The organism is Streptomyces sp. NBC_00370, from assembly GCF_036084755.1.
Lineage (GTDB): Bacteria > Actinomycetota > Actinomycetes > Streptomycetales > Streptomycetaceae > Streptomyces.
In genome coordinates this window covers 5,090,257-5,205,599 of record NZ_CP107968.1, presented here as the reverse complement: position 1 = coordinate 5,205,599, position 115,343 = coordinate 5,090,257, and the positions used below count along the sequence as shown (strand labels likewise).

Annotated in this window: 84 protein-coding genes, 3 tRNA genes and 1 pseudogene (1 of these 88 running past the window's edge); 13 read left to right on the top strand and 75 right to left on the bottom strand. The window is 70.0% G+C overall.

Features of this window, described 5'->3' with window-relative positions; genetic code table 11:
* The 9 genes from OHS57_RS23270 to eccD form a co-directional block, all read right to left on the bottom strand.
* Positions 1-36,574 carry the 5' portion of a lonely Cys domain-containing protein gene (locus OHS57_RS23270; protein ID WP_328583218.1) on the bottom strand. The gene continues 13,535 nt to the left of window position 1, outside the view, so only the first 36,574 of its 50,109 coding nucleotides appear in the window; its start codon is at positions 36,572-36,574; its stop codon lies off the left edge, out of view.
* Positions 36,575-37,000, bottom strand: a complete 426-nt coding sequence (locus tag OHS57_RS23265; RefSeq protein ID WP_328583217.1) for a hypothetical protein — start codon at positions 36,998-37,000, stop codon at positions 36,575-36,577. It lies immediately after the preceding gene.
* Entirely contained in the window at positions 36,997-37,461 is a 465-nt protein-coding gene (locus OHS57_RS23260; protein WP_328583216.1) for a YbaB/EbfC family nucleoid-associated protein, read from the bottom strand. The genes OHS57_RS23265 and OHS57_RS23260 overlap by 4 nt, the downstream gene beginning before the upstream one ends.
* A gap of 28 nt (positions 37,462-37,489) precedes the next feature.
* Complete coding sequence (locus tag OHS57_RS23255; RefSeq protein ID WP_328583215.1) at positions 37,490-40,975, bottom strand: AAWKG family protein; 3,486 nt, start codon at positions 40,973-40,975, stop codon at positions 37,490-37,492.
* Between the two features lie 92 nt (positions 40,976-41,067).
* On the bottom strand, positions 41,068-41,580 hold the full coding sequence (locus tag OHS57_RS23250) for a type VII secretion system-associated protein (RefSeq protein WP_328583214.1): 513 nt from the start codon (positions 41,578-41,580) through the stop codon (positions 41,068-41,070).
* Positions 41,581-41,712: 132 nt separating this feature from the next.
* The gene (locus OHS57_RS23245) at positions 41,713-42,045 is read right to left on the bottom strand and encodes a WXG100 family type VII secretion target (protein WP_328583213.1); all 333 of its coding nucleotides are present in this window, start codon (positions 42,043-42,045) and stop codon (positions 41,713-41,715) included.
* Between the two features lie 44 nt (positions 42,046-42,089).
* Positions 42,090-42,419 carry a hypothetical protein gene (locus tag OHS57_RS23240; protein WP_328583212.1) on the bottom strand — a complete coding sequence of 110 codons (330 nt, stop codon included), beginning with the start codon at positions 42,417-42,419 and terminating at the stop codon, positions 42,090-42,092.
* 42 nt (positions 42,420-42,461) lie between these two features.
* Positions 42,462-43,991, bottom strand: coding sequence for a type VII secretion protein EccB (gene eccB, locus OHS57_RS23235; protein ID WP_328583211.1), 1,530 nt, complete (start codon positions 43,989-43,991; stop codon positions 42,462-42,464).
* A 15-nt stretch (positions 43,992-44,006) separates the two neighbouring features.
* Positions 44,007-45,407 carry a type VII secretion integral membrane protein EccD gene (gene eccD / locus OHS57_RS23230; protein WP_328583210.1) on the bottom strand — a complete coding sequence of 467 codons (1,401 nt, stop codon included), beginning with the start codon at positions 45,405-45,407 and terminating at the stop codon, positions 44,007-44,009.
* Positions 45,408-45,646: 239 nt separating this feature from the next.
* Here eccD and eccCa point away from each other — a divergent pair, with 239 nt between their 5' ends.
* Complete coding sequence (gene eccCa, locus OHS57_RS23225; protein WP_328585141.1) at positions 45,647-49,603, top strand: type VII secretion protein EccCa; 3,957 nt, start codon at positions 45,647-45,649, stop codon at positions 49,601-49,603.
* Positions 49,604-49,670: 67 nt separating this feature from the next.
* Here eccCa and OHS57_RS23220 read toward each other — a convergent pair whose 3' ends face one another.
* A complete protein-coding gene (locus tag OHS57_RS23220; protein WP_328583209.1) occupies positions 49,671-50,894 on the bottom strand; it encodes a S8 family serine peptidase in 1,224 nt (407 codons plus the stop codon).
* A 296-nt stretch (positions 50,895-51,190) separates the two neighbouring features.
* Here OHS57_RS23220 and OHS57_RS23215 point away from each other — a divergent pair, with 296 nt between their 5' ends.
* Positions 51,191-54,505 carry a right-handed parallel beta-helix repeat-containing protein gene (locus tag OHS57_RS23215; RefSeq protein WP_328583208.1) on the top strand — a complete coding sequence of 1,105 codons (3,315 nt, stop codon included), beginning with the start codon at positions 51,191-51,193 and terminating at the stop codon, positions 54,503-54,505.
* Positions 54,506-54,571: 66 nt separating this feature from the next.
* On the opposite strand, the gene OHS57_RS23210 is transcribed toward OHS57_RS23215, so the two are convergent.
* Positions 54,572-55,591, bottom strand: a complete 1,020-nt coding sequence (locus OHS57_RS23210; protein ID WP_328583207.1) for an SGNH/GDSL hydrolase family protein — start codon at positions 55,589-55,591, stop codon at positions 54,572-54,574.
* Positions 55,592-55,937: 346 nt separating this feature from the next.
* Here OHS57_RS23210 and OHS57_RS23205 point away from each other — a divergent pair, with 346 nt between their 5' ends.
* Positions 55,938-56,837 (top strand): hypothetical protein, encoded by a 900-nt coding sequence (locus OHS57_RS23205; protein ID WP_041985654.1) that lies wholly within the window; start codon positions 55,938-55,940, stop codon positions 56,835-56,837.
* Here OHS57_RS23205 and OHS57_RS23200 read toward each other — a convergent pair.
* A complete protein-coding gene (locus OHS57_RS23200; protein WP_041985656.1) occupies positions 56,832-57,239 on the bottom strand; it encodes an ATP-binding protein in 408 nt (135 codons plus the stop codon). The genes OHS57_RS23205 and OHS57_RS23200 overlap by 6 nt on opposite strands.
* A gap of 112 nt (positions 57,240-57,351) precedes the next feature.
* Between OHS57_RS23200 and OHS57_RS23195 the strand changes: the two genes are divergently transcribed.
* Both OHS57_RS23195 and OHS57_RS23190 read left to right on the top strand, forming a co-directional pair.
* Positions 57,352-58,170 (top strand): helix-turn-helix domain-containing protein, encoded by an 819-nt coding sequence (locus tag OHS57_RS23195; RefSeq protein WP_328583206.1) that lies wholly within the window; start codon positions 57,352-57,354, stop codon positions 58,168-58,170.
* Positions 58,170-58,403 (top strand): DUF397 domain-containing protein, encoded by a 234-nt coding sequence (locus OHS57_RS23190; protein WP_328583205.1) that lies wholly within the window; start codon positions 58,170-58,172, stop codon positions 58,401-58,403. Before OHS57_RS23195 ends, OHS57_RS23190 begins: the two co-directional genes overlap by 1 nt.
* A 4-nt stretch (positions 58,404-58,407) precedes the next feature.
* Here OHS57_RS23190 and OHS57_RS23185 read toward each other — a convergent pair whose 3' ends face one another.
* The 5 genes from OHS57_RS23185 to OHS57_RS23165 are packed head-to-tail and all read right to left on the bottom strand — an operon-like array spanning position 58,408 to position 62,075.
* Positions 58,408-59,064: a contact-dependent growth inhibition system immunity protein gene (locus OHS57_RS23185; RefSeq protein ID WP_328583204.1), complete on the bottom strand. Its 657-nt coding sequence runs from the start codon at positions 59,062-59,064 to the stop codon at positions 58,408-58,410.
* A gap of 12 nt (positions 59,065-59,076) precedes the next feature.
* A complete protein-coding gene (locus OHS57_RS23180) occupies positions 59,077-59,409 on the bottom strand; it encodes an RNase A-like domain-containing protein (RefSeq protein WP_328585140.1) in 333 nt (110 codons plus the stop codon).
* Positions 59,406-59,975: a hypothetical protein gene (locus OHS57_RS23175; RefSeq protein ID WP_328585263.1), complete on the bottom strand. Its 570-nt coding sequence runs from the start codon at positions 59,973-59,975 to the stop codon at positions 59,406-59,408. Before OHS57_RS23175 ends, OHS57_RS23180 begins: the two co-directional genes overlap by 4 nt.
* A gap of 19 nt (positions 59,976-59,994) precedes the next feature.
* The gene (locus tag OHS57_RS23170) at positions 59,995-61,770 is read right to left on the bottom strand and encodes an RNase A-like domain-containing protein (RefSeq protein WP_328583203.1); all 1,776 of its coding nucleotides are present in this window, start codon (positions 61,768-61,770) and stop codon (positions 59,995-59,997) included.
* Positions 61,770-62,075 (bottom strand): WXG100 family type VII secretion target, encoded by a 306-nt coding sequence (locus OHS57_RS23165; protein ID WP_328583202.1) that lies wholly within the window; start codon positions 62,073-62,075, stop codon positions 61,770-61,772. Before OHS57_RS23165 ends, OHS57_RS23170 begins: the two co-directional genes overlap by 1 nt.
* A gap of 140 nt (positions 62,076-62,215) precedes the next feature.
* On the opposite strand from OHS57_RS23165, the gene OHS57_RS23160 reads away from it, so the two are divergent.
* Positions 62,216-62,683, top strand: a complete 468-nt coding sequence (locus tag OHS57_RS23160) for an SAM-dependent methyltransferase (RefSeq protein WP_328583201.1) — start codon at positions 62,216-62,218, stop codon at positions 62,681-62,683.
* A gap of 30 nt (positions 62,684-62,713) precedes the next feature.
* Here OHS57_RS23160 and truA read toward each other — a convergent pair whose 3' ends face one another.
* Positions 62,714-63,640: a tRNA pseudouridine(38-40) synthase TruA gene (truA, locus tag OHS57_RS23155; RefSeq protein ID WP_443042943.1), complete on the bottom strand. Its 927-nt coding sequence runs from the start codon at positions 63,638-63,640 to the stop codon at positions 62,714-62,716.
* A gap of 68 nt (positions 63,641-63,708) precedes the next feature.
* Between truA and OHS57_RS23150 the strand changes: the two genes are divergently transcribed.
* Positions 63,709-64,071 (top strand): hypothetical protein, encoded by a 363-nt coding sequence (locus tag OHS57_RS23150; RefSeq protein WP_328583200.1) that lies wholly within the window; start codon positions 63,709-63,711, stop codon positions 64,069-64,071.
* Here OHS57_RS23150 and OHS57_RS23145 read toward each other — a convergent pair.
* The 33 genes from OHS57_RS23145 to OHS57_RS22985 form a co-directional block, all read right to left on the bottom strand.
* Complete coding sequence (locus tag OHS57_RS23145; protein WP_328583199.1) at positions 64,013-65,257, bottom strand: MFS transporter; 1,245 nt, start codon at positions 65,255-65,257, stop codon at positions 64,013-64,015. The genes OHS57_RS23150 and OHS57_RS23145 overlap by 59 nt on opposite strands.
* 218 nt (positions 65,258-65,475) lie before the next feature.
* Positions 65,476-65,994: a 50S ribosomal protein L17 gene (gene rplQ / locus OHS57_RS23140; protein WP_041985673.1), complete on the bottom strand. Its 519-nt coding sequence runs from the start codon at positions 65,992-65,994 to the stop codon at positions 65,476-65,478.
* 89 nt (positions 65,995-66,083) lie between these two features.
* Positions 66,084-67,106 (bottom strand): DNA-directed RNA polymerase subunit alpha, encoded by a 1,023-nt coding sequence (locus tag OHS57_RS23135; RefSeq protein WP_003956430.1) that lies wholly within the window; start codon positions 67,104-67,106, stop codon positions 66,084-66,086.
* Positions 67,107-67,268: 162 nt separating this feature from the next.
* Positions 67,269-67,673, bottom strand: coding sequence for a 30S ribosomal protein S11 (rpsK, locus tag OHS57_RS23130; RefSeq protein ID WP_003956432.1), 405 nt, complete (start codon positions 67,671-67,673; stop codon positions 67,269-67,271).
* 67 nt (positions 67,674-67,740) lie between these two features.
* Entirely contained in the window at positions 67,741-68,121 is a 381-nt protein-coding gene (gene rpsM, locus OHS57_RS23125; protein ID WP_041985677.1) for a 30S ribosomal protein S13, read from the bottom strand.
* 200 nt (positions 68,122-68,321) lie between these two features.
* The gene (rpmJ, locus tag OHS57_RS23120; RefSeq protein WP_003956441.1) at positions 68,322-68,435 is read right to left on the bottom strand and encodes a 50S ribosomal protein L36; all 114 of its coding nucleotides are present in this window, start codon (positions 68,433-68,435) and stop codon (positions 68,322-68,324) included.
* A 55-nt stretch (positions 68,436-68,490) separates the two neighbouring features.
* Positions 68,491-68,712 carry a translation initiation factor IF-1 gene (infA, locus tag OHS57_RS23115; RefSeq protein ID WP_014047798.1) on the bottom strand — a complete coding sequence of 74 codons (222 nt, stop codon included), beginning with the start codon at positions 68,710-68,712 and terminating at the stop codon, positions 68,491-68,493.
* Between the two features lie 176 nt (positions 68,713-68,888).
* The gene (map, locus tag OHS57_RS23110) at positions 68,889-69,725 is read right to left on the bottom strand and encodes a type I methionyl aminopeptidase (protein ID WP_328583198.1); all 837 of its coding nucleotides are present in this window, start codon (positions 69,723-69,725) and stop codon (positions 68,889-68,891) included.
* 135 nt (positions 69,726-69,860) lie between these two features.
* Positions 69,861-70,523, bottom strand: a complete 663-nt coding sequence (locus OHS57_RS23105; protein ID WP_041985691.1) for an adenylate kinase — start codon at positions 70,521-70,523, stop codon at positions 69,861-69,863.
* A complete protein-coding gene (gene secY / locus OHS57_RS23100; RefSeq protein ID WP_041985693.1) occupies positions 70,523-71,842 on the bottom strand; it encodes a preprotein translocase subunit SecY in 1,320 nt (439 codons plus the stop codon). The genes OHS57_RS23105 and secY overlap by 1 nt, the downstream gene beginning before the upstream one ends.
* Before the next feature lie 226 nt (positions 71,843-72,068).
* Positions 72,069-72,524 (bottom strand): 50S ribosomal protein L15, encoded by a 456-nt coding sequence (gene rplO / locus OHS57_RS23095; RefSeq protein WP_041985696.1) that lies wholly within the window; start codon positions 72,522-72,524, stop codon positions 72,069-72,071.
* Between the two features lies 1 nt (position 72,525).
* Positions 72,526-72,708, bottom strand: coding sequence for a 50S ribosomal protein L30 (gene rpmD, locus OHS57_RS23090; protein WP_041985698.1), 183 nt, complete (start codon positions 72,706-72,708; stop codon positions 72,526-72,528).
* On the bottom strand, positions 72,708-73,313 hold the full coding sequence (gene rpsE / locus OHS57_RS23085) for a 30S ribosomal protein S5 (RefSeq protein ID WP_041985700.1): 606 nt from the start codon (positions 73,311-73,313) through the stop codon (positions 72,708-72,710). Before rpsE ends, rpmD begins: the two co-directional genes overlap by 1 nt.
* Positions 73,314-73,359: 46 nt before the next feature.
* Positions 73,360-73,743 carry a 50S ribosomal protein L18 gene (rplR, locus tag OHS57_RS23080; RefSeq protein WP_041985701.1) on the bottom strand — a complete coding sequence of 128 codons (384 nt, stop codon included), beginning with the start codon at positions 73,741-73,743 and terminating at the stop codon, positions 73,360-73,362.
* 3 nt (positions 73,744-73,746) lie between these two features.
* A complete protein-coding gene (gene rplF, locus OHS57_RS23075; RefSeq protein ID WP_041985705.1) occupies positions 73,747-74,286 on the bottom strand; it encodes a 50S ribosomal protein L6 in 540 nt (179 codons plus the stop codon).
* A gap of 24 nt (positions 74,287-74,310) precedes the next feature.
* Complete coding sequence (rpsH, locus tag OHS57_RS23070; protein WP_041985707.1) at positions 74,311-74,709, bottom strand: 30S ribosomal protein S8; 399 nt, start codon at positions 74,707-74,709, stop codon at positions 74,311-74,313.
* A 209-nt stretch (positions 74,710-74,918) separates the two neighbouring features.
* The gene (locus OHS57_RS23065) at positions 74,919-75,104 is read right to left on the bottom strand and encodes a type Z 30S ribosomal protein S14 (protein ID WP_003948630.1); all 186 of its coding nucleotides are present in this window, start codon (positions 75,102-75,104) and stop codon (positions 74,919-74,921) included.
* A gap of 2 nt (positions 75,105-75,106) precedes the next feature.
* Positions 75,107-75,667: a 50S ribosomal protein L5 gene (gene rplE / locus OHS57_RS23060; RefSeq protein WP_041985714.1), complete on the bottom strand. Its 561-nt coding sequence runs from the start codon at positions 75,665-75,667 to the stop codon at positions 75,107-75,109.
* Complete coding sequence (gene rplX, locus OHS57_RS23055; protein WP_041985718.1) at positions 75,667-75,990, bottom strand: 50S ribosomal protein L24; 324 nt, start codon at positions 75,988-75,990, stop codon at positions 75,667-75,669. Before rplX ends, rplE begins: the two co-directional genes overlap by 1 nt.
* Positions 75,991-75,992: 2 nt before the next feature.
* Positions 75,993-76,361 (bottom strand): 50S ribosomal protein L14, encoded by a 369-nt coding sequence (gene rplN / locus OHS57_RS23050; RefSeq protein WP_041985720.1) that lies wholly within the window; start codon positions 76,359-76,361, stop codon positions 75,993-75,995.
* Positions 76,362-76,478: 117 nt separating this feature from the next.
* On the bottom strand, positions 76,479-76,766 hold the full coding sequence (gene rpsQ, locus OHS57_RS23045; RefSeq protein ID WP_041985724.1) for a 30S ribosomal protein S17: 288 nt from the start codon (positions 76,764-76,766) through the stop codon (positions 76,479-76,481).
* Entirely contained in the window at positions 76,766-76,990 is a 225-nt protein-coding gene (gene rpmC, locus OHS57_RS23040; protein ID WP_041985727.1) for a 50S ribosomal protein L29, read from the bottom strand. Before rpmC ends, rpsQ begins: the two co-directional genes overlap by 1 nt.
* Entirely contained in the window at positions 76,990-77,409 is a 420-nt protein-coding gene (gene rplP / locus OHS57_RS23035) for a 50S ribosomal protein L16 (protein ID WP_041985730.1), read from the bottom strand. Before rplP ends, rpmC begins: the two co-directional genes overlap by 1 nt.
* Positions 77,410-77,414: 5 nt before the next feature.
* Positions 77,415-78,266 carry a 30S ribosomal protein S3 gene (gene rpsC / locus OHS57_RS23030; protein ID WP_328583197.1) on the bottom strand — a complete coding sequence of 284 codons (852 nt, stop codon included), beginning with the start codon at positions 78,264-78,266 and terminating at the stop codon, positions 77,415-77,417.
* Complete coding sequence (rplV, locus tag OHS57_RS23025) at positions 78,266-78,613, bottom strand: 50S ribosomal protein L22 (protein ID WP_041985736.1); 348 nt, start codon at positions 78,611-78,613, stop codon at positions 78,266-78,268. The genes rpsC and rplV overlap by 1 nt, the downstream gene beginning before the upstream one ends.
* Positions 78,614-78,655: 42 nt before the next feature.
* Positions 78,656-78,937 (bottom strand): 30S ribosomal protein S19, encoded by a 282-nt coding sequence (gene rpsS, locus OHS57_RS23020; RefSeq protein ID WP_041985739.1) that lies wholly within the window; start codon positions 78,935-78,937, stop codon positions 78,656-78,658.
* Positions 78,938-78,949: 12 nt separating this feature from the next.
* On the bottom strand, positions 78,950-79,786 hold the full coding sequence (rplB, locus tag OHS57_RS23015; RefSeq protein ID WP_041985742.1) for a 50S ribosomal protein L2: 837 nt from the start codon (positions 79,784-79,786) through the stop codon (positions 78,950-78,952).
* 47 nt (positions 79,787-79,833) lie between these two features.
* Positions 79,834-80,244 (bottom strand): 50S ribosomal protein L23, encoded by a 411-nt coding sequence (gene rplW / locus OHS57_RS23010; RefSeq protein ID WP_041985745.1) that lies wholly within the window; start codon positions 80,242-80,244, stop codon positions 79,834-79,836.
* Positions 80,244-80,903: a 50S ribosomal protein L4 gene (rplD, locus tag OHS57_RS23005; protein ID WP_041985747.1), complete on the bottom strand. Its 660-nt coding sequence runs from the start codon at positions 80,901-80,903 to the stop codon at positions 80,244-80,246. The genes rplW and rplD overlap by 1 nt, the downstream gene beginning before the upstream one ends.
* Complete coding sequence (gene rplC / locus OHS57_RS23000) at positions 80,903-81,553, bottom strand: 50S ribosomal protein L3 (RefSeq protein WP_041985750.1); 651 nt, start codon at positions 81,551-81,553, stop codon at positions 80,903-80,905. The genes rplD and rplC overlap by 1 nt, the downstream gene beginning before the upstream one ends.
* A gap of 14 nt (positions 81,554-81,567) precedes the next feature.
* Positions 81,568-81,876, bottom strand: a complete 309-nt coding sequence (gene rpsJ / locus OHS57_RS22995) for a 30S ribosomal protein S10 (protein ID WP_003948644.1) — start codon at positions 81,874-81,876, stop codon at positions 81,568-81,570.
* A 498-nt stretch (positions 81,877-82,374) separates the two neighbouring features.
* Positions 82,375-82,737, bottom strand: coding sequence for a DUF1304 domain-containing protein (locus tag OHS57_RS22990; protein WP_041985756.1), 363 nt, complete (start codon positions 82,735-82,737; stop codon positions 82,375-82,377).
* 53 nt (positions 82,738-82,790) lie between these two features.
* Positions 82,791-83,669, bottom strand: coding sequence for a sigma-70 family RNA polymerase sigma factor (locus OHS57_RS22985; RefSeq protein WP_328583196.1), 879 nt, complete (start codon positions 83,667-83,669; stop codon positions 82,791-82,793).
* A 76-nt stretch (positions 83,670-83,745) separates the two neighbouring features.
* Here OHS57_RS22985 and OHS57_RS22980 point away from each other — a divergent pair, with 76 nt between their 5' ends.
* On the top strand, positions 83,746-84,435 hold the full coding sequence (locus tag OHS57_RS22980; RefSeq protein WP_041985763.1) for an FMN-dependent NADH-azoreductase: 690 nt from the start codon (positions 83,746-83,748) through the stop codon (positions 84,433-84,435).
* 8 nt (positions 84,436-84,443) lie between these two features.
* On the opposite strand, the gene OHS57_RS22975 is transcribed toward OHS57_RS22980, so the two are convergent.
* Complete coding sequence (locus OHS57_RS22975) at positions 84,444-85,070, bottom strand: hypothetical protein (RefSeq protein WP_328583195.1); 627 nt, start codon at positions 85,068-85,070, stop codon at positions 84,444-84,446.
* Between the two features lie 126 nt (positions 85,071-85,196).
* Here OHS57_RS22975 and OHS57_RS22970 point away from each other — a divergent pair, with 126 nt between their 5' ends.
* Entirely contained in the window at positions 85,197-85,784 is a 588-nt protein-coding gene (locus OHS57_RS22970) for a Uma2 family endonuclease (protein WP_328583194.1), read from the top strand.
* Positions 85,785-85,987: 203 nt separating this feature from the next.
* On the opposite strand, the pseudogene OHS57_RS22965 reads toward OHS57_RS22970, so the two are convergent.
* From OHS57_RS22965 to OHS57_RS22895, 15 genes and pseudogenes are all read right to left on the bottom strand, one after another.
* Positions 85,988-87,331: pseudogene (locus OHS57_RS22965) on the bottom strand (RNA ligase family protein); the annotation flags it as partial.
* 150 nt (positions 87,332-87,481) lie between these two features.
* The gene (gene tuf / locus OHS57_RS22960) at positions 87,482-88,675 is read right to left on the bottom strand and encodes an elongation factor Tu (RefSeq protein WP_328583193.1); all 1,194 of its coding nucleotides are present in this window, start codon (positions 88,673-88,675) and stop codon (positions 87,482-87,484) included.
* Positions 88,676-88,829: 154 nt separating this feature from the next.
* Positions 88,830-90,959, bottom strand: coding sequence for an elongation factor G (fusA, locus tag OHS57_RS22955; protein WP_041985776.1), 2,130 nt, complete (start codon positions 90,957-90,959; stop codon positions 88,830-88,832).
* A gap of 38 nt (positions 90,960-90,997) precedes the next feature.
* Positions 90,998-91,468, bottom strand: coding sequence for a 30S ribosomal protein S7 (gene rpsG, locus OHS57_RS22950; protein WP_041985779.1), 471 nt, complete (start codon positions 91,466-91,468; stop codon positions 90,998-91,000).
* Positions 91,469-91,470: 2 nt separating this feature from the next.
* Positions 91,471-91,842: a 30S ribosomal protein S12 gene (rpsL, locus tag OHS57_RS22945; RefSeq protein WP_003948652.1), complete on the bottom strand. Its 372-nt coding sequence runs from the start codon at positions 91,840-91,842 to the stop codon at positions 91,471-91,473.
* A 327-nt stretch (positions 91,843-92,169) separates the two neighbouring features.
* A complete protein-coding gene (locus OHS57_RS22940; RefSeq protein ID WP_041985781.1) occupies positions 92,170-96,075 on the bottom strand; it encodes a DNA-directed RNA polymerase subunit beta' in 3,906 nt (1,301 codons plus the stop codon).
* 99 nt (positions 96,076-96,174) lie between these two features.
* The gene (gene rpoB, locus OHS57_RS22935; protein WP_041985784.1) at positions 96,175-99,657 is read right to left on the bottom strand and encodes a DNA-directed RNA polymerase subunit beta; all 3,483 of its coding nucleotides are present in this window, start codon (positions 99,655-99,657) and stop codon (positions 96,175-96,177) included.
* A gap of 578 nt (positions 99,658-100,235) precedes the next feature.
* On the bottom strand, positions 100,236-100,619 hold the full coding sequence (rplL, locus tag OHS57_RS22930) for a 50S ribosomal protein L7/L12 (protein ID WP_041985787.1): 384 nt from the start codon (positions 100,617-100,619) through the stop codon (positions 100,236-100,238).
* A gap of 83 nt (positions 100,620-100,702) precedes the next feature.
* Positions 100,703-101,260 carry a 50S ribosomal protein L10 gene (gene rplJ, locus OHS57_RS22925; RefSeq protein ID WP_041985792.1) on the bottom strand — a complete coding sequence of 186 codons (558 nt, stop codon included), beginning with the start codon at positions 101,258-101,260 and terminating at the stop codon, positions 100,703-100,705.
* Positions 101,261-101,528: 268 nt separating this feature from the next.
* Positions 101,529-102,464, bottom strand: a complete 936-nt coding sequence (locus OHS57_RS22920; RefSeq protein WP_328583192.1) for a hypothetical protein — start codon at positions 102,462-102,464, stop codon at positions 101,529-101,531.
* A gap of 168 nt (positions 102,465-102,632) precedes the next feature.
* Positions 102,633-103,355, bottom strand: a complete 723-nt coding sequence (rplA, locus tag OHS57_RS22915; protein ID WP_041985798.1) for a 50S ribosomal protein L1 — start codon at positions 103,353-103,355, stop codon at positions 102,633-102,635.
* A gap of 82 nt (positions 103,356-103,437) precedes the next feature.
* The gene (gene rplK, locus OHS57_RS22910; RefSeq protein ID WP_041985801.1) at positions 103,438-103,872 is read right to left on the bottom strand and encodes a 50S ribosomal protein L11; all 435 of its coding nucleotides are present in this window, start codon (positions 103,870-103,872) and stop codon (positions 103,438-103,440) included.
* Positions 103,873-104,043: 171 nt separating this feature from the next.
* On the bottom strand, positions 104,044-104,985 hold the full coding sequence (gene nusG, locus OHS57_RS22905; RefSeq protein WP_328583191.1) for a transcription termination/antitermination protein NusG: 942 nt from the start codon (positions 104,983-104,985) through the stop codon (positions 104,044-104,046).
* Positions 104,986-105,056: 71 nt separating this feature from the next.
* Positions 105,057-105,344: a preprotein translocase subunit SecE gene (gene secE / locus OHS57_RS22900; RefSeq protein ID WP_041985804.1), complete on the bottom strand. Its 288-nt coding sequence runs from the start codon at positions 105,342-105,344 to the stop codon at positions 105,057-105,059.
* Positions 105,345-105,453: 109 nt separating this feature from the next.
* Positions 105,454-105,526 (bottom strand) — tRNA-Trp (locus OHS57_RS22895).
* Positions 105,527-105,751: 225 nt separating this feature from the next.
* Here OHS57_RS22895 and OHS57_RS22890 point away from each other — a divergent pair.
* Both OHS57_RS22890 and OHS57_RS22885 read left to right on the top strand, forming a co-directional pair.
* Complete coding sequence (locus tag OHS57_RS22890; protein WP_328583190.1) at positions 105,752-106,978, top strand: pyridoxal phosphate-dependent aminotransferase; 1,227 nt, start codon at positions 105,752-105,754, stop codon at positions 106,976-106,978.
* Between the two features lie 129 nt (positions 106,979-107,107).
* Positions 107,108-108,136 (top strand): adenosine deaminase, encoded by a 1,029-nt coding sequence (locus tag OHS57_RS22885; RefSeq protein ID WP_328583189.1) that lies wholly within the window; start codon positions 107,108-107,110, stop codon positions 108,134-108,136.
* Positions 108,137-108,189: 53 nt separating this feature from the next.
* Here OHS57_RS22885 and OHS57_RS22880 read toward each other — a convergent pair whose 3' ends face one another.
* The 8 genes from OHS57_RS22880 to OHS57_RS22845 all read right to left on the bottom strand — a co-directional run bounded on the left by OHS57_RS22880 (position 108,190) and on the right by OHS57_RS22845 (position 113,127).
* Entirely contained in the window at positions 108,190-109,356 is a 1,167-nt protein-coding gene (locus OHS57_RS22880) for a UDP-N-acetylmuramate dehydrogenase (RefSeq protein ID WP_443043090.1), read from the bottom strand.
* Positions 109,356-110,819 carry a DHA2 family efflux MFS transporter permease subunit gene (locus tag OHS57_RS22875; RefSeq protein ID WP_041985813.1) on the bottom strand — a complete coding sequence of 488 codons (1,464 nt, stop codon included), beginning with the start codon at positions 110,817-110,819 and terminating at the stop codon, positions 109,356-109,358. Before OHS57_RS22875 ends, OHS57_RS22880 begins: the two co-directional genes overlap by 1 nt.
* A 100-nt stretch (positions 110,820-110,919) precedes the next feature.
* Positions 110,920-111,489: a TetR/AcrR family transcriptional regulator gene (locus OHS57_RS22870; protein WP_198533226.1), complete on the bottom strand. Its 570-nt coding sequence runs from the start codon at positions 111,487-111,489 to the stop codon at positions 110,920-110,922.
* Positions 111,490-111,675: 186 nt separating this feature from the next.
* Complete coding sequence (locus OHS57_RS22865; protein ID WP_041985816.1) at positions 111,676-112,104, bottom strand: MaoC family dehydratase; 429 nt, start codon at positions 112,102-112,104, stop codon at positions 111,676-111,678.
* A gap of 5 nt (positions 112,105-112,109) precedes the next feature.
* Positions 112,110-112,562, bottom strand: a complete 453-nt coding sequence (locus tag OHS57_RS22860) for a MaoC family dehydratase N-terminal domain-containing protein (protein ID WP_041985820.1) — start codon at positions 112,560-112,562, stop codon at positions 112,110-112,112.
* An 87-nt stretch (positions 112,563-112,649) separates the two neighbouring features.
* Positions 112,650-112,814: a 50S ribosomal protein L33 gene (rpmG, locus tag OHS57_RS22855; RefSeq protein ID WP_003956487.1), complete on the bottom strand. Its 165-nt coding sequence runs from the start codon at positions 112,812-112,814 to the stop codon at positions 112,650-112,652.
* 120 nt (positions 112,815-112,934) lie between these two features.
* Positions 112,935-113,007, bottom strand: a tRNA-Met gene (locus OHS57_RS22850).
* A 47-nt stretch (positions 113,008-113,054) separates the two neighbouring features.
* Positions 113,055-113,127, bottom strand: a tRNA-Thr gene (locus OHS57_RS22845).
* A gap of 242 nt (positions 113,128-113,369) precedes the next feature.
* Between OHS57_RS22845 and OHS57_RS22840 the strand changes: the two genes are divergently transcribed.
* Positions 113,370-114,602, top strand: a complete 1,233-nt coding sequence (locus OHS57_RS22840) for an amidohydrolase family protein (RefSeq protein ID WP_328583188.1) — start codon at positions 113,370-113,372, stop codon at positions 114,600-114,602.
* A 67-nt stretch (positions 114,603-114,669) separates the two neighbouring features.
* Positions 114,670-115,329: an NAD(P)H-binding protein gene (locus tag OHS57_RS22835; RefSeq protein WP_328583187.1), complete on the top strand. Its 660-nt coding sequence runs from the start codon at positions 114,670-114,672 to the stop codon at positions 115,327-115,329.
* The last annotated feature ends 14 nt before the right edge of the window (positions 115,330-115,343 follow it).

Below are 115,343 nucleotides of genomic sequence, written 5' to 3'. Positions count from 1 at the left end.
GCCGCAGCGCGTCCAGCTCCTCCATGTCCTCGAGGCGCCGGGGCGGGGAGACCTGCACGCGCGCCTGGACCCGCGTCGGAGACCCGGCGGACCCGACCCGCACGATCGGTGCCGCGTCCGCCCGGCCACTCTCCGCGGTGATCTGGAAGTCCCGGGCCGTCAGCCGCCGCTCGCCCTGCGGCAGACCCCGCTGGAGCCCGGTCAACTCCTCGCCGAGCCCCCGGACGAACTCGTCGTACACCTCCTCGGCCCGCCGTATCCCGAGGGAGGACCGTCCGGAGACGTCCTCGTCGTAGCCGCGGACGGTGACCGACGGCAGGGAGATCCCCAGCTCCCGCGCGCGGAGGCCGAGCGCGGCCACCTGGCCGACCAGGTTCCGGACGGCGGCCCGGTCCGCCATCGGCAGGTTCGCCCGGCGGCGCGGGAAGGCCAGGTACGTCACCCGCGCCGGCCGCGCCGCCGCAGGCGCGGCAGCGGTCGCTCCCACCGGGCGGGTACGTACGGGGGGCCTGGCCGAGGAGTCGCCGGCGAGCGTGGCCGGCCGTGACGGGGCGCGGACGAGGGGCGGACCGGCCGTGCCGTCCTCCTCCTCGGCCTCGGAGTCCGCGGCGAAGACATCCGCCGCGAAGACGTCAGCCGACGACACGTACGGGCCCAGGGCTGCGCGGACCTCGGCACGTGCGGGGTCGGGCGGGGCGGGCGCCGCCTCGGGGGCGACCGGCTGGGAGTCCGTCCCGGGGCGCTGCGGCGGCAGGGAGTGCGCGGAGCGCGACACGGGGGGCGGGACCGACAGCGACTGGCCCACGGGGGTGCCGGCCTGCGGCCTGGTCAGCACCCAGGAGTTGATCGTGGCCGCGTGCTTCCCCGTCGGGTCGTCGTGCAGCGTGAGCACCGGCAGTCCGCCGGCACCCGTCCCTGACAGGTCCACGGGCACGTCCGCCCACCACACCGACCGGGCGAGCCGGTCGGCGAGCCGCCACGCCACCCGGCGGACGAGTGGAGCCGGCGTCCCCGGCAGGCAGAGGATGACCGGAACATGCGGACCGTACTTCAGCAACGCGCGGTCGGCGGTGAGCAGTTCGGCGAACACGTCGAGCGGGACCCGCTGCTCCATCCCGGCCACGTGCGCCAGGACGATGTCCGGGTCCTGCGGGTCCAGGGCCGCCCGCACCAGGTAGGGGCACGCGTACGGCCTTCCGTCGGTGAACGTGCCGACCCAGTCCGGGGTCTCCGGTCCCGCCGGTGTGCGGATCTGGGTGAGGTCGACCACGGGCGTTCCCTGTCCGGGTCCGAAGTCCCGCCCCCCGCCGTCGGCCAGAGAGCCGTCCACGCTCCCGGCGTTCTTCGCGAGGTTCACCAGTCTCGCGAGTGTTTCCGGGGTGTTGACCGCGTACATCTGGTTGTCGTCCTCCAGCACGCCCTCCCGCTCCAGCCGGTGTGCGGCGACCGTGTCCGGGTCGGCGGCGTCCCAGCCGGCCGCGTACGCGGTGGTGTAGGCCGACCGCAGTTCCTCGCGCAGCGCGTCGTTCGGCTCGACGGCCGGGTCGATGTCGAGCACCCGCGCGAGAAGCGCGTCGGCGTCGAGCGCGCCGAGCGTCTCCTCGGCCTTGACCCGCGCCCAGAACATCCGGGAACGCTCAGGGACACCGGCCTCGTCCGGGTCCAGGCGCAGCGCGTCCTCCGCCTCCTCCCACAGGTCCGTGTCCGCGCTCCCGGCCCACGCGACGGCCCTATCCACCGCGTCGGAGAGCTGGACGAAGTCCCGCAGCGGTGTGCCCGGCGCGGCCTCCCTCGCCTTGGCCAGCACCGCACGGTAGGCGGCCTGACCGGCGTCCGGGCCACCCTCCGGGTGGGCTGCCACCACTCGTCGGAACAGGTCCAGCGTGAACGGGCCCAGGTCCGCGAACCGGCCGTCGGACCGCCACATGTCGTCGAGTGCGGCGACGCCCCGCACCAGGTCCTCGTGGTCGGCGCTCCGCTCCACGTCCCAGCCGAAGACCAGCCGCAGTGCCCGCACCGCGCGCAGGGTGCGCTGCCGCGTCGCCTCGTCAGGGTCCGCGTGCCGGCCGGACAGGGCGGCCAACCGGTCCAGCTCGGCTTCCTTCGGCTCGGGCAGGAACATGACCCACCGTCCCTTGCGGCCCCAGGGGTCCGTGAACAGGACCCGGACCCACCGTCCGTTCACCTCCCGGACGTCGTCGGAGGTGCTGGCGCTGCGTACCGGCCGGCCGGACACGTTCGCGACGCGCTGACCGAAGGGGATCGTCGCGAGCGGGTCGGCGACGAACGCCGCGTTGTCCACGTCGGAACCGGCCACGGCCGGCACGGACGTGTCCTCGTACTCACCCGTCGCACAGCCCATCAGGTCGATCCAGAGCCGGGGCCGCTCCGTCACGCTCTTGCGCCGGAACCAGTGCCACAGCGGCAGGTTCCTGGCCAACGACCTCTTGGTGCCGTCGTGCTGCACCAGTGTCAGTCCGCTCGGACTCCCGTGCGTGTCCTCGGAGAACGCGTCCCGTATCGGCCCGGGAGCCGGCAGTGGGGACTCCGCCGTGTACCGCTGGGTGACGGGGTTGTAGTGCACGTACGTGGTGATCGTGTCGAGTCTGCGGCCCGCCTCCTCGAAGTCCCTGCCGACCAGGTCCTCTTCGGTGTGCGAGCTGCGCCCGATCTGACGTCCCGTCAGAGAGCTGACGATGGCCTGGGTCCGCACGCCGCTGAAATCGGCCAGCGGGTCCGCCTCCCACGGGTCGGTGTCGAGACCCGGCGGGCTGGGCACCCAGGCGCCCTGCCGCTTCCCGGCCCTGTGCACCATCCCGACCATGGCGGTGCCGGCCTGTTCCGCCAGCACCCCCTCGGCGGTGTGGGACCACACCGTCATCCCGGTCAGGCCGGCCAGCAGCCGCGGCCCGCGCAGCAGCCCGTCACCGGCGAACGGTACGGCCAGCACGATCGGGGTGTCATCGGGCAGCCCGAGACCGGCCACGTCGACCGCTACCAGCTCGGCGAACTCCTCGAAGTCCAGCGGCAGTTCCGACTCGTCGTCCCGCCGCACCACGACCTTGCCGTCGCGCATCTCGGCCGCCACGACGTACGGCTGCGCGGAGAGCGGCCATGGGGGGCTGCCCACCAGGGTCCGCTGGAGCGTGTCGTCCTTCATCAGGCGCGTGCGCATACGGCCGGTGTCCAGGGTGACGACCGGCGTCCCGCCCCAGTTCAGGCCGGGCAGCCTGGTCCTGCCGTCGCCGCTGGTGAAGTGGCGTTTACGGTCGGACTCCAGGACGCCGGCCCGCTCGGCGTGGAAGGCGCCCAAGGCCGCCACGCCCCTCGCCCGCCGCGCGCGCCGGGCCTCCTCGACCAGCTCGAACAGCGCCGTGCGCTCCGCAGCGCCGACGGCGGCGCCCTCGCCCAGATGCAGGGTCCGCCGCGCCAGCCCGGCCAGGTCCAGCGGAAGACCGGTCAGCCGCCGGTCCTCCCGCCGCAGTGCGTCGAGATGCTCCACACCGGCCGCGGTCCGGTCGTAGGCGAACTCGATCGTCGCCTGCCGTCCGATGTCGGCGGCGGAAGCCACTCGCGTCAGTGCGGCGCGTACCGGTGCGTCCACGGGCACCTGGTCCAGGCCGCGAGCGCGCGTCCTGAAGTCGGCGGCCCGCAGCCGGTCCTCCGGGGGCAGGCTGTGCTGCCTGGCCTCCAGTTCTTCGTCGAGACGCGCCATGAACGCCTCGCGCTCCGCCTCCGCACGCTCGGCGCCGAGCCGCTTCCCCGCCTCCTGACGGCTCTCCTGCCCCTCCGGCGTCGCGTCGGCCCCGTATCCGGTGAACAGGATGCCCGGCAGGGACACCCCAAGACGGTGGTTGCGCATCCCGGCCAGGGCCACCCGGACCATCAGCCGCTCGACGCCCTTCAGGTCGTCGTCGTACTCCGACGGCGTCTTCGCCCCCACGGCGAACGGCACCAGCGTCGCCCGCGGCAGCGCCCGCTGCGGGGCTTCGTGCACCGGCTGGGCGTTCGGCCGCGCGGGAGCAGCGGTGTACTCAAGTCCCGGCATGGGCTGGCCGGACGTCGCGCGGGACACCGCGCGCTGCCTGACGGCGGCGGGCACAGAGGTCGCCACCGCGATCGGCCGGGACCCGGCGGCGTTCCCGCTCCTGACGCCCGTCGGCGCGGCCTCGGCCGGCTCCGGGGAGGCAGCCGTCCCGTCCGGCAGCGGCGCGTGCTCGGGCACGGGGTCCGGCACGGGGCGCGGCGCCTCCACCGGCTCGGCCGGGTCGACGGGCGCGCTCTCGGTCCACGCCTCCGAGGGGGCATCCGAATCGAGCGGCGGAGCTCCTGTACTGAGGAGGAACCTCTCGTCCAGGCCCGTCGGCGACATCTCCGTCCGCGCGGAGGTCGACCACACACTTCGGCCGAGGCGCTGGGCGAGGCGCTGCGAAAGGTGGTCCGCCAGGCCGGTCGTCAGCAGGTCCAGCTCCGGAATGTCGAGCACGACATCCGTGACCAGATCTTCCTGGCTCAGGACAGGGTCCGCGGCCAGCAGTTCGATGAACTCGCCTCGCGTCACCCGCAGGACGCTGCCGTCGAGGACGAAGTTGAGGTACCGCGGATCGGCCCGGTCCAGCGTGGCGCGCACCACGTAGGGGGCCGGCTTGTCCTCGCCGCTCACATCCTTGCGCACCCACGGAGCGGGCTTCTTGCCGTCCGGGGTCCTGATCTGCGTCAGATCCATTGCCAGGGGGCGTCGCTCGCCGGTGAAGTCCCGTCCCCTTCCGAGAGTGCCATCGGCGTGCAGTGTGACGGGCATGGCGGTCTCGCCGCCCAGCACCCCGGCGGCTTCGAGCTGGTAGGCGGCCGCCACCTCACGGTCGGCGACATCGCGCCCCTCGGCGAACCCCTGCGTGAGCAGCAGCCCGAGCTGCTCGTCCCGCCGCTCGTCCACAGCCGCCGACGGATCCAGGCGCAGCACCTCGCGGGTGAAGGCCGCCCTCTCGTCCGTACCGAGGCCGTGCAGCAGGTCGTACGCCTTGACCCGCGCCCAGAACAGCCGGGACACGTCCAGCGAACGGACGACGTCGACCCCCAGCAGCTTCTTGGTCGCCGTGTCGTACGAACCCTGCGCGTCCAGCCACGCCACGCTCTCCTTCACTGTCGGCAGCGGCACGAAATCGCTCAACGCCGTGCCGGGCGCGGCCTGCTCGGCGGCGGCCAGCACCGCGCGGTAGCCGGCCTGGTCCACCCCCCTCCGGCCCGCCGGGTGCGCGGCGACCGCCCGCTGGAAGGCGTCCAGCGTGAAGCCGCCCATCAGGTGCAGCTCGATGTCGGCGCGCCACATCTCCTCCAGCGCCGCGGCCCCCCGCAGCAGATCGAGGAAGTCGGCGGCGTCCTGCACGTCCCGGCCGAAGATCAGCTTGAGCGCCCGGACCAGATGCAGCACCTGCTCCCGGGTGCCGAGTGGTTCCGCCTCGCCTTCGCCGTACATCCCGATCTCCCGGGCCAGCCGGCCCCGCTCCTCCCAGTCCGGTTCGGGACGGAAGATCTGCCACCGGGTACGCCGGCCCTGGGCATCCGTCAACAGGCCGTGGCTGATCCGGCCGTCTCGCTGGGTGACCGCGTGTATGCGCTCGGCCGCGCGTACATAGCCGCGCCTCCCGTTGGCCGCCCGCTGCCCCGCCGGTATCTGCCGGAGAGGGTCCGAGACGAACGGCGGGGGCGCCGCCTCCCGCTCCCCGCGGCCGTCGCGGGGTCCGGGGGCGGTACCGCCCCAGCATGCTGCGAGGCTGAGCCAGCGGCCCCGGAACACTCGCGCGAGGCGTGCGGCGGCTTGCTCGATCCGGCCTTCACCGAGCTCGGCGGTCCCGCCGTTCCACCGGGCCCGCATCAGGACGCCTCGCAGACCGTGCCCCAGCAGATGATCCGCGTCGGCCTCGACAAGACCGGGCGGGGCCGGGAGCGGCTCCTCGGCGATGACGTTGCCGGTCGCGGGGTTGAAGTGCAGATACGTCGTCTGCTGATCGAGGAGCGGGGCGAACTGCTCCCGCAGCTCGTAATCGTGGGGCGCGTACGACAGGTTGGCGATCACGCGCCCCGTCGCTTCGCCGGCGATGAACCGGCTCTCCTGCTCCCAGTACCAGTCCTCGGCCAGCGGCTCGTCGTCGGGGTCCGGAGCCGTGTCCGGAGCCGCGTCGACCCACTCGCCCAAGAACTGCCCCTCCTGCCCGATCAGCCGGGGCCGGCCGCTGTCGTGGGAGAAGTCCATCGTGCCGGTGTGGGCCCACGCCGTGTGGCCCGTGCGGAGGGCGAGCATCCGCAGGAGCCTCATGTCGTAGGCGGTCGCGAACGGCAGGATCACCGCGATCGGGACCTTCTTGTCCAGGCCCTCCCGCGCCACGTCCGCCGCCACCACCTCCACGGTCTCCTCGATGCTCAGCTCCCGGACCGACCCGTCCGGCATCCGCATCTCCACCACGCCGCGCCGCCCGTCGGCCACCAGGAAGTAGGCACGCCTCCCGGCCCAGGGAATGGCGTCGACGACCATCAGGTCGCCGTCCTGCCGGCCGTCGGGCGACAGCCGCTGGGCCTCCACCGAGGAGGCGTCGAGCCGCACCCGGTCCTTGTCCCGTGTCTCGCCGGGCCGCAGGCCTCCGGTGCCCTCGGACGGACGGCCCCAGTTCAGACCTGCGGTCCGGAGGCCGGCACGACCGGTGAAATGGCGCTTCCGGTTCGGGGCGATGACTCCCAAGTGCTCCAGCACGCCCGGCTGTCGCAGGTAGTAGGCGCCAAGCTCGCCCATGGTCCTGGCCTGCCCGGCGGCTTCCGCCGCGCCGAAGAGAGCGACCAGGGCCTGGAGCATCGTGTCGTCCACGACGGCGTCCGGAGCCAGGTGCAGCACCCGGCGCGCCTGTTCCTCCGGAGTGGACGCCGGTTTGCCGACCGTCCGCGGGTCGGACCTGTCCAGCGCGGCCAGCTTCTCCGCCGCGTGTTCGGCGGTGACGGTGGTCACCCGGATGAGCGCCTGCCGTCGCTCGTTCCGGTCCGTCAGCCCCGGCGGAGCGGCCACCGGCGCCGAGCCGCCGTTCACCACGGTCACGAAGTCAGCCGCGCGCAGCCGGGGCTGATCCGGGGCCTGGCCCGCCTGGAGCGCCGTCAGCTCCCGGTCCAGCGCCGCGCCGAAGACGGCGGCGACCGCTGCCGCCCGCTTCCCGCTCCGGTCTCCGGCCGACCGGCCCGTCGAGCCGCCCGTACCGGTGCCGTAGCCGATGACCTCGATCTGGTAGGGCAGCCTGCGGGCAACGGCTCCGGCCGCCACCTGACGGGCGAGCGTTTCGATCCCCGCCCGGTCCCTCCGCGACACGCTGGAGCCCCCGGCCGAGAACGGCACGAACGTGAAGGGCGCGGCGGCCGTGTTCGTCTCCTGCCGCGCGTGCCCGTCCGGGACCGCCACGGATGTCGTCGTGCGCGGCGCGTTCGCCTCCCGCGCGCCGACCGGCGCGACCCGCACCGGCCCGGCGTCCGTCGCCACCGTGCGCAGCCCCGGGGTCCGGCCGCCGAACATCGGCCGCTCCCGCACCGCCCCGGACGCGGACGGGACCGGCGACGCGTCCTCGGAGGGCGTGGCCGCCCGGGGCTCGGTGGCGACCCCGGCCCACCGCTTCCGCAGCCCCAGACCGGACCGGAGCGTGTCGGCGAGTTCGGCGGCCTGAGCCAGGTCGGCGCCGCCCTGGGTGAACAGGTGCCGCGCGACCTGCCGGACGGCGCTCCGGAAGTCGGGCCCGGCGTAGCGGGAGTCCGCGAGCACGTCGTGCGGTTCCAGCGGCAGCACCAAGGCAACGGCGGCGGCCCAGGCGCGCTCGACGTCCGCCGGCGTGGCGCTTTCGGGCGCGCTGAACTCCTGCCTCGCCGAAGTCCACAGTCTGCGGGCCACGTTGGCCGCCGCCACGTCCAGCACCTGCGGCCAGACGCCGGGCCGCAGCATCCGCAACCGCGCCTGCTCCGGCCGCCCGAAGCCGCCGAGGAGCAGTCGCTTGTCGCCTAGCAGCACCAGTTCGGTCTTCTGGCTGCCGGTGAGTTCGACGCTCGCCCTATCCACGTCGGCCGGGTCGACGCTCTCGTTCGCGTCCGGGGCGGGCAGCCCCGCGAGCAGACCGGCCGGCAGGTCGTCCGGGGTCACCGCGCGGGCCAGCCACTCGCGATGCGCCTCGTCCCGGGGGACGAGCGGGCCGGCGGCCGTACTGGCGGTGTCCTCGCCCGCGAGCGCACGGGACGCGGTCAGCTCGGCCGGCGTGACGCCCAGGCCCAGCAGCCGTGCCTCGGCGTCCTCCACCGCGGTACGGTCCCGCGCGACGTCGCTCCAGGCGTGCGTCATCGCACTGTCGTCGGCGTCTCCCCGCAGCGCCGCCTCCGCTCCGGCGACGGTGTTCCGGAAGACGGCCAGCGCCCGCGCGTGCCCGCTCCACGCGGAGTCGAGCGCGGGATCGGAAGCAGGTTCGAGGGCGGATTCGGAGGCGGGCGCGGAAACGGGTTCCGGGGCGGGTTCGGGCCCGTCCGTCGCGGAGTTCGTCAGCCGCGAGACCTGATCAATGCGGGCCTCTTGCCCCGCCTCCGAGGGAGCCGCCGCCGAAGGCGGGTCGCCCTCGTCGGGCGTGACCTTGTGCCAGGTGTCACGTGCCGCCTCCGACGCGCCGGACGCCGGGTACACCGCGAGGCTGAAGGTCTTGCTCTGCTCGTCGAACCACAGGCCGACCTGAGCCGTCGACCCCCACCATGTCTTTGCCGTGTTGCGGGCGAACTCACCGAGCGGGGTGCCGTGCAGGGACCGCGAGCCCGGGGGCATGGCGGCGGCGAGCGTCGTGATCACGGGAACCCCGTGCTCCCTCTTGCGCAACTCCGGGTCGCGGTAGGCCAGATCGGCGAGTTGCTCGAACGGCGTGCCGTTGCCGCGTCCGCCGTACACGAAGGGAGCCGGGCCGCCTTCCTTGTGCCAGGGGGCGTCCTCGGTGGCGAACTCCTCGAACCCGCGGCCTTCGGGCTTCCGCCGCAGCAGGGTGACCTTGCTCGGGTCGAAGCTCCCGGGCCGGAAGTCCCGGAGGTTGAAGAGCCTGCCCCACTCCTGGCCTGCCTGGTCCTTCCTCAGTGTGTCGCGGGACAGCGCGCCCGCCAGCTCCAGACGGTGCGAGGCCAGCTCATGGAAGCTCCCCGGGTCCCGGCCTGCGGCCAGCGCTCTGCGCACCCCCGCGACGGCCTCACCGAAGCGCCGGGGATCGGGGGCCGGCAGGCCCAGCAGACGCTGCGTGAGCATCGCCCTGTTCTGCGCCCGCAGCCGGGGGTCGGCCGCGAACATCCCCCAGGTGACCAGGAGCTGCTCGGTCTCGATCTGCGCCCACAGCGTCCGTGACCACTGCGCCTCGACCGGCGGCGTCTCGGAGCCGGTGCCCCAGTCGGAGGACGCGTCGGAGTCGGAGTCGGAGTCCGGGTCGGTGACGGGGTCAGGCCCGAGTACGTCCCTGATCACCTTCGCGGGGTCAGGCATCTTCTCGAACGCGTCCAGTGCCCTGGTGACCGCCGGCAGCGGCAGCCAACTGGTCAGCGGCCCCAGCTCCCCCGCGTCCGCCCGACTCGCCGCCTCCCGCAGCAGATTCAGATAGGCGTCCGGAGTGACCGGGGCCCCCTCCGCGGTCCCGGCGTGCCGCCGTGCCAGGGACTCGAACAGCTCCACGGTGAACCGCCGTACGCCGGGCCGGTTCAGGGCCGGATCGGCCTCCCGCCGGTTCTCCAGCGACCCGATACCGCCCAGCAGCTCCTGGTAGTCGGCCCGCACGTCCACGGAGGGGCCGAAGACCAGCCGCAAGGCCCGCACCAGGCGCAGTGTCCGCTCCCGCACCTCCTCGGACGCGGGCCCTGCGGCGTCGTGCAGTCGCGCCCACCGCGCCACCTGGTCCAGCGCCGAACCCTTCGGCTCCGGACGGAAGAGCATCCACTGCGCCGTGCCACCGCGCCGGTCCGTCATGAGCACGTACGACGGAGCGCTCTGACTCCGGTCGTAGAAGGCGGAGTTCTCGAAGACGCTGGCGTACACCGGCCGGTCTTCCTCGTTCGCCACGTGCTGGGCGCCGGGCACATCGGTGAGCGGGTCGGTACCGGCCGGCCGGCCGGCGAGGGTGGTAGGAGGATCCGCCACCGCACCCTGCGGGGCGAACATCCCCCGGTAGCAGTCCTGCAGCACGAGGGGGTGCGCGCGCTCCCGTCCGACCAGCGAGATCTGGTACGCGATCCTGCGCGCGTGCTCCCTGCTGTCGACGCTCTGCGGCCCGTCCTGGGTGAACCAGGTCGCGTGACCGACCCGACCGTGCACACCCGCGACGAGCGGGAAAGGAAGGTTCTCCGCCGCCCAGGGCGTCTCCTGGACCACGTGACGCGTGCGGCCCGGCGTGATGACGAGGGACGTCTTGGACCGGCGTATCAGGCGGGAGACGTGCGACCGCTCCCAGTTGGTCCCGCTGGTGAGGTCCACCGAGATGAAGCCGAACGCACGATGGTCGTCGCCGACGAGCGGGAACGCGATCTCCCTGCGGCTCCAGTCCACCTCGCCGCTCTCCGGCCTGGCGGCGCGCGCCGTCTTCGGGTCCCGCACCAGCCAGCGGGACAGGACCTTCCCCTCCCGGCCCTCCAGCAGGAACAGCGGCCGGTCCGTCTCCCCCGCCTCCGACAGGGACATCTCACCGTTGGGGGCCCAAGCAGGCCGGTCGAACCGGAGCGCGAGACCGTCCTGGAGATGGAGGTTCCAGCCGGCGACCTGGCCCGTCGCCAGCAGGAAGGGAACGTCCTTCGCGAGCTTCCCGTGCTCCGTGTCGAACGCCACCAACTCCACGAACGCCTCGAAGGGCACCCGTCGTCGGAAGCTTCCGAGTCCCCGCACCCGGATCGTCTTCTGGTCGCTGCCGGCCGCGGCGACCAGATACGGCTCCGCGCCCGCGCTCCACCCGGCGGGCTCCTCCGTCACGGGGGTGTCGGCCCGGCCGGTCCGCGTCCCCGTCGTGGTCAGGTCAAGGCCGGCGGGCAGGCCGTTCTCGGTCCAGTCCCAGCCCCGCGCGCCGCCGTTGGCGTCCCGACGGCGGAACCGGTCGTCGAGTACGCCCCTGTCCAGCAGGTGGACGGCGGACAGCAGCGCCAAGCTCCGCGCTCCCCGCGCCCGCGGGTCCGCCGCGAGCCGCAGCGCTTCCTCGACATGCGCCGGGGCCACCCTCGCGGCCGACTCCAGCATCAGCACATGCCGGGCAATCTCGATGGGGTCGAACGCGCCCTCCCGAAGAGCCGGCACCTCGGCGCGCAGCCGGTCCAGCCGCTCCAGCGCCTCCAGCGCCCCGGCGGGGGTCTCCCGGCCCCGGTACAGCACGGCGAGGAACCGGTGGTACTCCGGTACGGAGTCCTGCCGCGCCCGCGTGGGCACGGTCAAGGGCGCGCGCGGCGGCCCGGCAGGCGATACCGGCCGGGAGTCGGCCGAGGACGCGTTGGTCAGGCTCGCGATGGACGCCATCACCGCCGCGTCGTCGGCCGCACTGTCCGAGACGGTGCCGAGGGAGACATCCTCCACCGGCCGGGTGAGCACACGCCCCGGGCCGGCTCCCGCGGCCCCGGTCGCGAGATTGGTCGCGGACAGCGAGGGGACCTGCCCGTTCGTACCGGGAGTCCAGAGGGTGGCGAACCCCGGCAGCGGGGTCGCCGGAGCGGAGAGCACCGGGGCCGGCGAGCTGTGCGTGGCGCTCCCCGGGCTCGCGGCCGGTGCGGCCACGTCGTCCGGCAGGACTTCCCTCCAGGTGTGAGGAAGCGCCGGAGACCCCCCGGGGTCCGGATAGACCGCGAGAGTGGTGACACCGGTGAGCTGGTCCGTGTACAGCCCGGTGTGGTTGAGCGAACCCCACACCTGTCTGCCGGTGCCGCGCGACAGTTCACCGAGCGGACCGGTCGCCGGGTGGGTACCGGGCGGGACGGCGCTGACCGCCGCCATGATCACCGGGGCGCTCGTGCTCAGGGCACGCAGCGCGGGGTCGCGGTAGGCCAGATCGCCGAGTTCCCCGGGCGTGGCCAGGGCGCCGTCCACGTCGTACACGAAGGGCGGCGCTCCGTGCGGGTCGTACCACGGGGCGATCTCGGTGCCGACCGGCACGAACGAGCCGTGGGGTGCCGGGCCCATCAAGGTGACGGTGGACGGGTCGAAGACCGTGGGCAGTTGCGGCCCACTGCCGAGAGACCGGCCCCAGGTCAGACCGTTGAGGGGGTCCCGGTGCAGCGAGTACGGGGACAGCACGCCGTCCCGCTCCCGTGCATGGGAGGCCAGCGCGTCGATGTCCTCGGCGTCACGGCCGGCGGCGAGTGCCCTGCGCACCGCGTCCACCGCCTCACCACGACGTGCCGGGTCGGGAGCGGGCAGGTGCAGCATCCGCTGCGTGAGGACGCCCGGGTCCGGCGCGTCCTGGAAGAACCGTCGGGTCCTGACCTCGGCCCAGACGGTCCGCGACCACTCCGCCTCGCCGATCGGCGCGGCCCCGTCCAGTCCCAGGACGTCCCTGATCAGGGACTCCGGGTCCGACGCTGTCGACACCCAGTCCAGCGCCCGGACGAACTCGGGCAGCGGCAGTCGGCCGGACGGCGCGCCCCGCTGCCCGGCGTCCCACCGGGCCGCCGCCGCGCTCAGCAGCGACGCGTGGTCGTCGGCGGTCACCGCTGCCGGCGACTGCCCGGTTCCGGCGTGCGCGCGTGCCAGGGTCTCGAACAGCTCCATGGTGAACCGCAGCCCGCCGGGCCGGTTCAGCGCGCCGTCAGCCGCACGGCCCGACTCCAGCGCGCCGATACCGCTCAGCAGCGTCCCGAAGTCCGCCCGGTCCGCCACCTCCGCACCGAACACCAGACGCAGCGCTCGCACCAGCCGCAGCGCCCGTCCCCGCACCTCCGCCGATGCGGGAGCCGCGCCGTCGTGCAGATGCGCCGAACGCGCCGCCTCGTCCAGCTCGGCGCCCTTCGGCTCCGGCAGGAAGACCACCCACCGCGTCCCGGCACCGCGCTGGTCGGTGACGAGGGCGATGACCGCCTCGTCGGGGGGCAGCGACGGGTGCAGGTCCCGTCCGGCGTGGACGGCGTTCGAGTAGCTGGTGGCGTACACCCTCCGGTCCGTCTCGTTCGCGACGTACTGGCCGATCGGCGGGTCCACCAGCGGGTCCGCTCCGGTCGACAGCGGGAGCGCGGCGGCCCCGGACAGCCGGCCACCGGCCACCGGGGGGTTGTGCACCGAGCGATCCGTTCCCCCGGGCATCCCGGCGAAGCAGGCCAGCAGCACCACGGGATGAGACAGCGGCAGGCCTGCCTGCGCCACCTGGGACGCGATCAACCGTGCGGACTGCCGCGCGTCGTCCCTTCTGACCCGGGTCCGGTCCCGGTACCGGTCCCGGGCCAGCCAGTCGACGAACCCCGCGCCTCCGTGGTTGTTGGCGAAGACCGGGGTGGGCAGCCTGTCCTCGACCCAGGGCACGAGGCGCGGCCCGAGCAGGCGCAGGCGGCTCGGCCGGTATTCCAGGTACGACCTGATGCCGGCGAGGCGGGCGTAGAGATCGCTGCGTACGCTCCCCCGGTCCGGCGCGCCTTCCAGGTCCATGGAGATGTACGCGTTGAAGCGGTGGTCGGCGCCGGCGAGCGGGAAGGTGATCTCCTCGCGGCTCCAGTCGACCGTGCCGCCGTGCGGCAGCGTGGCTGCCGCACGCACCGTGGCCGGGTCCCGCAGCAGCCACTGCGCCCTGAACCCCTCCTTCTCCTCGAAGGTCAGCACGAGCACGGGCCGCTGGGAGCCGGGGGTCGCGTCGGCCCAGCGCACCAGGCCGTTGGAGGCCCACACGTCGCGATCGTGCCGCGCGACCAGCGCGTCCTGGAGCGTGAGGCCCCAGGCACTGACCTCGGGCATCGCCAACAGGACGGGGACGGCCGCGTCCAGCGTCGGCAGCGTCGTGTCGAACGCCACCAGTTCGTGGAACACCTCGGGGGGCACCGCTGTCGCGAAGCCCCTCGCACCGCGCAGCAGGATGCCCGCCTGGTCGGACTCGGCGGCCAGCAGATACGGCTCAGGTCCGCTGCCCCAGGGGGCGGGGCCGTCCTCCGGGTAGAAGATTCCGCGCCGCGGGTCGACGACTTCCACCGCCGACCTGGTCAGATCGGCGTTGAGCGGCACCCGCTGGGCGTTCCAGTCCCAGCCCCGCGGATCGCCCTGGGCGTCGAGACGGCGGAACCGGTCGGTGAACACGCCCTTGCGGATCAGGTGGACGGCGGACAGCACCGCCAGATTCCGCGCCCCCCGGGCCCGCGCGTCCATCGCCACCCGCAGCAGCTCGCGACGGATGTCCTGCGTCACCGGCTCGGCAGGTCCCATCAGCAGCACCCGGCGGGCCAGTACGTCCAGTTCGAGCGGACCGTGCGCCAGCGTCCGCTCCCGCATGCGCAGTGCGTCCAGCGTGCCCAGGGCGTCCCGGGCCGCCGTCCGCCGGGCTCCGTCCCCGGACGCAGGCCCGTACAGGAAGATGAGCAGCCCCTCGTAGGGTCCGGCGTCAGGCAGCCGCGCGAACCCGGTGGAGGACTGCCCGCGGCCGGAGGAGGAAGAGCCCCGGCGCCCGCCGGAGGACTGCCCGCGACCGGGCGCGGGTGCCGTGCCGCGTCCCGGCCGGGGCATGTTCGTCTGCAGCAGTACGGCGTTCTGCCGCGCTGACACGGTGCTCGGAAGCGGCCGGGGCGGGGCCGCCGGATCGGCCACGGGCCGGGTGAGGACAGGGCGCGCCACGCCGGGCCGGGTGGCGGCGGCTGTGCCGGGCGCGGTCGAGTCCGAGTCGTCGGACACCTCCTCCACCCGCCGTACGAACACGCGCCCCGGCGTGCCCGACACGTTCATCGGCACTGCCGTCGCCGGCCCGGGACCCGCGCCGACGATGCCGAGCCAGGGGATCGACAGCGGTGTGGGGGGCAGGGGTGCGGCCGAGGCACCGGCGGGCCGGGACAGGTGGTCCGCCTGGTCGGGCGTGACCTTGCCCCACGTGTCGCGCGGCGCCTGGGAGGTGCCGGCCTTCGGGTACACCGCCACCGTGGTCACGCCCGTGGTCCCGTCGCGGTGCAGCCCGACCGAGTGCGTGGAGAAGTGCGTGATCTTGCCGGTGTTGCGGGCGAACTCCACCGGCAGGCTGCCCGCGACGGGGGGCCCGGCCGGCTTGGCGCGGCCGACCGCCAGGACCACCGAGGACCACGGGTTCCGCGCCCGCACCTCCGGGTCGTGGGAGACGAGGTCGCCGAACTGCCCGGCAGGCGCGTACTCCTCGTCCAGGGCGTAGACGAACGGCGCGGCGCCGTCCCGCGCGGCCCAGGGGGCCGGTTCCGTGTCGTAGGGCACGAACGAGCGGCCGTCGGCCGACCGCGCCATCAGCGTGACGACTCCCGGGTCCAGGTCCCCCGCCCGGTGCTGCCCGCCGTCCAGGGCCCGGCCCCAGGGGTTGCCCCGGGAGTCCAGCAGTCGCCGCTCCGGTGCGAACGCCCCGTCCTCCTCCAGGCCGTACGAGGCCAGTTCGTCGAGGCTCAGGGGATCGCGCCCCGCCGCCAGCGCCCGGACGACCGCGGCACGGGCCTCCCCGAACCGCGCGGCGTCGGGCGCGTCCAGGCGCAGGATCGTCGCGGCGAACGCGCCCTTGGCGGCCTCGCCTGTCCGCCCTTCCACGACCTGCTGGGCCCTGACCCCCGCCCACAGCGCCCGGGACCACTCCGCCTCCTCGACCGGCGCGCCGTCCGCCAGGTCCAGCACCCCTCTGATGGCGGACTCCGGGTCCTGGAGCGACCCCAACTGGGACAGCGCGCGGGTCACCGTCGGAAGGCCGTGCCACTGCGTCAACGGGCGCCCCGGCTGCCCGGCCCACTCCTGCGCCGCGTCCTCCAGCAGCCGGCCGAAGCGCTCCGCGACGAGCTGCGGCACCGCCCCCACCGCGCTGCCCTGCCCCTGCCCGTGGCGGGCCGGGTACGCGTCCGCCACGGCCTCGAACAGCTCGGCGGTGAACCGACGGGTGCCGCGGACCCCGGGACCGTCCAGCGCAGGATCGGCGGACCGCATCAGCTCCAGCGCGCCCATGCCCCGCAGCAGCAACCGGGCCCGCTCGTGCCGCGGATCCGGCGTGAGGCCCGCGTTCCGCAGCGGCAGCGCGTGCTCGTCAAGGGCCAGGAACCGTCCGTTCAGGTCCTTGAAGGGGGTGGAGATCCGCCGCAGCGCCATGACCACCCGCAGCGTCCGTGTCCGGGTCTCGTCGGAGGCAGGGTCCTGGCCCGTGTGGAGACCGGCGATACGCGCGACGTCGTCCAGCGCCGCCCCGGCCGGCCGGGGCCGCAGGACGGCGAATCCCGTGGCGGAGGTGATCCCCCTGCCGCGCGGATCCGTGCCCACGCCGAAGACCGGCACGTCCGCCGGGAGCCGCAGACTCGGCGCGTCCCAGAAGTCGTAGCCCTCGTAGAGCTGGGCGAACACCGTCTTGCCCGAGTGGTCCGCCACGAGCTGGAGTTCCGACAGGTCCTCCAGCGGATCGGCGCCGCGCGGCTCGTGGTCGTAGACCGACAGGAACCGCGCGCGGGGGCGCCCCCGCTCCCTGGGCATCGCCCCGAAGCAGTTGGTCGCCACGACGGGGTGGTCGTCGGAGCGCCCCGCCAGGGCGATCAGACCCGCCATCCGGGCAGCCGATCGCTCGCCCGAGGTGGTCTCCTGTCCGCCCGGGGCGGGCCACATGGTGCAGCCGGTCAGTCCGTGGATGTGCAGTTGGACGGGGACGGGCAGATCGGCCGCCACCCACGGCAGCGCCCGCAGGTCCTCCGGGCGCGGCATCCGGCCGGGACGCGTGAGCACCTGCCACGAGGGCGCCCACATCCGCGCGGCGTTCTTCGTGCGGTTCCAGCGTTCGACCCCCGCCATGGCGGTGAAGTCCATCGCGACGAAGCCCACGAGGCGGTGGTCCGCGTCGCCGAACGAGCGGTAGGTCATCTGCCGGCTCCAGCGGGCCGCGTCCCCGTGCCCCGAGCCGTTCGCCGTGCGCACCGTCGCGGGGTCGGACCGCAGCCAGGTGCCCCGGACGCTTTGCCGCTCCAGGGCGACCAGGGTGAGCACGGGCGGGCCCGGCCGGCCGGGCGGCGGCGTCCAGGTCGCCTGGGTGTCGTGGGCCCACACGCCCCTGCCGTACTTCGCAGCGAGCCCGTTCGGCAGGACCAGGCCCAGCTCGCGGACCCGGTTCATGGCCAGCAGGAGATCGGTCCCCTGCGGCACCTGCCGCAGATCCGGGTCGAAAGCGGGCAGCTCGACGAAGACCTCGTACGGCACGAACCACCTGGCGGTGCCCCGGCCGGCCACCCCGACCCGCGCCGGGTCGCTGGGCGCGGAGTAGAGATACGGCTCGGGCCGGCCGTTCGCCGACCACGCGGGGTCCGGCGCCGTGGACTGCCCGCCGTTCTTGTCGATCACGGACACCGCGGAGCGCCCCAGATCGAAGTCCGCGGGCAACTGCCCTGTCCAGTCCCAGCCCCGGGGGCGGTTCCCCGCGCCCGGCGGGATGCGGAACCGCGCGTCGAACGCGCCCTCCCGCGCGAGGTGGTCGGCGGCGAGCACCGCCAGGCTGTCCGCCCGTACCCCGTACGCCTGGCGTGCCCTGTCGTCCAGGACGACTTCGAGCAGCTTCTTGCGCTGCTCGACCGTCGCGTCGTTCTGTCCCAGCAGCAGTACGTGGCGGGTGAGCGCGCCGAGATCGAGCGGCCCGCCGGCCCACCGGGGCTCTCGCGCCCGCAGTCGGTCCAGGGCGGCCAGCGCTTCCCTGCCCCGCGTCCAGGCGTGCTCGCTCCCGGCGCGCGGTCCGAACAGCTCGGTCAGGATCTGCGCGTAGTGCTCATCGACCGCCTGTACGCCCTGCTGGTCGTCCAGTTCCATCGGCGAGCCGGGAGGCGTCGAACCGGTCAGGGACATCGGGGAGCCGGGCCGCCCGGTGTTCGGGAAGCCCTGCGGCGGACCGGCCGGGTCCCACGCCCGCGCACTGCCGGTGCTCCGCACCACGTCCGCGACCGGCCGGGTGACCATCCGTCGCGGGGGCGCGGCCTGGAGGGCCCGCGGGGCGAGTGTCGGCGACGACTGGTATTCCGAACCGGCGGGGGCGGCGAAGGCGGCTTCCGCGCCGGCGGGTGCCGGCGGATGCGTGTTCCGCGGGTCGCCCATGTCGGGGGTGACCTGGCCCCAGGTGTGCAGGGAGGTCGGCGGGGCGCCCGGCTCCAGGACCACGGCGACGGTGTACGTGCCGGTACGCGGATCACGGTGCAGCCGGACCTCCGCCGTGGAGGCCCACCACGCCATGCCGGTGTGCCTGGCCAGCTCCCCCGGCCAACTGCCGACGACCGCGGGGCCGGCGCCCGGCGGCATGGCGTACGGGAACGCCGCGATGCCGGGGACACGCGCCAGGAGGGTCCGCAGTTCCCGGTCGCGGTAGGCGAGATCGCCTAGCTCACCCGGCGTGCCAGGGGCGACCGTGCCCGTGTAGACGAAGGGCCTGGCCGGTGCGGGGCCCAGGTCCGCGTGCCAGGGGGCGGGATCGGCGCCGCCCACGACGAGGGAACCGTCGGCTGCCCGCTCCAGCAGGGTGACGACGCGGGGGTCGAAGGTGCCCGGCTCCCGTGCGCCACCGGAGAAGTCCCGGCCCCAGCCGTCTCCCTCGCCGTCCCGCAGCACCGTGGCGGGCAACAGGGCCCCGGCGCGCTCCAGCGCGTGCGAGCCGAGCTGGGCCGCGCTCTCGACGTCCCGGCCGGCCGCCGCCGCCCTGCGGACCGCGGCCGCGTCGAACCGCGCCGGGTCGGGGACCAGCTTCCGGCTCACCGCGAGGTCGGCCTTGACGATCGCCCACACCGTGCGGGACGCCTGCTTCTCCCCTACGGCGGCGGCGTCGTCGAGTCCCAGGACGTCCCTCATCCGCGCCACCGGGTTCGGGTGGAAGCGCAGTTCGCGCAGGGCCGCGGCGACGGGTTCCATCGGCAGCCAGTCGGACAGCGTCCGGGAGTCCCCCGCTTCCCGCACGCCCGCCACCTCCAGCAGCAGTCGACGGTGCGGTCCCTCGTCCGCGATCGGGGCGCTCGGGGAGCCCGTCGCCAGGTAGTTGAAGAGATCCATGGTGAACCGCTTGGCACCGACACGGTTGATTGCCGCGTCGGCCTCCCGCATCAGCTCCAGCGCGCCGATGCCGCGCCACAGCCTGTCGAACTGCGGATCGCGGTCCACCAGAGGGCCGAACGTGTGCACCACGGCCCGCCACAGCCGCAGTGTGCGCTCCCGGGTGCCCTCCGCACCGACGGGGAGGTGGGCACGGTGGGCGAGTTCGTCGAGGTCGGGCCCCTTGGGCTCCGGACGGTTGGCGACCCAGCCGGTGCGCGGCTCGCGCTGGTCCGTGGTCAGGGTGATGACCGGTTCGTCGGCGACCGGGCCGCCGGTCAGTTGGCCGGCCCCGTAGAGGCCGATGGCCTGGGGAGCCGCGAAGGCCCAGGAGTTCAGGTGGTTCGCGACGAGCTGGCTCTGGGACAGGTCGTCCAGCACGTCGACGCCGACGGGCACCCCGTACGAGAGGGGCGGGTTCGGCATACCGTGGTACGTCGCGCTGCCGCTCGTCCCGAGGTTGCAGCCGACCAGCAGGAGCGGGTAGCCCGCGGGCAGCCCGGACCTCTCGACCAGGAACGCGACTCTGCGGACGAACTCGGCGGGGCCCGGGTGGGCCACCCCGGCCGCGGTGGGCCAGGAACTGGTCGCCACTCCGGCATGGAGCAGCAGCGGTAGCGGCGCGCGCATGCCGAGTTGCCACCAGGGCAGCGGTTGCGGGTCCCAGGCCGCCGCCCTGCCCGGGCGGTTGACGTGCCACACCCGCGCGTCGGCGAGTTGGGCCGCCCGGTAGCTGCGGGCGTAGCCCCGGTCCGTGTCCGCTTCGAGGTCCAGGGCCAGGAAGGCGCTCAGGTGGTGGTGCGGGCCGATGACCGGACGGACGACCATGTCCCGGGCCCACTCGATCGCCCCGGCGCGCCGCGGCGCTGCGGCGGTCGCGGTTGCCACTGCGGTCGCGGTTGCCGGGGAGCGCTGCAGCCAGCCAGGGATCGGGCCGGTGCGCTCCACGGAGGTGAGCGCGATCAGGGGCCGGGGCGGCACGTCGCCGGGCGGAACGAGCGTCTTCACCGTCCCGTTGGTGGCCCAGACCGTCCAGCCCTGGCGGGTGGCGAGGCCGTCCTGGAGCTGGAGGCCCCACGCGACTGCCTCGGACAGGTACAGCAGCACCTGCGTACCCGGCGGCAGTTGGGCCTTGTCCGGGTTGAATTCCAGCAACGCGTCGAGGACCGGGAACGGCGCGCGCCGCCCCAGGATCTCCACCGACGAAGGACCGCTGTCCCCGCCGAGTACGTAGGGCCTGGGTCCTCCGGGCCCCGCCTCCGCGCGCCACGGGCTGACGCCGACGGTCACGGCCGGGTCGCCGCCCTGCCGTCCGCGTATCTCCACCGCCGTGCGGTCCAGGTCGAGGGTGGCGGGCAGGCTGTTCGACCAGTCCCAGCCGAGCGCGTTCCCCGCCGCGTCGGTGTAGCGGAACTCGGGGGCGAAGGCGCCCTCCTGGTAGAGGTGGAAGGCGGACAGCTCCGCCAGCGAGCCGGCCCGGGGACGCTGTTCGGCCAGCGCCACCAGCGCGGCCAGCTCCTCCGCCATGACCTCGTCGTCGGGGCCCAGCATCAGTACGCGCCGGGCCAGGGCCGCCGCGTCGAGCAGCGGCCCGCCGACCGGATCCGGGTCCCCCGTCCGTAGCCGGTCGAGCAGCGTCAGTGCCTCACGCGCCCCGGCGGGGAAGTGCTCGGCCGCACCGAACGCCTCGATCAGGACGCTCTCGTGGTGCCTGGCCAGCTCCTGGGCGGTGGGTGCGGCCACCGGCACCGGCGCGCTGCCGGCCAGCGCGGCGGCGGACACCGGGAGCGACGGGGCCGCGGGCGCCGGGAGCGCCGGGAGCGACGGGAGCGCCGGATCCACCGGCCGGGTGAACACCCGGCGCGGCGCGGCGGCCGGCGCTGCCGCCGCGCCGTTCCACGGGGCCGCGCGGAGGGGCACGTACCGGGGGGTCAGGTCGAAGCCGGACAGTTCCAGGACCTCGTCGGCCGAGGCCGCCGCCTCGACCAGCATCAGCGGCAGGCCCAGCGCCAGCGGCGGCACCGGCCGCCCCGTCGAGTGGGCGTAGCCGGTCATCATCCGCCGCAGCGTGTCCGAGGTCAGCAGCGCGTTGTCGCCCGAGCGGTTTTCCCGGAACCGGTCCAGCAGCCAGAAGCCCCGCAGCAGCGCGTCGAACGCCGGCTGGTTGTCCTCGACGGACGGGCCGTAGATGAGCCTGATCGCCCGTACCCAGCGCAGCACCCGCTCGCCCGTGGCCTGTCCCCCGGTCACCCGGCCGCTGAGGACGTCGAGTTCGGGCCCGGACGGCTCCGGGCGGAATGCCGCCCAGTCGTCGTCCGCCTCAAGCTGGAGTCGCGCGCCCAGGCCACGTGACAGGTCGGCGGGCACGATCACGGGGGCCCGCCCGCTGACGGTGGACCACACCCACATGTCCAGGCTGTTCGCCAGGTACTGCCCTGCCCCCGGCGCCACCAGCGGGTCCGCCGTGGCCGGACCCGACACGTCGAGGCCCATCGGGACGAGGGCGCCGCCCGACGGCAGGTCAGGGGCGAGGGCGTAGAGGGCGTCCACCAGACCGAGGTAGCTGAACGTCTTGACGTCCCCGGACAGCAGCGCGAGCCGCGCCCCCGTGCCGTCACCGTCGATCCCCAGGGCGAACATGCCGGTGAACGGCAGGGCCTCCGGGGCCGATTCCACCGACCCGGACGCCGGGCCGCCCGGGTCCTGGGCACCGCGCGTGACCCTGGTGAACGTGTACACGTCGCGCAGCAGTCTGTAGGTTTCCTGCTGTCCGTCCCACGCCTGCCCGGTACGGGAGGAGAAGCCGACCGGCACCCGGGACGGCGGCTGCGGAGGCATGCCGGGCTGCGGGGGCACGCCCGGCTGCGAAGGCGCGCTCAGGTGCTTGGTGGCGGCGACCTCGCGCATCCGTACCGGCTCGCCGTCCGCCGCTTCGACCGTCCCGTCCCACGCCACCGGGTCGGGAGTCTCCTCGGGATCGGCCAGTATCCGCAGGGCTCGCTCGGCGTTCCTGACGAGCGGCTCGACCCGCTGCCGCTCCGGCGCGGGCAGCTCGTCCAGCCGGGCCGCCGCCTCCTCCACAGCGCCGCGCAGCGCCCGGTGCGCGGGGGCGTCCACCGGGAGGGGTGTGCCCAGCGCGTAGGCGCCGATCCCGCCGGCGATGTCGAAGCAGTCGAGAGCCGGCAGCAGCGTGCTGGTGGAGCCGTCCGCCTGGGGGAAGCCCGCCGCCGCCAGGGTCAAGAAGGGCGCGGTCGCCCGCACCGCGGGGTGCCGCGCGATACGCGAGAGAGCGTCGCGCTGGGCGGCCCGCGACAGCGGGACCGCGAACCTCTTCGCCCGCTCGTAGTCCCTCTGGAGGAATTCCAGCAGCTCCTCGGCCGCCTGCCGGATCTGCTCGGGCGTCATGGCGGGGTCGTCGAAGCCGTAGTGGCGCAGCTCCAGCAGGACGAGCGCGACCGCGAGCCGCCCGAGATCGGTGTCCAGCGGGCCGTATTCCTCCATGCCGATGGCTTCGACCCGGTTCAGCGTCGCCCCTTGGGACATCCGTCCCGTCAGGCCGAGGTTCAGCTTCTCCCGCACCAGCTTGAACGGGGTGAAATCGTCGTCGGGGATCCGGCCGAACTCCCGGATGTTCTCCTGGAGCCAGTCCCGGGCGCCCTTGAGGTGCGGAACGGCCACCTCGCCGATCAGGCCGGTGTGCCCGCGGAAGAACTCACGGCTGCCGGGCCTGAGTCCGCGCAGGATGTGCTGGAAGGAGTGCCGGGACGCCACGGACAGCAGGTTCTTGCTCAGCACCCCGTGCGCGGTCCTGCCGTCCATCCCCGGCTTCGGCCAGCTGAACGCGAAGGTGACCGCCGCCGCCTCGTTGAACAGCAGCCAGGCGTATCCCCATACCTCCTCGACCTCGGGAACGGCCGCGAAGTAGGGCGTCAGGGCCGCCGCGTCGTCCTGGCTCATGCCCAGGAGGCCGCTCACGTAGTAGAGAGCGACGTTCTGGCCGAACCGGCTGCCCCGCGAGAACAGCGGCTCCATCTCCGGCCGGACCAACCGGCGCAGCGCCAGGGTCTGTGCGGCGCGCAGCCCCAGCGTGCTCACCCCGGCGGTGGGCTGCACGTAGCTGCGGTCCGCGCCGTGCGCCACCGCGGGGAACACCACGGCCCGGTCGCCGACGCCGGGCGACACCGTCCAGCCGTCGGCTGCCGGCAGCAGGTCGGCCAGCCGCACGGGACCCGCCGTGTCGGTGCGCGCCAGCGCGGCGCGCCCCGTCTCCAGGCGGCGCAGCCCCTCCCTCGGGGGAACCCGCCGCTCGTCGGCCACGGACTGGAGCGGATCGAGGACGAACTCGCCGATGATCTTGGCCAGCGCCCTCGCGGGACGCTCCCCCGGCCGGACCGGCGGGGGGTCGTACTGGTACCGCCCTTCCGCCGAGTTCCAGAACATCGGGGTCTTCTCGACCACGAGTTTGAGGCCGTACCCGGTGGCCAGCGTCATCTTCTCCAGCTCGGGCAGGCCCGGTACGGAGAGTTCGATGACATGCCGGTCCTCAAGCTCAAGGGAGAATCCGGCGTATCCGCCGTTCGTTGCCGCGTCGACCAGCGCCTGTCCGGTGGAGCGGGACTGCGTGAACGGCGCCAGCGCCGCGGGCAGCACCCGGCCGGACGCACCGACGATCACCGCACGGCCGTCCAGCGCCGGTATCTCCAGCGGTGAGCGCCCCTGCCGCTGTCCGCCCAGCAGATCCGCCCCGTCGTGCCCGTCCGGCGTCAACGCCAGCCGCCGCCCGCGCCTCTCCAGCGGGTCCGCCCAGGCCACGGTGCCGTCAGCGAGGTGGTACGCCGCCCACGCGTGCCCCAGCCGGCCGCCCTGCCGCCGCCCCAGCACCAGGGCCAGTGATCCCGGTCCTGCCGCCCGTACCGCGTTCTCGATCTGCCGCCACGACTCCACCGACGCCCAGCCGGGACCCGCCGCCAGCGCGTGCTCCGTCGTGCTGCGGCCCACCGCCGAGTCGTCCAGCGCCACCGCGGCCCGCACCCCGCCGGGGAACACCGTGGCGCCCAGGTCCCGCACCAGTGCGGCGCACTCCCCCAGCGTCGGTTCGGCGGGCAGGGCCCGCTCGGCCACCGCGTTCACCCGGGCCTCAAGACCGGCCCAGGTCAGCCCGCGCCCGGCTGCCCTGTCCGGCCCGGGACGCGGTACGAGCGGCGGCCGGCCGGAACGCTGTGCGTGCGGGGGCGAGGAGGTGATGCCGGCATCGGCCGCCGGTGACGAGGTGCCGGAGAGGCCCTCGGCCGCCTCCCGGACGTCGTCGTAGGGGACGTAGCCCCAGATGTCCTCGGGCGGCCTTGTCTCGTCCTGCTCCGGATAGACGGCGACGGTCAGGGTGTCGCCTTCGCGGTACAGCCCCACGGGGTGCGTGCCGGCGTACCAGCCCTTGGCCGTGTTGAGGGAGACCTGCGCCGGAAGGCTGTCCACCACGAGGTCGTCGCCCGCCGGCATGGCCCGGGGGACCACCAGGATTCCGTCGGTCCTGTTGCCCAGCTCCCGCAGCTCCGGGTCGCGGAAGGCGAGATCGGCGAACACCCGGGCCGGTGCGTAGCCTTCGCCCGCGGCGTACACGAACGGGGCCGGGCGGTCCGGTTCGTCCTCGTCGTACCAGGGGGCGGCGATCCGGTCGTACGGACGGTACGAGCCGTCGGGCAGCCGCTCCATCAGCGTGACCACGCTGTGGTCGAAATCGCCCTGGGTCGCCTGGGCCGGCTCTCCGGTGAAGTCCCTGGCCCACAGCGTGCCTTCGGAGTCGTGGCGCAGCGTGTCCGGTGACAGCGCTCCGTCCCGTTCCAGTCCGTGGGAGGCCAGCGCGGCGAGGTCCCCGGTGTCCCGGCCCGCGGCGATCGCCCTGACGGCCGCACCGTGGGCCTCGGCGAACCGCGCGGGGTCCGGCTGCTCCAGGCGCAGGACCGCCGCGGCGAACTCCCCCTGGGCCGCCGCTTCGGCGTCGCGGCTCATGAGCCGCTCGGCCGCGATCTCCGCCCACAGCACACGGGACTGTTCCGCCACGCCGACCGGTGCGTCGTCCGCCAGGCCCAGGGTGTCGCGGACCAGGGCCGCCGGGTCGGGGAAGCGGCGCAGCGTCTCCAGTGCCCTGGGCACCTCGGGCAGTGCGATCCATTCGCTCAGCCCGCGCCCCGGCCGCTCGTCCCACGCCGTGCGCGCGTCCTCCAGCAGTACGGCGAAGCTCCGCTGCCTGTCCGCCGTCGGCAGCCCGGTGGTGCTCGGCTGCCCGGTGAGTGCCTGGTGCTTCTCCGCCAGCAGTTCCAGCAGGTCCACGGTGAACACCGGGACGCTCGGGCGGCCTTGCCCGACGTCCGCCTGCCGCATCAGCTCCAGCGCGCCGATGCCCCGCAGCAGCACCTGGGACAGCGCTCCCCGCTGGTCGCCGGGGTCGCTCAGCAGCAGGGCGTGCTCGTCCACGAATCGGAATGCCCCACTCCGGTCCATGAAGGGCAGGAAGACCCGGCGCAGCGCCATCACCAGTCGCAGGGTCTGCTCCCCGGTCTCGTCGGACGCCGGACCAGGACCCGTGTGCAGACCCGCCGCACGCGCGACGGCGTCGAGCGACGCGCCCCGCGGCCGCGGCCGGGCGACGGGCCACGCGGTCTGCGGGGTCACCCCCTGGAACCGCTGGTCGGGATGGACCTCGAACACGCCCTCGTCGGCACCGATCCCCGGCAGCGGCGCGGTCGTGAAGCCGACGGTCGCCAGGTAGTACTGGGAGAACACCGTCCTGTCGAGCGCGTCGGCCCGGTGCTGGATCTCCGCCAGGTCCACCAGCGGGTCCGCGCCCCGCTGGTCCTTGTCGTGGACCGAGGCGTCGTCCTGCGCGCCGCGTCCGCGCTCCGTGGGCATCGCGCCGTAGCACTGGTCCATGACGAAGGGGTGGTTGTCGGGCAGCCCGGTCAGTGCGACGAGCGCCGCGGCCCTGCGGCCCGACTCCGGGCCTGACGTGGTCTCGGTGCCGTGCGGGGTGTCCCAGGCGGTGGAGCCCGCCAGACCGTGGTTGACCCCGAAGCCGGGAGCGGGAAGCCCCCACTCGCTCCACGGCACCGGGCGCGCTCGCAGACGCGCCATGTCGGGGTAGCGGATGACGTACTTCTCGACGGGCGCGCCGGCCGTGAACCGGGCGTAGAACGAGGTGGCGGACCAGCCTCCGTCGCCCTCCTCGGCGAAGTCCAGCGAGAGGTAGCCGATGAGCCGGTGGCCAGGGCCGACGACCGGCCAGTAGGAGAGCCGGCGGCTCCAGTAGGCGGCGTCGCCGAGGCCTCGTCCGGCGACCGTACGAACCGTCTGCGGGTCTCGGCGCAGCCAGCCCCCCAGGGGCTCCTGCCGCTCCCGCGCGGTGATCGCGAGCACGGAACGTGCGGGGTCGCCGGCCGGCCGTGTCCACTCCGTCCTGCCGCCGGTCGAGAGGACGTCGAGGCCGTACCTGGCCACCAGTCCGTCCGCGAGATGGACCCCCCGGGAGCTGACCGAGTCCATCGCCAGCAGGAGGTCCGTGCCCTCCGGGACACGGGCCAGGTCCGGGTCGAGCGCGGGCAGTTCCTGGAACACCTCGAACGGCACGCGCCGCGGGCGCCCGCCGTGGCCCGGCAGCGTGACGGAGGACGAATCACTCGACGCGGAGTAGAGATACACGTCCCCCCACGGGGTGGTGATCTGCTTCTCGTCGCGTGTCCCGTCCACCCGCTCGACGACCTCAACGGCGACGCTGAGATCGGCGTCGGCCGGCACACCCGCCTGATGCCAGTTCCAGCCCCGGGGCCTGCCCCGCGCGTCGGGCGGAAGCCGGAACGTCTCGGCGAACACCCCGGGCGCCAGGTGGTGCGCCGACAGCTCCGCGAGATTCCGCGCCTGCGGGCGCTGGGACGCCACCCGCAGCAGTTCGGCGACCGCGCCGTCCGTGAGCCGTTCGCCGGCGTCGAGGTGCAGCACCTGGCGGACCAGCGCCACCAGGTCGAACCGGCCCCGCGCCAGGTCCGGGTGCTGCTTGCGCAGCCGGTCCAGCCGCTCGATCAGGGCGTCAAGTCCCCCGTCCCGGGCGGCCACATGCGGGGGCAACGCCCGGTAGAGCGCCGCCACGGCGCTCCGTTGCGGCTCGGGCAGGAGCTGTTCCTGCTCGTCCTCGGAGCTGTCCAGGGACATGTCCGAGCTGCCGGACGCCGACACGACCCGGGACATCGGCACCGGTCCCGGCCGCGACGAGTGGTGCCGCGCGGAGGCGATCACCTCGTCCGCCCGGCTCCGCCTGCCACCCGGCCGACTGCCGGAAGCGGGGGCCTCGGCAGCAGGCAACTCGGTTGCCCGCAGGGGGTTGTACCGAGGGGTCAGGCCGAGGCCGGTCAGCTCCAGGACGTCGCCGGTCGCGCTCGCCAGCGCGTCCATCATGCGCGGCAGTTCCTCCGCGAGCGACCCGGCCGGCCGTTCCTGCCAGCGGGTGAAGGACTCCCGCATCGAGTACAGCTCGCCCATGGTGAGCGGTGTCTCGTCACCGCGCCGGGCCCGGTGCTGGTCCAGCGTCCAGAACCCGCTCAGCAGCGCGTCGAACGTCTCCTGGTCGTTCTCCACCCGGACGCCGTAGATCAGCCGGACCGCCCGCACCCAGCGCAGCACCTGGTCGGGCGTGGCCCGCTCTCCCGTCACCCGGCGTGCGATGGCCCGCAGTTGCGGGAGAGCCGGGTCCGGACGGAATCCCACCCACCAGTCGCCGTCCGCCAACTCGAAGCGGGCCGACGGGTTCTGGCCCGGGAGCGGCACGATCCGCGGCTCACGGCCGCTCGCGGTCGCCCAGACCCAGCGGCCCCAGGCCGTGGCCAGGAACTGGCCGGCTGTCGGCTGCTCCAACGGGTCCGCCTGCGTCGGGCCGGCCAGATCGGCTCCCATCACCACCACGGCCGTGTTCGACGACTGCGCGGTCAGATCCGGTGCGACGGCGAACAGCGCGTGGAACAGCTCCGGGTAGCCGAACTCCTTGACCTCCCCCGACTGCAACGCGAGTCCCGCGCGAGTCCCGTCCCCGTCCAACCCGAGCAGGAACGCCTTGGGGAACGGCACCGGATGCCTGGTGGCCGCGCGCGGCACCCCCCTCTCGCCGCCCTCCTCCTCCGACTTCTTCGGGAACACCCCGGGCAGCAGGGCGTAGGAGTCCGTCCGGGCGGCGGATTCGTCGGCCGACCGTACGGACAGTCCCACCAGTTTCCGGTCGGCGTCCTTGTACTGGACGACGGCCAGGTCGCCGACCGGCACGCGCTCCCCGTCGGCCGCCTCGACCGACTCGTCCCCGCGCACCGGCTCCGGCCTCGACTCCGGGTCCGCCAGCTGCGCGAGCGCGGCCAGCGCCTCGTCGACCGCGGGCACGATCCGATGGCGCGACTCACGGGAGAGCGCCGGCAATTGGGAGTTCGCCGCCCGCACCGCTTCACGCAGCTGTGCATGCAGCCCGGCGGGCAACGGGGTACCCAGTGCCCAGCGGCCGACAGCCTTGGCGATATCCGCCGCGGCCGGACCGTCGAGCAGCGGATACCGCACACCGCCGGCCAGCGGCAGCCCTTCCGTCGCCAGTTCGAGGAAGGGCGCGAGGGCGCGCACCACGGGGCTGTTCCGGATCCGCAGCAAGGACGCGCGCAGCTCGGGCTCCGACAGCGGGAAGCGGTTGGCCTTCGCCTGCTCGTAGTCCCGCCGGAGAAACTCCACCAGCTCGGTCGCCAGCTCGCGGAGCTGGCCCGGCAGCATCATCCGGTCGAAGCCGTAGTGCCGCAGCTCCAGCAGAACGAGGGCGACCGACAGCCGTCCTGAGGCCGTGTCCAGTGCGCCGAACTCCGCCATACCGACGCTGTCGTGCCGATCCAGCCGCTTGCCCCAGGAGGTGCGGCCGGTCAGCCCGACGTTCATCATTTCTCGCGGGCTCGCAGGGCCTCGGGAGACGTCGAAGACGTTGACGGGGACGGCCCCGAAGCCAGGCATTCGCTGACCCAGCCACTCCAGCAGCCGCGTCAGATGGTCGCCGGCGACCCCGCTGATCTGTTCGACGTGATCGTGGAGGAACGCCCGGGTGCGGGGCCGCAGTGCCCTCAGGAGGTGCTCGAAAGAATGCCGGGAAGCCGCCGCGAGAAAGTTCTTGATGAGGATGCCGCCGGGCACCCGGGCCGAGATCGGCTCGGCCGCGACTTCGTTGAACAGCAGCCAGGAGTATCCCCACACCTCCTCAACGTCCGGGACAGCGGTGAAGAAGGGGGTGAGCGCATCCACCTGCGCCGGGGCGGCGTCGATGAGTCCGCGCACGTACTGACGGGCCAGGATGCGGCCGACCTCGCTGCCGCTGCGGAGGATCGGCTCCAGGGTCGGCACCGTCAGCCGGCGCAGGACCAGGCGCTGGATCCCCCGCAGACCGAGCGCGCTCACTCCCGCCGTGAGCTGCGTGTAGTCGCCGGGGCCATCGTCCGGGAACGCCGGATGGACTTCGGTGGTCCTCCTGCCGAGATCGGTCAGCGTCCACCCGTCGGCCGACCGCAGGAGCGCGCTCAGCGGCAGCGGCTCCCCCAGGGCGTCGACGGTGCTCAGCCGCGACTGGGCCCGTTCCAGGGCCGACAGACCCTCTTCGAGGGTTTGCCGCTCCTCCTCCTCCATCACCTGCATCGGATCGACGACAAGCTCGACGATGTAGGCGTATTCACCCGCCTGGACATCCGCCCCCGCTACGACCAACGGCGGCGTGGCCTGGAGCCTTCCGGTGCCGGGGTTCCGATAGACCGCTCTCCTGTCGACGACGGCCATCAGACCGTGCCCGTGGGCCAACGGGTGATGCACGAGATCGTCGGGGTCGCCGTCCCTGTGCTGGATCGTGATGATCCTGCGGTCCTCGAACTCCGGCCCCCACCCGGCATATCCGTGGTTCGTGGGCGCGTCCACCAGCGCCTGCCAGGAGTCGGCGGACGGCGCGCCATCGGACAGCGGCAGCGCCTCCGGCAGCACCTGCCCGGCAGGACCGACGATCACGGCCCGCGCGCCCAGCGGAACGGTCTCGGGCGGCCCGTCGCTCAGCCGGCTCTCTTCCGTCCGTGTCAGATCCACCCATGCCACACCGCCTTCGGCGAGCCGGTACGCGGCCCACGCGTGCCCCGGTCGGCCGCCCTGGGCCCCCGCCAGCACGAAAGCCACCGACCCGGGGCCCGCGCCCCTGACGGCCAGTCCTTCGGCCACCTGGTCCCACGCCCGCACCGGCCGCCAGCCGGGACCGGCCGCCAGCGCGTGTTCCGTGGCGCTCCGGCCCACCGCCAGGTCGTCCAGCGCGACCGCCGCCCGTACCCCTTCGGGGAACAGCGCGTCGCCCAGACCCCGCACCAGCGCCGCGCACCGGCCGAACGTCGGCACACCCACCGCGCCCCGCGGGATCACCTCGGCCACCAGGGCCGACAGTCCGTCCCTGGTCAGCCCGCCGCGGGAGCCCGCGCTCTCGGGCGGCGGGGGCAGTGCGTCCGAGCGCGGCGCGTCCCCGGGCAGAGGTGTCGCCCGATCCGGCGGCGGCACGGCCGGAGCCATGGCGTCGCTGCCCTCGTAGTGCTCGTTGCCCGACGGGACCCAGCGGGAGGTGGTGACACCGTTCTCGGTGACGGTCCGCCGCACGTAGGACGCGGTGTGGAACAGCTCGATCGTGCGGGTGGCGTCCGCCGGGCCGACAGGCTGGTGCGTCCGGAAGTCGAGCGGCCCCGCCTCGCCGTACCGGCCGGCCCTGAAGATGTCGAGGCGCGCGTCCAGGACGTGCGCGAGCAGCGGCGCGAACGCCTCGCCCTCGGCGGAGTTCCAGCGGTCGGCCCAGTTCAGGACGGCGTCGGTGAGAGCGGTCAGCTCTCCGTCACCGAGCGGTTCGTGGCGCAGCAGCTGGTCGGCCAGTTCGCCGCGCAGCCCCTCGTCGGTCGTGAAGCGGCCCTCGTCCGGCAGCGGGACGCCCAGCTCGTCCAGCCTGGTGACCAGCTCCGCCAGGTCCGTCCCGGCGGCACGGGCCGCGAAGGAGCCGTCCCCGAGGGCGCTGAGGCGGTACTGCCACAGCGCCTCGCCCGCGCCCACACCCCGGTGTGCCAGCAGGTGGTCGGCGACCAGCCCGCGTGCGGCGGCCAGCACGGAGGCGTACGGGGTGTCCGCCAACGCGTCGGCAGGACCGGCCAGATCGCGCCTGACCCGCGCCGGGTCGGAGAGCCACGCGTGCGCTGCCGGGTCGCGCCCGGCCAGGCCCGTCAGGCGGTCGCGCAGCAGTGCCGGGTCGCTCGCGATGACGGCGGACAGCATGCTGTTGCCGTCCGGCGGCACCGGCTGCACGGCGCCCCGGGGACGGGGCGCGGGTACGGTCTCCGCGGCTGATACGGACTCCCCGGCGGGTACGGACTCCCCGGCGGGGTCGGCGAGGTCCTCCGGCAGTTGCGCTTCGGCGGTGTCCCACAGCGCGCGGAAGTCCGCCCACAGCTGGTTCTCCGCCCGCGTCCGGCTGTACGGGTTCGCCGGGGTGCCCTGCCCCGCTCCCGGATCCGGTCCGAAGAGCCGCTCCAGCAGGGGCAGCAACGCCGGGTCGTTGTCCCGTACCCACCGGGCGCCGTTGTTGCGCGGCTGGCCGGTGTAGTGGTCGTCGCCGTGGTTGGTGCCGAGGTAGGCGTTGGTCAGCTGGGCGAAGTACTCGTACTCGTTGCGGGACGAGTAGTTGGGCCACGGCCTGCGCCGGGTGGGATCGTGCCGCGGTCCGTCCGGCCATGCCACGGGCGTGACGCGCTGCCCCCGCCCGATCCGCTTCGCGTTCTTCCGCTCCCTGTTGATCTTCGCGTCGTAGACGTGCTTGATCCAGGCGCGGACGACCGGATTCAGCCCGCCCGTGTGGACGGCGTGCGCGAACTCGTGGGTGGCGGTGGAGTATCCGTCGGGGAAGTGACTCCTGAGCCCCACGCCGGTCTTCTCACCGAGCAGGTTCTCCTCGGTGAACGCGACCTGGCCGTTGTAGTGGCCGCCCCGGGTGGTCTCCCAGGAACGGCCGTCCGCAGTGCCGGCCCCGGCCAGCTCGGTGAACCGGCCGTGCGAGGTCAGCGGCTCGTCCCGGGGCACCACCAGCACCCGCGTGCCCTGGTTGAGCAGGCGCAGGGCGACGTTCGGGCCCCGTCGCATCTCCTCGTCCGCGTTCCCGGCGGGCGGACCGTCCGGGTCATGCGGCGGCTCCGCCTGGTCCGCCAGCATCCCGGCGATCAGGTCCTGGGCCGCTCGCCGTGCGGCGTACGGCTGCTGTACGCCGTCGGCCACGCGCACCATCAACTGGGCCGCCGTGGCCGCGAAGTCCTCCCGGGAAAGACCGTCGTACAGGGCCCGCACCAGCATCTCGTCCGCTGCCAGGTAGTTCCGGTCGGGCTGCGAGAGGATCGACAGCTCTCCGGCGCGCTCCCGCGCGGACATGCCGGGCAGCCGGTCCGCCAGGTCGACGAGCGCCGGCGAACCGGGGGACACCGCCTCCAGGTCGCTCCCGGCCGCATCGGCAGGCGGCGCGGACCCGGGCTCCGGTGCCGAGTCGAACGACAGCTCAGGCAACGGCAGATCAGGCTGGGCCGACGGCTCCGGGGGCGCGGGCAGCGCGCCGGGGCGGCCGGAGGGTGCGCCGCTCCGGAGGACGGAGGGCAGGCCGAGACCGCGCCGGAGGCGGCCGGCGAGCGTGGTGGCCGCGTCGTGGCTGCCGCCCGCCACCAGGAGAGCGGCGACCTGCTCCACGGAGTTCCGGTACGGATCGGCCGCGTACCGGAAGAGGGACTCCCGCTGGTACAGCTCGCGCGGCAGGATCAGGCCCATGGCCTTCTCCCAGGCCCGGGAGACGGTCGCTCCGGAACTCCGCCCCGCGCTCTCCTCGAACGCCGCGCGGGTCTCCTGCCACTTCCTGCGCGCGACCTGCGCCGCGACGGTGTCGAGCGCGGCGGGCCACGGGCCCGGCCGGGTCATCAGGACCCGCACCCGGTCCACCGGCGGCAGGGTCCCGAGCGGCGTGCCTCCGGTGACCGGCCGCTGTCCGGGAGGCGCCGTGACGCCCGCAGCGCGCAGTTCGTCGGCCGTGACGAGGAGCCGCGGGTCGACCTCCGCTTCCAGCCGGTCCACCGGTATGTCCTCGGCCGTCACCTGCGCCGAGACAGCCCTGCGACCGGCGTCGTCGTGGTCGTCCCTGGGCACGGGCGGCTGCTCACCGAGGCTCAGCAGCCGCGCCTCGGCGTCCGTCCAGTTCCGGTACGCCCGCACGGCGCGGGAGCGGGCGGACGCGAGCGCGTCGGAGATGCCCGCGCGGGGCGGGGAGCCGGCGGCCGCGCGCTGTTCGAGCGTCTCCAGGGTGCCGACGGCGGCGGCGTAGTCGTACCACGCGGCCGTCAGGTCGCCCCGCACGAGCGCGATCTCAGCCTCGCGCGGGTCGGGAGCGGTGTCGTCCTGCGCGGGTCCTGGTTCCGTCCGGAACACGGCCTCGGACAGGGGAAGGGTGGTCTCGTCCGCCGGACCGTCCGAGGTGGTGACGGTGGCGGTGGCCGTCGCCGGCAGCGGGGCCGCCCGGTCCGTGGAGCCGAAGTCGGGTCGGTCGGAGCCGAAGTCGGCGTCGGTGGAGGTGGTCGCCGGACGTACGGTCGCCGGGCGTACGAGGGGTGGCAGACCCAGTTCGTCGCGGACCTCGTCGGCGAGCGCGGTGCCGGGCCGGGCGTCCGGTCCGCCGGTCAGCAGGTGGTCGGCGACCTTCCGTACGGCGCTCTGGAAGCCGGCGCCCACCGGCCGGGGGACCGCCGGCGCCGGGTGCGCGTCCGGGGGCAGCACCAGGGAGAGCGCCGTGTCCCAGGCGTCGGCGACCGCCTCGGGCGCGGCGTCCGCGTAGTCCTCACCGGCGGCGAAGTCCTGGTACGCCGATTCCCAGATCCGCGCGGAGGCGCGGGCGGCGACGGTGTCGAGGACCGCTGTCAAGGGACCCGGCCCCGCCATGAGCAACCGCGCCTGCTCCAGGGGCGTGAGCCCGCTGTCCCGCACGGTCAGCGTGCCCCCGCTCAACGCGGCGACCGTGCGCTGGATGTTGTCGGGCGTGAGGCCCGCCGCCTCCATGTCTTCGACGCTGATCATCTCGTCCGGAGCCAGTGGCGCAGGGCTGCCCGCCAGGTCGCCGTCGACCAACTGATCGGCGATCCAGCGGCGTTGGGCGTCGTCCCGCTGGACGCGGGGTGCCTGGTCGCCCGGCACCCGGCCGCCGGTGTCGGCCGGCGTCCCGCCGCTCTGCGTGAGCACGGGTGCCGGTGCCGCCAGGTCGCCGTGCCTGTCGCGGAGTTCGGGGGCGGGGCCGGTGCCCGGGTCGCGGTGCGTCGGCGTCCCGCTGACCGTATCCGCGTCCGTCCGCGCGTCCGGAGTCGTCTGCGGGCCCCCGTCAGTCACCTCGCCCGTCGTCCCGTCCGGGCGGAAGTCGGTGTCCGGCTGCGCGTCGGGCACGTCCGGCAGCTCGGACATCTCGGAACCGTCCCGCATCCCCGGGGAACGGCCACCGGGCGAAGCGGCCACCGGCGGGGTGGACCCCGTTGTTGGCGGCGCGCCCGCAGGCGCGGGTCCGGAGGCGAGACCCGGGAGGTTCTTGTCGGCGCTCAGTCCGGCGGCCTCCGGCCCCGCGCCGTCCGGCAGCGGGTTGGGCGCACCGTCCTGGTCGGGCGTCAGCTCGTAGCCGGAGGTGTCGCCGAAGCCCTTGGTCAGGGGTGCGTTGACGTTCGCGATCGGCGGCAGGCCGCCCAGCGACGACCCGAAACCACCGGTGGAGTTCGTGACAGGCGGCAACGTCGACGGGATCCCGGAACCCGTCGATCCACCGTCCGGCCCGAAACCGGACCCGGCGTCCGACCCGCCGAACACACGCTCGTTGCCGCCGGTGTAGCGCGTCGGGTCCGTGTCGTGGCCGAGGTCCGAGGACACCGTGCCAGGTGTCCGTGGCGGGGCGGCGGGGGGCGCCGAGTACGGCGTGGCTCCCGTACCGGGAGGCGGCACCGACCCGGCGAGCGGATCACCTCCCACCACCGGGGGCGGCGGCGAGGCGACCGGTCCGGGGGGAGGCATGACCGGCGACGTCACCGCCCCGTTGGGGCCACCCGCCGTGTTCACGCCTCCTCCCGGACCGCCCGACCCACCGGTGGGACCGTTCGAACCGCCGGCAAAATGCGAGTTGTTGATGTACCGGGTGAACAGATTCCCGTTCCGGAAAGCCTTGCCGTGGAGCCACCCCGCAGGCCCCGTCGTCCCGGAATGCAGACCACCGTGCACATTGCCGCTGATGCCCGCACCCACGAAGTCAAGGGCGCTGAACTTCCACGTACCGAACAAGGCACCCTGGATGATGTATCCGGCCAAGGCCTCGCCCAGGCCCTGCGTCAAGAACGTCTCCGGGACGTTGTACAGGGTGTTCGTCACCGGGTCGGGCTTCTTGAAGAAGTCCCGAAGATTCGGATTGTCGAAATAATCCTTGCCGTTGAACAAGTCCTTGTCGACACCGGGAAACCTGGTCTTGTCGAACTTGTTGAACAGATCCGTGTCGAAGTTCTTCTTGAAGACGTCCGACAGACCGCCCTTGAAGATCCTGCTGATCGTCGTGAACAGCTTGATGAAAGCACCCGCGCCGGCACCGAACAGGCCGCTCTGCCAGATGTTGGTGCCGTTGATACCGGGCGGACGCTGCTCGGGCGGGTTGATCATCAACTGCGCCAGATTGACCGCGAGGGCCTGGATCATCTCCTCCAGGGCCTCCGTGATGGCGGACCCGACCGGCAGATAACTCATCATCCGGTGCAGCGCCATCAGGATGTTCATCGCCGCCCGCGCCCGCGCGAAGACGGCCCCCATCATCGAGGCGCCACCGGTGAAGAACGCCATTGCCGCAGCCGCAGCCAGCTCGATCAGCAGCGTCGCCAGCTCGGCCCAGATCTCCCACTGGCCCGCCTGCAGCTTCTGCGACAGCGTCATCTGCTGATCGCCGAGCCGGCGCAACTGACCACGGAACTGGTCGAAGACGTTGTTGCCGCCGTAGATACCCGTCAGCGACTGGATACCGTCCTTGAACGGACCCGACACCTCGTCGGGAAACGCGTCCGCGGCCTTGGCGACGGCGTCCTGGATCTGCGACTCGTATGCCGAGACCTTCTCGATCATCCCCGAGAACAGATCGACGCTGTCGAAACCGAGATCGGGCACGCCGGACGGCGGCAACTCCCCGATAAGACCGAACATCAACCACCGCTCCTCCTCGGTGTAGATGTCGTCCTGATACTTCTTCAGCATCTAGTGCTTCCCACCGCCACCGGTATCGTCGTCGCTCCCGTAGCCGGAGTCGTTGTCGCTGTCGTCCGACAGGTCCAGCGACTCGGTGTCACTGGTCGCGTCATGGATCAGGTCGTCGGCGTACCCCTTGGCGCCGTCGATGCTCTCGACCTGCTTCAGCACCGCGAGAGACAGGGCGGAAACAGCGCCCCCGATGGCTTCCAGGAACTTGACGGGGGCGTCTTTCGCACCCGTCCAGTCCGGTTCCGTCTGCTGCTTGAACTGGTCGACGACACCTTCCTGGCCGTTCCACCCGTCGTAGAAACGGCTCTCCGTCTGGAAGTCGTCCACCATCTTGTCCGGAGCGCCCGCCACGGAGCGGAGTTCCTCGGCCGCCTGCCGCGCCTTGACCGGGTCGCTGTCGTACGTGCCGCTCGTCGCGCTCATGCCCGGCCTCCCGGCGCCGTGTCGGTGTCGTCCTCGTGGATCTCGTCGCGCAGCCGGTCACTCGGCCGGCCGCCGGCCTGCGGTCCGCCGGAGAGCGCCGAGCCGAAGATCCCCTCCCAGTCGATGTCCACGCCGCGGGATCCCGGCACATGCGGGTTGCCGCCGGTCAGCGGCGCGAAGGTCGCCATGACGCGCTCGGCGATCCGCCTGCGCCCCTCGTCGCACGCCTCCAGTACGGAAGCGGCGAGCTGCGGTCCCGTCATGGCGGCGAACTTGTTGTCGGGGAAGGTGAGTCCGGTCAGCTCGCCCTGTGCTCCGACGGTGACCTCCACCACGCGGTCACGCGAGCGCACCGTCTCCGATGTGCTGCGCAGATCCTGTTCGGCGCGGGCGATCGCCGCCTGGGTCGCCTCCAGATGCGCGCGGGCCTTGGCCATACGCTCCGCCATGGATTCCGTCATCGTGTGCTCCCCGCCGTCCACTCGTCGCTCATCGTCCGATCACCGCGGGCGCGCCGCCTTCGTCGGAGCCCCACACGTCCTCGTCCTCCGCCACCCACGCCTCACGCTCGCGGTCACCGCTCTGCGTCTGCTGCCTGCCGGGCCCACCGCCCTGACCGCCGCCCGCCGCCGGCAGGTAGGGGTTGCCGCCGCTCGTGTTGATCACGGCTTCGCGGTCGTCGTACCGCCCGTTGCCCGGGAGGGTGTTCGCGGGCCGCCGGCGGCTGCTGACCACGGCGGCGCTGTCGAAGACGTTCCGGGCGCGCTCGCCGGCGCCGCCCTCGCCCCGGCCGCCACCGCCCATACCCCCCATACCGCCCATGCCGCCGCCCATCATTCCGGGGCTCATCGGGGTGCCGGGGGAAGAGCCGCTCCCGCTCGACGAGGCCGCGCCGAGGCCGGCGGCGGCATTCGCCGCGCCCAACTGCTCCCCGGTGCCGGCGGACTGCGGGTCGTACAGCTCCTGTTCGTAGTCCGGCATACCGCCGGCGTACGAGCTGAAGCCGCCGGCGCTTTGCGGAACACCGACACCCGAACCGCCGTTCAGGTAGCCACTGGTCGTCTTGCCGTCGGGACCGGCTATCGAGGTGGCGCCGCTGTGCGGGTCCACCGTGGTCCTGCTGCCGTCCGGGTATTCGGTGACGACCTGGCCCTGCGAGTCGAGGTGCGAGACGCTGCCGTCCGGATTGGTGAGCAGGTCACCCGCGTTCAGCGGCCCTGAGTGGGTCGAGCCGTTGGGGTCCGTGACGGTCGACGTCTGTGTCTGCGGGTCGATCGTGGTCGAGCTGGTGTCCGGGTACTCGGTGACGACGCGGCCGTGCGAGTCCACGTACGAGTGGCTGCCGCCGGGATTCGTCAGCGAATCGTCGCCGTTCACCGGCCCGCTGATGTCGTCCGGATAAAGGCTCTGCCGGTAGTCGCTGTTGGAGTCGCCCTGCCGGTCCAGGATGTCGCTCGCCCTGTCCTGGTACTGCTGCTGCCGCTGTTCCTGCTTGGCCTGCAGCTCCTCCTGACGCTTCTGCTGCGCGTCCTGGCGCTGCTCCTCCCGGCGTTGCTGTTCGTCCTGGCGCTGCTCCTGGTGCCGCTGCTGCTCGTCCTGGTGCTGCTGCTGTTCCTTCTGCTGCTGTTCCTGTTTGGCCTCCTGCTCCCGCTGCTCCTGCTTCTGCTCCGCCTCCTGCCGGTCCTGGCGCGCGAGATCCTCGGCGCGCTGACGATCGGCCTTCGCCTCCTGTTCCTTCTGCTGCTGTTCCTGCTTGGCCTCCTGCTCCCGCTGCTCCCGCTTCTGCTCCTCCTGCTCCTGCTTCTGTTCCTTCTGCTGCTGGTCCTGCTCCTGCTTCTGTTCCTTCTGCTGCTGGTCCTGCTCCTGCTTCTGTTCCTTCTGCTGCTGGTCCTGCTTGGCCTCCTGCTCCTTCTCCTTCTGTTCCTGCCTGGCCTCCTGCTCCTTCTGCTGCTGCTGTTGCTCCGCCTCCTGCCGCTCCTGGCGCGCGAGATCCTCGGCGCGCTGGCGATCGGCCTTCTCCTCCTGCTCCCGCTGCTGTTGCTGCTGCTCCTGCTGCTGCTTCTGCTGGTCTTTCCGCTGCTGATCCTGCTGGGCCTTCTGCTGATTCATCTGCAGGATCTGCATCTGCTCCTGGCGGCGCTGCTGTTCCTCCTGCTTCTGCTCCTGCTCCTTCTGCTGCTGTTCCTGCTTGGCCTCCTGCTCCTTCTGCTGCTGCTCCTGCCTGGCCTCCTGCTCCCTCTGCCGCTGCTCCTGCTCTTTCTGCTGCTGCTCCTGCTTGGCCTCCTGTTCCTTTTCCTTCTGCTCCTGCTTGGCTTCCTGCTCCTTCTCTTTCTGTTCCTGCTCTTTCTCCTGCTGCTCCTGCTTGGCCTCCTGTTCCTTCTCCTGCTGCTCCTGCTTGGCCTCCTGCTCCTTCTCCTTCCGTTCCTGCTCCTCCTCCTGCTGCTTCTGGCGCGCGAGATCCTCGGCGCGCTGCCGGTCGGCCTTCTCCTCCTGCTCCTTCCGGATCCTGTCCTGCCGCTCCTGCTCCTCCTTCTGGCGCGCGAGATCCTCGGCGCGCTGCCGATCGGCCTTCTCCTCCTGCTCCTTCCGGATCCTGTCCTGCTCGGCCTTGTCCTTCGCCCTGTCCTTCGCCAGTTGGTCCAGGTAGGCGTCCATCTTGTCCTGGTTTTCTTTGTCCTTCTTTTCCTGCTCCTTCTTGTCGGCCTCCGCGTCTCTCTTGTCCTTCTTGGCCTGATCGTCCTGGAGGCTGGTCTGGAGGTCCTGACCCGACGGCGGGCGAATGTCACCGATATCGAGATTGGTCCCGTTCCACGCGTTGGTGACATTCCTCAGCGCGGTCTCGGCGGGTTTCCCCAACTCCTCGCGTACAGCCCGCCACCAACGGTTCTTCGCCTCTTCGCCGATGGCCTTCCAGGTGCCCATGCTGTCCAGCGGACCGTACGTTCTGTCGTCGTCCCTGGCCATGTTCTCGAAGCCCGGTTGCGGTTCGAGGCTTTCCGTTTCGGGCATGTAGCCGCGCGCGGCGTTGTCACTTCCGCTGGTGTTCGACGTGTATTCCGTGCTGACCTTGAAGAGGTTGTTGTCCCAGACGTTGTTCATGACGTCGTAGAGGATGCGGTTCAGGAAGAAAAGGGGGTTGGCCTTGTCCCAGCTCGACCAGTCGTCCCACGCGTCGTAGAGTTTCTGGGCTTCGTCGCGGAACACCTCGCTCGCATTGCGGACCGCGGCCCCCTGCTTCGATCCGCGAGACTTTCCTGACGTGTTCTTCAGGTCGTCGGACAGCCGGTCGTACCGATGCACGATCAGATGGACCAGATTCCACCAGACACCGGCCGCCTGCCCCTGCCAGTTCTCGTTCTCGACCGCGCCGAATATCTTCTCCCAGCCGTCGAGATCCGCCTTGCGGTCGTTGACGAACATCTCGACGCGGTCGAAAGCCTGGGCCGTCGCCTCGAAGGTGGACAGATCGACGTAGCTGGAGTCCGGGACAGCAGGCGACCAGTCGAAGTCCTTCGTGCCCCTGTCCTTGGTGAGCAGCCAGTCCAGCGCATGGCCCGTACCGAAGGCGTACCTGGCCAGGTCCTTGCTGTCCCAGTCCGTCTTGTCCGTCTCGTCCTTGCCTTCGATCGACCCGCTGGAACCTCCGCCGGATATGGCCCCCTTCGTGTCCTGGATACCGATGAGGGTGATCTTGGCGTAGTGCTTCAGGATGCCGTCTTTGTCCGTGTAGAACGGGATGGAGATATCCATCGTCTTGATGTCGTCGACGACATTGACCCCCTGCCAACTGGTCTCCGAAAGCTCGGGCAGGTCGTTGTTGTCCGCTTCCTCGATCGTGACCCGCATCAGCGGAATGTCGTCGTTGCCGGTCAGGCTCTTGAAGATGGTGTCGACCTTCGGCGCCGCGTATCCGGTGAAGGTGCTGACGACTTTCTGCCAGTCATCGTTGTCGGGACTGATCGGCACGTCATCCATGGCGGGACTCCAACGGCAGGAATACGGGCGGGACTCAGGCTCGGCGGCGTACGGCGGCGGGAAGAGCCGTCAGCCGGCGACGGTTCAGCGGTTCACGCGTCGTCACCACCGCCACCGCCACCACCGCTGCCGCCCAGGGAGTCGGTGATGTCGTCGTTGACGTCCTCGAAGACGTCGAGGAACTTCTCGCCGTCGATCTTGTTCAGGCTGTCGCCCTCGGTCTTGAGCAGCGTCTCCATCGCGTCCCGCAGATTGCTCTCGATGTCCTCGAAGAGCGTCTTCTGGTCCTTGACGAACTCGGCGAGCTGGTCGGCCGTGTCCTTGACCGCCTTGACCAGGTCACCGGCGAGACCGTCGTCGCCGGCTAGGGCGCCGATCGCCAATGGGATCGAGTTCCCGGTGTGGATATTGCTCGGGCGGATGTGTCCGAGATTGACGATGCTCTGCACATCGGCCCCGTGCATGTCGCTCGCGAACCGCTCCGAGGGCGCGTCGGACAGTATTTTCCCGATCGCCGTCTGGAACTCGTGGAGATCGCCGTTGATGAAGCCCTTGATCCACTCTTTGTTCAGGACGAGCGGTCCGTCCTTGCCGCCGTCTGCCATGGTGCCGCTCCTCTTTCACTCCAGTGGTCCGCCGCGGCGCCGCCCACTCGCGCCTTTGCCGCGGATACGGGCGGCCGTCCACGTCCGCCATCGACGCCGACGGCCGCCCGTCACCGCGCATTCCTCGCCGGTTCAGGCGCCGATCCGCACGCCTTCCCAGCCCTGGGCTGAGCGCTTCTGGTTCTGGTCGAAGGCGTTCGACACGTCGTCCAGTACCTGGGCGTGACTGGTGAGCAGCTTGCTCATGGCATCGGCCGCGTTGTTCCACGCCGTCTGCTTCTTGCGGTAGACATCCGCGTCGTCACCGACCCAGCTCTCGTTGAGCGCGCCCAGCTCCTGGTTCAACTGCTGGAGCCAGTTCTGGATCTGATTGGTCTGAATGCGCATGTCTTCGACCGCGTTGCCGGAGCGGCTGAAGTCGACGAAGATATTGCCGTCTGTGAAGTCACTTGCACCACCGGGCATGGCACACCTCGTTTCGATCGGTGGGTACGTTCAGGGGGAAGCGCTCAGCCTGCGAGAGCGTTGAAAATCGAGTCGGCCCGCTGGTACGCCTGATTCACGTCGTCGTTCGCCGAACCCCGGGTCTGACCGCTCTGCTGCAATGTGTTGTTCAGCTCGTTGACCATGTCGCGGAGATTCTTCGAGATGATCTCGGCCTGGTCGTCCCACTTGTCGAGCAGCGCGCGGAAGTTACCGCCCACATCACCGCCCACACCCACGTTGTTCTTGGTGTTTTCGAGTTCCTGCCGGCTCCGTTGCACACCCGAGAACGCCTGCTCCAAGGCGTTGATGCCGTTCCGAGTGGCATTCTCTTCCTGCTGTGAAATACCTTGCATGGTCTCCCCTTCAGACTGGAATCTGCCCCGTGCAACGCGATACTAAAAGCTCGTCAACCCCCTTCGCAATAGCGCATGTTGCGAATCGGAGTGATACGCAAGATACTGCGCCGGTATTTTTTCGGATACGTTTCCGCAGCTCGGCGCCGTTGTTTTCGCCCGCCCTGAAACGGCCGCCTCAGGCGTGAGATCAGGGCCGGTCGGGATCATGGAAAGCAGTGCGGAAGGCAGGCCCTGTGCACGGGCCTCCGTATAACCGAGCGCCTTCAATGTCTCCTGCGTGGGAAGCCGGTACTTCATTCCGGTGTCGGTCACCAGGTACAGCGTGCTGCCGACATCACCGCCGGCGGCGCCGAGCGCGTGCACGAGGGCGCCGCGGCCCGGCCGTACGGCGATCCGGTTGACCGTCACACACGCCGGGGTCAGGCCCTCGGCCGGTGCCTGCGCGGTGGGCCCTAGATCGCCGGGGTCCGCCAGGGACACGCTCACCCGGGTGCCGTCGCCGGCCGCCCGCACCGCGACGCACGGAGTCTGCCCCACACCGAGGGCCACCGGCTCCGGCGGCGCCTCCGGCATGCCCTCCGCCCGGTTGACCGGGTCCGTGTCCTTGGCCAGGTTCCCGTTCAGCGCGTCGGTGCCGAGGCTGCGCGCGGCGGTCGCGTGCCCGCCGTACGCCTTCTGCTTGGTCTCGGGGTCGCCGAGCGCGAGGGCCGCGCCGGTCGCGGAGAGCGGGGCCAGGCCACCGCGCTGCAACTGGTAGTAGTGGGGCCGTGCGCCGGACGCGGTGACCCGGTAGATCTCGCCGACCTTTGTCTGCCGGTCCCCCAGCTCTCGGCCCGGCTCGCCGAGTCCCGGCACGTCGGGCGGGGTCAGGTCGGGCCCTGACGGCAGCGAGTTGAGGAGTGCGGCCGAGACCTGTACGGGCCTCTCCTGCGCGTAGCCGAGCGCCTCGGTGGCGTTCGCCTGGTCGTCGAGCCGCAGCTTGCGGCCCTGCCACACCAGGTAGTCGGCCTTGTCGGGCCCGGTGACCAGCAGCCCCTGTTTCTCGTCGAGCCCCGCTCCGGCGAGTTCGGCGCCCACGGCGACCGTGGTGCCCGTCGAGCCGGTGGTGGTCCCTGAACACACCTGCCAGGGCCCGTCGTCGAGCCGGCCGACCGACGGGGTCTCGTCCGGGGCGCCGACGATACCGACGGGCGCCCCGTGCGGGGTGCCCTCCAGCGACGTGGCGCCGATCGACATCACCTTCATCCGGTCGCCCGCCAGCAGCTCGGCCGAGGTGAAGTTGCGGACCGGTCGCAGCCGGCCGTCGAGGTAGAAGTAGCGGGCGCCGGTGTCCTTGTTGACGACCAGCGTGCCGGGGTCCCGCCAGGAGGTCTTGGTGCCGGGCTTCAGAAGTCCGAAGACGAAGGCGCCCGCGCAGATCAGGATCGCGACCAGCACACTGATCGCGATGCCGCGGTTGGTACGGCCCTGCGGGCTCTCCGGGGCGTCGGGATCGGCGCGCAGCATGCCGGAGGTCAGCCGCCCCATCATGAACATGTGCGCCTGTACCTGGTCGCGTCGGTCCTGCATCGTTCACACCCCCGCTCAGGCCATCAGTCCGCGCAGCGCGCCGTACACGCCGAGCACCCACAGGGCCAGCGGCAGCAGGCTGACCGCCGCCAGGGTGTGCAGGATCTCCGCGAGCCGGCCCCAGTACGGCACGAGCCGGGCACCGGGCACCGTCCAGGAGGCGATGGCCATGGCGGCGGTGAGCGCCAGCAGCGCGGCCACCAGCAGGGGCCGTCGGTCGGGGGCGTAGGAGACGGCGCCGATGACGATCAGCAGCAGCGGGCCCAGCGCGCCGGGGACGGTCAGCGAGAGCCGCTGCCAGGCGTTGCCGAGGCCGCGGCTGTGCAGCAGCAGGAGCAGGGACAGCGCGCAGACCAGGAACGTGGCGGCCAGGTCCGCGTACCACGCGAGCACGCCGAGACAGCCGGCGCAGACCGCGCCCACGGCCCCGTACAGCGAACTCATCCAGCCGTCGCCGAGGATCGCGCGGGCGGCGACACCGCTCGGCGAGTGCGGCTCGATGCCCTCCTGCAACTGCTGGGCGTTGGTGGGCAGGGGTGGCATCCGCAGCCCGGCCATCCGGAAGGACAACGAGGGGACGAAAGCGCCGAGGATCACCGCCACCAGGGCGACGACGCCGGCGACCTGATGGGGCGCCAGGTCGGCGGCGAGCATCAGGGTGCCGGCGAGCGCGCCGAACACTGCGAAGACCGCGACACCGAGGAAGAGCGCGGCGAAGGCCGCGACCGCGGCGAGCACGACGATGGCGCCGCCGGCGCCCGCCGCGCTGGCGGCCAGCAGCCGGGAGCCGACCACCTCGTGCACGTGCGGCCCGGTCAGCTCACCGCCGGGCAGCACCCACCCGGCGAACGCGAGATAAGGCGCGGCCATGACGCCCAGTGCCGCACCGGCCCCCGCGTCACCGACGGCGCGGCTGGCCGACCCCGCGCCGGCTATCAGCAGCAGCGCGACGACCGCCGCGCACACCGCGCGCAACTCCGTCGAGCCGCCGGGCAGCGCCAGGAGAACCAGCCCGCCGGTGAGGGCGAGCACCGCGAGGCCCAGGAGCAGTCTGCGGCTGGCCTTCGGGCTCCAGCCGTAGGGGCTGCCCGCCATGGTGGTGGAGATGCCGTCGACCAGGTCGTCGAGCTGGACCTCGGGCAGGGCTTCGATGCGCGGCCTGAGGTAGAGGTCTTCGCCGTCGCGCAGGTCGTACGAGTCGAGGGTGCGCTCCTCGTCGAGGGGTTCGCCGCCGAGGCGTTGCAGGACCCACCCGCCGTGGTCGATCCCGGTCTCTTTGAGGTCGTCACCGGCGTAGCCCACGACGGCGGGCAGCAGGTCGGCGACGGGAACGTCGGAGGGGACGCCGAGGTCGATGTTCCTGCTGGGCGCGCGGACGGTCAGACGGCACAGACCGGCCGTCTGGGTGCCACTCATCGCAGGTACTCCCGCTTCTGGTACTGGTTCACAGCTCTCCGGACGTGTCTGGTTGGGGGGTACACATGCCGGTGCAGCCACAGTAAGCAGCAGAAAAGCCAACTGGCTCGGCTAATGAGCACGTTGAGCCGAAGTTGGCAATGGAATGAACATGCCGATCAGGTCAACGGCCTCGCGAGTCCTTGAGGATTCACCTTGAGTCACGTAATGCCGCCCCGTTAGGAGACCGTCCGTTGAGTGTGGTCCTGTTCCGCAGGCCGGCCCGTCGCCGTGGCCCGGACATGCCCGAAGGGGAGTTGTCCCTGCAGGAGCCGCCGACGCTGCCCGAAGTGGTGCCGGACAGCTCAGCCGTGTGGACGTATCTGCCCATGGCGATGATGTCGGTCTCCATGATGCTGATGTTCATGCGGCCGGGCATGAGCGGCGCATCGGGCGGCCACTTCATGTACCTGGCCATCGGCATGATGGTGCTGGCGTCCGGCGCGATGATGGTCGGCCAGATGATGCGCAAGGCCAGTGAGCGCAAGCAGCGGCTCAAGGGCGAGCGCCGGGACTATCTGCGCTACCTCACCCAGACCCGGCGCAAGGTGCGCACCGCCGTGGCCGACCAGCAGAAGGCGCTGGCCTGGCGGCACCCGGAGCCGGCCGCGCTGTGGTCGATGGTGGGCACCACCCGGCTGTGGGAACGCCGCCCGCAGGACGAGGACTTCGGCGAGGTACGGGTGGCCGTCGGCGACCAGCAGCTAGGTCTGCGGCTGGTGCCGAACTCCACCACTCCGGTGGAGGACCTCGAACCGCTGTCCGCGCACGCGCTGCGCAGCTTCATCCGGACCTACGCCACCGTGCCCGAACAGCCCATCGCCATCTATCTGCGGGCCTGGGCCCGGGTGCTGCTGCGCGGCGACGAACAGAGCATGCGCTCCCTCGCCCGCGCCATGGTCGCCCAGTTGGCGACCTTCCACGCGCCGGACGACGTGTGGGTGGCCCTGTGCGTCTCGGACGAGCGGCGCGCGGACTGGGAGTGGGTCAAGTGGCTCCCGCACAACTTGCATCCGCAGGAGACCGACGGCGCGGGCCAGGCCCGGATGTTCGTCTCCGCCTTCAACGAACTGGAGGATCTGCTCGGCGCCGAGTTCCTGGAGCGTCCTCCGTTCGACCCGGAAGCCGCTGCCGGGCGCGAGGAGCCGTTCACGGTGATCGTGCTGGACGGCGGCGGTGTACCGGCCGGACACCGGCTGGACGGCGCCGGCTTCCGCAACGCCGTGGTCATCGACCTGGAAGGGGCGCTGACCTGGCGGCCCGGCCGGGTCACCCTGCGCTTCGAGGTGTCGGAGAACGACTTCGCACTGGTACGCACCGACCGCGACCGCAAGGAGCAGACCACCCGGCTCGGCCGGCCCGACCGGTTCGGGCCGACCGGCTCCACCGCGCTGGCCAAGGGGATCGCCCCGTACCGGATGGGCGTGGGGTCCGACGCCTCGGCGCCCCTCTCGTCCGATCTGGAGCTGACCACACTCCTGGGCATATCCGACCTCTACCGCCATGAGCCGCACGCCCATTGGGAGCGCAGCACCGGACCCGCCCGGCTGCGGGTACCGATCGCGGTGAGCGCCGACGGCGCACCGGTGGAGCTGGACATCAAGGAATCGGCGCAGGGCGGCACAGGACCCCACGGCATGCTCATCGGCGCCACCGGCTCCGGCAAGAGCGAGCTGCTGCGCACCCTGGTGCTGGCGCTGGCGCTGAACAACTCGTCCGAGACCCTCAACTTCGTCCTCGTCGACTTCAAGGGCGGCGCCACCTTCCTCGGCCTGGACGAACTGCCGCACACCTCGGCCGTCATCACCAACCTGGCCGGCGAGGCCACGCTGGTCGGCCGGATGCAGGACGCGCTGCACGGCGAACTCATGCGCCGCCAGGAGCTGCTGCGCTCGGCCGGCAACTACACGTCCGCGCTGGACTACGAGAAGGCGCGCGCGTCCGGCACTGCGCTCGCGCCGTTGCCGAGCCTGTTCGTCGTTGTCGACGAGTTCAGCGAACTGCTCGCCGTGCACCGGGAGTTCATGGAGCTGTTCGTGATGATCGGACGGCTCGGGCGCAGCCTGGGCGTCCATCTGCTGCTCGCCTCCCAGCGGCTGGACGAGGGCCGGATGCACCAGTTGGAGAGCCACCTCTCCTACCGGATCGGGTTGCGTACGTTCTCCGCGATGGAGAGCCGCGGTGTGCTCGGCGTGCCGGACGCCTATCAACTGCCCCCGCAGCCGGGCAGCGGCTACCTCAAGTCCGGGGTGGAGGCGCTGACCCGCTTCCGCGCCGCCTACGTGTCCGGCTCCTACCAGGAGCGCCGATCCGGCGCCAACAAGGCCAGGGTGGCCAGTCAGACCGTGCCGTGGACCGCCGGTTATGTGGTGCCGCGCCAGGTGCCCGACCTGCCAGGCCCTGAGCCGGAGGAGGAGGAAGAGACCACCGACACCCTGCTGTCGGTGGCTGTCGACCGGCTGCGCGGCGCGGGCCCTCCGGCCCACCAGGTGTGGCTGCCGCCGCTCGACCAGCCCGCCACCCTCGACCAGATCCTGCCGCCCCTGGTCCCCGACCCGGAGCTGGGGCTGACCACTGTCGGCTGGCCGGGCCGCGGCAAGCTGGCCGTGCCCATCGGCATCGTCGACAAGCCGTTCGAGCAGATGCGCGACCTGCTGACCATCGACCTGTCCGGTTCGGGCGGCCATGTGGCCATCGCGGGCGGCCCGCAGAGCGGCAAGAGCACCCTGGTGCGCACCTTGCTCACCGCTCTCGCCGTCACCCACACCCCGCGCGAAGTGTCGTTCTTCTGCCTCGACTTCGGCGGTGGCACGCTGGCCGCACTGGCCGAACTGCCGCACACCGCCGGTGTGGCGGCGCGGCTGGAGAGCGAGCGGGTGAGCCGGACGGTCGCCGAGATCACCTCCCTGCTCGCGTCGCGGGAGCGGTTCTTCCTGGAGCACGGCATCGACTCGATGCCGACCTTCCGGCGCCGCAGGGCCGCGGGCGAGTTCCCGGAGCAGCACTACGGCGACGTGTTTCTCGTCATCGACGGCTGGTCCACGGTGCGGGCCGACTACGACCGTTACATCCAGACGTTCAACGGGATCGCGGCCCGCGGCCTGAACTACGGCGTGCACATCATCGTCACCACGTCCCGCTGGGTCGAACTGTCCGCCGGCGTACGCGACCAGGCCGCCACCCATCTGGAGCTGCGGATGGGTGACGCGATGGACTCCGAGATCGACACCCGGCGCGCCTCCACCGTGCCGCGGCTGGCCGGCCGCGGTCTGACCCGCGAGGGCAAGCTGCACTACCTCGGCGCACTGCCCCGTATCGACGGCATGGAGAGCGCCGACGACCTCGCCGACGGTGTGTCAGGTCTGGTGTCCGCCCTCAAGGAGAGCTGGCCGGGACAGCAGACCCCGCAGGTGCGGATGCTGCCCACCAGGCTGTCGGTCGGGCAACTGCCGTCACCTGAGGGCAACCTGCGGATGCCGATCGGCCTGGAGGAGGAGCAACTCTCCGTCGTCTGGCACGACTTCGCGGAGAATCCGCACCTGTTCGCGGTGGGCGACGCGGAGAGCGGCAAGACGAACCTGCTGCGGCTGACCGCCAAGGCGATCATGGACCGCTTCACCCCGGCCGAGGCCCGGATCATGGTGGTCGACTACCGCCGCGACCTGGTCGAGGCGATCCCGGACGAATACCGTCTGGGGCACGCCGTCTCCATCGACGCGCTGAAGGACCTGGTCGACGGCGCGGCCCGCGCGGTCCGCACCCGGCTGCCGGGGGAAGAGATCTCCCCGGCCCGGATGCGGCTGTGCGACTGGTGGACGGGGCCGCGGCTGTTCATCCTCGTGGACGACTACGACATGTTGGGCACCGGCATCGGCAACGCACCGTTCGACCCGCTGCTCCCGCACCTCGCGCTCGGCTACGAGGTCGGACTGCACATGGTGGTCACGCGCTCGGCGTCCGGCGCCAGCCGGGGTCTGAGCGAGCACTTGCTGCGGCGCTTCCAAGAGGTCAACACCCCGGCCCTGTTGCTGTCCTGCCCGCCGACCGAGGGCTATCTCATCGGCAACATCAAGGGCCGCACGATGGCACCGGGACGAGCCACCCACGTCGTACGCCGGAAGGCGACCCAGGTCCAGACGGCGCTGGTGGAGGCTTGAAGCCCGTCCGGCGATTGAGGACGAACCGGCCCACCGGACGGACCCGGTGGGCCTGTCCGGACCCGGCCTAGGGCCGGTCGCCGGAGTCCACGTCACCCTCAGCCGCCCCGGCCGGCTGCCAGCCCCTGGCCCGGCCGCGGGGAATGACCACGGCGCCGCCTGCCACCAGCAGCACCAGCGCACCGCCCGCACCCGCGATCATCAGCGCCCGGTTCCGCGGTTCCGTGGCGGCCGCCGCGGGAACGTGGGCCGCGGCCTCCCGGGGCGGGGCGCCCTGCTTGTCGGTGAGGAGTGTCGTCAGCGCCCCGTACGGGTCGAGCCGCGGCGGGTCGTCCGGGTAGCCGGCCACCGTGAGCTGGTCGGCTACCTGCGCGGCCGTCATCTTCGGCTGCCGTGCCCGGACGAGAGCCGCGGCGCCCGCCACATGGGCGGCGGCCAGCGAGGAGCCCGAGCCGAAGTAGTGCCCCGATCCGGTGGGCCCGACGCTGACCACCGCGTCGCCCGGGGCCGACAGATCCGCGTTGTGCGCGGGCGGGGCGGCGTCGGGGCGCAGGCCGCCGGGGCCGTAGTCCACGACGGAGAGGACCCCGGGCGCGGCCCCGGGCCAGTACCAGGGGGCGGGCTGCGCGGTCTTGCCTGCGCTGTCCTTCGGGAGGTAGTCCGGGACGTTCGGCGCGACGACGAGGGAGTCGTGCTTCGCCGCGTACGCGACGGCCTCGGTCAGCTCCTTCTTGCCGGTGGCTATCGCCCGCCCGACGTAGATGACCTCGGCGCCCCGGTCGGCCGCCGTACGGATACCGGCCGCGAGTCGCGACGCGGTCGTCTCACCCCGGGTGTCCGTGCCGCGCACCGCCAGGATGCGGGCTCGCGGAGCGAGTCCGGCCACCCCGACGCCCTCACCCGGCGCGGCGGCGATCAGCCCCGCCGCGAAGCTGCCGTGACCCACGCAGTCCTCGTCCGCGTCCCCGACCGCCTCGACCCGGCCCGCGAGGGCGGGGATGCCGGTCCCGACTCCGGTGTCCACGACGGCGACGGTCACCCCGTCGCCCTGGCTGAACTGCCAGGCCTTGGTCATGCCCAACGTCTGCCAGGTCCAGGGCTGTTGGCCGGCCTTGTCGGTGGAGGCCTTCGCGCACGGTTCACCGGCGGCCAGTACCGACGAGACGACGGGGAGCTGGATGTCGTCCGCCGCCGCCGGAACGGCTCCTGCGGCCGAGGAGAGCGCGGCCAGCACCACGGCGGCCGCCGCCCGCTGCACCGGACGACGGTGGGAGGGAGCTGCTCGTCGCATGTGCGCAGAATACGTGGCTCGTTGTCCAGCCGGTCGGCGCGAACTGTCCAATACATGCTCAGTGTTGTGTCGTCGGCGTGGGCAGAAAAACCCACGGGTGGACAGCGTGACGGCATCGGCCCACACCGGCGGCCTGCCACGTGTCACACCCCCCACGAGCACCCTGACATGCCTGGCTGAGGGGCCGTGGGTTCCCGTAGCCTGCAACGAGTGCGCGTCCCGCTGATCACGCCCGCCACGACCGCGTCCACCCAGGTCGCCCGGGGCGGCGCGCACCACAACGAGGAGGTCCCAGCGTGTCACGGCAGTTGCTCAGGGTCGATCCGGACGGGAGGGACAGCTTCCCCACGATCGGCGAGGCCCTGGCGCAGGCGCGCACCGGAGCCGTCATCCGTGTCAGGCCCGGTCGTTACCGGGAGAACCTCACCATCAACACCCGGCTGACCATCGCCGCCGACGGGGAGCGCGGCAGCGTCGAGATCTGCCCGCCCCGCGGCACCGCCGTCGTCCTGGTCGCGGACGCCGTGATGCTCACCGACCTCACACTGCGCGGCGGCAGCGAGGACCTGCCGGTGGTGGACGCGCCGCGCGGCCAGATCGTCATGGACGGCTGCACGGTGGTGGGTTCGGGCTGGACGGCGGTCCTGGCCAGGGAGAGCGGCTCGCTTGCCATGCGCGACTGCCGGGTCTCCAACCCGCAGGGCGCCGGTGTGGTGGACACCGCGAGCGCCGAGAGCGTCGTCGCCGACTGCCTGATCGAGCACCTCGGCACCTCCGCCGTCGTCATCGGCGAGCAGGCCCGCACCACGGTGCGCGGCTGCCGTATACGGGACGCCAAGGGCAATGGCCTGCTGGCCAACGGCGAGGCCCAGGGCCGGGTGGAGGAGTGCGACATCTCCGGTACCGAGAAGCCGGCCATCGCACTGGAGGGCCGGTGTGCCACCCGCGTGTCACGTGTGACCGTGCACGACACCTCGGTCGGCGTCTACGTGACCAGTGGGTCCCGGCCCACCCTGGAAGACGTCACGGTCACCGACACCACGGGGCCCGGCATCGTACTGTCCGCGGGCGCCGACCCCGAGCTGCTGCGCTGCGTCACCACACGGACCAAGGGCAACGGTCTCGCGGTGACGGAACGCTCCCGCGGCACCTTCGACGGCTGCGAGTTCACCGCCGCCACCGCCTCGGCGATCCGGGTGAACGGCTCCAGTGCGCCGCTGCTCACCGGCACCGTGGTGCGCGACTGCGCCGACAAGGCGGGCGCGCTCCTCCTGACGGAGGACTCCTCCGCCGAATTCGACCGCCTGGAGGTGCTGGACGCGGCAGGCGTCGGCGTCTGCGTCCGCACCGGCGCCGACCCGCTGCTGCGCAAGGCCCGGATCACCGGCGCGGGCGGCCACGGCGTCGAGGTCCTGGAGGACGGCCGCGGCAGGCTGCACGGCTGCACCGTCGAAGGCTCCGCCGGCGCCGGGGTGTTCGTCGCGAACGGCGGCGCGCCCGAACTGCTCGACTCGGTACTGCGCTCCACCGCCCAGGCGGGCGTCCGGATCGGCACCGACGGGCGGGCCACGGCCGGCGACTGTCACATCGACGCGTGCGCCACCACCGGCCTGCACGTCGAGACCGGGGGCGAGTTGACGGCCAACAGAACCCATGTGACGGGCTCGGCGGCGCACGGTGTGCTGGTCGCCAACGGCGGCCGGGCCACGCTTGAGGGCTGCCAGGTGAGCGGCGCCGGCGGCGACGGTGTCCGGGTCGACAGCTCGGAACAGGTCACGCTCACCGACTGCGTCGTACGGGACAACGGCGGGGCCGGCCTCAAGCAGTCCCGTGCCAGCGGACGGCTCACCGTCGAAGGACTCGTCAGCAGTGGCAACACGTCCGAGGACGCCTGGGGCGATACGGCCGGCGACCTCGCTGCGGAGGGGGCGGCCACCGACTCGGCCAAGCAGGGTCCGCAGAGCCCACTGGGGGAGCTGGAGTCGCTGGTCGGGCTCGGCGACGTCAAGCATCAGGTACGCACCCTGATCAACCTCAACCAGCTCGCGCAGCGCCGTGCCAGCCTCGGCATGCCCGTCCCGCCGATGAGCCGCCACCTCGCGTTCTCGGGTCCACCCGGCACCGGAAAGACCACGGTGGCCCGGCTGTACGGCGGCATCCTGGCCGAGCTGGGCGTCCTGCCCTCCGGCCACCTGGTCGAGGTGTCACGCGCGGACCTGGTCGCCCAGGTCATCGGCGGGACGGCCATCAAGACCACCGAGGCGTTCAACGAGGCGCTCGGCGGCGTGCTGTTCGTCGACGAGGCGTACACCCTGCTGTCCGACGGCAAGGGCTCCGGTGCCGACTTCGGCAAGGAAGCCGTCGACACACTGCTCAAACTGATGGAGGACCACCGGGACGACGTGGTGGTCATCGTCGCCGGCTACACCGCCGAGATCGCTTCGTTCCTGTCCTCCAACCCGGGGCTGTCCTCCCGCTTCACCCGCACCGTCGAGTTCGCCAACTACTCCGTGGCCGAACTCGTCACCATCACCGAGAACATGTGCCAGGCCCACCGCTACGAGCTGGCCCCGAGCACCCTGGACGCCCTCGCCCGGCACTACGAACGGATGCCGCGCGACGCCGGGTTCGGCAACGGCCGCGCCGCCCGCCAGGTGTTCGAGGAGATGGTGGACCGGCAGGCCTACCGGCTCGGTTCGCAGCCCGACGCCGCATGGAACGACCTGTCGCTGCTGCTGCCCGAGGATGTCGCCGACGAGTCGGCGGACGGGCAGACGGCGGACGGCCGCGGGGCCGACGAACTGCTGGCAGAACTCGACGCGATGGTGGGGCTGCACGCGGTGAAGCGGGAGGTCACCGACCTGGTCAACCTCCTCTCCACCGCCAGGCAGCGGCAGGCGGTGGGCCTTCCCACACCGAAGATCAGCCACCATCTGGTCTTCGAAGGCCCGCCCGGCACCGGAAAGACGACGATCGCCAGGCTCTACGCGGACCTGCTGCACTCCCTCGGCGTCCTGCGCACGGGCCGGCTCGTGGAGGTGGCGAGAGCGGACCTGGTGGGCCGCTACGTGGGGCACACCGCGCAGCTCACCAAGGACGCGTTCGAAAGCGCCCTGGGCGGCGTGCTGTTCATCGACGAGGCCTACGCCCTCACTCCCGAGAACGCCGGCTCGGACTTCGGCAGGGAGGCGGTGGACACCCTGCTGAAGCTGATGGAGGACCACCGCGACGAGATCGTCGTCATCGCCGCCGGCTACACCGAGGAGATGCACCGCTTCCTCTCCTCCAACCCCGGCCTGGCCTCCCGCTTCGCCCGTTCGGTGAAGTTCGAGAACTACTCCACCGACGAACTGGTGGACATCATGAACGGGTACGCGACCGCCTCCGGCTACGACTGCGCCCCGGAAACCCTGGAGGCACTGCGCGCCTACGTGTCCGACCTCCCCCGGGACCGCTCCTTCGGCAACGCCCGCACGGCCCGGCAGACCCTGGAGTCGATGATGACCAGGCAGGCCCGGCGCATCGGCACGATCGCGGCACCGAGCATGGACGATCTACGGCTGCTGATGCCCGAGGATCTGCCGGAGCGGGCGGGGCTGGCCGCGGGGTGACCGGGCGGGACTCGCCCTCCGGCCCGCTGTCTCGCGCGGGCCGGTGGGCGGTCGGCGGGCGGCCGGTCAGCGCTCCAGGAGAGCGATGCGGATGGCTCGTTCGACGTGTGCGGCGGTGTTGGCATATCCCGCACCGTTGGGGTGAACCAGGGTGACGCGCTTCTGAATGAGGCCACAGTTCAGCGGGGTGCCGGTGAGCTTTGTGGGCCAGTAGTCCTCGGCGTCGCCGCAGATCCCCTCGACCCACTTCGTGGCCGCGGGCTGGCAGGCGTCGTGGCCCACGCTGGAGGAGTAGATGTCGACGTAGCGGTCGCCGAAGAACGAAGAGACCTGCTGGATCGTGCTGTTCAGCCGCTTGAGGACGTCGTCACGTAGCCAGTCGATGTCGGCGTGCTTGATCGAGCCCAGCTCGGTGAGGGACAGGCGGTTGCAGGCACTGGCCTCCTGCGGCAGCACGGCCGGGTAGCCGACGGTGATCACCTTGGCGTTGGGTGCGGCCTCATGCACCTTGGACAGCATGTTGACGTACTCGTCCTGAACCCTGCCCAGCTTGGCCTGGATGCTTTCCTCGCCGGCGGGCGGGTCGGTGTAGTACTCACGGCAGGACCCGCCGAGCGTCGCGCCCAGTTCGAGGCACTTGAGGAGCATGCCGCCGAAGGGCAGGCTGTTGCCGCCGACGCCGATGGTGACGACATCGGTCTGGTCGTTCAGGTTCGCCCGCTGGATCTGCGGGTCGACCGCGGGCCACCCGTCGGCGGGTGGCTGGACCGGGCTGATCGGCGTCTGCCGGGTGTCGGCGATGTTGTCGATGGTGGCGTTGCCGCAGCTCACGTTGGTCAGGTGCACGTACTTGCCGGGCGGGAACTCGTCGAGCTCCCGCTCGACAAGACCGGGGTAGGCGCCGCTGGTGCGGTCGCAGCCGTCCCGCGACGCATCACCGAGAGCGGGCTGCGGGTCCCCGACGAAGCCGCCGGCCGTGTAGGAGTCGCCCAGGGCGGCCCACTGATACTGATCCGCCGCACCGGCGGAGCCCGCGGGCACGAGCGCGCCGGCAGCCAGGACAAGCCCGACCGCCAACGCTCGCACGCGCAGACGAGAGACAGGGTGTCGCATCGATCCTCCAGAACCGAGGTAGGACGCCCCGGAGCCTTGATATGCCCCACACAAGGAAGGCGCCTCACCCAAGAGCGTCCACACTGCCGTTCTACCGCTCCACTAAATGGGACCTATCAGACCCGATCGAGCTAAAAGATCAGATCTTCACGCTAATCGCCCGCCACCAGCCGACACAGCCGCCGGACCGGCGAGTCGGCCGCGGGCGACCGGGCCCCCGACTCGGCGTGCAGACCCCGGACCCAGCTCTCTGGCACCCCCATTTCGTTGGCCACAGCAGCGACTTGGGCCGTCACCTCTGGGGTCTAAACTGCGCGCTATGAGCTTTGGGCAAGGGGGACCCCAGTGGGGCGGTCCTGGGGCACCAGGACAGAGACCGTACGGGTCGCAGGACCGCAACACACCGGACTGGGCAGCGCTGGCTGACGCCTCCGCCGCGCGTGCCCGCCGTAAGCGGTGGCTGCTCGCAGGCGGCGGTGTGCTCGCGACCGCCGCGATAGCCGCCATCGTGGCGACCGCCGTTGTGTCCACGAGCAACGGCAGCGACGCGCACGCGTCCAACGCCTCGGAGACGGCCGCCACCACCCTCCCCCCGGACTCCGCCCTGCCGGGCGGCGGCGACGAGCCCGAGCCGTCCTTCTCCTCGGTCGCCCCGCAGGCACCGCCGACCCCGAAGGACTTCATCGACAGCGCGGACAAGGACAAGGCCCCGCTCAGCGCCGAAACCCTCTTCCCCGGCGCCAAGTTGACGATGCCCGGCAACCACGTCTACCTGAAGGCCGCCACCGCCCGCACCACCAACTGCGCGGCAGCGGCCCAGGGCGCCCTCGGCTCGATCCTCGCCTCCAACAGCTGCGACCAGGTCATCCGCGCCACGTACCACAAGGGCGGCGTGGCAGTGACGGTCGGCGTCGCGGTCTTCAACAAGGAAGCGCAGGCCCTCAAGGCGAAGTCCGAGGCCAGGGACGGCATCGCCTCCCTCTCCGGCGCGGGCGTCCCCACCTACTGCCGGGCCGGCGCCGTATGCAGGAAGACGACCAACTCCTACGGCCGGTACGTCTACTTCACCGTCAGCGGCTTCACCAACCGCAAGAACGTGACGAAGGCCGACAAAGACGTCTTCGCCATCAGTGACGACCTCGCCCAGTTCACGTTCCAGCAGATCGTCCAGCGCGGCGAGATGCAGGCATCAGCGGCGGCGACGGCCCCCATCTCATAGCCGCGGCCGGCCCCACGAACACCACACGATCTTGCCGGGGTTCCGCTCCCCCACCCCCCACTCGTCGGCGAGCGCGGAGACAAGCATCAGCCCGCGCCCCGTCTCGTCGCCGCCGTCGGGATGCCCCTCCTTCGGCGCACCGTCCCCGCTGTCATGCACCTCGACGGTGAGCACGTCCCCGTCCCACCGCAGAAACAGCCGAAAACCGCGCCCCGGCGGTACGCCGTGCACCAGCGCGTTGGTGCACAACTCGCTCACACAGAGCAACACTTGATCGGCGTACGACGTCAGCTCCCACACCTCAAGAGCAGCGGCGGCGAACCGCCGCGCGGCGGGCACGGATCGGCGTTCCCGCCGGTAGAAGCGTTCTCTGACGGACGCGAATTCGGTATGTGTGTTCACGGTACGAGGGTCGCGGAGAGTGACTAGTCTCTGGCAGTGAGCGAGGTCGTACAGATTTTTTGTACGGGTTCCCGGTGTTAGAAGCACGCGTACGACGGGGGAGTTGGCCGGTATGCACCCAAAGAACCGCCGCCGCAAGAACGGCTCGGCGATGAAGATGCTCGGCGCGCAGCTCGCCCACTTCCGCAAGCTTGCGGGCTATACACAGGAGTCGCTGGCGGAGGCGGCGCTGATGGGCGTGGACCTGATCGCGTCGATCGAGCAGGGCCGAAGGCCGTTGAAGCTGGATCAGGCGATCGTGCTGGACGAGCTGCTGGGGACGAAGGGGGCCTTACAGACGGCGCTGGAGTTCATGCCGGACGTGGACCGGATTCCGGCGTGGGCGGAGGACTACGTGGATCTGGAGGGCGAAGCCATCGCGCTCTCCTGGTTCGAGAACCAGGTGCTGCCTGGCCTGTTGCAGACAGAGAGCTATGCACGGGCGGTGCTCGGCAACAAGGTCCCGGCATTCGACGGGGATCAGGTCGCGGGACAGACCGCGGCACGTCTCGACCGCCAAGCGGTGCTGCAACGCAAGGTGCCGCCGACGGTCAGCTTCGTCGTCTGGGAGCCCGCGGTAAAGCTGAGCCTTGGTACGGAGGCTGACTACAAGGAGCAGCTCCGCCATTTGCGTCAGTGTGCGGACCTGCCTTGCGTCACACTCCAGGTTCTGCCACTGGATGTCCGCAGTCATGCGGGCCTGGACGGCCCATTTACCCTCGTGGAGACCCCTGATCATCAGCACCTGGGCTACACCGAATCCCAGCGGGGAAGTCAACTCATTTCGGACGCCGATGAGATCAGCATCCTGGCCCAGAAATATGCAATGCTGCGAACGCAGGCTCTCAACGCCGAAGACACCAAGAGCCTGCTGGACCGGCTGGGAGAGTAATGAGCGCCGCACTGAAGTGGTTCAAGTCCAGCTACAGCGGCAGCGAAGGCGGTCAGTGCCTCGAAGTCGCCTACGACTGGCGCAAGTCCAGCTACAGCGGCAGCGAAGGCGGCGCTTGCGTCGAAATTGCCGCCCACCCCACCACCATCCACGTCCGTGACTCCAAGAACCCGGACGGCCCCACGCTCACCCTCTCCCCCACCACCTGGGCCGCCTTCACCAGGCACGCGTAACGCTTCAGGTGCTGGACAGCGTCGTCCCCAGCGACTGGAACCACGCGCCGTGCGAGAACGGCTCGGGCGGCGCGATCTCCATGCCGAACTCGGCTGCTGCCAGGGCGTAGTCGCTGTCGTCCAGGGGGAGGGCGAGCAGCTCGTGGAGTTCGCCCACGAGGCGCGCGGCCAACTGCGGATGGGTCGTGGCGGCGTAGTCGGTGACGGCGGCGGCGTGGTCGGGGAACTCGTCGACGATGTCCTGCGAGAACCAGCCGCCGAGGAGTTGCGCGGTCTCGGGGAAACGGGCGTGCCACTCCCAGTGGGTCTGCGGTGTGGACGGCTCCGGGACCTCGCCCTCCTCGATGCTCTTCTTCAGGTGGTCGGCCAGCACCATCAGCCAGTCGCCGATGTCCGCCTGTGGCAGCCCGGTGTCGGGGATCGCGTAGAACTCACCCAGGTCGCGCCGGATACGGCCCGGCGGATTCCGGCTGTACTCGCGAAGCTGACGCTCCGCCTCGGCGAGGGCCTGCGGGCGGGTGTGCCAGGTGTGACGGAGGTACGCGTCCAGGGCGCGGCTGCGCCGCTCCGGGGTGTCGTCGGCAGGCTGCCCCAGGTAGGCGCGCATCACTTGGTCCAACTCGCCGTACCGGCGGTCGTGTTCGAGGGGCTTCATGGACATGGGTTGCGGCCCCTACAGGTAGAACGGGACGGTCGTGTGGACGACGAAGCCGTGCGGGCTCGACGGCTCGCGCCGCAGCACCACTCGTGCCGCACGGACATCGACGGGCCCATGGCCCGCGAGCAGGTCCCCCTCCAACTGGACCCGGCCCACGGCGTCCTCACGGGAGGGCCAGGCGGCCTCGATGGTGAGCCGGGCCCGGGTGTTCTGGGCGAGCCAGCGATGAACGGCCTGCTCGTTGGCGGTCACCACCTGCTGGGTGGCCCATTGGGCGGTCTCCCGATCGGGGTAGGTCGCGGCTCGCGTCAGCATGGTGTGGCTCCAGGTCCGTGCACGTGTACTCAGTTCGCGTTGAACGACCAGAAGACCCCGACCTCGTCCGCACTTACGGCGATCAGTCCGAGATCCATCATGTGGTCGGTGAAGGGCCGACCGCCGGCGAGTTCGCCCGCGAGGAAGTCCGGCGATGTGGAGGTCCGGGCCAGGTCGGAGGAGGTACGGAGGACTGCGTCGGCACCGAACCGGCCGAGCACCGTCCGGGCGTCGGCCAGCACATCGTCCCGGTCGGGGCGCGTCCGGACGGGGCGGCCCTCGAAGAACCATTCCTGGGTCAGAGAGGCGAGCAGCTCGGTGCCGGCAGGAAGTGTGACGGGATACGTCCACGCGTGCACCTGCTCGGCCGTGAGGGGCAGGAACGGATAGGAAGGACGGACGTTGCCGCGCCCCTCCTTGTCGACCTGCCATTCCAGCGTCCGCCAACCCCGCGGGTCGGTGACCGACCGGTCCATGACGGCCAGAACGTCCCGTCCCCAGTCCTCATGCCGTCGCGGGCCGGTCATCGCAAAGGTGTACACATCGTCGAGAAGCCGCTCCAGCGCGGCGTCCCAGGCAGTGTTGTCGACGGGGTTCATAAGGCTTCCGGTCGGTCGGTCACGGGGCGGGCATGGATGTGTAGATGATGTAGGGCGGATCGAGCCTGGAATCGTACTTCAGGATCGTCTTCACGTTCTTGACGTCGATCGCCTTCGCGTTGAGCCCGTGGTCCTTGTATCCGGTCCCCGGGATGGTGTTGCCCGACCCGTCCGGATCGGGAATGGGCTGCTTGGAAACGTATCGGCCGCTGACCTCGCCGTTGGGGGCAGGGCTCGTGAACCCCTGCGTCTTCCCTTCCGGAGGATTGGTGGCCAGCCACGCATCGATCTCTGACTGCTTCGCCCGCAGGTTGTGTTCCGTCAACCGTTGCGCGCCGGCCATGTCCTTGAAGGACGACGAGCCGCCGATCGACGGCTTGCGCCGCTCCGGCCAGTTGTCGTTGGAATCAGCCTGGTCGCGTAGGCGTTGGGCGAGCTGCTCGTCGGTCTTGCCGACGTGCTTGTCCAGGGTGTGGCCACCGCCCAGGTACTCGTTGCTGGCCAAGTCGAAGGTGTGGTTGCCGTTGGAACCCGCTTCGGTCCACCGTTGCTCGTGCTTGAACTCATCCAGAGCACGAGCACCGAAGCCATGCGCGCGTGCGACGCCCGCCTCGAACTTCGGGGCGCTGCGGTACGCCTCGTCCAAGGGGCCCTTCAGCGCGTTCATGCGCGTGGTCAGACCCCCCAGGGTGCCGGTGTACCTGTCGACGATCCCGTTGAGCTTGGCCGTGTTGATGTTCAGGACGGTCTTGACGTCGAACGACAGGATCAGGCCCGCGCCCTTGCCGATCGCGGACGTGACCGTGCCGAGGAGGCTCTTGGGGTCCTTGGGCTTGGCGAGGTCGTCGATGACCTCCTTGGCGGCCGACAACAGGGCGCGCCGGAGCTCCTCCCACACGTCGTGGTTCAGGTCGACGGCGGCCTCCGCGTACTCGCGCAGGATGGTGGCGATGTCGTCGGCCGTGTCCTTGAGTACGGTGATGACGGGCTCACTGCCCGTGGGGACGCGCGGCGTGCCGTGGCCGGAGTTCGCCGTGTGCGCCCACTGGTAGCCGTCGAGCGACTGTCCCCACGACGTCCCGCCCCACAGCGCGCTGCAGAACGTCCGCATGGCCGCCTCCCACTCGGCCTGCTGGTGGTTGGTGATCATCCCGATCGCCTGGGTGAGCTGGTCCGCTCCCGTCATTCCGACGATGGAGACGTTCATCCAGCTGTGGCACAGGGAGTTGAGATAGTGCTGCTGCGGGAAGGGATAGACGTCCGCGACCCTGCCGACCCGGAACACGTGCTTGCACAGGGGCTGGAGGACGTCCCGGACGATCTCCGGGATGCCCTCCAGCAGACCGCGCAGAAAGTCGTCGCCGCCGTCGTCGTCGCCCCACTTGATGTCGGGTATCGGGCCCAGCTTCGGGGCCTGGTCGATGACCGCCGGCCGGGGACGCTGCTCGGCCGCCACCCCGGGCTTGGGGTGGGCCGCCGCGTCCGCCTTGCTGTAGGTGTTGGCGGTCTCGGTGAAGCCGACGGCGACGCCGCCGACGCTCACCACCGACCGGCCCCAGACGTCGAGCCAGCGGTCGCCGATCGTCCTGTACGCCTGGGCGAACGTCTGCGCCTCGGTGCCCGCGCCTCCGGCGTCGGGGTACTGGCCCAGTTCGTCCAAGAGCTGGTTGACGCCTCGCATCAGGAAGTCCTGCTGCATCGCGACCCGTCCGGAGACCGTCCACAGGTCGCTCGGCTTGACGTCGATGGTGCCGCTGCCGCCCGGACCCTGGGCAGGGGTGGCGGGGCCCGCCATCAGCCACCACCTCCCCAGCCCTGGAGCACGGATCTGTGGGCAGCCGCGTAGTTGAGGTGCCCGTTGACCACGACGTCGTGGAGCCATGCCTGGGTGGCCTTGAGGTCGTCGGCGGAGCGGCTCCACTTGTCCAGCTCGTCGATGAATGCCTCGCGGGCTTCGCCGTCCCAGCTCAGTACGACCTTGGTGGCCCGTTCGTACAGCGCGTCCAACTTCTCGTTGAGGGCGCGGAGGATGTCCTCCAGATCCGCCGAAAGCCGCTGCAGGGTGGCGAAGCTGACGGTTATCCGGTCGTCGTCCTGCATGGTGCTGATCCCCCGTGGTTCAGACGTCCAAGGTCCGGTGCTCGTCCGATGCATTCTTGTGGATCAATGTCGCGATCTGAACAGGGTTTACGGTCAACGGCGCGCTCGACGGCAGCCAAGCGCAGAGGTAGAACGTTGCTATGCCACGCTTCGAGATCACATCGATCGGTACGGTCCGCAACGACCGGACGGACGTCCAGCACACCGACAACTGGGGTGCCGTCCGGAGCACGATCACCGTCGACGAGCGGTTCGGGGAGGCGTGCCTCCAGGGGCTTGCGGGCTTCTCCCACGTCGAAGTGCTGTTCTTCTTCGACCAGTTCGCCGAGGCCGACGACTACCGCGAACCCCGTCCCTACCGCGGCCGCGCCGACCTGCCGCCCGTCGGGATCTTCGCCGGCCGCGGCCCCCGCAGACCGAACCGCATCGGGGTCACCTGCTGCGGCATCGAGTCAGTACGCGGGCGCGAGTTGACGGTGGTGGGCCTCGACGCGGTGTCGGGTACGCCGGTCATCGATCTGAAGCCGACGATGGCGGAGTTCCGCGCGGTCCACACCGAGCAGCCGGAATGGGTGACCCGGATGATGTCGGAGTACTTCAAGCCGTAACCGGCGACCCGGCGGCAGCGGACCCGCGCCCTAGCCGCAGCACCCGTCGCCGCCGCCCGAAACCCCCGGCAGCGTGCGCTTGTTGCGGGCCTCGCGGCTGCGGGACAGCAGCAACTCGTCGGCCGGGTAGCCGACTTCCTCCAGCGTGAGGCCGTGCGGGCGTACGACGTGGACCGCCGAGTCGCGGACACCCGCTGCGAGCACCTTCGCGGGCCAGTCGACGCCGCGATGGCCGTCGCCGACGAACAGCAGCGCGCCGACCAGGGAGCGCACCATGTTGTGGCAGAAGGCGTCGGCCCGCACGGTCGCGGTGATGATGCCGTCGTCGCCGCGCACCCACTCCAGCCGCTGGAGCGTACGGATCGTCGTCGCGCCCTCGCGGCGCTTGCAGTACGCGGCGAAGTCGTGCTCGCCGACCAGGCCCGCCGACGCGGCGTTCATCGCGTCGACGTCAAGTGCCCAGTCGTGCCAGAGGACATGGCCGCGCAGCAGTGGGTCGACTCCGCCGGGGTTGTCCGTGACGCGGTACGCGTACCGCCTCCAGACGGCCGCGAAGCGCGCGTTGAAGCCCGCCGGGGCCTCGGCGACACTCCACACCCGTACGTCGTGCGGCAGGCGCCCGGCGAGGCGTCTGACGAGTTTGTCGCCGTGCTCGGCCCACACCTCGTCCGGCAGGTCCACATGCGCCACCTGCCCGCGCGCGTGCACGCCTGCGTCCGTACGCCCGGCCACGGTCAGCTCGTACGTACGCGCCGACCGTGTCACCGTGCGCAGCGCGTCCTCGATCTCGCCCTGCACCGTGCGCCGGGTGGTCTGTTTCGCCCAGCCGGAGAAATCCTTGCCGTCGTACGACAGATCCAGCCGCACCCGCACATGCCCGGCCGCCGCGCCCTCGTTCTCTTCGCTCACCGACCCATCCTCCCAGGCCGCCGCAGCGGCCCGGTCCGCAGCCGCCATAGGGACCCCATGGCGCGCGAGGTAGCGCCCCGGAACCGCGCACCCGCCCCCGCGCGTCCCTTGCGGGCATGGACGAGGGAAGCGCGGGTGCGCGCCCGGAGCGGGGCGGCGGTGGGGCCGGGTGTCTGCTTGCCGGGGTGGGGGCGGCGGTCGCGCCGGTTGTCTGGGCGCCGCAGGCCGCCGTCAGTGTCGACGGGGGGTTCGAGGGGCACGCGCGCGATCTGAGCGTGCTCTTCATCGACCTGCCGCTCATCGTGCTCGGCGGCGCCCTGGTCCCGCTCTGCACCTGGGCGTTGGCCACCCGCTGGGGCCAACGGCCCTGGGTCGCCGTGCTCGTGGCGCTGGCCTCGCTCGCGTTCGCCGTGTGGGGGCTCACCGAGTGGTGGACCCCCCGGAAGCAGCCGGACCCCGGCTACGGTCCCGGGATCTGACCCGCAGGGCGGCGACGGCCAGCGCCGCCATCGTCGTGGTCGCCGCAGCCCCGATCGCGAAGCCGCCCTGCGCGCCGAAGGTGTCCACCGCCCTGCCGGACACCGCCGCCGCACCCGCGGCGCCCGCCGCACCGGCCGAGTTGAGCCAGGTAAAACCCTGCGTCAGAACGGCCCGGTGGACGGCAGATTCGGCCAGGACCGACAGCAGCACCAGGACGGGCGGCACAGCCGCGCCGGTGAGTACGACCACGGAGCCCAGCGCCAACGGCGAGCCCGCCGCGAGCAGCAGCAGGCTGCCGAGCGCCAACACAGCCGTGGCCACGGCCAGTTGCGTACGGGGCGGGGTACGCCAGCGCCACAGCCCGTACAGCCACCCGGCCAGCAGCCCGCTGCCGCTCGACACCGCGAAGATCGGCGCCGCCGTGGCTGCCGCGTGGTGCTCGGTCGCGAAGGCCGTCACGGACACCTGTACGGCGCCGAAGTACACGCCGATGGCGAGGTTGAGCCCCACCAGCACAGCGAACGCGGGCCGCAACAGCGAGCTGCCCGGTCCCACGGCCGACCCGGACGCCGCCGACCGCACAGGCGGTGGCGCCGTACCGCGCTGCGCGGCGAACGCCCCTCCCCCGGCCACCACCAAGGCCGCCGCCAGTACGGTGCCCGGCGCCGGATGCCCGGCGGCTCCGAGCGCGCTGACCAGGGTCGGTCCCGCCAGGTAGCCGAGTGCGTTGCTCAGCGACTCCAGCGCGAAGGCGCTGGGCAGCTCCGCCGGCCGCTTCTCGCCCAGCAGCGCCACCCAGCGAGCGGCGGACAGCGCGCCCAGCTGCGGGATCGTGGCGCCCGCCAGCACCCCGCCCGCCGTCATGAGCCAGGCCGGGCTGCCGCCGGCGACCAGCGCCAGCAGCGCCGTCACGGCCCCCGCATGGGCGAGCAGGGCGGGCGGCAGTACCCGGCTCTGGCCGAAGTGGTCGATGAGCCGCGCCAGTTGGGGCCCGGCCAGGGCCTCGGCGACGGCGAACCCGCCGCTCACCAACCCGGCCGTGGCATAGGAGTCCGTCCGGCCGTGCACCAGCCAGACGATGCCGAGGCTGGTCATCGCGATGCCGATGCGGCCCGCTGTGGCGGTCAGGAAGAAGGCCGCTGCACCAGGAGTGCGCAGCAGCTGACGATAAGGCGCCGACGACACGGCGTATCCTCTTCGCTGCCCGGCGGGGCGCCGCCCACTCGGGGTCGTCGCCTGGAACCGTCCAGTTCTGGCGTGGAGCGGGGACACACACCCCACGCCGACTCCGTCACCGGGCAGAAATCTCTGTCTCTCGTAGTCCGCAACTCTCGTACGGTTGCGTCATTCAAACACAAGAACGGGCCCGCCCCCCCAAAGGGAGCGGGCCCGTTCTTCGGACGTCAGGCGTCCTTGGACTCGTCAGCCGCTTCCGCGGGCTTCGCGTCCTCGACCGGCTTCGCGTCCTCGACGGTCTCGGCGGGGGCGTCCTTCTTCAGGGCGTCCTCCTTGACCGCGCGCTTCGTCGCCGCCTCGGCCTCACCGGTGGCAGCCTGCGCCACGGTCAGGGCCTCGACCAGCTCGATGACCGCCATCGGGGCGTTGTCGCCACGACGGTTGCCGATCTTGGTGATGCGGGTGTAGCCACCGGGGCGGTTCTCGTACCGCGGCGCGATCTCGGTGAAGAGGGTGTGCACGACCGACTTGTCGGTGATCGACTGCAGCACCTGGCGACGGTTGTGGATGTCGCCCCGCTTCGCCTTGGTGATCAGACGCTCGGCGACGGGCCGCACACGGCGGGCCTTCGCCTCGGTGGTGGTGATACGGCCGTGCTCGAAGAGCGACTTCGCGAGGTTCGCGAGGAGAAGCTTCTCGTGCGCGCCGCTGCCGCCCAGACGGGCACCCTTGGCGGGCTGAGGCATGGTGTTACTCCTTCATATCTGCACCGGCCGTATCAGGTACCGATGTCAGTTCCCCCGGAGCGGCCGCCCCGGGAAATTCGAGGGACTGCTCAGTACTGCTCGGTCTCCACGAAACCCGCGTCCGCGTCGTCGTCGGCACCGAAGGCGTCGGCGGCGGCGGTCGGGTCGAATCCGGGCGGGCTGTCCTTGAGCGCCAGGCCCATGCCGGCCAGCTTCGCCTTGACCTCGTCGATCGACTTCGCACCGAAGTTGCGGATGTCGAGCAGGTCGGCCTCGGAACGCGCCACGAGCTCACCCACGGAGTGGATGCCCTCGCGCTTGAGGCAGTTGTACGACCGAACGGTGAGCTCAAGCTCCTCGATCGGCAGGGCGAGATCGGCGGCGAGTGCCGCGTCCGTCGGCGACGGGCCCATGTCGATGCCCTCGGCGTCGATGTTGAGCTCGCGCGCCAGACCGAACAGCTCGACCAGCGTCTTACCGGCGGACGCCATGGCGTCGCGCGGCCGCATGGCCTGCTTGGTCTCGACGTCGACGATCAGCTTGTCGAAGTCGGTGCGCTGCTCGACACGGGTCGCCTCGACCTTGTACGTGACCTTGAGCACCGGCGAGTAGATGGAGTCGACCGGGATCCGGCCGATCTCCTGGCCCACCTGCTTGTTCTGGACGGCGGAGACGTAGCCGCGACCGCGCTCGACGGTCAGCTCCATCTCCAGCTTGCCCTTGCCGTTGAGCGTGGCGAGGACGAGGTCCGGGTTGTGCACCTCGACACCGGCCGGGGGCGCGATGTCGGCGGCGGTGACCAGGCCGGGACCCTGCTTGCGCAGGTACATCACGACCGGCTCGTCGTGCTCCGAGGAGACGACCAGCTGCTTGATGTTGAGGATGAGGTCGGTCACGTCCTCCTTGACGCCCGGCACGGTGGTGAACTCGTGCAGGACTCCGTCGATCCGGATGCTGGTGACAGCGGCACCGGGGATCGAGGAGAGGAGCGTACGGCGGAGGGAGTTACCGAGCGTGTAACCGAAACCCGGCTCCAGCGGCTCGATGACGAACCGGGAGCGGTATTCGTCGACGACCTCTTCGGTCAGCGACGGACGCTGAGCGATAAGCATGCGTGATTCCTTCTTTTGGGGACGCCCGCTATTTGACGTCCTTCAGTACTGCTCAAACTCACCGTGCAGCCAAAACCCACTGCACAGTCTCAAGGGTACGGGCGGCACGGCCCTTACGAGCCGTACCGCCCGGACACTCAAGGCGTGCGAGACAACCGGGCCTCAGACGCGGCGGCGCTTGGGCGGACGGCAGCCGTTGTGCGGGGTGGGGGTGACGTCCTGGATCGAACCCACCTCAAGGCCGGTGGCCTGGAGGGAGCGGATCGCGGTCTCACGGCCGGAGCCGGGACCCTTGACGAAGACGTCGACCTTGCGCATGCCGTGCTCCTGCGCGCGACGGGCGGCCGACTCGGCGGCCATCTGCGCGGCGAAGGGAGTGGACTTACGCGAGCCCTTGAAGCCGACGTGGCCGGCGGAGGCCCAGGAGATCACGTTGCCCGAGGGGTCGGTGATCGAGACGATGGTGTTGTTGAACGTGCTCTTGATGTGGGCGTGCCCGTGAGCGACGTTCTTCTTTTCCTTGCGGCGCACCTTCTTGGCTGCGCCCTGACGGCCCTTCGGAGGCATGTCTTTACTCCTGCGTGGAGGTGGTCGGTCCTACAGCGAAGACCGCTGATAAGCGTCCGGCTGAGGACTACTTCTTGCCCGGCTTCTTCTTGCCGGCAATGGCGCGACGCGGACCCTTGCGGGTACGAGCGTTCGTGCTGGTGCGCTGACCGTGCACCGGCAGGCCACGACGGTGCCGAAGACCCTGGTAGCAGCCGATCTCCACCTTGCGGCGGATGTCGGCGGCGACCTCACGGCGGAGGTCACCCTCGGTCTTGAGGTTGGCGTCGACGTACTCGCGGATCTTGACGAGGTCTTCCTCGGCAAGGTCGCGGACGCGGACGTCGGGGCTGACTCCCGTGGCGGCGAGCGTCTCCTTGGACCGGGTGCGCCCGATACCGAAGACGTACGTGAGGGCGACCTCGACGCGCTTTTCGCGCGGGAGGTCAACGCCTGCGAGGCGTGCCATTCATGGCTCCTGATGATTTCGGAGGTCTTCCGCAGTGTCGGTCCCGGTGTCCGCAGGAGCTTCACAGCGACTGCGGTCGGGTCTCCGGCCTCCGCCGGAGGTGTCGGCATTCGCACACCAGGTGTGCTCTATGTCGGACACTGCGTGATTACGATTGCTCGCGTCGCGCGAAGTACTGCGGTAAGGCAGGGGGTCGTGCGTCAGCCCTGGCGCTGCTTGTGGCGCAGGTTGTCGCAGATGACCATGACCCGACCGTGACGGCGGATCACCTTGCACTTGTCGCAGATCTTCTTGACGCTCGGCTTGACCTTCATGGGATTGAGGTTCTCCGGGTCAGTGCCAACGCCCAAGAACGGGCGGCGGCAAGATCTACTTGTATCGGTAGACGATCCGGCCACGCGTCAGGTCGTACGGAGACAGCTCCACCACGACCCGGTCATCGGGAAGGATCCGGATGTAGTGCATCCGCATCTTGCCGCTGATGTGCGCGAGGACCTTGTGACCGTTCTGGAGCTCCACCCTGAACATGGCATTCGGGAGGGACTCGATCACGGTGCCCTCAATTTCGATGGCACCTTGCTTCTTGGCCACGCTTCGCCCTTCGAATCGGCTACCTTGATCGACTCCGGCCACTCGGCATCCTCATGCGTTGCTGCATGCGGACACACGGATACACCAGAGCCGACGCGTCAGTCTACGACAGCACCCTCGAAAAGACGAATCCGAGAAGTGTGCCCACTACCAGAGATTTTTAAGCAACGCGCACATCAGGCCAGCGGGTCCGGCGCGGCGGTCACGCCCAGCTCGGCCAGCTTCGCCTTGCCCCCGTCGGGGGCGGTCAGCACCAGCGGGCCCTCCTCGGTCAGCGCGATCGAGTGCTCCCAGTGCGATGACCAGGTGCCGTCGGTCGTGATGACCGTCCACTCGTCCGCCAGCACCTCGGTGTGCGGGGTGCCGAGCGAGACCATCGGCTCGATCGCGAGGCAGAAGCCGGGGATCAGCTTGGGGCCCTTGCCGCGCTTGCGGGAGACATAGTTCAGCAGGTGCGGGTCCATGTGCATCTCGGTGCCGATGCCGTGGCCGCCGTAGTCCTCGACGATCCCGTACTTGCCGCCGCCGGGCCGCGGCTGGCGGCGGATGTACGTCTCGATCGCGCGCGACACGTCGACCAGCCGGGCGCCGTTGCGCATCGCGGCGATGCCCGCCCACATCGACTCCTCGGTCACCCGGGACAGCTCGACCAGCTCGGGCGCGTGGCCCTCGCCGACGAACGCGGTGAAGGCGGCGTCGCCGTGCCAGCCGTCCACGATCGCGCCGGCGTCGATGGAGATGATGTCGCCCTCCTTGAGGACGGTCTTGTCGTCCGGGATGCCGTGCACCACGACCTCGTTCACGGACGTGCAGATCGTCGCGGGGAAGCCGCCGTACCCGAGGAAGTTCGGCTTCGCGTCATGATCGGCGAGCACCTTGCGGGCGACCAGGTCGAGGTCCTTCGTGGTGGCACCCGGAACCGCGGCCTCGGCCGTGGCCGCGTGCACAGCGGCGACGACCAGCCCCGCCTCGCGCATCTTCGCGATCTGCTCGGGGGTCTTGATCTGCACCATGGTTGTGCGCCTTCCACCTGACTCGGACGATCCGTGACTCAACGATCCGTACTCAACAGTACGGCCGCGGCGTCCGGGGACACCGCGGCCGTAACGTCACTCTGAACTGCACACCGCACACACTCGCCGAAGGCGCTACGCGGCCTCGTCGTCGCGCCGGAGCGCCTCCATCGCGCGGTCGGTCACCTCGGTGACCTTGCCGAGCGCGGAGATCGTGATCACGAGGCCCTGGGACCTGTAGTGGTCGATGATCGGCTCGGTCTGCGTGTGGTAGACCTCAAGACGGGTCCGGACGGTCTCCTCGGAGTCGTCGTCCCGCTGGTACAGCTCGCCGCCGCACTCGTCACACACGCCCTCGCGCTTCGGGGGGCTGTAGGTGACGTGGAAGACGTGCGAGCTGTCGTTACGGCAGACCCGGCGGCCGGCGATCCGCTTCACGACCTCGTCCTCGGGGACCTCCAGGTCGAGCACCGCGTCCAGCTTCACACCGTCGGCGGCGAGCGCCGCGTCCAGTGCCTTCGCCTGCGACACGTTGCGCGGGAAGCCGTCCAGCAGGAAGCCGTTGACGGCGTCCGGCTGCTTCATCCGGTCCTGCGCCATGGCGATCGTGACCTCGTCGGGGACCAGCTTGCCCTCGTCCATGAACGATTTCGCCTGTTTGCCCAGGTCCGTGCCCTGACTGATGTTGGCACGGAAGAGGTCGCCCGTGGAAATGTGCGGGATCGAGAGGTTCTTGGCAAGGTACGCGGCCTGCGTTCCCTTGCCGGCACCGGGCGGTCCGACGAGGACGATTCGCATCAGCGGAGGAACCCTTCGTAATTGCGCTGCTGAAGCTGGCTCTCGATCTGCTTCACGGTCTCCAGACCCACACCCACGATGATCAGGATGCTCGTCCCGCCGAACGGGAAGTTCTGGTTCGCACCGCCGTAGCCTGCCAACGCCAGTGTCGGCACAAGAGCGATCAGTCCCAGGTACAGCGAGCCTGGCCAAGTGATCCTGTTGAGCACGTAGCTCAGGTACTCGGCGGTGGGCCGGCCCGCCCGGATACCCGGGATGAAGCCACCATACTTCTTCATGTTGTCAGCGACTTCTTCAGGGTTGAACGAGATCGCCACGTAGAAGAAGGCGAAGAACACGATCAACAGGAAGTACGTGACGATGTAGTACGGGTGGTCGCCCTTGACGAAGTGGCCCTCGATCCAGGTCTTCCAGCCCGACTGCGAGTTGGAGAACTGCGCGACCAGCGCCGGGATGTAGAGCAGCGACGAGGCGAAGATGACGGGGATCACACCCGCCTGGTTGACCTTGAGCGGGATGTAGGTCGACGTACCGCCGTACGACCTGCGGCCGATCATGCGCTTCGCGTACTGCACGGGGATGCGGCGCTGCGCCTGTTCGACGAAGACCACGAGCCCGACCATCACGAAGCCGATGAGGATGACCGTCCCGAACTCGATCCAGCCCTTGGCCAGGTGACCGCTCTGCTTGATGGCCCAGAGCGAACCGGGGAAGCCGGCGGCGATCGAGATGAACATGAGGATCGACATGCCGTTGCCGATGCCCTTGTCGGTGATGAGCTCACCGAGCCACATGACGGCGCAGGTACCGGCGGTCATGGTGACCACCATCACGACGGTGGTGAAGATCGACTGGTCGGGGACGATCTCCGAAGCGACCGGGCAGCCGCTGAAGAGCGCTCCGCTGCGGGCGGTGGCGACGAGGCCGGTGCCCTGCAGGATGGCGAGGGCCACGGTCAGATAACGCGTGTACTGCGTGATCTTCGTCTGACCTGAGGAGCCCTCCTTCTTGAGGGCTTCCAGCCTGGGGATGACCACGGTCAGCAGCTGCAGAATGATGCTCGCTGTGATGTACGGCATGATGCCGAGCGCGAAGATCGTGATCTGCAGCAGTGCCCCGCCGCTGAACATGTTCACCAGACCGAACAGGCTGTTGTTGCCCTTCTGGGCCGCGTCGACACACGTCTGGACGTTCGTGTAGCTGACACCGGGGACGGGGATGTGCGCCCCGAGCCGGTACAGCACGATCATGCCGAGTGTGAAGAGCAGCTTCTTGCGCAGGTCGGGCGTCCTGAACGCCCGGGCGAACGCGGTGAGCACGGTGCCTCCTGCGACCCCCGCGCTACTGCGTCAGAGGTGACGGTATTGAGGATCGACGGATACGGTCCGAGAGAGAACCCTCGGTGTAATGCAGCAGCAATGCAACGCCACCATACCGGCGGCAGTGCTTCAGGTGGAACGGCCAACCAACGACCAACCGGGGATGCCCCCTTAGTAGAGGCATCCCCGGCTGGTTGAATCAATCCACCGACGTGTCCGAAATGTCTCAGACGAGCTCGGTGACGGTGCCGCCGGCGGCGGCAATCTTCTCCTTGGCGGAGCCGGAGACGGCGTCAACCGAAACCTGCAGCGCCACGGAGATCTCGCCCTGGCCCAGGACCTTGACGAGGCTGTTCTTGCGAACCGCGCCCTTGGTGATCAGATCGGCCACCGTGACCTCGCCGCCCTCGGGGTAGAGAGCGCCGAGCTTGTCCAGGTTGACGACCTGATACTCGGTACGAAACGGGTTCTTGAAGCCCTTGAGCTTCGGCAGACGCATGTGGAGGGGCATCTGCCCACCCTCGAAGCGCGCCGGAACCTGGTAACGGGCCTTGGTGCCCTTGGTGCCACGACCTGCGGTCTTACCCTTGGACGCCTCACCACGACCCACACGGGTCTTGGCGGTCTTGGCGCCCGGGGCAGGCCGGAGGTTGTGGACCTTCAGCGGGTTGTTCTCCGCCATGTCAGTCGACCTCCTCGACCGTGACGAGGTGCCGCACGGTGTTCGCCATGCCGCGGAACTCGGGACGGTCCTCCTTGACAACCACGTCGTTCAGGCGCTTGAGCCCGAGCGAACGCAGGGTGTCGCGGTGGTTCTGCTTGCTACCGATGTACGACTTCGTCTGCGTGATCTTGAGGCGAGCCATTACGCACCCGCTCCCGCACGCGCACGGAGCAGAGCCGCGGGGGCGACGTCCTCAAGGGGCAGACCGCGGCGGGCCGCGATCTCCTCGGGACGCTGCAGGCCCTGGAGGGCCGCCACGGTCGCGTGCACGATGTTGATGGGGTTCGAGGAACCGAGCGACTTCGACAGGATGTCGTGGACGCCGGCGCACTCGAGCACGGCACGCACCGGACCACCGGCGATAACGCCGGTACCGGGGGAAGCAGGCTTCAGCAGGACGACGCCCGCGGCCTTCTCACCCTGGATCGGGTGCGGGATGGTGCCCTGGATACGGGGGACCTTGAAGAAGTGCTTCTTGGCCTCCTCAACACCCTTGGCGATGGCGGCCGGCACCTCCTTGGCCTTGCCGTAACCGACACCCACGGTGCCGTCACCGTCACCCACCACGACGAGCGCGGTGAAGCTGAAGCGACGACCACCCTTGACAACCTTGGCGACGCGGTTGATCGCGACGACGCGCTCAACGTACGCGGTCTTCTCGGCGGCAGACGCGCCGCCGTCACGGCCCTTCCGGTCCCGCCGCTCGCCGCCACCGGCACCGCTTCCGCGGCGCTGGGGTCCAGGCATTTGTTTACCTCTCTCTGTTACGTCCGCTTTGCGTAGGAACCGGGGCTCAGAACTTCAGCCCGGCTTCGCGGGCGGCGTCAGCCAGAGCGGCAATCCGCCCGGCGTACTGGTTGCCACCACGGTCGAAGACGACAGCCTCGATACCGGCGGCCTTGGCGCGCTCGGCGACCAGGGCCCCGACCTGCTTCGCCTGGGCGCTCTTGTCGCCCTCGGTGCCGCGGATCGAAGTGTCCAGTGTCGACGCCGAAGCGAGCGTGTGGCCCGCGATGTCGTCCACGACCTGAGCCACCATGTGGCGGTTGGAACGCGTCACGACGAGGCGGGGGCGCTCCTGCGTGCCCGACACCCTCTTGCGGACGCGAATGTGACGGCGCTTGATGGCAGCGGCCTTGTAGGCCTTGCCCTTGGCGATCTTCACACCGTATGCCATGGCTTACTTACCAGCCTTTCCGACCTTGCGGCGGATGACCTCGCCCGCGTACCTGACACCCTTGGCCTTGTACGGGTCAGGCTTCCGCAGCTTGCGGATTTTGGCGGCGACCTCGCCGACCTTCTGCTTGTCGATGCCCTCGACGGAGAACTTCGTCGGGTTCTCGACCTTGAAGGTGATGCCCTCAGGGGCCTCGATGAGGATCGGGTGGCTGTAGCCAAGCGCGAACTCCAAGTTGGAGCCCTTCGCCTGGACACGGTAACCAACGCCACTGATTTCGAGCGCCTTGACGTATCCCGTGGTCACGCCGGTGATCATGTTCGCCACCAGCGTGCGAGACAGGCCGTGGAGGGCCTTGTTCTGACGCTCGTCGTTGGGGCGCAGCACCGAGATGATGCCGTCATCGCCCTTGGTGACCTCGATCGGTGCCGCAACAGTGTGCGTGAGGGAACCCTTGGGGCCCTTCACGGCGACCGTACGGCCATCGATGGTGACGTCCACACCGGCGGGAACCTGGATGGGGAGCTTGCCGATTCGCGACATGAGCTTTTCCTCCTCCGTTCCCGACTACCAGACGTAGGCGAGGACTTCCCCACCTACGCCCTTCTTGCTGGCCTGCTGGCCGGTCAGGAGACCGTGGGACGTGGAGATGATCGCCACGCCCAGGCCGCCGAGAACCTTCGGCAGACTCGTGGACTTCGCGTACACACGCAGACCCGGCTTGGAGATGCGCTTGATGCCGGCGATCGAACGTTCACGGTTCGGGCCGAACTTCAGCTCCAGGACGAGGTTCTTGCCGACTTCGGCGTCCTCGACCTTCCAGCCGGTGATGAAGCCCTCCTGCTGGAGGATCTCCGCGATGTGCGACTTGATCTTGCTGTGCGGCATCACGACGTCGTCGTGGTATGCCGAGTTCGCGTTACGCAGACGCGTGAGCATGTCTGCGATGGGATCAGTCATGGTCATGTATTGGCCTTCGGCCTCTCTCGCCGGGGTTTCCTGTATGCGCCATCCCTCTCCCCGATCAGAGCCGGGACGGGTGCGGTGCGGGGACCTACGGCGTAGTAAGTCGTTTGGGACGGCGGGCGCCCAACCCCACTAGCCTACGGCATTTGGGGGTGGGCTCCCGCCAACCAATTACTTACCGAGAGCTTCGGGAAATCCCAGAAAAGGGATTACCAGGAGCTCTTGGTCACGCCCGGCAGCTCGCCGCGGTGGGCCATCTCACGAAGGCACACACGGCAGAGGCCGAACTTGCGGTAGACGGAGTGGGGCCGGCCGCAGCGCTGGCAGCGGGTGTAACCGCGCACGCCGAACTTCGGCTTACGGGCGGCCTTAGCGATCAGAGCCTTCTTCGCCACGGTCAGTTCTCCTTGAACGGGAAGCCGAGGTGACGAAGGAGGGCACGACCCTCGTCGTCGTTGGTCGCCGTGGTGACCACGGTGATGTCCATGCCCCGGACCCGGTCGATCTTGTCCTGGTCGATCTCGTGGAACATGACCTGCTCCGTGAGACCGAAGGTGTAGTTGCCACGGCCGTCGAACTGCTTCGGCGACAGACCGCGGAAGTCACGGATACGCGGCAGCGCGAGCGACAGCGTACGGTCCAGGAACTCCCACATGCGGTCGCCACGGAGTGTGACGTGGCAACCGATCGGCTGCCCCTCGCGCAGCTTGAACTGCGCGATGGACTTCCGGGCCTTGGTGACGGCCGGCTTCTGACCGGTGATCGTGGTGAGGTCGCGGATGGCGCCCTCGATCAGCTTGGAGTCGCGGGCGGCGTCGCCCACACCCATGTTGACCACGATCTTCACAAGACCGGGGACCTGCATGACGTTCTCGTACTTGAACTGGTCACGCAGCTTGCCGGCGATCTCTTCGCGGTAGCGCGTCTTCAGACGCGGCGAAGTGGTGGTGGTCGTCATCAGATGTCCTCACCGGTCCGCTTGGCAACGCGGATCTTGTTGCCCTCGTCGTCAAAGCGGTAGCCGACGCGCGTGACGACCTTCTTGCCGTCCTTCTCCACGACCAGCTGAACGTTGCTGATGTGGATGGGGGCCTCGGTGGTGACAATGCCGCCGGTCTGCGAACCGCGGGCCGTCTGACCGGCCTTGGTGTGCTTCTTGACCCGGTTGACACCCTCGACCAGAACACGGTCACGCTCGGGGTAGGCCACGATGACCTTGCCCTGCTTGCCCTTGTCCTTACCGGTGATGACCTGAACCAGGTCGCCCTTCTTGATCTTCATGCTTACAGCACCTCCGGCGCGAGCGAGATGATCTTCATGAACTTCTTCTCGCGCAGCTCACGGCCGACCGGGCCGAAGATACGGGTGCCGCGAGGGTCGCCGTCGTTCTTCAGAATGACGGCGGCGTTCTCGTCGAAGCGGATGTACGAACCGTCCGGACGACGGCGCTCCTTCACGGTGCGAACGATGACCGCCTTGACGACGTCACCCTTCTTCACGTTGCCACCGGGGATCGCGTCCTTGACGGTGGCGACGATGACGTCACCGACGCCCGCGTAGCGGCGACCCGAGCCACCGAGAACACGGATGCAAAGGATCTCCTTGGCACCAGTGTTGTCGGCGACACGCAGTCGCGACTCCTGCTGGATCACGTCTATCTCCTGATCGTCTGCCGGTTCCCGGCGAGGTCCGTGAGTGACTCACGGACCTCGCCGAGCCTGGCGGAACTGCTCCGGGGGAATGCCCCCGGAGGGATTACTGCCTTGGAACTACTTGGCCTTCTCAAGGATCTCGACGATGCGCCAGCGCTTCGTGGCGGACAGCGGCCGGGTCTCCATCAGGAGGACGCGGTCGCCGATGCCGGCGGCGTTCTGCTCGTCGTGCGCCTTGAGCTTGTTCGTACGGCGGATGACCTTGCCGTACAGGGCGTGCTTCACGCGGTCCTCGACAGCGACGACGACGGTCTTGTCCATCTTGTCGCTGACGACAAGGCCCTCACGGGTCTTGCGGTCGCCGCGTGCGGCCGTGTTGTTGTCGGTCACGTTGCTCTCAGTCATCAGGCGCTCTCCACCGTCTCGATGCCCAGCTCGCGCTCACGCATCAGGGTGTAGATCCGCGCGATGTCCTTACGGACGGCCTTCAGCCGACCATGGTTCTCGAGCTGTCCCGTCGCCGCCTGGAAGCGGAGGTTGAACAGCTCTTCCTTGGCCTCGCGGAGCTTGCCAACAAGCTCCTCGCTGCCCAGCTCGCGCAGCTCGGATGCCTGGGTACCGGCCGCCATCACGACTCACCTGCCTCGCGCCGAACAATCCGGCACTTCATCGGAAGCTTGTGAGCAGCGCGGGTAAGCGCCTCACGCGCAATCTTCTCGTTCGGGTAGGACAGTTCGAACATCACCCGACCGGGCTTGACGTTCGCGATCCACCACTCGGGCGAACCCTTACCGGAACCCATGCGGGTCTCGGCGGGCTTCTTCGTGATGGGACGGTCCGGGTAGATGTTGATCCAGACCTTGCCGCCACGCTTGATGTGGCGGGTCATCGCGATACGCGCGGCCTCGATCTGACGGTTCGTCACGTACGCCGGGGTCAGCGCCTGGATGCCGTACTCGCCGAACGAAACCGCCGTACCACCCTTGGACTTGCCACTGCGGCTGGGGTGGTGCTGCTTACGGTGCTTGACCCTACGGGGGATCAGCATGTCGGTCAGGCCTCCGATCCGCCGGTAGAAGTGGGCGTCGCCTCCGCGGCGGGAGCTGCGGCGGCCTCGGCCTTGGGGGCCTCGGTCGCGGGAGCGCCCTGCGGCTTGCGGCCACCGCGGCCGCCACGCTCGCCACCACGGCCACCGCGGCCTGCGGGACGGTCGTTGCCGCCGCCACGTGCCGGACGGTTGCCCGCGCGCGCCGCGGCGTTCTCGGCGCGCACCTCGGCGATGTTCTTGACGTCGCCCTTGTAGATCCAGACCTTCACGCCGATGCGGCCGAAGGTCGTCTTGGCCTCGAAGAAGCCGTAGTCCACGTTCGCGCGGAGCGTGTGCAGGGGCACACGGCCCTCGCGGTAGAACTCCGAGCGGGACATCTCGGCGCCGCCGAGGCGGCCACCGCACTGGATCTTGATGCCCTTGGCGCCGGCCTTCATCGTCGACTGCATGCTCTTACGCATGGCGCGACGGAAGGAGACACGCGAGGAGAGCTGCTCGGCGACGGCCTGGGCCACCAGCTGAGCGTCCACCTCGGGGTTCTTGACCTCAAGGATGTTCAGCTGGACCTGCTTGCCGGTCAGCTTCTCCAGCTCGCCGCGGATACGGTCGGCCTCGGCGCCGCGGCGACCGATGACGATGCCCGGACGCGCGGTGTGGATGTCGACGCGGACGCGGTCGCGGGTGCGCTCGATCTCGACCTTCGAGATGCCGGCCCGCTCCATGCCCTTCGTCATCATGCGACGAATGGCGACGTCCTCTTTGACGTAGTCCTTGTACAGCTTGTCGGCGTACCAGCGGGACTTGAAGTCCGTGGTGATGCCGAGCCGGAACCCATGCGGGTTAACCTTCTGGCCCATTACCGGGTTCCTTCCTTGCTGCTGAGGACCACGGTGATGTGGCTGGTCCGCTTACGGATCCGGTAGGCACGCCCCTGGGCGCGCGGCCGGAACCGCTTGAGGGTCGGACCCTCGTCCACGTACGCCTCGCTGATGACCAGCGTGTTGGCGTCGGAGTGGTCGTAGTTGTGCGCGGCGTTGGCAATGGCGCTGTCAAGCACCTTGCCTACCGGCACGCTCGCGGCCTGCGGGGCGAAACGCAGGACCGCCTGAGCCTCCGTGGCGTCCATGCCACGGATGAGGTCCACCACGCGGCGGGCCTTCATGGGCGTGACGCGGATGTACCGCGCCTGGGCCCTGGCTTCCATGGTTGTCCCTTCGGTGTGAGTCATAGTCGGTTCCACCCCGCGTTAGCGGCGCTTCGACTTCCGGTCGTCCTTGACGTGGCCGCGGAAGGTGCGAGTCGGCGAGAACTCACCGAGCTTGTGGCCGACCATCGACTCGGTGATGAACACCGGGACATGGATCTTGCCGTTGTGCACCGCGATCGTGTGGCCCAGCATGTCCGGGACGATCATCGAGCGACGGGACCAGGTCTTGATGACGTTCTTGGAGCCCGCTTCGTTCTGGACAGCCACCTTCTTGATCAGGTGGTCGTCGACGAAGGGCCCCTTCTTGAGACTGCGCGGCATCTAAACCCGCTCCTAGCGCTTCTTGTTCGTCTTGCGGCGGCGGACGATGTACTTGCTGCTCGCCTTCTTGGGAGAGCGAGTACGACCTTCCTTCTGACCCCACGGGGAGACCGGGTGGCGACCACCGGAGGTCTTGCCCTCACCACCACCGTGCGGGTGGTCGACCGGGTTCATGGCGACACCGCGGACGGACGGGCGGACGCCCTTCCAGCGCATACGGCCGGCCTTGCCCCAGTTGATGTTCGACTGCTCGGCGTTGCCGACCTCACCGATCGTGGCGCGGCAGCGGACGTCGACCATGCGAACTTCACCGGACGGCATACGAAGGGTGGCCATGGAGCCCTCCTTCGCCAGCAGCTGGACCGAAGCACCCGCGGAACGGGAGATCTTCGCGCCGCCGCCGGGACGCATCTCGATGGCGTGGATCGTCGTACCCACCGGGATGTTGCGCAGGGGAAGGTTGTTGCCCGGCTTGATGTCGGCGCCTGCGCCGTTCTCAACCCGGTCGCCCTGGCTCAGCTTGGCCGGGGCGATGATGTAGCGCTTCTCGCCGTCCGCGTAGTGCAGCAGCGCGATCCGCGCGGTGCGGTTCGGGTCGTACTCGATGTGCGCGACCTTGGCCGGCACGCCGTCCTTGTCGTGACGACGGAAGTCGATCACGCGGTAGGCGCGCTTGTGGCCGCCACCTTGGTGGCGCATGGTCACACGACCGGCGTTGTTACGGCCGCCCTTGCTGTGCAGAGGGCGGACCAGCGACTTCTCCGGCGTGGACCGCGTTACCTCGACAAAGTCGGCGACGCTGGAGCCACGACGGCCCGGCGTCGTCGGCTTGTACTTGCGGATACCCATTTCTCAGTCCTCGGAAGATCTCGGACTTCTGAACGACTCGACCTCCGTCAGGAGGTCGGGCCGCCGAAGATGTCGATTCGGTCGCCCTCAGCGAGGGTCACGATGGCGCGCTTGGTGTCAGCACGCTTGCCGAAACCGTTGCGGGTGCGCTTGCGCTTGCCCTGGCGGTTGATCGTGTTGACCCCGGTGACCTTGACCGAGAAGACCGCCTGGACGGCCTGCTTGATCTGGGTCTTGTTGGCACGCGGGTCGACGACGAACGTGTACTTGTTGTCGTCGAGCAGTGCGTAGCTCTTCTCGGAGACGACCGGCTTGACGAGAATGTCGCGCGGGTCCGAGAGGGTCTTGCTCAGCGGGGTCTCAACGGTGGGGCCGGGTTCACGACGGGCCTTGGCCTGACGGGAAGCCTTGGCGGCCTTGGCCGCCTTGGAGGCGATGCTCGGGTGACGCGTAGCCATCAGGCTTCGCTCCCTTCGGTCTCAGCAGCCTGTGAAGCCGGCGCGCCGGACACGAAAGACTCGAATGCGGCCTTGGTGAAGACCACGTCGTCGGAGACGAGCACGTCGTACGTGTTCAGCTGGCCCGGCGCCAGGATGTGCACCTGGGGCAGGTTGCGAGCGGACAGCCACGCGGCCTCGTCGGCCCGCTCGGCGACCAGGAGCACGTTCTTGCGCTCGCTGACCTTGCCCAGCAGGGACTTGGCAGCCTTGGTGGACGCCGCACCCTCGACCACGTCGGAGACGACGTGGATACGGGAGTGACGGGCCCGGTCGGTGAGGGCACCGCGCAGTGCGGCGACCTTCATCTTCTTCGGGGTGCGCTGCGAGTAGTCACGCGGCACGGGACCGTGGACGACGCCACCGCCCGCGAACTGCGGGGCGCGGGTCGAACCCTGACGGGCGCGGCCTGTGCCCTTCTGGCGGTACGGCTTCTTGCCACCGCCGCGGACCTCGCCACGCGTCTTGGTCTTGTGCGTGCCCTGACGGGCAGCGGCCAGCTGAGCGACGACGACCTGGTGGATCAGCGGAATGCTGACCTTGGCGTCGAAGATCTCCGCGGGGAGTTCGACGGTCCCGGCCTTGTCGCCCGCCGGCGAGAGGATGTCAACGGTGCTCATCAGTTACCGGCCCCCTTGGCAGCGGTACGGACCAGGACGAGGCCGCCGTTCGGACCAGGAACCGCTCCCTTGATCAGGAGCAGGCCCTTCTCCGCGTCAACGGCGTGAACGGTCAGGTTCTGTGTGGTCACGCGCTCGTTGCCCATCCGGCCGGCCATGCGCATGCCCTTGAACACACGGCCAGGGGTGGCGCAGCCACCGATGGAACCGGGCGAGCGGTGCTTGCGCTGGACGCCGTGACCGGCGCCGAGGCCGTGGAAGTTGTGACGCTTCATGACACCGGCGAAGCCCTTGCCCTTGCTCTTGCCCGTGACGTCTACCTTGACGCCGGACTCGAACACCTCGGCAGTGACCTCCTGGCCGAGCGTGTACTCGGACGCGTCGGAGGTGCGGAGCTCCACCAGGTGGCGGCGCGGGGTCACGTCGGCCTTGGCGAAGTGGCCCTTGAGGGGCTTGTTCACCTTGCGAGGGTCGATCTCGCCGAAGGCGATCTGGACCGACTCGTAGCCGTCGGAGTCATTCGTACGGACCTGGGTAACGACGCAGGGTCCGGCCTTGACCACGGTCACCGGGACGACACGGTTGTTCTCGTCCCAGACCTGGGTCATGCCGAGCTTCTCGCCCAGGACGCCCTTGATCTGCTTTGCCATCTCTTCCGCGCCTCTCAGAGCTTGATCTCGATGTCGACGCCGGCCGGAAGGTCCAGGCGCATCAACGAGTCAACGGTCTTGGGCGTCGGGTCGAGAATGTCGATCAGGCGCTTGTGCGTGCGCATCTCGAAGTGCTCGCGCGAGTCCTTGTACTTGTGCGGCGACTTGATGACGCAGTACACGTTCTTCTCAGTGGGCAGCGGCACCGGGCCTGCGACCGACGCGCCAGTGCGCGTCACGGTCTCGACGATCTTCTTCGCGGAAGAGTCGATGACCTCGTGGTCGTAAGCCTTGAGCCGGATGCGGATCTTCTGTCCCGCCATGGCTGCTTCGTAATCCTGTCTCTCGTAACGCTCTGGTACCCGGTGGGCCTACTGCGTCTGCTCCGACCCCCGTGGTCGGGCGTGTCGCATCCCCTCCAACAAGAACTCCCGAAGGATTTCCCTACCAAGGGGGTGCGGACCGCGAGGCCGCGAGCCGGGGGCAGACCACCCGCCGGGTGCCTGGCCGGCACCACACTGACACTTCCCGGAAGATTCCCGTACGTCCGTCCCATTGCTGCCCCGGAAGGCAGTTAGGACGACGAGTACTGTGGGACTCGCTTCCGGTCCTCCCGGCGGGAGGCGTGCAGCATTGGCGCTCAACCGAGCAACTGGAACAGTGTGCCATAGGGGCCGTGGCCCTGGCCAATCGCGGCCGGAAAGAGTACCCCACGGGGGCAGATACGAATCCTCGTGCCCCTTCGAGGCGTTTCCCGGCCCTCCTCCGAGACGTTTCCCCTGTGCCCCCTCGGGCGGGCCGGCTCAGCCCACGACGCCGGCTCAGCCCGCGACGAGGACGGCGGCGAGCGCCACGGCACCGGGCAGCGCCTGCGCGAGCAGGATCCGCCGGTTCGCCGTGAGCCCCCCGTACACCCCGGCGACGACCACGCAGCAGAGGAAGAAGACCCGGACGCGGTACCCGGTCGGGTCGTCGGCGACGAGGCCCCAGACGAGTCCCGCCGCCAGGAAGCCGTTGTAGAGACCCTGGTTGGCGGCGAGCGGCGCGGTCGCCCGCGCCATCTCGGCGTCGAAGCCGGAGAGGCCGCGGCCCGGACCGCGCTCCCAGAGGAACATCTCCATGATCATGATGTAGAGATGGAGCACGGCGACCAGACCCACCAGCACACCGGCGGCGACATCCACGGCTCGAACCCCTCTTCGGATCAACAGGTCCGCAGAGAGTAGCGGGCGGCCGGTCAGCCGAGGACGGCGAGGTCGAGTTCGCGCAGTCGCGCGGGGTCCGCGATCACGTCGTACGCGGCGATCCTGTCCCCCTCGACCGTGAAGGTGAGCGCGAACAGCAGCCGGCCGCCGGGCGCCACGACGGCTCCCACCGCGCCGTCGACCAGGGCCAGTTCGGCGAGCTTCGACCGGTCAGCGAGGACGACCGTCCCCTCGGCGACCTCACGTGCGCCGCGCGCCACCCGCGATCCGCCCGGCGGTACGGCGACGAGGTCGGCGGTGCGCACCACGTCGGGGGCGAGCACGGCGAGGACGGCGGGGAGGTCACCGGCGCGGGCCGCCGTCAGGAACGCCGAGATGACCTGGCGGTGCCGGGCCAGCTCGGCGGGCGGGGCGGCGGGGACGCCCCGGACCTTGTGCCGGGCCCGGCTGGCGAGCTTCTTCGTCGCGACCGGGGTGCGTTCCACGATGGGGGCGATCTGGTCGAACGGCACGGCGAACATGTCGTGCAGCACGAAAGCGACCCGCTCGGCCGGCGCGAGGGTGCCGAGCACCACGAGCAGCGCACGGCTCACCGAGTCGGCCAGCAGCGCCTCGTCCTCCGGCCGGCCCGCCGGGGCCGGGTCGGGGACCTCGTCGAGCGGCTGCCCGGTCACGTACTCGGGGCGGGCCCTGCGGGAGCGCAGGACGTCGAGGCAGATCCGGGTGACCACCGTGCGCAGCCAGCCGGCCAGGTTGTCCAGCTCGCCGGCGTCGACCCGGCCCAGCCGCAGCCACGCCTCCTGCACGGCGTCGTCGGCCTCGGTCACGGAGCCGAGCATCCGGTAGGCGACGGCGCGCAGCTTGCCGCGCTCCGCCTCGAAGAGTTCCGCCAGCTCGTCGCGCTCGTCCATCGGTCACCTTTGTTCGTCCTGCTCCGTCACTCCCCCTGACGAACGCGAGACAGCCGAAGTGACAGGAGAACCCCCGATGCCGTCCTTGCCATCCTTGCTGCACCTGGATTCCAGCGCCAACCGCTCCGGCGAGTCGGTCAGCCGGCAGCTGACCGCCCGGTTCGCCGACACCTGGCGGGCCGCGCACGGCCCGGCGGCCGGCTACCGCTACCGCGACCTGGCGGCCGACCCCGTACCGCCGCTCGACACCGCGTACTGCGTGCTCGGGCGGCGGCTGGAGCGCGAAGGCCTCGTCCCGCCGCAGGAGGTGGACGCACTGCTCGGGACCCCGGCCGAGAAGGAGACCTGGGAGCTGACCCACCCGCTGATCACGGAGCTGCTGACGGCGGACACGGTGGTGATCGGCGCCCCGATGTACAACTACGCGGTGTCCGCGTCGCTGAAGGCGTGGATCGACCGGATCACCTTCCCCGGCGCCTTCACCGACCCGGCCACCGGCGGGAGCGCGCTGCGCGGCACGAAGGTGGTGGTGCTGGGCGCGCGGGGCGGCGCGTACGGCCCCGGCACACCGCGCGAGGGCTGGGACTTCCAGACGCCGTACCTGCGCAAGTACTTCGCGGGCCTCGGCGTACGGGACGAGAATCTGCGCTTCGTCACGGCCGAACTGACCGTGGCACCGGCCCTCCCGGCGCTGGCCGAGTTCCGCCCGCTGGCGACGGAGTCACTGGCGGCGGCCCGGGCGGAAACCACGGCCCTGGCGCACTGACAGCGGAGCTACCCCAGGGCCTCGCGGGCGGCGTCCAGATTCTTGGCGAACTCACGGCCGTACGCCTGCGCCATCTCGACCCGGTAGTAGGGACCGCCGTTGTACCGGGTGGCGAGCTCCTGCATCTGCTCACGGGTCAGCCGCTCGGCCGGCACGTCGGCGCAGTCGCTCTCCGTCTTGACGTGCGCCAGGTACTGGGCGGCGATGAAGATGTTCTGCCGCGGCTCCCTGACGGCCTCCACCACGACATCCCGCTGCGCCCCGGCCAACGACTCGGCGTCGTACCCCAACACCTCGGCGGCCCGCCGGACTTGAACGGCCAGCGGCCCCATGGACGTCTTGTCGGGATCTTCGAGCCCGGGGACGACCGACCGCACCTCGTACGCCACGTCGTCGACGATGCGCGGATTGCCACCGATCTCCTGCCAGGCGATCCCGGCCAGCAACTCGGCGGGCAGGGCGCAGTGTTGGGCGGCGGCCCGGATGATCTCGCGATTGGCGGAGATATAGGCCCGCCGGTCGTCCTCGGACCCGGAGGGCAACCAGTACCCGTTCCCCTGCCCTTCGGGCAGCTCGGCCAGCCGAGCCCGAATCCGCTGAAGCGCCTCGGAGACCACGACGTCCTCGATAGCCATGACCGACTTCCTCCCACCGCCACCAACATCGAGCGCCCAGCTTCCCACGAGCGCCGTAGCTCCCTGGCCGTGGATAGCATGAGAGCAGCAGTCCGGCGGAGCCGCAGACCCAGTGAGGAGCGAGCCATGACCATCGCCCCGGATCACGCGCGCAATGACGCCCTTCACTACCGGGCGATGCGCGACATCGTCGAGCAGATGCAGGACAGCGTCCCCGGCAAACTGGAGATCACCAAGGAAGGAATCGTCCACGACATGATGGCGCCCGGCGGGCCTCATGAGCTGACTGCGGCCCGTGTCAGCCGACGGCTGGAAAAAGTCATGCCCGAGGGGCTGCTCGCGCACACCGGCACGCCCGATGTGGAAGACGCGGGCGAAGGCGTGGTCCGCCATCCCGACGTGATGGTGATCGCCGAAGCCGACATGGAGATCGACGGTCCCTTCGACCCGCGCTCCCTCATCGCGGTCGTCGAGGTCGTGTCACGGTCGAACCCGGACAACGACTGGGTCGGCAAGATGCGCGACTATCCGCTGCTCGGCATCCCGCTGTACGTGATCTTCGATCCCCGCACCGGTACGGGTGCCGTCTGCTCCGACATTCACGCCACTCCGAGCGGACCTCGGTACGCCACCCGGAAAGACTTCGTCTACGGCGAGGACATCACCATCGGCGAGTGGGTCATCTCGACCGAGCAACTGCCGCGCTACGCCTGACACGACGGCGCTGCCTCACCGCGGAGTCCCTACGGCTCCGCCCGGCGCCCACTCGACCTCGACCCCCGGCAGGCCCCTGGTCCAGGGCGTGGCGATCGTGGCCAGGTGGTCGGGGTCCGGTGGGGTGTGGCCCAGGCCTATCGCGTAGCGGAGGGTGTCGGGGGTCGTCGCGTGCGGGCGGGGCCAGGCGTGGGTGTCCGGGTGCCGACCCCGTCGAGCCGGGCGGCGAAGGTGCTCTTGCCGCTGCCCGAAGGGCCGACGAGCTGGATCAGCCGGGGGAAGTCCCCAGACCGCCACCGCCAGGTCGCGGCCACCGCCTCGTCGGCCGTGCTGATCCTGCCGTCCGCCCAGGCCTCCCGGGCCTTCGCCCAGCACCGGTCGGCGGCGTCCGCCTCCAGCCCGCGCGCTCCGGCGAGCGCCGCACGGACCCCCGCACGCAGCGGCTCGGCCGGCGACTCCCCCAGCAGCCCCGCCTCCTCCGCGTGCAGCGCCGACCATTCGACCTGGTCACGCGCCGCCTCCGCCGCGGGCCCGGTCCGTCCGGCCAGCACGGCGGCGGACACGGCATGCAGCACACCGAGATCGGCGGCGACGGACAACGAGCCAAGACCGGCCCGCCGCTCCTCGTCGGGGAACGGCCGGTGCAGACCCGTGTGCAGCCCCGCCAGGTCGGCGACGCGGCGCGCCTGCGCCATGCCCAGCGGGGCGGCGAGCGAGGCCGCGAGCCGTGCCCGCGGCACGCGGTGGAACAGCGTCGCCAGTACGCCGTCCAGCCGGGCGTCCCCCGAGCGCCCCAGCACATCGAGCCGCGCGCACGCGTCGGCCACGACCGCGTCCACGTCGGCGTCGGCCCCCGCGCCGAGACCCACCGCGGTAACCAGCTCCGGCACATCGGCGGCCCCGCCGGACCGTACGGCCCACAGCGGGGCGGCGGGACCGAGCCCGTTCTCCACCACCGCCGTATGCATCCAGTGCGTGTCGGTCTGTACATGCCGGGGCCGCACCCACTTGGCCACGCGCCGCGCGAACTCCGCGCGCCCGAAGCCCTCGGCGGTCCTGACGACGTAGCCCTCCTGCCGCACGGTGTCCAACCGCAGCCCGCGCAGGGCCCGTTCGTCGAACGTGCCGCGCCACAGCACGGGGGCGGCGGGGATCCCGAGCCGGCGCAGGAAGCGCACGGTGTCGTCCCAGCCCAGACACGCGTCGCCGGCCCAGACCGAGAATCCGTAGAACCAGCTGTCGAGTTCGCCGTACGGGATCGAGTGGCGCGCGTACACGTTCTCCCCGCACACCCGGTGGCCCGCGGGGATCAGCGCGCCGACGCGGCCCTGAAGTCCCTTGACCCACGCGCGCGACGGGTGGTGCCCCGAGTCGAGGGAGCGGGCGTGCACACCGTCCGCGTACAGGGTGGTGTTCTCGCCGTCGAGCTTCTCCGTGACCACGACCTCACGGCCGCGCAGCCCCGCCAGGTCGACGGCCCGCACGTCGTCGGCCGTCGCCCCCGGCGACCAGGGCAGATGCGGGGTGCGCGGGTACTGCGTCCACATGGTGATCACAGTAGGAGCCGGGGACGCGGGCGGGCCATCGAATAAACCCCTCGGACACAGGACAGGGGCCCCGTACCGCCGTCCTCTCGGACGGGATACGGGGCCCCTGTAACGGCTGCTCCGGAGAGCGACCAGGTCAGACCGGCAGAACTACTTGTCGATCTTGGTGACCTGGCCGGCGCCCACGGTCCGGCCACCCTCACGGATGGCGAACTTCAGGCCCTCTTCCATGGCGACCGGCTGGATCAGCGAGACGTTCATGAGGGTGTTGTCACCCGGCATGACCATCTCGGTGCCCTCGGGAAGGGTCACCACGCCCGTCACGTCCGTGGTACGGAAGTAGAACTGCGGGCGGTAGTTGTTGAAGAACGGGGTGTGACGGCCACCCTCGTCCTTCGACAGGATGTAGGCCTGGGCCACGAACTCGGTGTGCGGCGTGACCGAACCGGGCTTGATGATGACCTGGCCGCGCTCGACGTCCTCGCGCTTGATGCCACGGAGGAGCAGACCGACGTTCTCACCGGCCTGGCCCTCGTCGAGCAGCTTGCGGAACATCTCGATGCCGGTGACCGTGGTGGTGGTCTTGTCCTGCTTGATACCGACGATGTCGACGGTCTCGTTGACCTTCAGGACACCACGCTCGATACGACCGGTGACGACGGTGCCACGACCGGTGATCGTGAAGACGTCCTCGATCGGCATGAGGAACGGCTTCTCGACGTCACGCTCGGGCTGCGGGATGGACTCGTCGACGGCCTTCATCAGGTCGAGGACGGTCTGGCCCCACTCCTTGTCGCCCTCGAGCGCCTTGAGCGCCGAGACCTTGACGACCGGGAGGTCGTCGCCCGGGAACTCGTACTCGGAGAGCAGCTCACGGACCTCGAGCTCGACGAGCTCCAGGATCTCCTCGTCGTCCACCATGTCGGCCTTGTTCAGGGCGACAACGATGTACGGCACGCCGACCTGGCGGGCCAGGAGCACGTGCTCCTTGGTCTGCGGCATCGGGCCGTCGGTGGCGGCGACCACGAGGATGGCACCGTCCATCTGGGCGGCACCCGTGATCATGTTCTTGATGTAGTCCGCGTGACCGGGGCAGTCGACGTGGGCGTAGTGACGCGACTCGGTCTGGTACTCGACGTGCGCGATGGAGATGGTGATACCGCGCTGGCGCTCTTCGGGAGCCTTGTCGATCTGGTCGAAGGCCGAGGCCTCGTTCAGGTCCGGGTACGCGTCGTGCAGCACCTTGGTAATGGCGGCCGTGAGGGTCGTCTTACCGTGGTCGATGTGACCGATGGTGCCGATGTTGACGTGCGGCTTGGTCCGCTCGAACTTCGCCTTCGCCACTGGGGTCCTCCTGTGGAGTGGTTCTGGTACGCCTTACTCATCGGCGCCAGGTGATCTTTGCTGGGATGCCGGGGCCCGGGGCATTTCCTCGCTGTCGCGGAAGAAATGCCCCGGTGCCTGCCGGTGACAAGGCTACGGGCTGAACTCGGGTGAGTTATTCGCCCTTGGCCTTCGCGATGATCTCCTCGGCGACGTTCCTCGGAACCTCGGCGTAGGAGTCGAACTGCATCGAGTAGCTTGCGCGACCCGAGGTCTTGCTACGGAGGTCTCCGACATAGCCGAACATCTCCGAGAGGGGCACGAGGCCCTTCACGACACGAGCGCCGCTCCGCTCCTCCATGGCCTGGATCTGGCCACGGCGGGAGTTGAGGTCGCCGATCACATCGCCCATGTAGTCCTCGGGCGTGGTGACCTCGACAGCCATCATCGGCTCCATGAGCACGGGGGACGCCCTGCGGGCACCCTCCTTGAACGCCTGCGAGCCGGCGATCTTGAAGGCCAGCTCCGAGGAGTCGACCTCGTGGTAACCACCGTCGAGCAGGGTGATCCGCACGCCGGTCATCTCGTAACCGGCCAGGATGCCGAACTGCATGGCCTCCTGCGCGCCCGCGTCGACCGAAGGGATGTACTCCTTCGGGATGCGGCCACCGGTCACCTTGTTCACGAACTCGTACGACGCGTCGCCGCCCTCGATGGGCTCGATCGCGATCTGCACCTTCGCGAACTGACCGGTACCACCGGTCTGCTTCTTGTGGGTGTAGTCGACCCGGTCGACGGCCTTACGGATCGTCTCACGGTAGGCGACCTGCGGCTTACCGACGTTCGCCTCGACGCGGAACTCGCGCTTCATGCGGTCGACAAGCACTTCGAGGTGAAGCTCGCCCATACCACCGATGATGGTCTGGCCGGTCTCCTCGTCCGAGTGAACCTGGAAGGAGGGGTCCTCCTCCGCGAGCCGCTGGATGGCAACACCCAGCCGCTCCTGGTCACCCTTGGACTTGGGCTCGATGGCGACCTGGATCACCGGCGCCGGGAAGTCCATGGACTCCAGGATCACCGGGTTCTTGTCGTCGCACAGCGTCTCACCGGTGGTGGTCTGCTTCAGGCCCATCACGGCGACGATGTCACCGGCGCCCACCGACGCGATCTCCTCACGCTTGTTCGCGTGCATGCGGTAGATCTTGCCGATGCGCTCCTTGCGGCCCTTCACGGAGTTCAGCACCGCGGTGCCGGCCTCCAGACGGCCGGAGTACACCCGGACGAAGGTGAGCTTGCCCAGGTGCGGGTCGCTCGCGATCTTGAACGCAAGACCGGCGAACGGCTCGTCCTCGGACGGCCGGCGCTTGATGACCGTCTCCGGGTCCTTGACGTCGTGACCCTCGATGGCGTCGACGTCCAGGGGAGAAGGCAGGTAGCGCACGACAGCGTCGAGCAGGGGCTGGACGCCCTTGTTCTTGAACGCGGTGCCGCAGAAGACGGGGGTGACGGTGACGGAGTCGGCGGCGCCCTTGGACGCGAGCGTGATGCGGCGGATCGCCTCGTACATCTGCTCCACGGTGGGCTCCTGGCCCTCCAGGTACAGCTCCATCATCGCGTCGTCGTGCTCGGCGACGGCCTCGACGAGCTTGCCGTGCCACTCTTCAGCGGCCTCGGTGTGCGACGCCGGGATGTCGACCGTGTCGTACATCTCGCCCTTGGTCGCCTCGGCGGACCAGACAAGGGCCTTCATCGTCACGAGGTCGACGACGCCCTTGAAGTCAGCTTCGGTACCGATCGGGAGCTGCATGACCAGCGGAACCGCGCCGAGGCGGTCCACGATCATGTCGACGCAGCGGTGGAACTCCGCGCCCGTACGGTCGAGCTTGTTGACGAAGCAGATGCGGGGGACGCCGTACCGGTCGGCCTGGCGCCAGACCGTCTCGGACTGCGGCTCCACACCGGCGACACCGTCGAACACGGTGACGGCACCGTCGAGGACGCGGAGCGAACGCTCCACCTCGACCGTGAAGTCCACGTGACCCGGGGTGTCGATGATGTTGATGGTGTGGTCGACGTCGTCGAGCGGCCAGTGACAGGTCGTCGCAGCAGACGTGATCGTGATGCCGCGCTCCTGCTCCTGCTCCATCCAGTCCATCGTGGCAGCGCCGTCGTGGACCTCACCGATCTTGTAGCTCACACCGGTGTAGAACAGAATGCGCTCGGTGGTCGTCGTCTTGCCCGCGTCGATGTGGGCCATGATCCCGATGTTGCGGACCTTGGCCAGGTCAAGCGAAGTGGTGGCCATAAGGCTCAATCTTCTCTCGGTCTCGATGTGGGTAGCGACTACCAGCGGTAGTGCGCGAAGGCCTTGTTGGACTCGGCCATCTTGTGCGTGTCCTCACGCTTCTTGACCGAAGCGCCGAGGCCGTTGGAGGCGTCGAGCAGTTCGTTCAGGAGGCGCTCGGTCATGGTCTTCTCGCGACGGGCGCGGGAGTAACCCACGACCCAGCGCAGAGCGAGCGTCGCGGCGCGACCGGGCTTGACCTCGATCGGCACCTGGTACGTGGCACCGCCGACGCGGCGTGACTTGACCTCAAGAGCGGGCTTGACGTTCTCAAGCGCGCGCTTCAGCGTGATGACCGGGTCGTTGCCGGTCTTCTCGCGGAGGCCTTCCATCGCGCCGTACACGATCCGCTCGGCAGTGGAACGCTTGCCGTTGAGCAGGATCTTGTTGATCAGCGAGGTGACAAGAGGAGAACCGTAAACCGGGTCGATGATGACCGGGCGCTTCGTTGCGGGGCCCTTACGAGGCATTCTTACTTCTCCTTCTTGGCGCCGTAGCGGCTGCGGGCCTGCTTGCGGTTCTTGACACCCTGGGTGTCGAGAGAGCCGCGGATGATCTTGTAACGAACACCCGGCAGGTCCTTCACACGGCCACCACGCACGAGCACGATCGAGTGCTCCTGCAGGTTGTGTCCCTCACCCGGGATGTAAGCCGTGACCTCGATGCCGGAGGTCAGTCGCACACGAGCGACCTTCCGCAGCGCCGAGTTCGGCTTCTTGGGGGTGGTCGTGAACACACGCGTGCACACGCCACGGCGCTGAGGGGAGCCCTCGAGCGCAGGCGTCTTGTTCTTCTCGACCTTGTCCTGCCGGCCCTTCCGGACCAGCTGCTGGATCGTAGGCACTACTTCTCCGGTTTCTGTGTGCCGTTCGTAAAACTAACCTGGAACATCGCCGACCCACGCGGTCGGGTGTGTCGAATACTGCATAATCCCGCCGAGGGCGGAGAAGGCGCAGATTACGGTGGCCGATACTCGAACTCCGCGTGCGGTTGAGGACACGCACAGGAGCCCAGGCACACCCCAGGCACAAGGCTTGAGCGTACCTACCTCATCGACTCCGGTCAAAACAAATGCTGAGAGGCCGTTTGACGGACCTGTCACACGTGATTCACACACGCCGGAGGGCGGCCGCCCCAGGGGGTGACCGCCCTCCGGTGTGTGCGCTACGCCTTACTGGTTGTACGGACCGTAGTCGTAGTCCTCCAGCGGCACGGCCTGACCGGAACCGGTGCCGAACGGCGAGTAGTCGATGTCGTCGTAGCCGACGGCCGAGTACATCGCGGCCTTGGCTTCCTCGGTCGGCTCGACCCGGATGTTCCGGTAGCGGGACAGACCCGTACCGGCCGGGATGAGCTTACCGATGATGACGTTCTCCTTGAGGCCGATCAGGGAGTCCGACTTGGCGTTGATCGCCGCGTCGGTCAGGACCCTGGTCGTCTCCTGGAAGGACGCCGCCGACAGCCACGACTCGGTGGCCAGCGAGGCCTTGGTGATACCCATCAGCTGCGGACGGCCGGAGGCGGGGTGGCCGCCTTCCGTGACCACACGACGGTTCTCGGTCTCGAACTTCGAGCGCTCGACGAGCTCGCCCGGCAGCAGTTCCGCGTCGCCGGACTCGATGATCGTCACACGGCGCAGCATCTGCCGGATGATGATCTCGATGTGCTTGTCGTGGATCGACACACCCTGCGAGTTGTAGACCTTCTGGACCTCGCCGACCAGGTGGACCTGGACCGCGCGCTGACCGAGGATCCGCAGCACGTCGTGCGGGTTGGTGGCACCCACGGTGAGCTTCTGGCCCACCTCGACGCGGTCGCCCTCACCCACGAGCAGACGGGCGCGCTTGGAGATCGGGAACGGCGTCTCCTCGCTGCCGTCGTCGGGCGTGACGACGAGCTTCTTCGTCTTCTCGGTCTCCTCGATACGGACGGTGCCCGCAGCCTCGGAGATCGGGGCGACACCCTTCGGCGTACGGGCTTCGAAGAGCTCGACGACTCGGGGCAGACCCTGGGTGATGTCGTCACCGGCCACACCACCGGTGTGGAAGGTACGCATCGTCAGCTGCGTGCCGGGCTCACCGATGGACTGGGCGGCGATGATGCCGACCGCCTCACCGATGTCGACCAGCTTGCCGGTGGCCAGCGAACGGCCGTAGCAGAAGGCACAGGTGCCGACCGCGGACTCGCAGGTCAGGACCGAACGGGTCTTGACCTCCTCGACCCCGGCGCCCACCAGCGCGTCGATCAGGACATCGCCCAGGTCGACGTTGGCCGGCGCGATGACCTTGCCGTCGACGACGACGTCCTCGGCGAGCATGCGCGCGTACACGGACGTCTCGACGTCCTCGGTCTTGCGCAGCTTGCCGTCGGCGCCCTTCTCCGCGATCTTCAGCTTCAGACCGCGGTCGGTGCCGCAGTCCTCCTCGCGGATGATCACGTCCTGCGAGACGTCCACCAGACGACGGGTCAGGTAACCCGAGTCGGCGGTACGCAGGGCGGTGTCGGCCAGACCCTTACGGGCACCGTGCGTGGAGATGAAGTACTCCAGCACGGACAGGCCTTCACGGAACGACGCCTTGATGGGACGCGGGATCGTCTCGTTCTTGGCGTTGGACACCAGACCACGCATACCGGCGATCTGACGCATCTGCATCATGTTTCCGCGAGCGCCCGAGTTCACCATCATGGAGACCGGGTTGGTCTTCGGGAAGTTCGCGTTCATCGCCTCGGCGACCTCGTTGGTCGCCTTGGTCCAGATCGCGATGAGCTCCTGCGTGCGCTCTTCCTTGGTGATCAGACCGCGCTCGTACTGCTTCTGGACGCGCTCGTCCTGCGCCTCGTAACCCTGGACGATCGCCTTCTTCGCCTCGGGAACGACGATGTCGGAGATGGCCACGGTGACACCGGAGCGGGTCGCCCAGAAGAAGCCGGCCGCCTTCAGGTTGTCGAGCGTCGCCGCCACGATGACCTTGGGGTAGCGCTCGGCCAGGTCGTTGACGATCTCGGAGAGCTGCTTCTTGCCCACCGAGTAGTCGACGAACGGGTAGTCCTCGGGCAGCAGCTCGTTGAAGAGCGCGCGGCCCAGGGTCGTCCGCAGCCGGAACGGGTCGCCCTGCTGCCACTCGGTGTCGGGCGCGCCGTCCTCGCCGGCCGGCGGGGTCCAGCCGCGCGGCGGGATGGTGCCCACCGGGAAGCGGATGTCGACCTTCGCCTGCAGCGAGAGCTCGCGGTTGTCGAACGCCATGGTGGCTTCGGCACTGGAGCCGAAGGACCGGTCGGCGCCGATGACCTTGCGCTCCTCCTCGTCCGTCGTGAGGAAGAAGAGTCCGAGCACCATGTCCTGGGTCGGCATGGTGACGGGACGGCCGTCAGCCGGCTTCAGGATGTTGTTCGAGGACAGCATCAGGATGCGGGCCTCGGCCTGCGCCTCTGCCGACAGCGGCAGGTGCACGGCCATCTGGTCACCGTCGAAGTCCGCGTTGAACGCGGTGCAGACGAGCGGGTGGATCTGGATGGCCTTGCCCTCGACCAGCTGCGGCTCGAAGGCCTGGATGCCCAGGCGGTGCAGGGTCGGCGCACGGTTCAGCAGCACCGGGTGCTCGGCGATGACCTCTTCGAGCACGTCGTACACGACCGTGCGGCCGCGCTCGACCATGCGCTTGGCCGACTTGATGTTCTGCGCGTGGTTCAGGTCCACCAGGCGCTTCATCACGAACGGCTTGAAGAGCTCGAGCGCCATGGCCTTCGGCAGCCCGCACTGGTGCAGCTTGAGCTGCGGGCCGACGACGATCACGGAACGCGCCGAGTAGTCGACACGCTTGCCGAGCAGGTTCTGACGGAACCGGCCCTGCTTGCCCTTGAGCATGTCGCTCAGGGACTTCAGGGGACGGTTACCGGGACCGGTCACCGGGCGACCACGGCGGCCGTTGTCGAACAGCGCGTCGACGGCCTCCTGCAGCATCCGCTTCTCGTTGTTCACGATGATCTCGGGGGCACCGAGGTCAAGGAGACGCTTGAGGCGGTTGTTGCGGTTGATCACACGGCGGTACAGGTCGTTCAGGTCGGAGGTCGCGAAGCGGCCACCGTCCAGCTGCACCATCGGACGCAGGTCCGGCGGGATCACCGGCACGCAGTCCAGCACCATGCCCTTGGGGCTGTTGCTGGTCTGCAGGAACGCCGAGACGACCTTGAGGCGCTTGAGCGCACGGGTCTTCTTCTGGCCCTTGCCGGTACGGATGATCTCGCGGAGACGCTCCGCTTCCTCGTCCAGGTCGAAGGACTCCAGGCGCTTCTGCAGCGCCGCGGCACCCATCGATCCGTCGAAGTACGTGCCGAAGCGGTCACGCAGCTCGCGGTAGAGCAGCTCGTCGCCCTCCAGGTCCTGGACCTTGAGGTTCTTGAAGCGGTTCCACACCTCGTCGAGACGGTCGATCTCGCGCTGCGCACGGTCGCGCAGCTGCTTCATCTCACGCTCGGCACCTTCGCGCACCTTGCGGCGCACGTCGGCCTTGGCGCCCTCGGCCTCCAGCTCGGCCAGGTCGGTCTCAAGCTTCTTGGCGCGGGCCTCGAGGTCGGAGTCGCGGCGGTTCTCGGTCTGCTGACGCTCGACGGAGACATGCGCCTCCAGCGACGGCAGATCGCGCGTACGACGGTCCTCGTCCACGAACGTGATCATGTACGCGGCGAAGTAGATGACCTTTTCGAGGTCCTTCGGCGCGAGGTCGAGCAGGTATCCCAGTCGGGAAGGGACGCCCTTGAAGTACCAGATGTGGGTGACGGGAGCGGCAAGCTCGATGTGGCCCATCCGCTCACGGCGCACCTTGGCGCGGGTGACTTCGACGCCACAGCGCTCACAGATGATGCCCTTGAAGCGGACACGCTTGTACTTGCCGCAGTAGCACTCCCAGTCCCGGGTGGGGCCGAAGATCTTCTCGCAGAAGAGTCCGTCCTTCTCGGGCTTGAGCGTGCGGTAGTTGATGGTCTCCGGCTTCTTCACTTCGCCGTGGGACCAGGTCCGGATGTCGTCCGCGGTGGCGAGGCCAATCCGCAGCTCGTCGAAGAAGTTGACGTCGAGCACTTGTCGTCAATCCCTCTTTCGGGGTCGAGTCTCAAATCATGGTCTGTACGGGTCCGGGGAGAGCCGGCCGCCCCGAGACGAGGGCGGCCGGACAACCCGTCAGACCTCTTCGACGCTGCTCGGCTCTCGCCGGGACAGGTCGATTCCGAGCTCCTCCGCCGCGCGGAAGACGTCCTCGTCCGTGTCGCGCATCTCGATGGACATGCCGTCCGAGGACAGCACCTCCACGTTGAGGCAGAGCGACTGCATTTCCTTGATGAGCACCTTGAAGGACTCGGGAATGCCGGGCTCGGGGATGTTCTCGCCCTTGACGATGGCCTCGTAGACCTTCACGCGGCCGGTCACGTCGTCGGACTTGATCGTCAGCAGCTCCTGGAGGGCGTAAGCGGCGCCGTAAGCCTCCAGCGCCCACACCTCCATCTCACCGAAGCGCTGACCGCCGAACTGGGCCTTACCACCCAGCGGCTGCTGGGTGATCATCGAGTACGGTCCGGTCGACCGGGCGTGCAGCTTGTCGTCGACCAGGTGGTGGAGCTTGAGGATGTACATGTAGCCGACCGAGATCGGCTCCGGGAACGGCTCGCCGGAGCGGCCGTCGAACATCCGCGCCTTGCCGGAGCCCTTGACCATGCGCTCGCCGTCGCGGTTCGGGATCGTGGACTCGAAGAGTCCGGAGATCTCGTCCTCGCGAGCGCCGTCGAAGACGGGGGTGGCGACATTGGTACCGGGCGCGACGTCGTCGGCGCCGATGACCTTCAGCCGCTCCATCCAGTCCTCGCTGCCCTCGACCTTCCAGCCCTGGCTGGCGAGCCAGCCGAGGTGGATCTCCAGGACCTGCCCCGGGTTCATTCGGGACGGGACACCCAGCGGGTTGAGGATGATGTCGACCGGGGTGCCGTCCTCCAGGAACGGCATGTCCTCGATCGGCAGGATCTTCGAGATGACGCCCTTGTTGCCGTGTCGGCCGGCGAGCTTGTCACCGTCGGTGATCTTGCGCTTCTGCGCCACGTACACGCGCACCAGCTGGTTCACACCGGGGGGCAGCTCGTCGCCCTCTTCACGGTCGAAGACGCGGACGCCGATGATCTTGCCCACTTCGCCGTGCGGCACCTTCAGCGAGGTGTCACGGACTTCACGGGCCTTCTCACCGAAGATCGCGCGGAGCAGACGCTCTTCCGGGGTCAGCTCGGTCTCGCCCTTGGGCGTGACCTTGCCGACCAGGATGTCGCCGGCGACGACCTCGGCACCGATACGGATGATGCCGCGCTCGTCGAGGTCCGCGAGGACCTCTTCGGAGACGTTCGGGATGTCCCGGGTGATCTCCTCCGGGCCGAGCTTGGTGTCACGGGCGTCGACCTCGTGCTCCTCGATGTGGATCGAGGAGAGGACGTCGTCCTGGACCAGCCGCTGGCTGAGGATGATCGCGTCTTCGTAGTTGTGGCCTTCCCACGGCATGAACGCCACGAGAAGGTTCTTGCCGAGGGCCATCTCGCCCTGCTCGGTGGCCGGGCCGTCGGCCAGCACCTGGCTCTCGACAACGCGGTCGCCCTCGTTGACGACGACCTTCTGATTGACCGAGGTGCCCTGGTTCGAGCGGGAGAACTTGGCGATGCGGTACGTGGTGTACGTGCCGTCGTCGTTGGCGACGGTGATGTAGTCCGCGGATACCTCCTGGACCACACCTTCCTTCTCCGCCTTGATGACGTCACCGGCGTCGACCGCGCAGCGGTACTCCATGCCGGTGCCGACGAGCGGCGCCTCCGACGTGATGAGCGGCACGGCCTGCCGCATCATGTTCGCGCCCATCAGGGCGCGGTTGGCGTCGTCGTGCTCCAGGAACGGGATCATCGCGGTCGCGACCGACACCATCTGGCGCGGCGAGACGTCCATGTAGTCGACGTCGTCACCGGGGATGTAGTCGACCTCACCGCCACGACGGCGGACGAGGACGCGCGGCTCGGTGAACCGCATCTCCTCGGACAGCGTCGCGTTGGCCTGGGCGATGACGAAGCGGTCTTCCTCGTCGGCGGTCAGGTAGTCCACGTCGTCGGTGACGACGCCGTTGACGACCTTGCGGTACGGGGTCTCGACGAACCCGAACGCGTTGACCCGGCCGTAGGAGGCGAGCGAGCCGATCAGGCCGATGTTCGGGCCTTCCGGGGTCTCGATCGGACACATGCGGCCGTAGTGCGAGGGGTGCACGTCACGGACCTCGAAGCCGGCCCGCTCACGGGAGAGACCACCCGGGCCGAGCGCCGACAGACGGCGCTTGTGGGTGAGACCCGACAGCGGGTTGTTCTGGTCCATGAACTGCGACAGCTGGCTGGTGCCGAAGAACTCCTTGATGGAGGCGACGACCGGCCGGATGTTGATCAGGGTCTGCGGCGTGATCGCCTCGACGTCCTGGGTCGTCATGCGCTCACGCACGACGCGCTCCATCCTCGCCAGACCCGTACGGACCTGGTTCTGGATGAGCTCGCCGACGTTACGCAGACGGCGGTTGCCGAAGTGGTCGATGTCGTCGGTCTCGACGACGATCTGGTTGCCGCTCTCGCCGACCGTCTCGGTCTCGCCCGCGTGGAGCTTCACGAGGTACTTGATGGTGGCGATGATGTCGTCGGTGGTGAGCACACCGGCGTCCAGCGGCTCTTCAGCGCCGAGCTTCTTGTTCACCTTGTAGCGGCCGACCTTCGCGAGGTCGTAGCGCTTCGGGTTGAAGTAGAGGTTCTCGAGCAGCGTCTGGGCCGCCTCGCGGGTCGGGGGCTCGCCCGGACGCAGCTTGCGGTAGATGTCGAGCAGTGCGTCGTCCTGGCCCTGGGTGTGGTCCTTCTCCAGGGTGGCGCGCATCGACTCGTACTCGCCGAACTCTTCAAGGATCTGCTCGGTGCTCCAGCCGAGCGCCTTGAGGAGGACGGTCACGGACTGCTTGCGCTTGCGGTCGATACGGACACCGACCATGTCGCGCTTGTCGATCTCCATCTCCAGCCAGGCACCCCGGGACGGGATGATCTTCGCGGAGAAGATGTCCTTGTCGGACGTCTTGTCGATGGAGGAGTCGAAATAGACACCCGGCGAGCGCACCAGCTGGGACACCACGACACGCTCGGTGCCGTTGATGACGAAGGTGCCCTTGTTGGTCATGAGCGGGAAATCGCCCATGAAGACCGTCTGGGACTTGATCTCGCCGGTCTCGTTGTTGGTGAACTCTGCGGTGACGAAGAGCGGAGCCGCGTACGTGAAGTCGCGCTCCTTGCACTCGTCGATCGAGTTCTTGGGAGGCTCGAAGCGGTGGTCGCGGAAGGTCAGCGACATCGACCCGGAGAAGTCCTCGATCGGAGAGATCTCCTCGAAGATCTCCTCCAGACCTGACTTCCTGGGGACGTCCTGCCCGTTCTCGAGAGCCGCCTCGACACGAGCCTTCCAAGCGGCGTTCCCGAGCAGCCAGTCAAAGCTCTCGGTCTGCAGCGCAAGGAGGTTCGGAACCTCGAGGGGCTCCTTGATCTTTGCAAAGGAGATGCGCAGCGGGGCGGTGCTGGCGCCGTTGTTCATATTCGTGGTCGAGGCGTTGCGCGAGGCGGCCAAGAGGGGGTCCTTCCGAGGGCTCGGACTCACTACGCGCGTACCGGTCCCAAGTACGGACACGGAGACAGAAACCCCAGCTAGGGCTTTTGATCGCCGATGTTCGTACGAGAGGGTGCCCCTGGTGACGGGCAGGGAGCAGCTAACAGGCAGCGCAAAGGGTCAGTGTAGCCACTTGGCACACTGATGTCCAGCGCGGGTTTTGGAAGACCCTCGTCGCTCTCAACACCTTGTCTCAACTGCGGCAAGCCTCGCGCCGTAGGCGCACATCGATACTGCCCTCTTCGCCTTCGATCCATGCCTCGGATCCGGATCGATTGTGACGACGCGTCCTGAGAATTGCGCGCTGCGTGCGGTTCGTCAAGGCCCCCGCCCCCGGGAGCCGTCCCTCGGATCCCCACCGGGCGCACGGAAGGCGCGGTAATGATCACGATACTCGCAGGCGTACGGAGAACAAGGTACCCCTCGCGGGCACGCCGAAGGGCGACCACCCGGATGGGTGATCGCCCTTCACGTCAACGCTGCGCCCCGGGGCCTCTCAGCCGAACGAGAGGCCCTGGCGGCGCGAGGTCGCTACGAGGTCACTTGACCTCGACGGAGGCGCCGGCGGCCTTGAGGGACTCGGCACCCTTCTCCGCCTGCTCCTTGGTGACCTTCTCCAGGACGGGCTTCGGGGCGCCGTCCACGAGGTCCTTGGCCTCCTTGAGGCCCAGGGAGGTGAGCTCGCGCACAACCTTGATGACCTGGATCTTCTTCTCGCCGGCGCCCGTGAGGATGACGTCGAACTCGTCCTGCTCCTCGACGGCCTCGGCCACGGCGGCGCCGCCACCGACAGCGGCGGCGGCCACGGGGGCGGCAGCCTTGACGTCGAACTTCTCCTCGAAGGCCTTCACGAACTCGGAGAGCTCGATGAGGGTGAGCGACTCGAACTGCTCAAGCAGCTCGCCCTGGGACAGCTTCGCCATGATGGCGTCCTTCCACTAAGTCGGCAGGTGCCGGATGTATATAGACGGCGGGCGTACGGGGCCCGCTGTGACGCGAAGCCGAACTATTCGGCGTCGGCCTCGGCGGGAGCCGGCGTACCGGCACCGCCCTGCTCGACCTTGGCGCGAAGTGCTTCCGCGGTGCGGGCGAACTCCGTGAGCGGAGCCTGGAAGGTCGCCGCGGCCTTGGCCATGGACGCCTTCAGGCCACCGGCCAGCTTGGCGAGCAGAACCTCGCGGGACTCGAGGTCCGCGAGCTTCTTGAACTCATCGGCGGACAGCGCCTTACCGTCAAGGACACCGCCCTTGATGATGAGGTTGGGGTTGTCCTTGGCGAAGTCACGAAGACCCTTCGCCGACGCCACCGGGTCACCGGTGACGAAGGCAACCGCCGTCGGACCTGTGAACAGGTCGTCCAGCGTGTTGATCCCGGCCTCGTTGGCCGCGATCTTGGTCAGCGTGTTCTTCACCACGGCGTACTGGGTGTTCTCACCGAGCGAACGACGCAGCTCCTTGAGCTGCGCCACGGTGAGACCCCGGTACTCGGTCAGCACGGCGGCGTTCGAGCTGCGGAACTGGTCCGTCAGCTCGGCTACCGCGGCAGCCTTGTCGGGCCTTGCCATGAGCGTCGGCCTCCTTCCGGGTGATGAGGACCGCTCAGAAGGGGCTGCGCAAAACGAAACGCCCCGGCGCAGGCGCACGGGGCGTAGCTCAACCGGACGACGTCCGGGAACTCTCCTCGATCACCTGCGCGGGTCGTCCGCAGCTAGCGGATCCTTCGGCCGCCTTGCCCTCTTGCGAGCGCACGGCAACGACCAGCGGTCTTTGGCTTCATGTGGAGAGTACGGGAGCGGGGGTCCGGCAGGCAAATCGCCTGCCGGACACCGGGGATCAGGCCCCGCTGTCGGCTGCCATGTCGTTGATCATCTTCATGAGGTCGAACGTGTCAGCCGCGGCCGGCGGCGTCGCCGTGACCGGGGTGCCGTAGTCGGAGAAGTGCTCGCTGATGCTGGTCTTGCCCTGCTTCATGTCCATCACGACGTCGAGCCGGACCGGGTAGCCGTCGGCGTTGACCCAGACGTCCGTGTTGTAGGTCTTCATGCCGGCCGTCTTCATGGCGGCGACGAGGTCCTTGCGCTGCTTCGGCGTGAGCGTGTCGGCGGCGGAGTTGGTGTCCAGCATCTCCTGGAACGTCAGGCTGCCCCGGTAGTGCTCCGCCTGGACGCCGTCGACCTTCTCCGGGCCGACGTGCTTGATGCTGGGCGAGTCCACCAGCATGGCGAGCTGCTGCGACGGGTCCTGGTTCGCGTTCTTCAGGCCGCCCAGCGTGCCGATCGAACTCGCCGGGTTGCCGGCCGACTTCGACAGCTTGCCGACGTCCAGTTTCATCCAGCGCTTGCCGTCGAACTCCTCCTGCTTCGCGGCGGCGGCTCCCATGTCCACGTACGTGACGTCCTTGAGCATGAGAATCCGGATCTTCTCCGGCGCCCCGGGCTCGGCACCGAGCGCCGAACCGTCCATGGTCACGTCCATGGCCGTCGGGTCCCAGGCCATGACGCCAGCCATCGTGACCGTCTCGGTCTTGCCCGCGCCCTGGGCCGCGGCGGCCGGCGTCGTCATCTTCATGCTGATCTTCGCGGACTTCGCCCCGGAGGTCTTCTTGTACGCGGCGGTCAGGACCGCGGCCGGATTGGCGTCCGCCTTCTTCGAGGCGGCCGGCTTCGCCGCTCCGTCGTCCTTCTTCGCGTCATCGCTCGTACAGCCCGCAACGCCGGCAATGACGGCCACAGCCGTCAGTGCCACGCCCCCACGTGTGAATGCGGACATGTTCATTTCCCACCCCAGATTGTGCAGTTGGCGCTGACCCCGATGGTCAAGACCACCTCAAGAAGATAACCCACGCCACTGACAGCAAATCAACAGAAAAGCCGGTCCCCGCACCTCAACGAGGTGCGGGGACCGGCCGGTTCCAGCCTTTGTCGGACGTCGGGGACGTCAGACGGACGCCGGGTCCTCCTCGACGAGGAGGTTGCGGGTGCGGTTGGCGTCCAGCGGGATGCCGGGGCCCATCGTCGTCGCGAGGACGGCCTTACGGATGTAACGGCCCTTCGCGGCCGACGGCTTCAGACGGAGGACTTCCTCCAGCGCCGCGGCGTAGTTCTCGACCAGCTTCGTCTCGTCGAAGGAGACCTTGCCGATGATGAAGTGCAGGTTCGAGTGCTTGTCGACCCGGAACTCGATCTTGCCGCCCTTGATGTCCGTCACAGCCTTCGTGACGTCAGGGGTGACGGTGCCGGTCTTCGGGTTCGGCATCAGACCACGCGGGCCGAGGACACGGCCGAGACGGCCGACCTTGCCCATGAGGTCAGGGGTGGCGACGACGGCGTCGAAGTCCAGACGGCCCTTCGACACCTCGTCGATGAGCTCGTCGGCGCCGACGATGTCGGCGCCCGCGGCGCGCGCTGCCTCGGCACGGTCACCGGTCGCGAAGACCAGGACCCGGGCGGTCTTGCCGGTGCCGTGCGGAAGGTTGACGGTGCCACGGACCATCTGGTCCGCCTTGCGCGGGTCCACACCCAGGCGCATGGCGACCTCGACGGTGCCGTCGAACTTGGACGTGCTGGTGTCCTTGGCAAGGCGGACGGCCTCGAGCGGGGCGTAGTTACGCTCCGCGTCGATCTTCGCGTCCGCGTTGCGGAGTGACTTGCTGCGCTTCACTTCTTCTCCTGTGGTTCTTCAGGTGTGGAGTTCGTGGTGCGGGCCGCGCATGGCCCTGCCACTGGGACGTACGGGGCTGGACTCAGCCCTCGACCGTGATGCCCATCGAACGGGCGGTGCCGGCGATGATCTTCTCGGCGGCGGCCAGGTCGTTGGCGTTCAGGTCGGGCATCTTGGTCGTGGCGATGTCCCGCACCTGGTCGCGCGTGAGCTTGGCGACCTTCTTGACGTGCGGCTCGCCGGATCCCTTGTCCACACCGGCAGCCTTGAGGATCAGCTTCGCGGCGGGCGGCGTCTTGGTGATGAAGGTGAACGAGCGGTCCTCGTAGACCGTGATCTCGACCGGCACGACCATGCCACGCTGCGACTCGGTCGCGGCGTTGTAGGCCTTGCAGAACTCCATGATGTTGACGCCGTGCTGACCCAGCGCGGGGCCGACCGGCGGGGCCGGGTTGGCGGCGCCGGCGCTGATCTGGAGCTTGATGAGCCCCGTGACCTTCTTCTTCTTGGGAGGCATTGCTCTCTCCGGGTCCTAGTGAGAGTTATCGGCCAGCCACCCGGTCATCCGGATGGAGGCATACCGCACAACGATAACGGGTATAGCTGCACGGCCAAAACCGACAGGTCAGACAGGTAGGAACACCTGTCTGACCTGGTCGGAAGCTGTTGTTCCAGAAGTGGTGGCTGCTCAGTTCTTCTGGATCTGGTCGAAGCTCAGCTCGACCGGGGTCTCGCGACCGAAGATCTCGACGAGGCCCTTGACCTTCTTCGAGTCCGCGTTGATCTCGTTGATCGTCGCCTGCAGCGTCGCGAACGGGCCGTCGGTGACGGTGACCGAGTCGCCCACCTCGAAGTCCAGCACCTGGACCTCGACCTTGCGGGCCGGCATCGGCTTGCCCTCGGCCTCGGCCGCCTCGCGGGCTGCCTTCTCCTCGGCCTCGGGGGCGAGCATCTTGACGATCTCGTCCAGCGTCAGCGGGTACGGGTCGTAGGCGTTGCCCACGAAGCCGGTGACACCGGGGGTGTTACGGACGACGCCCCAGGACTCGTTCGTCAGGTCCATGCGCACCAGGACGTAGCCCGGGAGCTTGTTCTGGCGGACGTTCTTGCGCTCGCCGTTCTTGATCTGGACGATCTCTTCCTCGGGGACCTCGGCCTGGTAGATGAAGTCCTCGACGTTGAGCGAGACGGCGCGCTGTTCCAGGTTGGCCTTCACGCGCTTCTCGTAGCCCGCGTAGGTGTGGATCACGTACCACTCGCCGGGCAGACCGCGCAGTTCCTGGCGGAGCGCCTCGACCGGGTCGACGGCGGGCGCGGCCTCGGCCGGCTCCTCGTCGTCGTCGGCGGCGTCGGAGTCGGCTTCGGCTTCGCTGTCGTCAGCCTCGGCGTCCGCGTCAAGGCCTTCGCCCTCGGCGGCCGCGACGGCCTCTTCGACCTCGTCAGCCTCGGTGCCGTCTTCTTCCTCGACCTGCTCGGCGTTGACGGCAGCCTCTTCGGCCGGCTCGCCCGCCGCGGCGTCAGCGGCTTCGGCCTGGTCTGGCTCGACAGCGTCCGCCGCCTCGACGATGTCGGTTTCGTCCTCTCGGGACTCGACCGCCTCGCTGGCGTCGTTCAGGTTCGGGTCAGACACGGTGGCTGCTTCTTCCTGGCTAAATGGGTGGCACACGCGAAAGGGGCGCCGCGTCGGGCGCCCTCGCGGGATCAGCCGAAGACGTACTTGATTGCGTTGTTGAAGCCATAGTCAATCACGGTCACCAGACCGATCATGATGACAACAAAGACAATCACCACTGTGGTGTACGTCGTCAGCTGGTTGCGAGTCGGCCAGACGACCTTGCGCAGCTCGGCGACGATCTGACGGTAGAAGAGCGCGAGCCGGCCCAGAGGGCCCTTCTTGCCGCGCTTGCCACCCTTACGGGGCTTCTTCGACTCTACGGACTCATCATCATCGGCATCAGGTTTGTCGATGGAGCCCACGGCGTCCGTCACGCTCTCTCACCTGATTCCGGGTCGTGGCCATGCCGCGCCCGGGGGGAGCCGCACGGCGATGCAGTGAATGTTCGTACATGCGCACACACCCTGGCGAAGGTGTGCGTAGCAGGGCCGGAGGGACTTGAACCCCCAACCGCTGGTTTTGGAGACCAGTGCTCTACCAATTGAGCTACGACCCTTTGTGTTTGCCCCAACCTACCGCATCCGACCGGGTGCACGGAGTGCCCTGTGGGACGTGACTGACGAAGGCCAACGACGAGTGAGTGTACGTGGTCACAGGCCCGACGTCGAACAGCTAACTCCGCGACGAACGGGGACTGCCCGGTTCGCTGCGCATCGTCTTATGTGTCCATCGTACGAAACCTGTGTACCGGGGACGTTTCAGGTCTGGGAGCATGGGAGACATGAGCGCTGCAATCCCTCCGACCGAGCGCCGGGTCTCCGCGCGCATCGGCGCGATCTCCGAGTCCGCGACCCTCGCCGTGGACGCCAAGGCCAAGGCCCTCAAGGCCGCCGGGCGTCCGGTGATCGGCTTCGGCGCGGGCGAGCCCGACTTCCCGACACCCGACTACATCGTCGAGGCCGCTGTCGAGGCTTGCCGCAATCCCAAGTACCACCGCTACACGCCCGCGGGCGGCCTCCCCGAGCTCAAGGCCGCCATCGCGACGAAGACCCTGCGTGATTCGGGTTACGAGGTCGACGCGTCGCAGATCCTCGTGACCAACGGCGGCAAGCAGGCCATCTACGAGGCGTTCGCCGCGATCCTCGACCCGGGCGACGAGGTCATCGTCCCCGCTCCGTACTGGACGACGTACCCGGAGTCGATCCGGCTGGCCGGCGGGGTCCCGGTCGAGGTCGTCGCCGACGAGACCACCGGCTACCGCGTCTCGCTCGACCAGCTGGAGGCGGCCCGCACGGACCGTACGAAGGTGGTGCTCTTCGTCTCCCCGTCCAACCCGACGGGCGCGGTCTACAGCGAGGCCGACACCGAGGCCATCGGCAGGTGGGCCGTCGAGCACGGCCTGTGGGTACTGACGGACGAGATCTACGAGCACCTCGTCTACGGCGACGCGACGTTCACCTCGCTGCCCGCGATCGTGCCCGAGCTGCGCGACAAGTGCGTCGTCGTCAACGGCGTCGCGAAGACGTACGCGATGACGGGCTGGCGGGTGGGCTGGTTCATCGGCCCCAAGGACGTCGTGAAGGCGGCGGCCAACCTCCAGTCGCACGCGACGTCCAACGTGGCCAACGTCTCGCAGGCCGCCGCGCTGGCCGCCGTCTCCGGCGACCTGTCGGCCGTCGCCGAGATGCGCTCCGCCTTCGACCGGCGCCGGGGCATCGTCGTGCGGATGCTGAACGAGATCGACGGCGTCGTCTGCCCCGAGCCCGAGGGCGCGTTCTACGCGTACCCGTCGGTGAAGGCCCTGCTGGGCAAGGACATCCGCGGCAAGCGCCCGCAGTCGTCGGTCGAGCTGGCCGCGCTGATCCTGGACGAGGCCGAGGTCGCCGTCGTACCGGGCGAGGCCTTCGGCACCCCCGGCTACCTGCGCCTTTCGTACGCGCTCGGCGACGAGGACCTGGTCGAGGGCGTCGCACGGATGCAGAAGCTGCTGGCCGAGGCCAAGGACTGAGCACCCACTCCGCGCGCGTACGGTGAATCGGGCCCCCGGCGACCGCCGGGGGCCCGATTCTTCGTTCGGCCGGAACCCGATGGGGGAAAGTGGGTGCCGGGAGACGTTTTCTTACGGCAGGATCTTGGAATGGAGAGCACCACCCGCCCGCGCGACCTGAGCCTGTTGCCCAAGGCCCATCTGCATCTGCACTTCACCGGGTCCATGCGGCCCACGACCCTGCTCGAACTGGCCGACAAGTACGGCGTACATCTGCCCGAGGCGCTGACCGGGGGCGAGCCGCCGAGGCTGCGCGCCACCGATGAGCGGGGCTGGTTCCGCTTCCAGCGGCTCTACGACATCGCCCGGTCCTGTCTGCGGTCGCCCGAGGACATCCGGCGGCTGGTCCGCGAGGCCGCCGAGGAGGACGTGCGCGACGGCTCCGGCTGGCTGGAGATCCAGGTCGACCCCACGTCGTACGCCCCGCATCTCGGCGGTCTGATCCCGGCCATGGAGATCATCCTGGACGCCGTGGACAGCGCGTCCCGAGAGACCGGCCTCGGCATGCGCGTCCTGGTCGCAGCGAACCGGATGAAGCACCCGCTGGAAGCCAGGACACTGGCCAGGCTCGCCGTGCGCTACGCGGACCGCGGCGTGGTCGGCTTCGGACTGTCCAACGACGAACGGCGCGGTATGGCCAGGGACTTCGACCGGGCCTTCGCCATCGCCAGGGACGGCGGGCTGCTGGCGGCGCCGCACGGCGGTGAACTGACCGGGCCCGCCTCCGTACGGGACTGCCTGGACGATCTGCGCGCCGCCCGGATCGGCCACGGCGTGCGGGCGGCCGAGGATCCGCGGCTGCTGCGCAGGCTGGCCGAGCGCGGGGTGACCTGCGAGGTCTGCCCCGCGTCGAACGTGGCGCTCGGGGTGTACGAGAAGCCGGAGGACGTACCGCTGCGGACGTTGTTCGACGCGGGTGTCCCGATGGCGCTGGGCGCCGACGACCCGCTGCTGTTCGGCTCGCGGCTGGCCGCGCAGTACGAACTGGCCCGGGAGCACAACGGCTTCAGCGACGCCGAACTGGCCGAGCTGGCACGGCAGTCGGTGCGGGCGTCGGCAGCGCCCGAGGGCGTAAGGGAAGCGCTGCTGGCGGGGATCGACGGCTGGCTGGCGAGCTGACCGGCCGCTCCGGGGACCGGCTCGGCCGCTCGTTCAGAGGCTGACGCCGGGTTTCAGAGGCTGACGCCTACCGTCACCGGTTCGTTGACGAGGGTGATCCCGAACGCGTCCCGTACGCCGCCCACCACTTCGCGCGCGAGTGCGAGCAGGTCCTCCGTCGTCGCCGCGCCGCGGTTGGTGAGGGCCAGGGTGTGCTTGGTGGAGATACGGGCCGGGCCCGTGCCGTACCCCTTCGTGAAGCCGGCCTTGTCGATCAGCCAGGCCGCCGACGTCTTCGTGAAGCCCTCGCCCGCGGGGAAGGCGGGCGGCGTGATGTCGCCGCCGAGCCGGACCCTGGCGCGGGCGACGAAGGACTCGAACTCGCCGTCGTCAAGGATCGGGTTGGTGAAGAAGGACCCGGCCGACCAGGTGTCGTGGTCCTCGGGGTCCAGGACCATGCCCTTGCCAGCGCGCAGCTTGAGCACGGTCTCGCGTGCGGTGGCCGCGGGGACCCGCTCGCCCGCCTCGACGCCCAGCGCGCGCGCCGTCTCCGGGTACTTGAGCGGGGCGGAGAGGCCGCCGGCGTCCTCCAGGGCGAAGCGGACGCGCAGCACGACCCAGCGGGTGGGCTGTTCCTTGAAGCGGCTGTGCCGGTAGGCGAATGCGCACTCGGCGTTGGTGAGGGTGGTCACGGCGCCGGTGGTGCGGTCGTAGGCGACGACCTCCGTGATGGTGGCGGACACCTCCTGGCCGTAGGCGCCGACGTTCTGGATCGGGGTGGCACCGGCGGACCCGGGGATGCCGGCGAGACATTCGACGCCGGCGAGGCCCGCTTCGACGGTGCGGGCGACGGCGTCCGTCCAGACTTCGCCGGCCGCCAGTTCCAGGGTGGTGCCGTCGAGCCGGAAGCCGGTGGTGGCGATGCGCAGGGCGGTGCCTTCGAAGCCCTTGTCCCCGATGACCAGGTTCGAGCCGCCGCCGATGATCAGCAGCGGGGTGCCGGCCGCGTCGGCCTCGCGTACGGCCGTGACCACCTCGTCGTCGGTGGTGGCGGTGACGAGCCGGGTCGCGGGGCCGCCGAGGCGGAAGGTGGTCAGGGGGGCGAGGGGGGCGTCGTGTAGTTCCTGCACGGGGACAAGAGTACGGTCCGTGGCCCGCCTCGAAGGCGGACCACGGACCGTGGTGGCGGGTGCTGGTGCCGGGTGCTGGTGTTGGGTGCTGGTGCCGGTCGGTGGCGGGATCAGACCGCTGCGGGCGCACGCTCGTCGGTCGGCTCGTCGCTCGCCTCTTCCGCCGTCGTGGCCTGCTTGCTGCGGTGACCGGGGATGAGGAGGGCGAGCAGAGCGCCGACCGCGACCATGCCGGCGCCGATCCACAGGGCGGGGACGGTGCCGTCGACGAAGCTGTCGGGGGTCTCGTAACCGCCCTGGGCGGCGAAGACCGCACCGAGGACCGCGACACCGAGGGCGCCGCCGACCTCCCGGAGCGCGTTGTTCGTACCGGAGGCGATGCCCTGCTCGGCGGGGCGGACGCTGGACATGACCACGGTGGCGGCGGGGGCGAAGTACAGGCCCATGCCGATACCGCTGATGATCAGGGCGGGCAGCTGCGCGCCGTACGAGACGTCGGGGGCGAGGACGACCGCGAAGAGGCCGAGACCGATGGCCTGCAGGGCGAGTCCCGCGACCACGACGGGCCTGCCGCCGATGCGGTCGGTGATGAGTCCGGCGACCGGGGCGACGATCAGCGGCATCGCGGTCCACGGGAGCATCCGCAGCCCCGCCTCGGTGGGCGAGTAGCCGACGACCGTCTGCAGGAACTGGCTGAGCAGGAAGATCGAGCCGAACATGCCGAGGAACATCAGCAGACTGGCGCCGTTGATGCCGGCGAAGGCGCGGATCTTGAACAGCCGCATGGGCAGCATGGCGTCGGGGCGGCGAATGCCGTGGCGTACGAAGGCGGCGATCAGGACGGCGCCGCCGATCAGGCCGAGCAGCACGGTCGCGCTGGTCCAGCCGTCGGAGTTCGCGTTGACCAGGGCGTAGACGATGCCGAAGAGGCCGGCGCTGATGAGGATCGTGCCGGGGACGTCGAGGCGGGCGTTGGGGGCGTGGGACTCTTCGAGGCGCAGCCGGGCGAGCGGGATCAGCGCGAGGCCGATCGGCACGTTCAGCCAGAAGATCCACTCCCAGCTGAGGTGCTGGGTGAGGCTGCCGCCGACGAGCGGACCGCTGGCGACGGCGAGTCCGGTGATGGCGCCGTAGATACCGAGGAACGCGCCCCGCTTGGCGGCGGGTACCGCGGCGATGAGCAGGGTGAGGGTGAGCGGCATCATGATCGCCGCGCCGACCCCTTGGACGGCCCGTGCCGCGATGAGTGTGTTGATGCCGGGGGCGAGCGCCGCCGCCGCCGAAGCGCCGGTGAAGACGGAGAGCCCGACGATGAACAGCTTGCGGCGGCCGAACCGGTCGCCGAGGGCCGCGCCGAACATGAGGAGGACGGCGAAGGTGAGCGTGTAGGCGTTCACCGTCCACTCCAGGTCCTCCAGCTTGCCGCCGAGGTTCTCGCGGATGGAGGGCAGTGCGGTGGTGACGACGAGGTTGTCCAGGGCCGCCATGAAGCTGGCGGCGCCGGTGATGACGAGGGCCCAGGTGGCTCGGGAGCCGCGGGCCTTCGGCTGCTGGAGTTCTGCTTGCTGGTTCATGACTCTCCCCCGTCGGCGGCCCGGATGCCGCCGACTTTGTTAGTTATCGATGACTAACTTTGCTGGACATGAAGCGACCCGCGGGGTGCCGCGGGGTTGTTCAGTTCGCCGGATCGCCGACGGGGTGCGACGACTCGTAGATCTCCGACCAGACGCGATGCCCGGCCGGAAACCCCAGTGAGACCAGGGTGTTGATGAGCATGCCGAACGCGAGGAACACGGTGGTCTCGGTCTCGTCGGCACCGAGCGCCAGGTGGACCGTGTCCCACAGCCGCTCCCAGCCGGCCCGTACCGAGTCGCCGAACTCGTGGTCACCCTCGGCCTCGGCGGCGGCGACCGCCGCGTACATCTGCATCTGCATCAGCAGCTTCTCGGGGTCCTCGGCGATGGTTCGCTGGTAGGCGATGCCCATGGCATGGACGGCGTCTTCGCCCTCCAGCCCTTCGGACGCCTCCCTGAAGAGCCGGCTGGTGTCGTCCAGGCAGCGCTGCGAGGCGGCGAGGAACATCGCCTGCTTGTTCGGGAAGAGACGGAAGAGATACGGCTGCGAGACACCGACACGGCGGGCGATGGCCTCCGTCGAGGTGCCGTTGTAGCCGCTGCGGGAGAACTCGGTGACCGCCGCGCGGATGACGCTCTCGCGTCGCTCTTCTGCGCTCATCCTGACCATGCGAAAAGGTTATTGGCCACTCACTTACTTTGTCAACCGCAGTTCTGCGGCCTATGCGTAAGGGGTGTCCGCCATTGCGGACACCCCTTACATACGTGCAGCTCAGCGCAGACCCGGCCCGGCTCAGCGCGGGCCCGGGTCGGCTCAGCGCAGGCCCGGGTCGGCTCAGCGCAGGCCCGGGTCGGCTCAGGCCAGCGCGACGACGGCGCGGGACATCCCCAGCACCTTCTGTCCCGCGCTCATGGCCGTCAGATCCACCCGGACCCGGTTGTCGTCCAGCTTGGCCGCGACCTTGGCGCTGACCTCGACCAGCGCGCCCTTGTCGTCGTTGGGCACCACCACCGGCTTGGTGAAGCGCACCCCGTACTCGACGACGGCCGCCGGGTCCCCCACCCAGTCGGTGACCACACGGACCGCGGCCGCCATGGTGAACATGCCGTGCGCGATCACGTCCGGCAGGCCGACCTCCTTGGCGAACTTCTCGTTCCAGTGGATCGGGTTGAAGTCCCCCGACGCCCCCGCGTACCGCACGAGCGTCGCCCGCGAGACGGGGAAGCTCTGCGCCGGCAGCTCCGTACCGACCTCGACCTCGTCGTAACCGATCTTCGCCGTCACCGGTCTCACGCCCCCTCGGCGGCGCGCGCCACCAGCTTGGTCCAGGCGGTCACGACATGCTCGCCGGACTCGTCGTGCACCTCGCCGCGTACGTCGATGATGTCGTTGCCCGCGAGCGACTTGATCGCGTCGATGGTCGACGTGACGGTCAGCCGGTCGCCGGCCCGTACCGGGCGCGAGTACGCGAACTTCTGGTCGCCGTGCACCACCCGGCTGAAATCCAGACCCAGTTGCGGATCGGCGATAACATCGCCCGCCGCCTTGAAGGTGATCGCGAACGGGAACGTGGGCGGGGCGATCACATCGCTGTGCCCCAGCGCCTTCGCCGCGTCCTGGTCGGTGTACGCCGGATTGGGGTCGCCCACCGCCTCGGCGAACTCGCGGATCTTCTCCCGGCCGACCTCGTAGGGCTCGGTGGGCGGGTAGCTCCGCCCCACGAAGGACTGATCGAGCGCCATGGACTCGCTCCCTCCTGATGAGTGTGTGCCCACATCAAACGACACGAGGCCGCCCCCAGAGGGGACGGCCTCGCATACGAGCCTGATTCAGCGCGTTTCGCGGTGCGCTGTGTGCGAGTTGCAGCGCGGGCAGTGCTTCTTCATCTCAAGACGGTCCGGGTTGTTACGCCGGTTCTTCTTGGTGATGTAGTTCCGCTCCTTGCACTCCACGCAGGCCAGCGTGATCTTCGGGCGGACGTCGGTGGCAGCCACGTGAGTGCTCCTTGGACGGAATGGACGGGATGAACGAAAAAACGGACAAACACTTCAAACAGATGAACGCAAAGAAGAGTAGCCGATTGAAGGACCGACCCCGCAATCGGCTACTGTGTGTAGCGGTGACCGGACTTGAACCGGTGACACAGCGATTATGAGCCGCTTGCTCTACCGACTGAGCTACACCGCTTCGATGTTGGATCTCCTCGCCCGGAGGCGAGGATCACCGAACACCGGAGCCCCAATACGGAATCGAACCGTAGACCTTCTCCTTACCATGGAGACGCTCTACCGACTGAGCTATTGGGGCGAGCGATGAAGACATTACACGGTCCCTCGCCGATCGCCCAAATCCGTTTCCGTGCCCCTTGCACGCCTCTCACCCCACCTGTCCCCAGGTGTCTCGTAGGCCACAGGTGGGCTCGCCGGTACGACTATTGCGCCCCTCCCAGAAGGCTGCCAGCAGCCCGCTTAGGCTCGACTCACGCTGCGTGATCTTGCCCACCGCAGGCCCGACCCAGCGCCCCGAGAGCCGAGCCGACCAGGAGCGCGATGCCCGACAGCCAGCAGCAGCCGTCCGACGGCGCCACGGCCGACACCACGGCGCTCGTCCTGTGCGGCGCCCGGCTCGCCGACGGCCGCACCGTCGACGTACGGCTCAGCGCCGGCCGGATCGAGGCCGTCGGCACGGCGGGCAGCCTGATCGCGCGCGGCGCCCGGGTCGACCTCGACGGCTATCTGCTGCTCCCGGCCCCCGCGGAGCCGCACGCCCACAGCGACACGGCGCTGACCGCCGAGGGGCCCGTCCCCTACTCCCCCGACGACGTGCAGCGCCGTGCGACCGAGGCGGCGCTGCTCCAGCTCAGCCATGGCGCGACGGCGCTGCGCTCGCACGTACGGATCGGCGGCGCCCAGGAGTTGGGCCGCCTTGAGGCGGTGCTCCAGGCGCGGCGCTCGCTGCGCGGGCTCTGCGACCTGACGGTCGTACCCGTGCCGAGGCTGCTGACGGGGGTCGCGGGCGCCGACGGCCTCGCGATGCTGCGGGACGCGGTGAAGATGGGCGCGGGGGCGGTCGGCGGCTGCCCCGATCTCGACCCCGACCCGTCCGGATACGCGGAGGCGGTGCTTGAGGTGGCAGTCGAGCACGGCTGCCCGGTCGATCTGCATACGGACGGTGACGATCCGGCGCGGCTGGCCCGGCTCGCCGCGATGGTGGCCGGGCTGCGGCCCGGGGTGACCCTCGGCCCGTGCGGCGGGCTGTCCCGGCTGCCCGCCGACGCCGCGGCGCGGGCGGCGGACCAGCTCGCGGCTGCCGGGGTGTCGGTGGTCTGTCTGCCGCAGGGCGGCTGCGGCGGCGTCGAGCAGCGGGGTGTCGCGCCCGTACGGCTGCTGCTGAGCGCCGGGGTGCGGCTGGCGGCGGGCAGCGGGGCGCTGCGGGACGTGTCGAACCCGGTGGGGCGCGGGGACCCGCTGGAGGCGGGCTATCTGCTGGCGGCGCAGAGCGGGCTGCGGCCCGCCGACGCGTACGGCGCGGTGAGCACGGCGGCGCGGGCGGCGATGGGGCTCGGTGAGGTGCGGGTGGAGGCGGGGTTCCCCGCCGAGCTGCTGGCGGTGCGCGGCGAGCGGATCGCGGGCGTGCTGTCGCAGGCGTACAGCAGGAGCGTCATCCACCGGGGGCGGGTGGTGGCGCGGACCAGTGCCGTACGGGAGTACTGCGACTCGGCGACGGCGGTGGTGACGGAACTGCCGCGGCAGGGACGGTCGGGGGCGGACCCGGGGGCGTGAGCGGTGCCGGTGTCCCGGTGGCCGCGTCCGGGCGCGCGGTGGGCGTCCCCGACGTACCGTCGTGAGCATGCGAATTGTGATCGCCGGAGGACATGGTCAGATCGCGCTACGGCTGGAGCGGGTGCTCGCCAGGCGCGGACACGAGGTGGCGGGCATCATCCGCAACCCCGAACAGGCGGACGAGCTGCGGGCGGCGGGCGCCGAACCGGTCGTCCTCGACCTGGAGTCGGCCTCGGTCGAGGAGACCGCCGAGGCGCTGCGGGGCGCGGACGCCGCGGTGTTCGCCGCGGGCGCGGGCCCGGGCAGCACGACGGAGCGCAAGGACACGGTGGACCGGGCGGCGGCGGTGCTCTTCGCGGACGCGGCCGAGCGGGCCGGTGTGCTGCGCTACGTCATCGTCTCGTCGATGGGCGCCGACGCGAACCACGAGGGCGACGGCGTCTTCGACGCGTATCTGCGGGCCAAGGGCGCGGCTGACGACGACGTACGGGCCAGGGAGGGTCTCGACTGGACGGTGCTGCGGCCGGGCGCCCTGACGAACGACGACGCCATGGCCGGGGTGCGGCTGGCGAAGTCGACGGGCCGGGGCGAGGTGACGCGCGAGGACGTGGCGGAGGTCATCGCCGAGCTGCTGGCGACCCCGGGGACGGGGAAGCTGACGCTGGAGCTGATCGGCGGCACGACGCCGGTGGCGGACGCGGTGAAGGAAGTCGCCGAGGACCGATGAGTTCCGGTACCCCG

Excerpts from the sequence above, each read along its gene's own strand:
- OHS57_RS23265 (WP_328583217.1), bottom strand. The coding sequence starts at position 37,000 with ATGAGCGCGACGAGCGGCACGTACGACAGCGACCCGGTCAAGGCGCGG.
- OHS57_RS22875 (WP_041985813.1), bottom strand. The coding sequence starts at position 110,819 with ATGAACCAGCAAGCAGAACTCCAGCAGCCGAAGGCCCGCGGCTCCCGA.
- OHS57_RS22920 (WP_328583192.1), bottom strand. The coding sequence starts at position 102,464 with ATGTCCGCATTCACACGTGGGGGCGTGGCACTGACGGCTGTGGCCGTC.
- rplD (WP_041985747.1), bottom strand. The coding sequence starts at position 80,903 with ATGAGCACCGTTGACATCCTCTCGCCGGCGGGCGACAAGGCCGGGACC.
- rplE (WP_041985714.1), bottom strand. The coding sequence starts at position 75,667 with ATGACGACCACCACCACTTCGCCGCGTCTGAAGACGCGCTACCGCGAA.
- OHS57_RS22870 (WP_198533226.1), bottom strand. The coding sequence starts at position 111,489 with ATGGTCAGGATGAGCGCAGAAGAGCGACGCGAGAGCGTCATCCGCGCG.
- rpsJ (WP_003948644.1), bottom strand. The coding sequence starts at position 81,876 with ATGGCGGGACAGAAGATCCGCATCCGGCTCAAGGCTTACGACCACGAG.
- OHS57_RS23255 (WP_328583215.1), bottom strand. The coding sequence starts at position 40,975 with ATGGATGACGTGCCGATCAGTCCCGACAACGATGACTGGCAGAAAGTC.
- fusA (WP_041985776.1), bottom strand. The coding sequence starts at position 90,959 with ATGGCCACCACTTCGCTTGACCTGGCCAAGGTCCGCAACATCGGGATC.
- OHS57_RS23150 (WP_328583200.1), top strand. The coding sequence starts at position 63,709 with ATGGACGAGGGAAGCGCGGGTGCGCGCCCGGAGCGGGGCGGCGGTGGG.
- OHS57_RS23220 (WP_328583209.1), bottom strand. The coding sequence starts at position 50,894 with ATGCGACGAGCAGCTCCCTCCCACCGTCGTCCGGTGCAGCGGGCGGCG.
- OHS57_RS23245 (WP_328583213.1), bottom strand. The coding sequence starts at position 42,045 with ATGCCCGGTGGTGCAAGTGACTTCACAGACGGCAATATCTTCGTCGAC.
- rplC (WP_041985750.1), bottom strand. The coding sequence starts at position 81,553 with ATGGCAAAGCAGATCAAGGGCGTCCTGGGCGAGAAGCTCGGCATGACC.
- rpsK (WP_003956432.1), bottom strand. The coding sequence starts at position 67,673 with ATGCCTCCGAAGGGCCGTCAGGGCGCAGCCAAGAAGGTGCGCCGCAAG.
- OHS57_RS22975 (WP_328583195.1), bottom strand. The coding sequence starts at position 85,070 with ATGGCTATCGAGGACGTCGTGGTCTCCGAGGCGCTTCAGCGGATTCGG.
- OHS57_RS22835 (WP_328583187.1), top strand. The coding sequence starts at position 114,670 with ATGCGAATTGTGATCGCCGGAGGACATGGTCAGATCGCGCTACGGCTG.
- truA (WP_443042943.1), bottom strand. The coding sequence starts at position 63,640 with ATGGCGGCTGCGGACCGGGCCGCTGCGGCGGCCTGGGAGGATGGGTCG.
- rpsC (WP_328583197.1), bottom strand. The coding sequence starts at position 78,266 with ATGGGCCAGAAGGTTAACCCGCATGGGTTCCGGCTCGGCATCACCACG.
- OHS57_RS22840 (WP_328583188.1), top strand. The coding sequence starts at position 113,370 with ATGCCCGACAGCCAGCAGCAGCCGTCCGACGGCGCCACGGCCGACACC.
- rpsH (WP_041985707.1), bottom strand. The coding sequence starts at position 74,709 with ATGACCATGACTGATCCCATCGCAGACATGCTCACGCGTCTGCGTAAC.
- OHS57_RS22970 (WP_328583194.1), top strand. The coding sequence starts at position 85,197 with ATGACCATCGCCCCGGATCACGCGCGCAATGACGCCCTTCACTACCGG.
- rplO (WP_041985696.1), bottom strand. The coding sequence starts at position 72,524 with ATGGCGGAGAACAACCCGCTGAAGGTCCACAACCTCCGGCCTGCCCCG.
- OHS57_RS23105 (WP_041985691.1), bottom strand. The coding sequence starts at position 70,523 with ATGCGAATCGTCCTCGTCGGACCGCCCGGTGCCGGCAAGGGAACGCAG.
- rplB (WP_041985742.1), bottom strand. The coding sequence starts at position 79,786 with ATGGGTATCCGCAAGTACAAGCCGACGACGCCGGGCCGTCGTGGCTCC.
- OHS57_RS23185 (WP_328583204.1), bottom strand. The coding sequence starts at position 59,064 with ATGTCCATGAAGCCCCTCGAACACGACCGCCGGTACGGCGAGTTGGAC.
- rplP (WP_041985730.1), bottom strand. The coding sequence starts at position 77,409 with ATGCTGATCCCCCGTAGGGTCAAGCACCGTAAGCAGCACCACCCCAGC.
- OHS57_RS23250 (WP_328583214.1), bottom strand. The coding sequence starts at position 41,580 with ATGGCAGACGGCGGCAAGGACGGACCGCTCGTCCTGAACAAAGAGTGG.
- OHS57_RS22890 (WP_328583190.1), top strand. The coding sequence starts at position 105,752 with ATGAGCGCTGCAATCCCTCCGACCGAGCGCCGGGTCTCCGCGCGCATC.
- rpsQ (WP_041985724.1), bottom strand. The coding sequence starts at position 76,766 with ATGACTGAGAGCAACGTGACCGACAACAACACGGCCGCACGCGGCGAC.
- rplK (WP_041985801.1), bottom strand. The coding sequence starts at position 103,872 with ATGCCTCCCAAGAAGAAGAAGGTCACGGGGCTCATCAAGCTCCAGATC.
- rplV (WP_041985736.1), bottom strand. The coding sequence starts at position 78,613 with ATGGAAGCCAGGGCCCAGGCGCGGTACATCCGCGTCACGCCCATGAAG.
- OHS57_RS23135 (WP_003956430.1), bottom strand. The coding sequence starts at position 67,106 with ATGCTTATCGCTCAGCGTCCGTCGCTGACCGAAGAGGTCGTCGACGAA.
- rplQ (WP_041985673.1), bottom strand. The coding sequence starts at position 65,994 with ATGCCTCAGCCCGCCAAGGGTGCCCGTCTGGGCGGCAGCGGCGCGCAC.
- OHS57_RS23240 (WP_328583212.1), bottom strand. The coding sequence starts at position 42,419 with ATGCAAGGTATTTCACAGCAGGAAGAGAATGCCACTCGGAACGGCATC.
- OHS57_RS23160 (WP_328583201.1), top strand. The coding sequence starts at position 62,216 with ATGCCACGCTTCGAGATCACATCGATCGGTACGGTCCGCAACGACCGG.
- rplL (WP_041985787.1), bottom strand. The coding sequence starts at position 100,619 with ATGGCGAAGCTGTCCCAGGGCGAGCTGCTTGAGCAGTTCGAGTCGCTC.
- OHS57_RS22985 (WP_328583196.1), bottom strand. The coding sequence starts at position 83,669 with ATGGACGAGCGCGACGAGCTGGCGGAACTCTTCGAGGCGGAGCGCGGC.
- rpsE (WP_041985700.1), bottom strand. The coding sequence starts at position 73,313 with ATGCCTGGACCCCAGCGCCGCGGAAGCGGTGCCGGTGGCGGCGAGCGG.
- OHS57_RS23205 (WP_041985654.1), top strand. The coding sequence starts at position 55,938 with ATGAGCTTTGGGCAAGGGGGACCCCAGTGGGGCGGTCCTGGGGCACCA.
- OHS57_RS23190 (WP_328583205.1), top strand. The coding sequence starts at position 58,170 with ATGAGCGCCGCACTGAAGTGGTTCAAGTCCAGCTACAGCGGCAGCGAA.
- OHS57_RS22885 (WP_328583189.1), top strand. The coding sequence starts at position 107,108 with ATGGAGAGCACCACCCGCCCGCGCGACCTGAGCCTGTTGCCCAAGGCC.
- rpmD (WP_041985698.1), bottom strand. The coding sequence starts at position 72,708 with ATGGCTCGCCTCAAGATCACGCAGACGAAGTCGTACATCGGTAGCAAG.
- eccB (WP_328583211.1), bottom strand. The coding sequence starts at position 43,991 with ATGCAGGACCGACGCGACCAGGTACAGGCGCACATGTTCATGATGGGG.
- map (WP_328583198.1), bottom strand. The coding sequence starts at position 69,725 with ATGGTGCAGATCAAGACCCCCGAGCAGATCGCGAAGATGCGCGAGGCG.
- OHS57_RS23195 (WP_328583206.1), top strand. The coding sequence starts at position 57,352 with ATGCACCCAAAGAACCGCCGCCGCAAGAACGGCTCGGCGATGAAGATG.
- rplW (WP_041985745.1), bottom strand. The coding sequence starts at position 80,244 with ATGGCTACGCGTCACCCGAGCATCGCCTCCAAGGCGGCCAAGGCCGCC.
- rplR (WP_041985701.1), bottom strand. The coding sequence starts at position 73,743 with ATGGCATACGGTGTGAAGATCGCCAAGGGCAAGGCCTACAAGGCCGCT.
- eccD (WP_328583210.1), bottom strand. The coding sequence starts at position 45,407 with ATGAGTGGCACCCAGACGGCCGGTCTGTGCCGTCTGACCGTCCGCGCG.
- rpmJ (WP_003956441.1), bottom strand. The coding sequence starts at position 68,435 with ATGAAGGTCAAGCCGAGCGTCAAGAAGATCTGCGACAAGTGCAAGGTG.
- OHS57_RS23170 (WP_328583203.1), bottom strand. The coding sequence starts at position 61,770 with ATGGCGGGCCCCGCCACCCCTGCCCAGGGTCCGGGCGGCAGCGGCACC.
- rpsM (WP_041985677.1), bottom strand. The coding sequence starts at position 68,121 with ATGGCACGCCTCGCAGGCGTTGACCTCCCGCGCGAAAAGCGCGTCGAG.
- rplF (WP_041985705.1), bottom strand. The coding sequence starts at position 74,286 with ATGTCGCGAATCGGCAAGCTCCCCATCCAGGTTCCCGCCGGTGTGGAC.
- OHS57_RS22860 (WP_041985820.1), bottom strand. The coding sequence starts at position 112,562 with ATGGCGCTCGATCAGTCCTTCGTGGGGCGGAGCTACCCGCCCACCGAG.
- rplJ (WP_041985792.1), bottom strand. The coding sequence starts at position 101,260 with ATGGCAAGGCCCGACAAGGCTGCCGCGGTAGCCGAGCTGACGGACCAG.
- OHS57_RS23165 (WP_328583202.1), bottom strand. The coding sequence starts at position 62,075 with ATGCAGGACGACGACCGGATAACCGTCAGCTTCGCCACCCTGCAGCGG.
- rplX (WP_041985718.1), bottom strand. The coding sequence starts at position 75,990 with ATGAAGATCAAGAAGGGCGACCTGGTTCAGGTCATCACCGGTAAGGAC.
- OHS57_RS23260 (WP_328583216.1), bottom strand. The coding sequence starts at position 37,461 with ATGACGGAATCCATGGCGGAGCGTATGGCCAAGGCCCGCGCGCATCTG.
- OHS57_RS22980 (WP_041985763.1), top strand. The coding sequence starts at position 83,746 with ATGCCGTCCTTGCCATCCTTGCTGCACCTGGATTCCAGCGCCAACCGC.
- rpsG (WP_041985779.1), bottom strand. The coding sequence starts at position 91,468 with ATGCCTCGTAAGGGCCCCGCAACGAAGCGCCCGGTCATCATCGACCCG.
- OHS57_RS23175 (WP_328585263.1), bottom strand. The coding sequence starts at position 59,975 with ATGAACCCCGTCGACAACACTGCCTGGGACGCCGCGCTGGAGCGGCTT.
- rpmC (WP_041985727.1), bottom strand. The coding sequence starts at position 76,990 with ATGGCGGCCGGTACCCAGGCATCCGAGCTGCGCGAGCTGGGCAGCGAG.
- rpsS (WP_041985739.1), bottom strand. The coding sequence starts at position 78,937 with ATGCCGCGCAGTCTCAAGAAGGGGCCCTTCGTCGACGACCACCTGATC.